Raw genomic sequence first — 115,107 nt, 5'->3', positions numbered from 1 at the left:
GCGGCGTGCGCTTCCGTCCGGCCACCGCTACCGCGCTGTTGCGTCGGAACATGCTGGTGTACGGCCTGGGCGGCGTGCTGCTGCCGTTCGCGGCCATCAAGGCCATCGACATCCTTCTCGCTCTGGTATTCGGCGCATGAACCGCTCATCCACACACTCCACAAGCCGCGCCCACAATCCGGTGTGGCGCCCGGCCATCGGCCTGGCGCTGTTCGGCCTGCTCGGCACCGGCCTGGTGTACGCACTGGCCGCCACCGGCCTGGCAGGCACGCTGTTCCCGGCGCAGGCCGACGGCAGCCTGGTCCGTGATGCCGACGGCACGGTACGTGCCTCGCTGCTGGTCGCCCAACCGTTCGCCGGCGATGGCTACTTCCAGGCGCGTCCGTCGGCAGCCAACTACGACCCGATGGCCGCCGCCGGCAGCAACATGGCGCGCAGCAACCCGGACCTGATCAAGCGCGTGGCCGAAGCCACTGCCGCCACCGCCACGCGTGAAAAGATCGATCCGGCGAAGGTGCCGGGTGAACTGGTCACCCAGTCCGGCAGCGGCATGGACCCGGAGCTGTCACCGGCCGCAGCGCAGGTGCAGGTGGCCCGCGTGGCCGCTGCACGTGGCTGGTCGCAGCAGCGCGTGCAGGCACTGGTTGATGCCCAGCTGCAGGGCCGCCAATGGGGCGTGCTCGGCCAACCGCGCATCAACGTCATCGCGCTCAACCGTGCCCTGGACGCACTCGCCCATGCACCGTGATGCACGCCGGGCCGGCGCCAGTACACAATCGGCGGCATGAACGACACCCGTAGCCGCCAGGCCGATGCCCTGGTCGAAGGCCTGCAACGCGACGCCGGTGGAAAACTGACCGTTTTCCTCGGCGCCGCACCCGGCGTCGGCAAGACCTTCGCCATGCTCACCCGCGCCCAGGAACAGCTGCGGCGTGGTGTGGACGTGGCGGTGGGCCTGGTTGAAACCCACGGCCGCAGCGATACCGCGGCCTTGCTGGAAGGGTTGCCCACCATTGCCCTGCGCGACGTCGATTACCGTGGCCACCAGCTGAAGGAAATGGACCTGGATGCCGTGCTTGCACGGCATCCGGCGTTGGTGCTGGTCGACGAACTGGCCCATCGCAACGCTCCTGGCAGCCGCCACGAGCGGCGCTGGCAGGACGTGATGGAACTGCTCGATGCCGGCATCGACGTCTGGACCACCATCAACATCCAGCACCTGGAAAGCCTCAACGACGTGGTGATGCGCATCACCGGCGTGCGCGTGAGCGAAACCGTGCCGGACGTGGTGTTCGACCGCCTGCACGACATCGTGCTGGTGGACCTGCCGCCGCGCGAACTGATCGAGCGCCTGCAACAGGGCAAGGTGTACGTGCCCGAACAGGCCGCGCATGCCCTGCAGGCGTTCTTCTCACCGGCCAACCTCACCGCATTGCGCGAGTTGGCCATGCAGGAAGCGGCCGACCGCGTCGACAGCAGCCTGCGCGAAACCCGCGCCGCGCGTGGCGAAGGCAACCTGCCACTGCGCCGGCGCGTGCTGGTGGCCATCGATGGCAGCGGCCAGAGCGAATATCTGGTGCGGGTGGCACGCCGCATCGCCGAGCGACGCGACGCACCGTGGACGGTGGTGACGGTGCAATCACGTCGTCAGGACGAGGCCACGCGCCGCGAGATCGATGCGGCCTTCGCCCTGGCGCGCCGCCTCGGCGGCGAAGCCGAACTGCTGCACGGCCCCGGCGTGGCCGACGTGCTGCTGGACTATGCCGCACACAACGCGGTGTCCACCCTGGTACTGGGCCGTACCCGCGAACGCCCGCTGGCGCGGATGTTCAACCAGACGCTGACCCAGCAACTGATCCAGCGCGGCGCGCACTACGAAATCACCATCATCAGCACGCCGCAGGCGCGTGCCCGCTCACGTCGCTTCGGCCTGGCGCTGTCGCCTGACAGCTGGGGCAAGGATGCCGGCACCGCGGTACTGGCCACCGCCGGCGCCTGTGTGGCGGCGTGGCTGGGCGAGCGCTGGCTGGGGCTGAGCGACCTGGCGATGGTGTTCATCGTAGCGGTGGTGCTGGTCGCCGCGCGCACACGCATGAGCGCGGCGGTGCTGGCGGCAACGCTGTGCTTCCTGGCCTACAACTTCTTCTTCATCGCCCCGCGCTTCACCTTCGCCATCAGCGCGCGCCAGGGCGTGATCACGGTGTTCCTGTTCCTGGCCGCTGCGCTGGTCGCCGGCCGCCTGGCCTCGCGGCTGCGCATGCAGGTGGTGGCGCTGCGCGCGGCCAACCGCCACGCCAATCTGCGCCAGTCGCTGGCACGGCAACTGTCCGCCGCTGTGGACAACATGCAGGTCGCGCATGCCGGCCGCGCGGCACTGGAGCAGGCGCTGGATGTCCCGGCCTGGGTCCGCATCGCGCACGACACCAGCACCAGCGGCAGCGCCGCTCCGGGCGACACCGATCTGGCCGCGGCCGACTGGGCGTTGCGCCACGGCCAGCCGGCCGGGCGCTTCACCGATACGCTGGCCGGCGCCGGCTGGTGGTTCCTGCCGCTGCTTGATGGCGAAGGCCGTGGCGTTGGCGTAGCCGGCATGCAGTTCGGTCGCCAGCATCCGCGCCTGCTGCCAGAGCAGCGTCAGCTGGCCGAAGCCATGGCCGACGACATCGCCCAGGCGGCACTGCGCACGCGCCTGGTTGCCGACCTGGAAACCGCACATCTGCACAACGAAACCGAACGCCTGCGCTCGGCGCTGCTGTCCTCGGTGTCGCATGACCTGCGCTCGCCGCTGGCGGCGATGATCGGCTCTGCCGACAGCCTGTCCAGTTACGGCCAGGCGATGGACGCCACAGACCGCCGTGCGCTGCTGGACACCATCGTGGTCGAAGGCGAACGGCTGGACCGCTACATCCAGAACCTGCTGGACATGACCCGGCTCGGCCACGATGGGCTCAAGCTCAGCCGTGACTGGATCGGCGTGGACGAACTGATCGGCTCGGCCGCACGGCGACTGCAACGCTATCAGCCGGGCGTACAACTGAAGCTGGACATCCCGCCGGACCTGGTGCCGATCTGGGTACATCCAGCGCTGGTGGAACAGGCGGTGTTCAACGTGATGGAAAACGCCGCCAAGTTCTCACCACCGGCTGTGCCTGTCGAAGTGCGGGCACGGCAACGCGATGGCGAGTTGTGCATCGAAGTGATCGACGAAGGCCCGGGCATTCCCGATGCCGAGCGCGCACGCATTTTCGACATGTTCTACAGCGTTGAACGTGGTGATCGCGGCCGCCAGGGCACCGGCCTGGGCCTGACCATCTGCCAGGGAATGATCGGCGCGCACGGCGGCAGCGTGCAGGCGCTGTCAGGCCGCGACGGACGCGGTACGCTGGTGCGCATGACGCTGCCCATGCTCCAACCACAACCGGAAAACATGCACGACGATGGCTGACATGCCCGCCATTCCACCGGCACGGGTGCTGGTGATCGACGATGAAGTACAGATCCGCCGCTTCCTGGATATCTCGCTGCGCGCGCAAGGTTATGCGGTCAGCCAGGCCGCCACCGGCGGCGAAGGCCTGCAACGGCTCACTGAAGACGGCGCCGACCTGGTGGTGCTGGATATCGGCCTGCCGGACATGGAAGGCCATGACGTGCTGGCCGAACTGCGCCAATGGAGCCAGGTGCCGGTGATCATGCTCAGCGTGCGCGCCAGCGAATCGGAAAAGGTACGCGCGCTCGACAATGGTGCCAACGATTACGTCACCAAGCCATTCGGCACGCAGGAACTGATGGCGCGCGTGCGGGCGCTGCTGCGCAGCCGCAGCACCGACAGCGAAGGCCAGGTACCGGTATTCGATGATGGCCACCTGCACATCGACCTGGCCCGCCGCGAAGTAAGCGTGGATGGCGAAGCGGTGGCATTGACCCGCAAGGAATACGCGCTGCTGGCCCTGCTGTTGCGCAATGCCGGGCGGGTGGTGACGCAGCCGCAGATCCTGCAGGAAATCTGGGGCCCGACGCACAAGCACGACACGCATTACCTGCGCATCCTGGTGGGACGCCTGCGCCACAAGCTGGGCGACTCCGCATTGGAGTCACGCTATCTGTTCACCGAGCCGGGCGTGGGCCTGCGCTTTCGCGCGATGTGAGGCTGTGCCGTGCGTGGCAGGGCCAACCGCACACGGGGTGATCTTTGCGGAGGAAGTGCGTTGCATGACGTTGCTGCACTGTTGTGGCGGCTACTGTGGAAGCAACTGCAGGAACTACCCCTCCCCAGCCCTCCCCTTGGCTACGCCAAAGGGAGGGAGCAGCTCTGAATGGGCTGCCAGATTGCTGCGAAAGCCGCTCTTACCCCCTCCCTTTGGCATAGCCAAGGGGAGGGCTGGGGAGGGGTTGCCGTTGCTGTTGCAGGAGCGACGTAAGCCGCGACGCGAGTGGTGGCGAAGATTGCGCAGATATCGGCGAGCCGACGCATCCCCAGCTTCGCGGCTTACGCCGCTCCTACAAGAATCAAAAACAAAAAGGCCGTCCACGCAGCGCGCGGACGGCCTTCTTTCATCCCTCAATCCAACTCAGAAACCCAGTTCGGTCTCTGCCGGCAGCACCTGCCGCAACAGGTCGGCGAACACGCCCTTGATGCGTTCCAGCGCGGCTTCGTTGTCCGCTTCAAAGCGCAGCACCAGCACCGGCGTGGTGTTGGAAGCACGCACCAGCCCCCAGCCATCGTTGAAGTCGGCGCGCAGGCCATCAATGGTGGAAACGCGGGCATTGGCCAACGCCGAATCCTCAGCCTGCGCCGTGGCCACGATCAGCGCCACCAGCGCATGCTGGGTGCCTTCGGCCACGGCCACCTTCAGCTCCGGCGTGGAGATCGCATCGGGCAGTTCGTCCAGCACTTCCGACGGTTCCTCATCACGCTGGGCCAGGATTTCCAGCAGCCGCGCTGCGGCATACAGGCCGTCATCAAACCCGTACCAGCGCTCCTTGAAGAAGAAGTGGCCGCTCATCTCGCCCGCCAGTTCCGCATCGGTCTCGCGCATCTTGGCCTTCATCAGCGAGTGCCCGGTCTTCCACATCATCGGGCTGCCACCGTTGCGCAGGATGTAGTCGGACAGCTTGCCGGTGCACTTGACGTCGTAGATCACCATCGCGCCGGGGTTGCGCGCCAGCACGTCGGCAGCGAACAGCATCAGCAACCGGTCGGCATAGATGATCCGGCCTTCCTTGGTCACCACGCCCAGACGATCGGCATCACCGTCGAAGGCCACGCCGATATCGGCGTCGAAACGCTTCACCGTCTGCACCAGGTCCTGCAGGTTGTTTGGGTCGCTGGGATCAGGGTGGTGATTGGGGAAGCTGCCATCCACATCGCAGTACAGGGGGATGACATCGGCACCGATGGCTTCCAGCAACTGCTGCGCCACCGCGCCGCCCACGCCGTTGCCTGCATCGGCCACCACCTTCAGCGGGCGGTCCAGCTGCACGTCGTCGGCGATGCGCTGCACGTAGTCGGCGATGACCTCGCGCTGCTGCAGGTCACCCGGCGTATCGGCGCGCTGCAGGCGACCTTCCTGGATGCGCGCGTACAGATCGGTGATTGCATCGCCGGACAGGGTTTCGCCGCCGATGACGATCTTGAAGCCGTTGTAGTCCGGTGGGTTGTGGCTGCCGGTCACCGCCACGCAGCTGCCGGCGCGCAGGTGGTAACTGGCGAAGTACACCACCGGCGTCGGTGCCAAGCCGATGTCGATGACATCGCAGCCGCTACGGCGCAGGCCTTCGATCAGTGCGTCAGCCAGTTCCGGGCCGGACAGCCGGCCATCACGCCCCACCACCACGTCGCGCAGGCCCTGGGACTGCATCTGGCTGCCGATGGCCTGGCCGATCAGGCGGGCGACGTTGGCGGTCAATTCGGTACCGACCACGCCACGAATGTCATAGGCACGGAAGATGCCCGGCACAACGGCCTCGGCACCGGGCTCGGGTGCCGGCGTTTCGTCCCTGGCAGCGCGCGCAGCGGCCGCCGGCGATACCGGCAGCGGCTCCTGCTGCAGGGCTTCGTGCAGGGTCAGGCCACTGTCCAGAGCGGGGTCTTCCTGCTTCCGGCCAAGCGCGGCAAGCCGGCTCAGGCGCTTGCGGCCGAACAGCAGCAGCAACACCGTGGCCAGCAGCAACAGCGACACCAGCAGGCAGCTGAACATGCCCAGGCCCATCGGGCCTTCGACCGGGTTGGGCAGCTCGGCCACGACCCGCAGGCCGGTCTCCTCCACCGGGCGCGCCAGCGCATCGGCGCCGCCACCCAGGCTGCCGTCGCCCTTCTGCACGATGGTGAAGTTGCCCTGGCGCAGGCCCAGGAAAGCATTGCCGGGAGAGTCGATCGGGTCGAACACGGTGGTCAGGCGGGTCAATGGCTGGCGGATGTAGATCACCGCCGCCTGGCCCTGCAACTGCACCGGAGCTGCCAAGCCCAGACGCGGGCCGCCGCTGTCACGCACTACCCGGGCGACCGGCTTGCCTTCGGCCAATGCCAGCTCCAGCAGGGCCAATCGCGAATAACCAAAGCTGGCCGGGTCGGCGTAGGCCTGCGCCAGCACCGCGTCGAACAGCTGCGCGTCCTCCACGCCGTTCCACTTGTCGCGCACCGCCAGCAACGCGGCGGTGGCATCACCATTGGCCAGTGCGGCTTTCACCGGCTCCTGTTCGAGCTGCTTGCCGAACTGGCTGGTCTGCGTGGCAATGACCTTGCGCACCTCGGCCACGGCCTGGTCACGGGATTGCTCCAGCGCCGCGCCGGTGCCGGTCTGGCGCCATTGGCTGAACGCACTCCAGCCAAACCAGACGGCCAGCAGCAACAACAACACCGCGAGCAGCGGCGTTGAACGACCCAGCGCTACGCGCGGGTTCTCATTCCCATGACTCATCGTGCGTTTCCCCTGTCAGCGCACCCCGGTGTGGCCGAATCCACCCGCTCCACGCGCACTGTCGATGAAAGTATCCACTACCTGCAATGCAACGCGTGCAATCGGCATCACCACCAGCTGCGCGATGCGGTCGCCGGGCTCGATGGTGAAGGCCTCGCGGCCGCGGTTCCACACGCTGATCAGCAGCGGCCCCTGGTAATCGGCATCGATCAGCCCGGTACCGTTGCCCAGCACGATGCCGTGACGATGGCCCAGGCCGGAACGCGGCAATACCACCGCGCACAGGCCCGGATCGGCGATGTGGATCGCAATGCCGCTGGGCAGCAGCGATGCATCGCCCGGCGCCAGCGTCAGCGGCGTTTCGATGGCCGCGCGCAGGTCCATGCCAGCGCTGGCTTCGGTGGCATAGGCCGGCAGCGGCCAGACATCGCCAAAGCGGGGATCCAGCAGTTTCACCTGCAGCGGCTGTGGTGCGGTATCCAGGCTCATGCGTCCAACCTCTCGGCGATCAGGTCCAGCAGTTGTTCGGCCAGTTGCGTCTTGGCCGTACCCGGGAACTCACGCTGGCCATCGGCCCAGTAGGCGATGGCCGCGTTCTGGTCGCTTTCGAAACCGCCACCGGCAATACCCACCTGGTTGGCGATGATCAGGTCCAGGTGCTTGTCGGCCAGCTTGCCACGCGCGTACTTCTCCACATCGTGGGTTTCGGCCGCAAAGCCCACCACCAGCTTCAGCGCCTGGGTGTGCGAGGCCACTTCGGCCAGGATGTCGGCAGTGCGCACCAGCTCCAGGGTCAGTGTCGGGTTGTCGCCGGTCTTCTTCAGCTTCTGTGGCAACACCTGGCGCGGCGCGTAATCGGCCACGGCGGCAGCGCCAATGTAGATATCAGCCGGCAGCGCGGCCAGCACCGCCTCGCGCATCTGCGCGGCCGAGCGCACGTCGACACGCTGCACGCCAGCCGGCGTCGGCAACTGCACCGGGCCGCTGACAAGCACCACCTGCGCACCCTGACGGGCGGCGGCGGCGGCCAGGGCGTAGCCCATCTTGCCGCTGGAGCGGTTGCCGACGTAGCGCACCGGGTCCAGGTCTTCGTAGGTGGGGCCGGCGCTGATCAGCACCCGCATCCCATGCAGGCGGCCAGGCTTGGCCGGCGCCGCCGGGACCAGGTTGCCGGCCAGTGCGGCGACGATGTCATTCGGCTCACTCAACCGGCCGGGGCCGGATTCGCCTTCGGCCAGCGGGCCGTCCTCCGGCCCGATCACCTGCGCGCCACGCTCGCGCAGCAGCGCGATGTTGGCCTGGGTGGCCGGGTGCTGCCACATGCGATGGTTCATCGCCGGGCACACGGTCAGCGGTGCGGTGGTGGCCAGGCACAGCGTGGTCACCAGGTCGTCGGCGTTGCCATGGGCCAGACGTGCCAGCAGGTCGGCGGTGGCCGGGGCGATGACGATGCGGTCGGCCCAGCGCGCCAGCTCGATATGGCCCATGGCCTGTTCGGCGGCGCTGTCCCACAACGTGGTGCGGGTGGGGTTACCGGACAGGGCCTGGAAGCTGAGCGGGGTGACGAACTGCTGCGCGCCGGCGGTCATGGCCACCTGCACGAACGCTCCGGCGTCACGCAGGCGACGCACTAGTTCCAATGATTTGTAGGCAGCAATGCCGCCACCTACGCACAACAGCAGCTTCTGACCTTCCAGCGGCCGTGAAGGCGCCGGGGTACTGGGGGAAACGCGGGTCACAAGTGGAGTTCCTAGCTGCACAAGAACGGTTAGCTTAACCGAAGGGTTTGTCAGGGCCGATGCAGCTTCTGGTCATCAGCACCCAACCTTCAGCAATGCATATCCGAGACTGGCCCCGCGCTGAACGCCCCCGCGAAAAAATGCTGTCCCGTGGCGCCGGCGCGCTTTCCGATGCCGAGCTGCTGGCGATCTTCCTCGGCTCCGGGCTACCGGGCCGTGACGCGGTGCAGACAGCCCGGGAACTGCTGCATGACCACGGCCCGCTGCGCGTGCTGCTCGACCGCGACGCCGCCGCGCTGGCCAAGCTGCCCGGACTGGGGCCTGCCCGCGCCTGCGCGCTGCGGGCCGCACTGGAGCTGGGCCAGCGCCATCTGGCCGCCGATCTGGAACGTGGCGCCGCCCTCACCGATCCGGATTCGGCCGGCCGCTACTTCGCCCAGCGCCTGCGGCATCGCCCCCAGGAGGTGTTCGCGGCACTGTTCCTGGACAACCGGCACCGGGTGCTGGCCTTCGAGGAACTGTTCACCGGCACCGTCGACAGCGCCGAGGTCCACCCGCGCGAGCTGCTGCGCCGTGCCCTGGCCCACAACGCTGCGGCGGTCATCGTTGGCCACAACCACCCCTCTGGGAACCGCGAACCCTCCGCGGCCGACCGCGCCATCACCGCGCGGCTGCGCCAGGCCCTGGAACTGATGGATGTGCGCCTTCTGGACCATTTCGTGATCGGCGACGGCCCGCCGGTATCGCTGGCCGCGCGCGGCTGGGTGTGAGCCGCAAGCCCTGCCGCAGCAGGGTTTCGAGCTTTTATGACCCTCCCCCAACCCAGCCGGGGCGGCACCGCCGCTGGTCAGGTAAAATGGCCAGTTCCGCGCTTCAAGCAGACAGTCACGTGAAAGCCCAACTCCGCGCCCTCATCGGCCAAGGCATTGAAGCCTTGCGCGCCAACGGCACCTTGCCTGCCGACACCCTGCCGCCGGAATTCGTGGTCGAACGACCCAAGACCCGCGAACACGGCGATTTCGCCACCAACGCCGCGATGCTGCTGGCCAAGGCCGCGCGCAGCAATCCGCGTGCGCTGGCCCAGGCACTGGTCGAAGCGTTGCCTGCCAGCGATGACATCGCCAATGTCGAGATCGCCGGTCCGGGCTTCATCAACTTCAAGTTCGCACCGGTGGCTTACCAGCGCGAAGTGGTCAGCGTGCTCAAGGAAGGCCAGGACTACGGCCGCAACCTGAGCGGCAACGGCCGCTCGGTCGGCGTGGAGTACGTCTCGGCCAACCCGACCGGCCCGCTGCATGTCGGCCACGGCCGCGCCGGCGCGATCGGCGATTGCATCGCCCGCGTGCTGGAAGCCAACGGCTGGAACGCCAAGCGCGAGTTCTATTACAACGACGCCGGCGTGCAGATCGAAAACCTGGCCAAATCGGTGCAGGCGCGTGCGCGCGGCTTCAAGCCGGGCGACGAACAGTGGCCGGCCGACGCCTACAACGGCGACTACATCGGCGATGTGGCCAAGGCCTATCTGCTGGGTCAGACCGTCGAGCTGGAAGGCAGCCCGGTGATCGGTGCCAAGAATGCCGAGGACATCGACGCGATCCGTCGCTTCGCCGTGGCCTACCTGCGCAACGAACAGAACCTGGACCTGGCCGCGTTCGGCGTGGATTTCGACATCTACTTCCTGGAAAGCTCGCTGTACAAGGACGGCAAGGTTGCCGAGACGGTGCAGCAGCTGATCGACTCGGGCCACACCTACGAGGAAGGCGGCGCGCTGTGGCTGCGTTCCACCGATTTCGGTGACGACAAGGACCGCGTGATGCGCAAGTCCGACGGCACCTTCACCTACTTCCTGCCGGACGTGGCCTATCACCTGAGCAAGTGGCAGCGCGGTTACGAACGCGCCATCACCGAGCTGGGCGCCGACCACCACGGCTCGCTGGCCCGCGTGCGCGCCGGCCTGCAGGCGCTGGACCTGGGCATCCCCAAGGGCTGGCCGGAATACGTGCTGCACCAGATGGTCACCGTGATGCGCGGCGGCGAGGAAGTGAAGCTGTCCAAGCGTGCCGGCAGCTACCTGACCCTGCGCGACCTGATCGACGAAGTGGGCAGCGACGCGGTGCGCTGGTTCCTGATCGCACGCAAGCCCGATTCGCAGCTGACCTTCGACATCGACCTGGCCCGCCAGCAGAGCAACGACAACCCGGTGTTCTACGTGCAGTATGCGCATGCCCGCGTCTGCTCGCTGCTGCGCCAGGCGCAGGAGAAGGGCCTGGACTACAAGCAGGCCGACGGCCTGGCCTCGCTGTCGCTGCTGGACGACGTGCTGTCGCTGGAATTGATGAACGAAATCTCGCGTTATCCGGAAGTGGTGGAAGCGGCCGGCATCGCGCTGGAACCACACCAGGTCGCGCAGTATCTGCGTGAATTGGCGCACGCTTTCCACACGTGGTATCACGGCACACCGGTGCTGGTGGAAGACGCAGCGGCACGCAATGCCAGGCTCACCCTGGCCTGCGCCGCACGTCAGGCACTGGCCAATGGCTTGGGCATCCTGGGCGTGAGCGCCCCGGAAAAGATGTAAGTCAAGGAGACGCAGTAGACATGGCAGCACGACGCGGCAAAACCCAGGCGCGACGCAACAGCGGCAACGGCACGCCCGGCTGGGTGTGGCTGGTGGCCGGTGCGGCGATCGCGGCGGTGGTGTTCCTGGCAGCGCCCAACCTGTTCCAGAAGGACGGTGACGGTTTCCTGCGGGTGGGCCCGCAGCCCAACCCGGACGCACAGCCGGCGCCGGTTGCCGATGCCGATCTCGATGCCGGGGTGGAAACGCCCAAGCCGGCCGCGCAGGCCGGTGCCAAGCCCGAGGACAAGCCGGCCACCCAGTACGACTTCTACACCCTGCTGCCGGGCACGGAAGTACAGATGTCCGACGCCGAACTGGCCGCCAGCGCCAAGGCCGAGGAACAGCGTCGTGCAGCGGCCGCGCGTGCCGCCGCCGCAACGGCGGCCACGCCGACGACCGAAGCCCAGCGCGCGCAGGCTGCACTGGAAGGCCGGCCGGTTCCCACGGCCACCGCCTCGCTGCCGGCACCGGTCAGCGAGACGGCCGCCCGCCAACCCGCTTCGACCACCGACGCTTCACGTCCTGCCGCAACCACCGGCACCACGCCGGCGCAGGTCGCCAGCGCGCAACCGGCACCCAAGCCGGCTTCTACGGCAGCTACCGCGCCGGCCGAGAACGTGCGCTACATCCTGCAGGCGGGCGCGTTCGGCGCATCCGGCGATGCCGAAGCCACCAAGGCCAAGCTGGCGATGATGGGCCTGGCCGCACGCGTGGAATCGGCGCAGATCAGCGGCAATACGGTCTATCGCGTGCGCATGGGGCCGTATGGCACCGCCAGCGAACTTGCCGAGGCCAAGTCCAAGCTCGACGGCAGTGGACTACAGGCGATGGCGGTCAAGGTGCAGTAACCGCGCTGTTGATGCTGATCATGAAAAGCCCGGCAATGCCGGGCTTTTCTTGTTGTTTCGCGGCTGATCGAACAGCTTCCCCCCTCCCCAACCTTCCCCTTGCCTGCGGCAAAGGGAGGGGGCGGAAGCAACAGTGGCTGGAATCCTGCCGTCCGCAGCCGTTCCACCCCCTCCCTTTCGCGTAGCGAAGGGGAGGGTTGGGGGCGGATGAAGCATCTGACCTCCGCCATTGAACCCAAGCCCCCAACCGCCACGCCGCAGGAATTCCGCCCTTTCCGCCACACGACGGGATGCCTCACCGCCCGCACAGTGCGAAAATCGCAGGCTCCTTCCCACGGAACCCGCCCATGTCCAAGACCGCATTGATCACCGGCGCCACCTCCGGCTTCGGCGCCGCCGCCGCCCGCCGCTTTGCCGCCGCCGGCTGGAAAGTGATCGCCACCGGTCGTCGTGCCGAGCGCCTGCAACCGCTGGTGGAAGAGTTCGGCGCGGACAAGATGCACGCGGCTGGATTCGACATCCGCGACGCCGTGGCGATGGAAGCTGCGCTGGCCGCATTGCCGCCGGCCTTCCGCGACATCGACCTGCTGGTCAACAACGCCGGTCTCGCCCAAGGCACCGCCGCCGCCCAGCACGCCAGCCTGGAAGACTGGCGCACCATGATCGACACCAACATCACCGCGCTGGTGACGCTCACCCATCACCTGCTGCCGAAGCTGGTCGCGCGTCGTGGCGCCATCATCAACATCAGTTCCACCGCCGCGATCTACCCGTATCCGGGTGGCAACGCCTATGGCGGCACCAAGGCTTTCGTCAGCCAGTTCTCGCTGGGCCTGCGCTCGGACCTGCACGGCAGCGGCGTGCGCGTGACCGCAATCGAACCCGGCATGGCCGAAACCGAATTCACGCTGGTGCGCACGCACGGCAATCAGGCAGCGTCGGACCAGCTCTACGGCGGTGCCGACCCGATGACTGCCGAAGACATCGCCGAGCAGATTTTCTGGGTGGCGACACTGCCGCCGCATCTGAACGTCAATCGCCTGGAACTGATGCCGGTAAGCCAGTCGTTCGCCGGCTTCCAGGTGGCGCGCCAAAGCTGACCACAGCGGCCATCGGCAATGCTTTCCATCGCCCCGGGGTTCCATGCTCCGGGGCTTTTTCATTCCTGCGGACTCGCCGGCTGGCGTTGACAGGGGCAAGCCCTAAACCTGCCGTCGCTGTTGCCGATAACTTGGTGCGCCGCCGGGTTGGATCGCGGCTGTTGCAGCCCATTGGTGGCCGACCGCTCAAGACGAGGCAGTGCTGCTGCCGCACGGAAGAAAGGAAAGCGTTTCGTCATGGAAGTAATCACCGCCCGTGCACAGGGCGAGCAACATCGGCGGACATGGGAAGCACCGGGCAAAGCCCCCGGCTCCCGCACCTGCCGCTATCCGCGGCGGTGGACATGACGGCGTTCCCATGCGCATGGGGAGCGCCCTGCACGGCCTTGGTGAGCACGGGAAGGCTGGGCGACACCATATGTCGCCCCCTGTCCGCAGCATTCGAGCAAGTGCTGACCTCCATCGGTTGAGTCCCATGTCCGACAACGACCCCAAAGACCCGCTCATGCGCAACCTGATCACGCTGGGATTGATTCCCCGCCATCGGGGCAGAACCACGCAGGAACTGCTCGCCGCGCTCAAGAGCCGTGGCTTCAACATCACGCTACGCACGCTGCAGCGCGATCTCAATGAAAAGCTCAGCCGGCACTTTCCGATCGTCCCGGTCGAGGAAGGCAATGTGGTCCGCTGGCGCTTCGACCGCGACGCCCGTTTCAACCTGCCTGCATTGGACCCGGCTGAAGCCCTGGCCATGCACCTGGCCGAAGATCACCTGAAGCAGATCCTCCCACCGGCCGTGCTGGTGTCACTGGAACCGCAGTTCGCCGAAGCGCGCCGCCAGCTGGAATCGCTGGAGCACAACGCGCTGACCAACTGGGCGCGCCGCGTGCGGGTGCTGCCCAATGGCAAGGCGCTGCTGCCGGCCAGCGTGGAGAAGGACGCCTGGGAACAGGTCGCCACCGCCCTGCTGGAGCAACGCCAGTTGCAGGTCGATTATCTCAGCCGGGTCAAGAACGAAGCCAAGACCATGCAGCTGCATCCCAAGGGTCTGGTCTCACGCGGACCGGTGACCTATCTGCTTGCCAGCGTCGGCGATTACACCGATGTCCGCCATTTCGCGATGCACCGCATCCAGAGCGCCGTCGCTCTGGATGCGAAAGCACGTGACGACGACTTCGACATGGATGCCTATCTGCCGACTGCGGCGTTCACCCCACGGCAGGGTACCGGCGTGGTGGACCTGGTCGCCGATGTACACCCGCAGCTCGCACAGACATTGCGGGAAACACCCCTCGGCAAGGATCAAGGGCTCGAGCCGTTGGCCGGCAGCGACTGGCAACGGCTGTCCGCACAGGTCCCGGATGATCAGGAAACCCTTTCGTGGCTGTTCGGCCTGGCGGAGAACATCCTCGTCCACGCGCCCATCTCGCTGCGCAGCCGCATCGAAGAGAAGATCCGCAGGACGGCCGACATGTATGCAGATCCCGCCGGCCCGCCACGATCACCGCTCCATTGCATGCCGGACCAGACACCTCCAGCGCCCCGTCCACACCCGACCGCCCGAATCGAACCATGAACAACCTGGCACACAGCAACCTGATCATCGAGATCGACGAAGAAATTGCCGTCCTCATCGAGGAGATCAACGCCATCCCTGGTGCATCGCAGAGCAACTTTGCCGAGAATCTGAAGGACGTCGTGATCGATTCGGTACTCGGTCCGTTCGGCTTGAGCAGGGCGATGCTCGCGGACAAGGACGGCGGCAGCATCACCACGGCACACAACTTCGAGGAAGCCCTTGCCGAGGGCAAGGAGCACCTGGTCGCATCCCGCGACAGCGAGCGCCTGCAGTCGCTGAAGGATGCACGGAACAACCCGATCGACCGCAGCCCCGGTAACAAGCAACAGGGGATCGCGCCGGGCAAGGATCACGCCTACGACCAGGCGCTGAACAAAGCCATGCCGCTGGGCTCGGCGACGCCGGACACGAAGGATGCCTACACCGGTCGCGAGATGAAAACGCCCTCGCGCGATCATGTGATCCCGGTGGGCGAGATCGAGCGCTCCGCCAAAGGCCAGCTCGCGCAGAGCTCCCAGGAACGGGTACAGACCGCGACGCTGCCGGAGAACCTGGTCTGGACCGAGAAGTCGCTGAACTCTTCCAAGCAGGACAGCGACCTGCTGCTCTGGGCCACCGCCGAAACCTCACCGCTGGCCGGCACGAACGACCAGCGTTACGGCATCGACATGGACAAGGCCCAGGAGATCTACAACACATCCAAAAAAGCCGTCGAACGAAAGCAGAACATCGCACTGCTGAAGAAGCAGTCCAGGGAGTTCCTGATCGAAGGTGGTTCGGAAGCCGGCAAGGTCGCGCTGCGACAGATCCTCGGCATGATCCTCAAGGACCTGGCCAGTGGCCTGATCGATGACGTGAAGCAGCTGATCCGCCAAGGCTTCCAGAGCCTCAAGCACCTTGCCGACCTCCTGCATGCCCGCCTGCTGGCGACGGCGAAGAACATCAAGGAGAAGTGGGCCGATTTCCTCAAGGAAGGCGGCATGGCGGGTTTTTCCGGGCTGCTGTCAAACCTCATCACGCTGCTCATCAACAGTTTCGTCACCACCGCCAAGCGCATCGTGACGATCATCCGTGAGTCCACCCTTGCGGTCATCCGCTCGATCAAGCTGATCGCGCTGCCACCGGAAGGAATGAGCGGCAGCGAAATCGCCATGGAAGTACTCAAGCTCCTGTCCGGTGGACTGGTCACCGCCGCGACCCTGCTGTTGCAAGAATCCGTGGCCAAGGCGATCGAATCGATTCCGCTGCTCACCCCGTTCGCCCAGGACATCGCTACCGTACTGGTCGCCATCCTCAGCGGCACCATGGGCCTGCTCACCGTGCTTGCCTTCGACCGCTTGAAGGAACACATCGCCTTCCAGAACAAGCAGCTGGCCGATGTCCATCGCGGACACGGCGTTGCGCAGCTGAAGGTGAAGCAGACCCTGATCCTGCTTGATCAGTCCACGGGCCACGTCATCGCGACCACCGAGCGGATGCAGCTGCGCCTGACCAGCACCTGGATGCAGGTCGACGACGCTTCCCAGCACGCCCATACCGCCGTCGCCAGCTATGCAAGCGCGGTCGACCAGTTGCGTGCACTGGCCCGACGTACCCCGTAATCACCACCATAAAACTGCCTGCGATCACCGTGATGACCACTACCCACCAGCAAGCCCCTGCCCACGCAACGAACACGGCCATCGCCCTGACGCCGGATTCGCTCAAAGCCAAATCCGTGGCGCAGCAGTTCTTCAAGGAGATCGAATCGCTGGAAGCGGAGATCCAGCAGTCCAATGCGATTTCCCGCGAGATCGAGAGCCGTGGATTCCTCAAGCGGATGAGGTCGAGCGCGTCAAAGGACATGACCGAGATCGCCAGGATCCAGAACACCATCAACAAGCGCATGGTGGATCTGATCCAGGAAACCATCCGCTTGAACATGCTCAGCTATGCAGGCCTGGTGGTCCTGATGGACGAGATGCGCAACGGCATCGAGCACGGTTTCAGGGACGCGAATGGAAACATCACCCAGCTGGGCGAAGAAGGACGCAGCCTCGCCGAAACCGCTACCGACATCATCTCGGGGATTCTCGACGCATCCAGGCACACCCAGGACCGCATCGAACACAACGCGGAAAGCATCCTGCACGTGCTCCAGCGGCTGGACGGCGAGGTGCAGCAGGATGCCGTGCGGGATGCAACGCTGGCGGACCTGAGCCACAGGGCCGACGCCAAGGACATGCTGGATACCCGGCAGAACGAGGCAATTTCGCTCCTGGAAACTCAGCTCGGCGAGAAGCATGCGCGCGACATGGCACGTGACGCCGCCATGGATACCCATGCCTCCGCACTTGCCACGCAGGAGCGCGGCTTGGCATTGATCGAGCAGGCAATCAAGGCACAGCAGGCAGCGGCCGATGTCCGCATCGATGCACTTGCCAAGGCGCAACGCAGCTGGCGGAACACGGCGACGGCACTGCTGGTCATTGCCTTTGGCTGGTTGTCGGCGATCACCTGGCAGGTGTTCCTGCGCTGAGTCCGCAGGCAAAGTCCGCTCCGCAGTTCAATCGACAACGCCCGCCAACCAAGGCGGGCATCAGCGGCAAACGCATCGGCCGATGCGACACGAAATGTCGCCCTGCCTCACCACCATCACCTCACAGCGACCATCCCGGTCGCCCATGATGTGGAGTGAGACCATGGATGCGCTTTTCGTTCTGCTTGTTGCCTTCAATTTTCTTGTAGTTGTTCCCGTCCAGTTGTACGCCTTCATCCGCGGCATCAACGTCCAGCGCTACAACCTCGGCATCGCCAAGGGGCGCCGCTACAAGCCCGGCTTCTGGTGGCGCCAGGCCACGGCGCTGGCCCGTTCACGGCAGGCAATCGGTGCCAATTTCATCATCACGGTCGTGCTTTCCACGCTTGCGTTGTTGAGCGCTCTGTTCACCAATGCCTGGCTCAGCGCGGCAATGTGCAGCTACATCCTGGTCAATGCACTGGTGGCAACCAACTTCCTGGCCCTGCAGCTGCCGGTGATCGATGCAGAACAGGCCGCCGCGACCAGCACCACGACCAGCCCGCCCGCCGCATCCAACTGACGACAGACGAACGAGCGCAACCTGGGAGATGACACGCTCCTGCGCCCTTCGGCTGCATCGACAACTCACCGACGACGCGCCCTGTCGTCCACCGTCTGCAACATCATTCCGACGCCGCATCAATGCGATGGGCGGCGGTATCAAGGCCAAAAGGAGGCCGGAATGTTCAAGATCATCGGCGGGATCGTGGTTTACGGATTTGCGTTGGCAGGGTTGCTCACCTACCTGGACAAGGCGCACCGCGACGGAGATCAGTCCGGGAACTGAGGGAGGTGTCCTGCAGGCCTCGCGATCCGACCTCCAGCCCAGCGCCCCATGCGGAGCAGCCCGACACGGCTGCTCCGTCTGTTCTTTCATCAGTCCAGCCAACCATCGCGTTCGCTATGCAGGATGCGGCCATCGTAGCCACTGAGACGCACTTCCACGCGCTGGTTGCGGGCGTTGCGTGCCTCCAGGCTCCAGACAGCGCCATCGCGCTCCAGCGAGTGAATGTCGCGCAGGCCCGCAGCGGCGGCGCGGGCGAGGACCTGCGGGCTGTCCAGCAGCGCGCGGCCATCGTGTTCGTCGAAGATCTCACCAGTTGCCGGGTCTACCCAGACCTCGGCAAAGCGGCCATCGGCGCGCGATACGTCGGCTTCCCACAGGCCGTCGTCCTTCTCGATCTCATGAATCTGGGTGTAGCCGGCAGCACGCAGCTTCTGCTCGACGTCGGCCATGCCCAGCGCCTTGTTCTGCGCATGTGCCGGAACGCTCAGCACCAGACCGACGGCAGTGGCGGCGATCAATGACTTCAACATGGGCGGCTTCCTCGGATGTCGCCGGATCATCCCGGCCCAGCCAGTCTCCGCCGCGCGTCTAACAGCGGCTTAGCCGGCGCTGTTAGCCAATGGTTAGGTCACCGCGCTATTACTGGCGGCATGATTTCCTCCCTGCCCGTCATGCGCCTGGCCTGCCTGCTCCTGCTGCTGAATGTGCCGCTGGTCTGGGCGCACGGCCAGGACGCCGCGCAGCAGACCGCTCGCCAAGCGCTGAAGCAGGGTCGCTACGTGCCGCTGGAAAACATCGTGCGTGATGCCCTGCAACGGCACCCCGGCACGCTGCTGGAAGTGGAACTGGATGACGGCGTGTACGAAGTGGATATCCTGCGCGCTGACGGTGTCGTGATCGAGCTCGATTACGATGCACGCAATGGCAAGTTGCTGAAGACCGAACTGGACGATTGATGCGGATCCTGCTTGCTGAAGACGACGTGGAGCTGGCCCAGCGCCTGCAGCCGTTGCTGGAGCAGGCCGGCTACGTCGTGGTCCACGTGGTTGATGGCCGAGCGGCGGAAGAACTGGGGCAGCTCGAGGAACTGCAGGCGGCCATCGTCGATCTGGGCCTGCCGGGGCTGGATGGCCTGAGCGTGATCGAGCGCTGGCGTGGCAACGGACGCGACTTCCCGGTGCTGGTGCTGACCGCACGCGGGCGCTGGCACGACAAGCTGGCCGGGTTCGATGCCGGAGCCGATGACTACCTGACCAAGCCGTTCCAGGCCGACGAACTGATCCTGCGCCTGCGGGCGCTGATTCGCCGCAGCAACGGCCATGCCAGCCCCAACCTGCACTGCGGGCCGTTGCAGCTGGAAATCAACGCCGGCCGCTTCACGCTGGACGGACAGGCGCTGCCGCTCAGCCCGCAGGAGTTTCGACTGCTCAGCTACTTCATCCACCACAACGGCAACGTCATCAGCCGCGAGCGGTTGGGCGAGCAGATCTTCGAGGCCGGGTACGACCCGGACTCCAACGCGCTGGACGTGCTGTTGGGGCGGCTGCGCCGCAAGATCGGCGTGGACATGATCCAGACCGTGCGCGGCCAGGGTTGGCGCCTGGTCGCACCGACATGAAGGCGCCGTCGCTGCGGGCGCGCCTGCTGCTGGCCGGCGGATTGGGGCTGGTGCTTGTTTCGGTGCTGGCGAGTCTGTTGCTGGGGCACCTGTTCAAGCAGGCCGCGCGTGACAACCTGGACGCACAGCTGGAGCAGGACCTACTGACCGTACTAGCGCAGGCCGAGATCGACGACAAGGGAACGTTGACCCTGCGCCAGGAGCCCAACGATGCGCGCTTCCAGCGGGTGTTCTCCGGCAGTTACTGGCAGATCAGTTCGGACAACGAGCCGCTGCTGCAATCGCGTTCGCTGTGGGACCAGAGCCTGAAGCTGCCAGCTACCCAAGCACCGGCGCAGGTACACAGCGTGGATTTCACCGGCCCACTGCAACAGCCACTACGTGGCCGAGTGCAGCAGGTGCGGTTGCCGCGCAGCCAGGCACCGCTGCAGTTCGCAGTCGCCAGCGACCGCAGTCAGCTCGATCATGAAGTCGCGCGCTTCCGCCAACGTGCTGCATTGGCGATGGCCGTGCTGATCGCCGCATGGCTGGCGGTGCTGGTCAGCCAGGTGCACTTCGGGTTGCGACCACTGCGGGCGCTGGGCCGTCGCGTGGAGCAGGTGCGGCGTGGCGAAACCACGCAGATCAGCGGTGACGATCTTGACCGTGAAGTCGCGCCGTTGGCCGACGAACTCAACGCCCTGCTCGCCCATCATCAGCGCATGGTCAACCGCGCGCGCACCGGCGCGCAGGACCTGGCGCATGCGCTGAAGGCACCGTTGAGCGTCCTGCAGGCCGAAGCAGACGGGCCCGGACATCACTGGCGACAAACACTGCGCGAACAAAGCGGTCGTATGCAGGCCAGCATCGATCGCTATCTCGTTGCTGGCATGGCCGCTGACAGGCACCAGCGCAGCGCGGTGGCTCCGGTCGTCCAATCGCTGTGCCGGCTGATGCAACGCGTGCATGGCGAGCGCGGCATCACCTACCTGCCCGACGACATCGACCCGCAGTTGTACTTTGCCGGTGCCGGTGCGGACCTGGAGGAAATGCTCGGCAATCTGCTCGACAACGCCGGTCGCTGGGCTGCACGGACGGTGCGCATAACCGCATTCGCCGTTGACGGGCGACTGCACGTCGATGTCGTTGACGATGGACCCGGCCTGGACGCGGCTGCGTTGCAGAAGGTGACGCAACGGGGCGTGCGGCTGGACCAGCGCGAAGGCAGCAGCGGGCTGGGGTTGGCGATCGTCGGCGACATCGTGGAGAGCTACGACGGCGAACTGGTGCTGGTGGATACCGGCAGCGGTTTGCAGGCTGGGTTGCGGTTGCCGTTGGGCTGACCTGATGTGTTGCCTGGCGTGGTCGGCGCAACGAAAACGCCACGCGGTTTGACTGCGTGGCGTTTTCGTTTTTTGGAGCAGCTACGGAGCAAAAACACCCGCATCCGCGACTTCGAGGCGTACCGCGCCGCGCGCAAGCACGCGCGGCCCGGCTGAACTCAACCCAGCGGTTCGTCGGACAGGTAGGTGTAACCGGTCAGGCCCGCTTCCAGCGCGGCATCCAGTTCCGCCGCGCGTTCCGCCGACAGATTGGCTGCCGCCACGCGCTCGCGATACGACGTACGCAGATCGGCCAGGCTGTAACCCACGTAATCGAGCATCACGTCGGTGGTGTCGCCACGACGCTGCTGGGTGATCACGTAACCATCGGCATCGGTTACCACTTCCACCGCATCGGTATCGCCGAACAGGTTGTGGATGTCGCCGAGAATTTCCTGGTAAGCACCCACCAGGAAGAAGCCGATGCGGTAGCTCTCACCATGTTGCAACGAGTGCAGCGGCAGCGAGCTGTCCAGGCTCTCGTTCTCGACGTAGGTCTTGACCATGCCGTCCGAGTCGCAGGTCATGTCGGCGATGATGCCGCGGCGGTCCGGGCGCTCGTTCAGGCGTTCGATCGGCACGATCGGGAACACCTGGTCGATCGCCCACGCATCCGGGATCGACTCGAACACGCTGAAGTTGACGAAGTACTTGTCGACCAGGCGATCGTTCAGTTCATCCAGCGCCGGGCGATGGCTCTTCTCGTCATAGCTCAGGCGCGCACGCACGGCGTTGGCAATGGCGTAGAACAGGTCGTCGATGCGCGCACGCTGCGGCAGATCGATCTGGCCCAGCGCGTAGGCGGACAAGCCTTCGGCATGGAAGTGCTGCGCCTCCTGGAACAGCTCCACCGCCGGGCGCTGATCCAGTTCGTCATGGATCTCACGCAGGTGGCGGATGGCGGCCGGCTCGTCGTCATGTGCCTCGGGGATGCGGCCGTCGGCGGCCTGCTCCACTTCGGACACATTGGCGATCAGCACCGCGTGGTGGGCGGTCATCGCACGGCCGCACTCGGTGATGATGCGCGGCGGGGTCAGCCCGTGCTCCTCGCAGGCCTCGGCCAGCGGCTGCACGATGTTGCTGGCGTAGGCGTTCAGGCCGTAGTTGATCGAGCAGTAGCTGCGCGAACGGGTGCCTTCGTAGTCGATGCCCAGGCCACCGCCGACATCGACGTGGCTGATCTTCGCGCCCAGGCGCGACAGCTCGACGAAGTAACGGGTGGCCTCGCGCATGCCGTTGGCGATGTCGCGCACGTTGCTGATCTGGCTGCCCATGTGGAAATGCAGCAGGTTCAGGCAGTCGGCGTATTCGGTGTCGCGCAGCGACTTCCACAGGTCCAGCAGCTGGCGCGGCGACAGGCCGAACTTGGCCTTGTCACCACCGCTGTTCTGCCACTTGCCGGCGCCCAGCGAAGCCAGGCGCATGCGCACGCCGATGCCCGGCTTCACGTCCAGCGCCTTGGATTCCTCCAGCACCAGCTTCAGCTCGGAGGGCTTCTCGATGACGATGTAGGTCTGCAGGCCGAGCTTGCGGCCGATCAGCGCCAGGCGGATGTACTCGCGGTCCTTGTAGCCGTTGCAGACGATCAGCCCGCCCGGCCGGCTCAGCGCCAGCACCGCCATCAGCTCCGGCTTGGAACCGGCTTCCAGGCCGAAGCCCTCGCCGTGGTGGCTGGCCAGGGTGCCGGCCACGCCACGGTGCTGGTTCACCTTGATCGGGTAAACGGCGGTGTAGCCGCCCGGGTAGTCCCAGTCGGCCTGGGCCTGGGCGAAAGCCGCCTGCAGCTTGCCCAGGCGCTGGCCCAGGATGTCCGGGAAGCGCACCAGCAACGGCAATTTGGCGCCTGCGGCACGGGCCGAATCGACGATCTGCGGCAACGAAACCGTCACGCCATCCGCGCCGGCAGGGCGCACCACGACATGCCCGGCGGCATCGACGTCAAAATAACCATCGGACCAGTGCGGAATCGAATAGGTCTTGCGGGCCTGTTCGAGGGACCAATCGCTCATCGGCGTAGCTACTCTCGGCTGTGGATAAAAAGGACGCGCATTCTAACGCTAGCGGGGCACCGGTCCGTTACAATCCGCGCCCGCGCCACCTCCCCTCTCCCCCCGGAAGAGGGGTTGGGGGTGAGAGTAAGCGTGAAACCTGGCTGTGACAGGCTTCGCCCTTACCCTCATCCGCCCCTCTGGGGCACCTTCTCCCGGCGGGAGAAGGGTATCGACTCCCCTTGCTAGGAACCCTGCAATGACCTCCAACGAAAACTGGTTCATCGAACACTTCCAGCCGACCGGCTCGGCCATCGGTTTCCGCATCACCGGCAAGCTGGAGGAAGTGCAGTCGCCGTTCCAGAAGATCGAGATCTACGACAGCACCGACTGGGGCAAGTTGATGGTCATCGACGGCGCCATGATGCTGACCACCAAGGACAACTTCTTCTACCACGAGATGATCAGCCACCCGGTGCTGTTCACCCACCCGGCGCCCAAGCGCGTGGTGATCATCGGCGGCGGCGACTGCGGCACCCTGCGTGAAGTGCTCAAGCACCCGGGCGTGGAAAGCGCCACCCAGTGCGATATCGACGAGCAGGTCACCCGCATGGCCGAGAAGCACTTCCCGGAGCTGTGCGAATCCAACGGTGACGCGCGCGCCGAGCTGCTGTTCGACGACGGCGTGGCCTACATGGCCAACTGCGCCCCGGGCAGCGTGGACGTGGTGATCGTGGACTCCACCGACCCGGTCGGCCCGGCCGAAGGCCTGTTCAACAAGGCGTTCTTCGAAAGCTGCTTCCGCGCCCTGAAGGACGACGGCCTGCTGGTCCAGCAGAGCGAATCGCCGCTGGCGCTGCTGGACCTGATCAAGGACATGCGTTCGGAAATGGGCAAGGCCGGCTTCCAGTCGTTCAAGACCCTGCCGTTCCCGCAGCCGTGCTATCCGACCGGCTGGTGGTCGGTGACCGTGGCCAGCAAGCAGGCCGGTTTCGGTTTCGGCTTCCGTGAGGCCGATTCGGCCGCCAAGCCGTTCGACACGCTGTACTACACCGCCCCGCTGCACACCGGCGTGCTGGTCAGCCCGCCGTTCGTGGCCAAGGCGCTGGGCGAGTAAGCCCACCAGCCCAGCAGACAGAAGACCCCGCGCAGACGCGGGGTTTTTTTTGCCTGCACTTTCGACCGGGATGCCCGCAGCGTACGGACTCCGGCAGTCCCTGAGCCCACCTGGCGGTGTGGCGGGCGGCCAGGCGTGCACCGGTGCCGCCACCGCAACAATCCTTTCCGCCGTCACGTTCCTACATTTTTTTTACATTCAGCAATTCGTGGACTGTTCAGTTTTATAATTCAGCCACATTCCCGCCCGCCCCGGGCAACGCAAGACCGGCATTTCAAGACGCTTTCCGCGCCCGCCGCGTCAGGAAGGTTTTCATGAACACATTGCCCACTTTCGACGGCGATACGCCGCTTGTTCCCGCCAATCAACTGCTCAAGCGCGGCGAGCGCCTGCTCGAGCCGGACGTCTATCGCATCGAGCTGCAAGGCCGGCTGGCCGTCGTGAAGGACTACCGCCGTTATCGCGGCACGCCGCTGTCACCGGTCGCGCGTCTGCTGGTGCGCCACGAGGCCAAGGTGCTGCGCACCCTGCAGGGCTGGAAGCACGCGCCGGCATTGCTCGGCACCCTGGGCGGTCTGGCGCTGGGCATGGAGTTCATCCCAGGAGACACCCTCAGCGCCGGCGTCCAGGGCGTGACCCAGGAAGTATTCGATCAACTGCAGAGCGCGCTGGCGCGCCTGCATGCAGCCGGCATCACCCACAACGACCTGCATGGCACCAACGTGGTGATCAGTGCCGGCGTGCCGGTGCTGCTGGACTTCACCTCCGCGCTCCGCGCCCCACGCTGGATGCGCAACTGGCCGATCATCCGCCAGCTGCGCCGCAGTGACATGAAGAACCTGGTGAAGATGCGCCAGCGCCTGACCGGTCAACGGCCCAGCGCCGAACAGGCGGCCCTGCTGGCCGAGCCAGGCTGGGTGCAGGCCGTTCGCGGTACGTGGAAGCACCTGTACCGAAGGATCAAGGGCCAGCAGTGATCGCCCGCGGGCGCAGGCCTGGATTGATGAGCCTGATGCGTTTGTTCCGGGCGGAAGCCTGAGCCGAAACAGGAGCACCCCTCCCCAACCCTCCCCTGCTGCGCAAGGGAGGGGGAATCCCGCGCGATGTTTCAGATGGCCGCAAACGCCGCTCTTGCCCCCTCCCTTGCGCAGCAGGGGAGGGTTGGGGAGGGGTTGCCGTTGAACCCGGGCCCGCCCGAAGCAGCCCCCAGTGATCACGCCCACACACACGGCGCCATCGGCGCTCAGAGTGCGTCGGCGTCCACTTCACCGGTGCGGATGCGCACCACGCTGCCCAGGTCATACACGAACACCTTGCCGTCGCCGATCTTGCCGGTGCCGGCGGCCTTGACGATGGCTTCGACCACTTCCTCGGCCTGGGTGTCGGTCACCGCGACTTCAATCTTCACCTTGGGCAGGAAATCGACCACGTACTCGGCGCCGCGGTACAGTTCGGTGTGGCCCTTCTGCCGGCCAAAACCCTTGACCTCGGTAACAGTGATGCCGGTTACCCCGCGTTCGGCCAGCGCCTCGCGCACGTCGTCCAGCTTGAACGGCTTGACGATGGCCATGATCATCTTCATTGGTCGCTTCCTCCGGGTAATCGCCGAAAGGATACCGTGCCCGCACGCGGACTTGAGCATCGCCGGCAAGGTGCCAGCGCCAACGTTACGGACTATCCTTACGGCCTGCCAGAACGGATACCGATGCACCGCACACGACCAGGCCCCTAGGCTCGGCCGATCCCTGCGGAGACACCAGCCATGATCGATCTGAACCACATCGACGAGCTTGCCCGTCGCCTGAGTGACCTGGTGCCGCCAGGGCTGCGCGATTCGCGCGATGAACTGCAGGCCACTTTCAAGGGCGCCCTGCAGGCCGGCCTGGCCAAGCTGGACCTGGTCACCCGCGAGGAATTCGAAGTGCAGCGTGCGGTCCTGCTGCGCACCCGTGAAAAGCTCGACGCGCTGGAACAGGCCGTCGTCGCATTGGAAAACCGCGCTCCCGACAACCGCTGAGCCGGGCCGCATGAGCCTGGCGCTGGTGTACAGCCGCGCCCGTGCGGGCGTGCAGGCACCGGAAGTGCGGGTGGAAGTCCACCTGTCCGGCGGCCTGCCCAGCACCCAGATCGTCGGCCTGCCCGAGGCGGCGGTACGCGAGTCACGTGACCGCGTGCGTGCGGCCTTGATCTGCGCGCAATTCGAGTTCCCCGCCCGCCGCATCACCATCAACCTGGCGCCTGCCGACCTGCCCAAGGACGGCGGGCGTTTTGATCTGCCCATCGCGCTCGGCATCCTTGCCGCCAGCGGCCAGATCGACCGCGCGGCGCTGGCCGGCCATGAGTTCATCGGCGAGCTGGCGTTGACCGGCGAACTGCGCGCGGTCGATGGCGCCCTGCCTGCGGCCATCGCCGCGGCGGGCGCGCAGCGCACGCTGATCGTGCCCGAAGGCAATGCGGCAGAGGCGGCAATGGCCACGCATGCAGACGTCAACTTCGCACGCACGCTGCTGGAGGTGTGTGCCGGCCTGGCCGGCGACAAGCAACTGCCGATGGCGCAGATGCGTCCCGCCGTTCCAGCCCCCTTGCCCGACCTGGCCGACGTACGCGGCCAACAACACGCCCGCCGTGCGCTGGAAATCGCCGCAGCCGGTAATCACCACCTGCTGCTGCTCGGCTCTCCGGGCTGCGGCAAGACGCTGCTGGCCTCGCGCCTGCCCGGCATCCTGCCAGACGCAAGCCAGCATGAGGCGCTGGAAACAGCCGCCATCGCGTCGGTCAGCGGTCGTGGGGTTGATCCGGCACGCTGGCGGCAACGTCCGTTCCGCGCGCCGCACCACACCGCCAGCGCGGTGGCTCTGGTAGGTGGTGGCTCGTATCCGCGCCCGGGTGAAATATCGCTTGCCCATAACGGCGTACTGTTCCTGGATGAACTGTCTCTTAGGTCGTCAAGTTGACTGACAACAGATTCATCCAGCCAGCGCTGTCAATTTGGGGTGAAAATGTGCACAAGTGAGGCCCTCGCCAGCGCTGCCTCTCCTCAACCTACATGTCTTGTAACCATTTCTGATCGAGATCGATGCTCAACCTAACGAAAAGAGTCAGTTCCCGAGAAGGCGGATGAACCCTCTTGTTGAAATGCCGTCACCAAACAGAATGGACGCTCCGCGCGGGAAGCTCTCCTTCGACCCCTGATCATCAAGAAAGTACAACTCAACGGAGTAGCCGTTCCCTGGCAACAAAGAGGTTTCGGCTGATTCCTTTATAAAAAATCCATACCAGATTGGGCTTTCAGATACATGCAATGCCATAAGCCTAGCCGTCGAAGGATCGATGACTCTCGTTGCGCGACCCATTGAATCAATCATATCGAGAAAAATATATGCACTGATGCTCACGACAAATACCCCTAATTGCAAGTGAACTGCACATTACAGACCACCTTTGAAGCATCCTCTGATCTTACATTGATTGAATCCATCGGCCGGCCAGGAACGTCGCTAAAGCGGGTTGTTATCGTGGAGCTCATGACCTCAGAGGATGCGCGACCCTCAACCACATACTGTTTCACGCCATATGCTTCTTCAAACCTAGCTCTCAGTGCTTGTGCGTCGGGCAGATTTCCTAAGAAGCGTTTCACAGTGTCACCATTCGGACTCGCAGAGAAGGTACCTAATGCCCGGATACTATCCAGCTCGATGCCATCTACGACGCGATACAGAGTTGTCGCAGACGCGGCGAGTGAAGCTCCCCCGATAGCGTCGCCTATTGCTAGGTCAGCGGCAGCTGTCATGACGGTGTTGGCGGTCGCAGGGTTCGCCAAAGCTGCAGCTCCAACATAACCGACGGCCGGTGCTGCAAGAATCCCCCCCAGCGCATAGCCGATGACCGGTCCCAACTTATCGTCCGGACTTCTTGGAGGCCTATTTACGGGCCCTCCATTGGTCAGGTTGTTAACAGTACGAAATGCGGCACCAGTCTCTCTCCCATCACTATCATTGAAGCGATACGGATTGTCGTTGGCATACCAGTATCGATTAAACGCACCAACTGGGTTGCTATAGGCCGTGACCGGATCGACTGACAGGAACCTCCCAATCTGCTGATCATAGTAGCGCTGCTGCATGTAAGTTAGATTGGTCAGCGAGTCCGATACGTGACCAGTGAAGCCTGGTTGGTCTGATGGTGGACGCTTGATCGGGGACCCATAAGGCTCATAGATCTCACGTTCAATGACATTGCCGCCCGCGTCGGTCACTGCTACCGGCGACCCCAGGGGATCGGTGTGGATGTACTCGACCGTTGTCTGCGCTTGTGCAACCAAAGGCAGAAGAGCCGCCAACATCCAAGCACAAGTTGACATGACTCTCCCGAGTCGCGGGATCAAACGCGAGCCTGTTCGTCTATCGTCCATGGAACTCCCCATTAGTATGCGTTGAAGATGGCAGACCATGCCGAACAGCCATTGGCGTTGCATGCCCGAACTTGGAAGCTCAGAGCCTCCTCTGGCGGGTTAACGGACTTAATGAGTTTGCTTGTTGTTGTCGCGGTTCCGTTATAGGTCATGTAGCCCTTTAGCTCGTATCGTGTGGCATCGGGCACGACTCCCCAGAATGCCGATATTCTCCACTGGGTCTTGCTTGGACTTTCTAGAGTCCCGTAGTTGCCTGCGGGTACATTTGGAATCCGCTGCACTGACACCGATGCTGCTGTGCTCCAACTACCGCAACCACTCGTATTGCATGCCTGAACGCGGTAGCTGTAGGTTGCAGATGCCTTTTCACTCAGAGCTCGATTGATCGCCCCGTCTGCATAGATGAGTACCCAGGCGCCACCATTGACGCTCTCCTCCAAACGATAGGTTGTTGCCGTTGTTACGGATGTCCAACTGGCGCTATATGAGCCATTGGAATTCGTGGCTGGCACTGAAAGCACCGGCACGCCTGCCGGTGGCAACAGCACTGAAACCGCCAAGTTTTGAGAATAGTCAGAGCATCCGCCGTCGTTACAGGCGATAGCGCGGTACAAGTAAGTTCCATTGCCTTTGCCGCCGATGGCAAAGCTGCTGCCGCTGCCGGAGTAAATCTCGCTCCAGCCGCCGCCCGGCAAGCTCTCTTCCAAGTGATACTTGGTCGTCGTCGGAACTGCTGCCCAGCTCACTGAATAGCTGCCGTTGGAGGAACTTGCCGGCGCGCTGAGGACCGGCGCAGGAGCGGGAGGATGCACGACACGCACGTTGGCGCTGCCACTAACGCCGCCACAGCCGGCAGCATTACATGCACTCACTCGATAGGAATAGGTGCCGTTTGCTTTTCCCGTGACGGACTTAAAAAGTGCAGAAGTACTTTGGACTTGCGACCAGCTGCCGCCGCTAGCGCTCTCGTCTAGCTTATAGCTCGTCGCGCCGGATGTACCGGTCCAGCTCACCGTATAGCTACCGTTGTTCGAAAGTGATGGCGCGGAGACGACTGAGATTTCCGAAGGAATCGACTGCACCGATATACTCGCCGTTGCTCCCCAAGCACCGCAGATGGCTCCTCGGCAAGCCCGGGCACGATAGCCATATAACCCGCCTGACTTGCCGCTCATAGCGATGGATAGCGCGGACCCGTTATAGCTGACCTGCCAAGCGCCGCCATCAAATTGCTCCTGCAACTCATACGTGGTCGCCGATGCAGCCGCATTCCAACTCACTGTATAGGAGCCAGTGTCGCTGTAGGCCGGTACCGTTACTGTGGGCGCCGCCGGGGCTGTGGTGGTACTGACCTTGGCAATCAGACTGCCATTCAGATAAACATACTCGACGCTCTTGGCCTCGCGGTCATTATCCTGGCGTCGCAGTACGCCGTCCTGACCATACATCGAGATGATGTTGCCTTGGCTAGGGTTGGAGGAGACCACACGCCGACCATGGCCATCGTAGCTGTACGATTCCTTGCCGACGGCCGAGCGTAGACGGTTACCGAAATCGAACTGGAATGCTTGCCCGTTCTTGTTGGCGAGATTGCCCTGCACATCGTATGCAAGGCCTATGATCGTGGCACCGGCATCGTCAACGATGTTACTCAGGCGATTGGCTGCGTCATACCAGTAGTTGTACTCCTTCACGCCCGCCAGCTTGGTTGTACGTAGATTGTCCAGCGCATCGTAACTGTAAGTGACCTGCCCACCGCCACCAAAAGACCCCGACGTTGCCTGCGCCAGACGATCCAGTCCGTCATAGATCATCGTCCGCGCCCGAGTTGAATCAAGAGCATCGGCGATCTGGGCCACATTGCCATTGGCGTCATAGCTATAGGTGTTGTCCAGCACCGTGCCAGCCTTGACCCGCGTCGGCAGCTGTCGTCCGTTCTGCTGCGTCGTGTGGGCGATCCCGTTGCCGTACACGAACTGGCTCATGCCACCGTTCGGATGATAGGAAATCCCGGTGGCATAGCTGCCGGCGCGGGTAGCTTGCCCCAGGGCATTGGGGGCGTAATCCACGTACAAACCACTTGGATACTGAATCCCCGACAAGGTTCCGTTGGTGTCATACGCATATCCGAGGGCCCAGCTGTAGCCATTCACTTGGCCAGCGGTTTCTGCCGTCAGCAGACGACGCTTGTTGTACGTATAGGTGTTGATTGTCTGGGTGGAGCTCGCCACGTCCTGTGTGATGACCTGATGCGGCTTGCTGTCGGGCGTATAGGCCCATGTCTGGTTGCCGTTTCCATCAGGAAAGGTCAGCGAGGTCAACCGGTTACGGTTGTCATAAGTCCGTACCACCCGGCGCGGTGCGACCGCACTGGAACTGCCATCGTTCTCGCAAACTGTCGAGGCAGGAAGGAGGGCAAGGTCGAGCAGATCAAGGCCCGGAGTCGCTAGATTCAATCTCTGTAAGCCTGCGGTTTCCGTAACCTTAGCTACTCCACCGCCATCCCGAGATACTGACATCGGTACATGTTCGACACGTCCAGCGCATCTACGACAGTCGAGAAATGGCGACCTCGGACATATCCGACTACATCGACGGGTTCTATAATCCAACACGCCAACACAGCTACCTCGGTGGCGTCAGTCCGATTGACCTCGAGGCAGCGCATCGCCGCCCTCGCTTGGGTGTGCACCAAATACTCGGAACTCCAACCCGAACGCGGCGTATCCCTACAGATTCGCCGAGGCTACTAGGCGATTCACGGCCTAATAGTCTCTTGAGCCGAAACCAATCGCCATTCTCGACCCTCTTTGACAAACACATCAGTGAAGGCATAGGTAACCGCTTCACCCAGCAACAGCCTGTCACGTTACGCGACCTGCTCAACCACAGTGCGGACATAAACATTCATGGCTTCAACGGCTACGCTCAAGGCGAAGCAGTACCTTCACTGCTGCAGGTGCTGGATGGCGCGCCGCCAGCCAACTCCGAACCGGTCCGCGTAGAGGCTATACCCGGAACCGAATGGAAGTACTCCGGTGGCGGCTACACCGTTGTTCAACTGATGATGGCCGAAGCTTGCGGGAAGCTGTTTCCCGAGCTGATGCAGGAGCTGGTCCTGGGCCCGTTGGACATGAAGGATAGTACCTTCGCCACGACCTTGCCGCCGATTTGGAAGACACGGGCCGGGATTGGACATCACACCAAAGGTGAGCCCGTCTCTGGCGGCTGGCATACCGGGCGAGGATTTCTTTGGGAAAATGCAGGCTGGAGATTAGTTGGATCAACAATTTACGCTTGGTGGCTGGGGAAAATTATCTTTGCAACCCAGTGATTTATAAGCGCAATCACAGAAACTAGTTGTCTCACAACCCTTCGGCCTTACGGAGTTGTGCATCGGCGAGAAGGCCTCTTACCGCTGAGTTGAAGTCTTGTACGAAATTACCTATGGGTTCTGGATTCACGTCGCCGAAGCAATCTTGCAGGTATGCCGAGGGAACCCAACCTTCGTACTTTGACGTCTAGAAACCACCAAAGACGGTGGACATTGAATGAGAATTTAGCGCCGCCACAGCGTGTTGAAAGCTCTCTGCACCAAAGATTAGGTAGGGAACTCTTACCCTCAAATCGCTTGATAGTGTGGAGTCGCTGAACGCCTGCGTGATAGCTTGCTCCAGCATTTCTGTCGCGACCGGACTGAATAACAGCCAATCCTCAAGGGTCACAATTATCGAAAAAACCTGACCTTCGAAGCCGTACGACCCATCAGACTGATGAATGGCCCTGTCAATGTTTTTGTAGTTCTGAACCACAGCGTCTGCAAGGTACCCCAAGCCACGGGGCTGGACTACCAAATTTCTGAGCGCCCTGGACCGAGTGCCGGTGCGGGCGCAATGGCGTTGCGCCGGCGCCGATTTAAGAGCGGGGGATGTGGCATCGCCGACCGCGTAGGTAGCCACGCCCGCCCGTAGAATGGCGCGGTGGTCTTTGCAATGATTCCACGCTGCGCTGCGGCCGACTTTCTTGGGGGTTCACCTTGTCCACAACGACGCCCACCCCGCCCGTTCGGGCCGCCATGAAGGCAGAGCTTGACGAGCTGCAAGGCCTGGTCCAAGCGGCGGCCACCGATGTGTTCGAAGACGTTGTCACCGAGCTGTTCGGCCAATTAATCGGAACGACCTTTGCCGTCGCCAAGTCGGGCACGCAGCACGGCACCGATGCCAGTACCGCCGGACGACAGGGCCGCTCGTTACTTATCGAGTGCAAGCGCTATCGCGACAGCACGCCGCTGGACGAGCGGTCGTTGCGGGGTGAAATCGATGAAGCGCAAGAGCGCACGCCGGGTCTGGAGGCATGGATCCTGGCGTCCTCGCGAGATGTGCCCGACCAAGTGGAGACGGGCCTGTACAACTCCGGGCTGCGCGATGGCGTGCCGGTGCTGGTCGTTGACTGGAAAACCACCAGCACGCCAGCGCTGCCGGCCCTCTTGGCCTGGGACCCGACCACAACCGAAAAACACTTCGGCTCACGCGCCGGAGCGCTGGCCAAAGCGCTGGCGCCGAGCTTCACTACAAAGATTGCGGAGTTGCAGCGCGAGCTGGAAGCGTGGCAGATCGGCTTCGAGGCCCTGCGCACGCGCTCGCTAGAACTGCTGCGCAAGGTGCGCATCGATCGCCACGAGTCAGCGTTGACCTTGAACCAAGTCGTGAAGGGTCCGCAATTCGTCCGCCGGGCCGAACCCAGCAGCAAGATGGCAGCGTGGCTTGCCAGTCCCAGTGCCAAGGGCGCCCCCTTGTGCGTGATCGGCAGCGAAGGCATGGGCAAGACCTGGACCACCATCGACTGGCTTGAGCAGGTCGAGGACCAGCTGCCGATCACGCTGGTCGTTCCCTCTTCCGCGATGCCGGGCCTGACCAAGCTCAACAAGACGGGGATGACGCAATTTCTCGGCGAGCGCCTGCACGAATTGTCCCGAGTACGCGACGCAGCGCATTGGCGGGCGCGGGTGGAACAGCTGCTGCTGCGCCCGCCATCCGAAGGCGCCGCCTTCGTGGTGGTCTTCGATGGCGTGAACCAAGAGCCGCTGTTCGACTGGATCACCGTGCTCAAGGTCCTGCAAGCCGAGCCGTTCCGTGAAAGGGTGCGGGTGGTGCTCTCCACGCGCCAGACCTACTTCGACAATGAACTGCGCCAGCTCAAGGGATTGGTCGACAAGCCCGACAAGGCGCAAGTGGGCAAGTTCAATGACGCCGAGCTCGATGCGATGCTGCAGCAGCATGGCCTGTCGCGCGCATCGATGAAGCCCGACCTACTCGAGCAGGCGCGCACGCCGCGCCTATTCAGCCTCGTGGTGCGTCTGAACGATCGCCTGAAGGATGTAGGCCAGATTACCGTGCAACGATTGCTGTTCGAGCACGGGCGCGACACCCTGGGCGACCGCGCTTGGTCGGACGAGCAGTGGCGCGACTGGCTGCGCGGGGTGGCCGGACGCGCGGTGAAAGGCATCACCAAGTACTCGCGCCAAGAGCTGGCCGACCAGGCGCACGATTTTTCGCAAGACCCCAGCCACGTATCGCGTCGCCTGAGCGAGATCATCGATGGCGCCTTCACCCGCAGGGACGCCGCGGGCAGCTATGAACTCGATCCAGTACTGGTCAACCACGCGCTGGGCGCCGCCTTGGTTGAACGCGTAGCGGCCGAGAGCGACATGGCCAAGGCCGACAACGCGCTGACCGGTTGGCTGGAGCCCATCGCAGGTTTGGATCAGCGCGCCGAAGTGTTGCGCGCCGCGGTGTCGACTGCGCTCGAGTCAGGCCAAACCGGACCGACGCTGACACTGCTGGTCACGGCGTGGCTGCAGACGCAGAACTTGGCGCCTACGCACCGCGCCGAGCTGATCGCGCTGGCACCGGCGATGCCGGACAACCTGCTCGATGTGGTGGAGCGCACGGGGCGATCGGCCCAGTCATCGGCGCGCCTGGTCACGCTGGCGGCGCTGCGCAATCTGGATCGGGGCGATGCGTCGCTTCGCGATCGCTTTGTGGCCCGGGCCACCAAATGGCTGAGCGTGGTTGCGCGCCTCACGATTGGCAGCGACGACGCCGAAAAGACCAGGCGTCAGGAGCGGCTGCTCGAGCGGATCGGTTCGGTCCCCGGCAATGCCAAGACCGTACTAGGCGTGCCCTTGCAGGTGGTGGACCACGACACTGACCAGTGGGGTGCCAGCGCGGCCGCCTTGCTCGAAGGCTTTCCCCTGCAGCATGCCACCGCCGCGTTCACCGCTGGTGCGCTATCGGCGCTGTTGTCGCCGTTCCATCCGCATTGGGAGTCGCTCAAGTGGCTGTGTCTGCTCAACGAGGTCGATCCAGAGCCGACCGCGCTGGCCCTACGACAGGCCTCGGCGGAGATGCTGGCGCGAACTCCGGAAGCGGGCGTCAAACCGCGGTTACAGCAACGCGTGGCGGCGTTCTTGTTGTACCTCACTGGGTATCCAGCCGACCGCGACGCAGGCGAGTCCGTCGATAGCGATCTCGACTTCAAGTTGAACTACCAGCGTGACTATCTGGATAACATCGGCCGCGGATTCTTCGCCGTCGAACGACGCCACGCGGCCCAGGTGCTGGCGGACACCGCAATGACGCCGATCCAGCGCGCGCATACTTTGCAAGAACACTGGCTGGATCCGACGTTCGTACCAACCGCGGTGTACTGCGATGAGTTGCGGGCGCTGGTGAAGCAGTTTCCGGTCGACAAGCTTTACATCAATCGCCACGCCACGTCCGAATCGCATGAGTTCGAGCGCCTGCTTCCGATCCTGGCCCGGTGCCTGCCGGACGAGCTGGCCCAGCTGTGGCGGTCCTGGGCCGCGGCCGGCCCCGGCAAAGCGCCCGACGCCCAACTCTGGCACGCCCTGCAGTTGAACTATGCCGCGCTCGTCCAGGGCGAAGCCGAACGTGCCACCGCGTGCGCCTTGCGCGAAGCCGCCGATGGCGCTTCGGAGCAAATGCGTTACGACATCGGCAACCGCGCCGTATTGGCCGAGATCGCTGAGCTCGCCCCCATCGACCAGGTCAGAGCGGTCCTGGCCGCCGCGTTGCCGGAGTTGATGCCCACCCTTCAGGATGGGGTGGGGGCGTTGTCCCGGCAGGACGTGGATGAGTTGGTGGCGCAGTTCGGGGGTCAGGGCGCCGCGATGCAGAAACAGCTGCTGGAGATGTTGTCCGGCGCCCCGCCGTCGCTCAGCGACACGACGTGGTCCTGGATCGCACAGGCGATGGAATCGGACAACGAGAATCTGGCGCGCCTGGCCTACCTGATCCTGGGCACCAGCGACGCGGCCAGGTTGGGGGCCGAATTGTTGCAACGCGACTGGTGCTGGCAGGCCACCATGGATCCGGGCATCGCCTTCCATGGTTCCAACGCCCTAGTCTCGGCGACCCGGGGCGATCCGTTCGATCAGGTGTGGCCGCGCCTGCCGCCGTGGTGGTGGCTGGAAGCGGCACGCATCCGGGGCGAGGACCCGGTGGAGGTCCTCGAGGCGGCCACGGCCTTCGATGCGGTCATTCGCGCGGACACCGCGCCGGAATTCGACTCGGGTGCCGAGTTGACGGTATGGAAAAGCCGCTCCGGTTCGCGCCCGCTGGGGGTGTCCGTGCAGCCCTTGCCGGAAGCCGACGCCGACTCGCCCGAAGGCTTCTTCCGCATGTTCGACGACGACACGCGCAACGCCGCCTTTAAGGCGGCGCGCAACGTCGCCTGGGAGCGCATCACGCTCGCACGTCAGACCACCTCCAGCTTGGTCATGATGGACATGACCGCGGCCGAGTTCGAGATGGTCTGGCGTGCCGCGCCACAGTTCATCGAACGGTGGATCGAGGGCTACGACACCTTGACCGACGCCTTCCGGCGCCGAGTACGCCTGGCGGAAGTGCCCTTCCTGGCGCTATGCGAGGTGCTGCTGGCCTCGCGCCCTGACGTCGGCGCGGCCCTGTGGAACGCCTTGCGCCAGACTCTTCACAGCCGGGTGATAAGCGGCGCGAATCTGCCCGAGTTGTTGCATCTCGTCTTCGGCGCTCCCGACTCCCCGCCGGTGGAGGCGTTGCGCCAACAGCTGCTCCGTCTGGACGCGTCCACCTCGGACCACGGGCTGTACGAACTGGTGCTGGCGGCCCAATACAACGGCCGGCGCGACTGGATGGAGGCAGTTATTGCCCAGGATGCGGCCAGCGCGTTGAACTGGCGTCAGCAGCGCGCCATCGTGCTGTCGGGCTTTGGGGCCTTCAATGAGCTGCCGGTCGCCGGCGCCTGGCCGGATGGGCCTCTCGAGGGAACGATCGCACAGCTGCTACATCAGGCCGCGCGGGAGCGCTGGCGCGAGGCCTGTGCGCGGTATTGGTGGCGCGAGTACTGGGCGCGCGACACGGCGGAAGGCAGCTACGCGGCTTGGGTGCTGTTCCGCGCCAGCGCCGATCGTCGCGCCGAGCTGTGGGAGGCTTCCGAAGCGGCCAAGGCCGATGCCGCTTCCCCTTTGCATGCGCGCAAGCGCTGGCATGTGCGAGTGAACCGCGGACCATTTAACGCCGGCCTGGATAAGTCCAGTGCCGGAAACCAGCGCAAGTTCTTGGGACGCTCGATCGAACCCGACGTCGCCCCCTGGCGAAAGTAATCGTCGGCGACCCCGCCTTCCGACCTGAGCTCGGGGAGTACTGACCAGCGAGTAGTGCATCCGCCACCTGGGCACCGATGTCTCGACCGGTGATTGGACGGCGAGCTACGCTCGGGTCTTACTGATTGAAGGCGAGGTGAACGTAGTAATCGACCGGAATGCACTGGGGATATGGGTGGCGGTGGTGGTCGCCTTGGTCATTTCCTTGAAGGAGCCTTGGCAGCGCCAGCGTGAGCGCTCTGCCCGCCACCTAATCGTGATCGGGGAACTGTTTCCGGCCGTCCAGGCACTGCACCAGAACTTGGGCGAGATCCTGGACGACTGCGCCAACTATGCGCGGTGCGCCGACCTGCGTGGCGGGGTTCGGCTTGAATGACTTGTTAGCGCCTATCACGGCCAGCCCCAAGGGAGATAGATGCGCTTGTTGGGACTGATCTCTCCTGACTGGCGCTGCCAATCTTCGTGCTGCGACATGTACGCAGCTGGTGTAATCGCTCCAGATGCGATCGCTATGTTAGCGCCAAGAATAATGTCGTACAGCGAGTTAATTGTACTGCCGGCAGCTCGATGCCCTAGACCATAAAGATCGCTTGCGATCAGCGGCAACGAACTCAGATTGCTCGGTTCCGTTACCTCCAACTGCGTGTCATCGCCGATGAAATTTATCGAGCGGATGATCCGTAGCGCTTCCCACCGCAGCTCGGAAAAGCGTGCGTACTTGGTCACGATAAGGCTTGAATAGAGTCCGCTGACAATTCCGATTGGCAACGAGAGAAGTAGAGCGAGGAGCGATTCTTCTGACATGGGCGCTAAGCCTGAATTAAGCTGGTCCGCGAAGCGGGTTCGGCTTGAATGAACTTTTTAGGCACCGCTCTCGATGATGCCCATGAGGATGCGAACGTCGCGGACGATCCGCTCGTGCGGGCCAGAGTTGTTGCCAGGGTGATCGTAAATGACTTTTGGGGAGAAGCGTACGCGAAATCGAAGCTCTGGTTTTCGGCCGTTGTTGTAGAGGTTCCAAAGGGCTTGGTGCAGTTGGTAAAGAAAGCACGACAACTGCCACATCTCCCTTACTTTGCCCTTGCTGTAAAGGCTTTGAACATGTTCGTGGCCGTGCGCTTGACGGTGCGCCAAGTACTGGTGCCGTACAGGCATGATCGCTCGATCGTAGACAAGTCGGCGCCGAGCTACGGCACGCCGAATACGCCGAATGTCACTCAAGTTAAGAATGTGTGCATTAGCTACGTAGTTCTGCAGGTGGGTGGGATCAGCGAAGCCACCCGCTGCCTTTCTAGCGGCCAATGCGTCGCGAGAGAACACACTCATATCGTGCTCCATTGAGGCGATTAGCGCCTCAATGTTGTAGGGCGACTTAAGGTCGAACACGCGCCCCAGAGCCACATACGCAGAAGACTGAAATGATGCGTAACAAGTGCGCCAGAAGGTTGGAGTGCGATTCAGTGCCCTCAATAAGCCCTTCGATTTGGATGCCGCATGGTGGATTGCCATTTCCGCGTATACGTAGCTGGCAATCACGGTCACCTCAAGATCGAGGTTATTGAGCTGTCTCTCAAAGTCGCGAACTGGCCGCATGCGGTGCCCAACTACCTAATAGACGGACCTTGGGGGTCCGGTTATGTGACTTATGCACAGCGGCCGTGGCGGGCCGCATCCCCTTTGATTCAATTCGATCTTAGGCGGCCCAAGCCCAGTCAACAAGCGTCGCAAAGCCGGACCCAGTTGCAGAACGTCTTCGCCTCCCGGCGGGCGCAGCGGCCCCTCCTTTGAGCCGTGCGAAGGTCCGCTTTGGGTCGCATGACGCCCTGCGGCCAAGAGCAGTCTTCGAACCATATCTGAAGCCTCTACTGACCGTATCATCACCTGATCCATCTTGGCTCAGGGGGTTGGAACTTGGAGTGCTTCCGAATCGACGAAAGCGGCTACACAGGCTTTGATCTGCTGAACCCGGAGCAGAGGTTTCAAGGTGCGACGGCAATCGCCATCGACGACGACGAGGCCAGGCGCTTAATCCGGGAGCACTTTCCCAAGCTACAAGCGGACGAGCTCAAGTACCGGGCTCTAGCGCGACGACCGGGCAACCGCCCCCGCCTGATGGCGCTGCAACGTGACGTGCTAGGCCACTACAAGTGCGTGACCTACGTCTGCGACAAACGTTACCTCTTGCTGCTTATGTTCCTCGACTATGCCGTGGAGCCGTTTTATTACGAGCGCGGGATGGACTTCTACCAGGAGGGACAGAACTACTCGTTGGCATCCCTGCTATACACGGTGGGGCCGACGCTTCTCGGGCCAGACGCTCTCGACCGTCTGCTGGCAAGTTTCCAGCGCGCAGTGAAGGAAAAGAGCCCGGCAGCGCTCGCCGAACTAATCCAAGTAGCTCGCGCCTCCCGCTGGCAGGAATTGCCCGAGGCGCTGGGGCCGTTGGCGAAATACGCGGCCCCCGAGTGCCTGCGAGCGATCGCAACCCCCGGCGTCAGTACGGATGCCGCCCTAGTGGTGCTGCAGTCACTGGTCAGCCGTATGGAGGCCATGGCCGACGGTCCCTATCGGGTCGAGCACGACCGGTCGAAGAACCTGCTCACCTATCACGACTTGCTGCAGCGCTACATCCACCACAAAGATGTGGTCACATTCCGCCAGTCGGAGATCGCCAGCATCACTTTTCCGCTTAAGCTTCAGTCGGTGACGCAGGTCGATTCTCGGAACAGTCCCGCCGTGCAATTGGCGGATGTGATGATCGGCGCGGCCATCGAAGCAGCGAACACGCTCACGGGTCAACGTGCCGGTGCGCTGGACGCCCGTGAGGTCATCGAGCTTTACGCAGATCATCAGCTGATCCACATGCTGCCCTCGACGGATTTCGAAGAGCAGAGGCGATTCCGCCAAGGGACGCAGGCGTCCCAAGTTATCGACTACTTCGCCAAGAATTTCCAAAAGCCATAACCGCGTATGGAAGCACCGCCCACCTGCGCCCAGACGCGGGTGGGCTAACAACAACGTCAAGGACGCCGTACAGAGCGTCCTTCTGTGTAAAGGGGGCTACATGGCAAGCATTCATTCGGAATACCACCGTTTCATGGCGCACTTGGCGCAGCGCAACGTGCATGACGACGTGCGGCGGCTTGCACACCTAGTGCTTGAACGCCTGCAGACACTAGCAGAGGTCGGTGCTGTGCGCCGCGGGCGATCCACGCGCCTGGCACCGCTGGCTGTCGCGCATCTGGCGCAGATGCCTGTCACGTACGACGGACACGCCCGCGTCCCCGAGACCGGACCGGCGCTCGGAAGACTGCACCAGCTCGACGTCGGACCGTTTCGCGGATTCATGCGGCAGGAGACGTTCGACCTCAGCCATGACATCACTTTGGTATACGGTGCCAATGGCACTGGCAAGAGCAGCTTCTGCGAGGCCCTGGAAGTGGCGATGCTCGGCTCTATCAGCGAAGCGCAGGCCAAGCGGGTCGACCAACGGACCTACTGCAACAACGCGCGCTTGCGCCGCCACGTCGCTCCGGTCCTATCGTCCAAGGCGGCGGATGAGCCGCAGGTTGTCCAGCCCGACGAAGCCGAATACCGCTTCTGCTTCATCGAGAAGAACCGCCTCGACGATTTCGCCCGCATCGCCGCGCGCACCCCGGGCGATCAGCGTCAGCTCATCGCAACCCTGTTCGGCGTGGACCAGTTCAGCGAGTTCGTGCGCGGCTTCAACCCCTCGCTCGATCAAGACCTGATGCTTGCTGGCGTCGAGGCGGCGCAGTTGGCACAGCGTCGTTTGCAGTTGGCGAACTCCGAGCAGACGATCGCCGCCTACTCGCAAAAGATCGCAGTGGTTGAGAACCAAGAACAAGCCCTCGCGCAGCGCATGTCGTCCGGGGCGACCTACCAGGCCTGCGTGGACTGGCTGCTCGGTACGCCGCAGCAACAGGGACGGTTGCTGTATGTCCAAGCACAGCTTGACGCCAACCCGCCTGCCATTCATGGCGTGACCCAAATCGGCCTGCAGGCGTTGCTGGCAGAGGCTTACCGCGTCCACGGACTGTGGCAGGCCTCGTCCGCGCAACTCGCGGCTCGCGCCGGCGAAGTATCGTACGCGAAGCTCTACGAGGCGGTACTGGCCTTGGCCGACGGTGCGGCCGCGTGTCCCGCTTGCGGCACAGGGCTGGCCGCCGTGGCCCAAGACCCATTCGTCAGGGCGCGAACGGGTTTGGACCAGCTCGCGCAACTGGCTGCTCTCCAGCAGCAGGAGGCCGGGCTTCGGACCCAGTTGAACGAGGCGGTCCGAGCGCTGTGGGACGAGATGCGCCGCGTGCTGGCGGCGGCTGCAACCGCCTGCCCTACCGAACTGCAGGCCGCGGGCCTGCCGCTTCTACCCCCCGCGGCTACGGGCAACTGGCTCAGCGCGTGGGTCGAAGGGGATCAGCGCGGCTGGCAAGCCCTACTGCGTATCGCCCAGATCATCGAAAGCTTCGATGAGCAAGCGCGTGAAGTGCATGCCCAGCGCGGCGCGCTGGCCCAGGAGCGGGACCGACTGCAGCAGCATCAGTTGGAGATCGAACGGCTGCGAACCCTGCGCACGACGGCCGATCAGGACCTAGCGGCGGCCCGCCAGACCGTAGCCCAGTTCGACGAGGCAAACCGCGAGCTGATCCAGGCTGTCGCGGCCGAAGTGCCGGTGGTGGCACACCATCAGCGAATCAAGACCGCATACGACGGTTTCCTGCCCGAGATCCAGGCCTACCTGACCGCTCTGCCGGGTATCCTGCTGCAGGGGCTGGGAGAACAAGCACGCCATTTGTACAACGCATTCAATCGGGCCGACCCGCCCGGCGATCTACTGCATGCATTGTGGTTGCCGGTGGCGGAGAACGGCAAAATCGAGGTGGAGTTCGGGGGCGAACCTGGCGTGCGCTACGACGCGCTCATCGTCTTCAGCGAAGGGCACATCAAATGCCTGGGCCTGGCAATTCTGCTCGCCAAGAACATCGCGCAGGGCTGCCCCGTGGTCATTTTCGATGACGTCGTCAACGCGATCGACGACGATCACCGCGATGGCATCTGGCGCACGTTCTTCGAGGACGGCCTGCTCGACGGCAAGCAGGTCATCCTCACCTCGCACGCCGAGGAATTCCTGCACCGTATCCAGCAGGAGCTGGGCGTCCGGCGCGCCTATGCCATCAAACGCTACAAGTTCCTCCCGCATCATGGAGAGCACGAACTGCGCGTCGACAGCGATCCACCGACGAAGAACTACGTTCTGCTGGCCCAGCAGGCGTTGGCGGCCGACGAAAAGCGCGAGGCGCTGCGCCAGGCCAGGCCGGCGCTGGAGAGTCTCACGGACCGTCTCTGGACATGGCTGGGCCGGCGGGCGGATGGTCGGATCGACATCAAGCTAGGTGGACCCCGCTCGCCCTGGGAGTTGAACAACAAGTGCAGCAAGCTGCGATCGGCGGTCGACCGGATCGCGGCACAGCACGTCGGTGCGCCACAGGCAGTCGATGCGCTCGCCGCACTGCTCAATGTTAGCGGCGCGAGTATCGAGTGGGGATACCTCAACAGCGGCGTACACGACGCCCAGCGTGACCATGAATTTGACCGTGCCACTGTGCGGTCAATTGTGGAATCGGTCACTGCATTAGACATAGCACTAGAATCGCTGCAGAACCGCGGAGCAACCGCCTTAAGCCGTCCGAGATAAGGTTGACTGAGAGATATCGACCCGACCTAGCACCCTAGGCCCACGACCGGGTTCTACCCCGAGATCACGGACGGTTGTGAAAGAGTTGAGAACTTTGAATCGCGCTTGGCGATCCGCCGCCGCATCCGACGGTTGTGGAACCGCTCGATGTATTCAAACACATCAGCCTTTGCCGCATCGAGTGTTGGGTAGCTCATCCGGTATATCCGCTCGCGTTTGAGCATTCCGAAGAATCTTTCGCATGCAGCGTTGTCCCCGCAATGTCCCACCGCACTCATCGAACATACCAATGCATTGGCATTCAGGTAGCTCTGATAGTCGCCACTTAGGAATTGACTGCCACGATCGGAATGTAGGATTACCAGATCGCGGCCCTGGCGCTGCCAGACAGCCATCTGCACGGCTCGAATCACCATTTTCCGTTCTTGTCTGTGATGCATTGACCAGCCCAAAACACGCTGATCAAACAGGTCCAGGACGATGCACAGATACAGCTTGCCCTGTTGCGTTTTGATCTCGGTGATATCAGTGACCCACTTGGCTTCTGGTTCCAGCGCAGTGAAGTCCCGTTGCAGCCAGTTACGCACGCCAAGGGGTGCCAGCGCAGGCCGGCTGCGCTGGTCGCGACGTTTGGGCCGAGGCCAGCCCTGCAAGCCATCGGCCGCCGTTAATCGAGCCTCGCGATTGAGGCTGGCGGTCTCACCTTCATCAACCAGGTTGATGCGCATCCTGCCTGCGCCCAGCACGCCGCGACTGTCTTCGTGCAGTTCGCGGATGCGACCGAGCAAGCGCTCGTTGTCGAGCTGACGAGGGCTGATCAGGCGCTTGCTCCAATCGTAATAGCCGCTGGTCGATACCCGCAGGCATCGACACATCAGTCGAACGGGAAACGCATCGCGACAACGTTCGATCACCTGATACCTCAGGATGACCCCTTGGCAAAGAACGTCGCCGCTTCTCGCAAAAAATCTCGTTCCTTCTTCACTCGGGCCAGTTCTCGTTTGAGATGGGCTAGCTCTTCGTCGCGGCGCATACCCGTACCTGTAAAGGCCACTGAATTCTGGCCTTGAGCCTCTCGCCTCCAGCGAGTCAGCAAGGTATCTCGGATCCCCAACTCACGGGCCACCTGAGCGCAGCTGACGCCCGACTGGCTGGCCTGCTCAACCGCGCCACGCTTGAACTCTCCACAGAATTTCCTTCGCTTCGACATGAACACTCCTCAAGGCCTCGGTCGGCCTTCTCGTAAGTGTCCGTGAAAACGGGGGTGAACCCGGCGGCTGGTGTTCAGGAAGCGTACGGCAACCATCAACCACTCGACTTCGAACATGGCTAGCAACTCGACGTGAAAGGTCGACGTATGCGCGCTAGTCCATAAAGTGAGCTCTCAAATTCCTCCACCCTCTTGGAGCTAGAGATGACGCTGCTGTCTCACCGCCCGTGACTCTTCTGTACTAACCTTGGCCTCCGATGAACCGGAGCGGTATGCCGTGCGCCCGACCATTCTTGCACTCGATCTAGAGGGGACCCTGATCTCGAACGCAGTCAGCCAGATCCCGCGTCCCGGGCTACTTCAGTTCCTGCAGGCAGTTCACAGTCAGTTTGACCGGCTGGTGATGTTCACCACCGTCGATGAGGATAAATTTCGCCGAATCGCCACTCTGCTAGTGAGCGAAGGGCACGCGCCAGCATGGTTCAGCAAGACTGAGTACACGACGTGGTCCGGACCGACGAAGGACCTTCGTTACGTGTCGCCCGTGTTGGGCGACGCTCTCCTTCTAGACGATCACGGCCCCTACGTACATGTTGGGCAGCAGATGTGGTGGATCGAAGCGCCGCTGTTTGGCTCGCCTTATGAAGATTCGGACGTCGGCCTCCAAGTGGCCCGGCAACGCATCAATCTTAAACTTATCGAATTGAGCGAATAGGCGAGGTTCAAGGAACGGCCTTGCAGGCGACATTTACCCTCCTGAATCCCCACGTCTACCTGGACACTATGGTTCTGCCGGGCAGCCTATCCACCCGCCATCCGGCGGAGACCGTAACGATGCCGAGGCCATCGCAACCGCCGCGCGGCAGAGCAATATGCGGTTCGTTCCGGTGAAGTCGGTTGATCAACAGGCGCGGCTGGCGTGGCACCGTGTGCGCGAAGGTTACAAGGTGGAGGGATTGGTGATCAGCAATCGGCTGCGTGGCATCCTGGCGGAGTTTGGTGTGGTGATTGCCGTTGGTGACGCAACGTTACGGACTGCGTTGCAGGACCTCAGCCGCCTCAACACCGAAGCTGAAGCCTTGTTAGCAGGTTTGGGGACCGATGCGTTTCTGGTGGCTCGCAGCCTTTATCTCGGCGGAGTGAAGCTCGGCGTCAAAAAGAAACGCGCACGCAAGTCCGCAACGAGGAAGCCGGTGTGAATCCGGGCATCGATCTATTCTAGCTAGCCAAACGTGCTTCTTGCTGCCTGGTCCTAGCTGCTTGTTGGACTGCCCGCAGACCTAGCGAGGCGTCTAACCAGGAAAAATAAGCTTTTTATGGGGTCAAGCTGGTTCTGCCGATGCTGAGGCGCGGGGGTGAGCTGGAGATCTTGCAACGTCTGTCGGGACCGGCTTAATCCTAGGTAAGCTGTGGGTCGCATAACGCCCTGCGGCCAGAAGCGGATATTTAACACCTGAGTTAAGCCGACTCTCGAAGCAATGTCGGCTTGAATGATCTGCTAGGGCGCACTATAGCGGATGTTCCGTACGAAGTTGCGCCAGCTCGTTAGTGAGTTGCTCGCAATCAGCGCATATATCTGCAAGAGTTCCAAGCGTGTACGCCAACTCATTTTTCGGTTCAACAAAGATCGGAGTTGAAATGGCAGTTGCGTGGCGCCCATACGGCTCAATTGACCAGCGCGAGTGCATGATGATGTTTCGCTGCTCCCGAATCTTATGCGCCCGCGCAGTCCAATATTTGTACTTCTTGTGTCTCTTTGAATCCTCTCCGAAGCGGGAAGCGGCTTGACGTTCAATTCTCTTGATTAGATCGGCTGCGGCAAGATCGCCTGCGGTGTCTCCGTAGCGATCTAAATCTTTGCCGTCGTTATGCCACGCGACGCAAAGATGCAAATTGTTGACGAGCCTAGAAAATGAAAAGACGAGCTGACCGATCAGCCTTGAAGCCTCTTGCTCTGCGGATGACCTGCGAGCAAGCATCTGGCCTATTGTCAACGACTCGATATCTTCCATGCGCGGCCTAACTATCTAATAGACGGACCAGTGGGTCCGGTTATACGACTTATCCATAAAGCACCGTATGGCGGGCTTTCCCCTTGAGACAGCTCGATCTTAGGGCGGCTAGGTCCGGCGAACAAGCCAGCGTATAGCCGAACCCAGCGGTTGGCTGGACGGCCGCACCAATGGCCGCTATGGGTCGCATGACGCCCTGCGGCCATAGGCGAACGTTCGCGGGGACTGAATTAAGCCACGTCACGAATTGGCGTCGGCTTGAATAAATTGTTTGGCACTACGATAGCGCAACAAAAATATTGATCGCAAGGACCGCGATGGCTAACCAAAATATGGCCTTGGAGATCCACCGGCCACCTGTTGAACCTTGATTACCATATCCATCCCGATCCCAAGCTGTAGCGGTGCCCGCGATCACTACCCACAAACCCAGCGCGTTCCAGCATCCACCAGCACAGCGTTGTCATGTCCTTGCTGTCTGCCGGAGCAACTGTCCGGATTTTTGGTGACCCCATGCAGCGGCTATATGGGGGCCCAAGCAACAAGGCTGCACCCGTATCCGCTGGGATACCCTGAAAGCACTGGGAGCAGTAGAGAAACTGCTTACGCCTCATCGCTGGAATACCGGCTGCCCTTTACTGGGAGCCTGGGTCATCGAGGCGAGGGAGAAGCTGGAGCATGAAACACCGATCGACCTGACTGCAACGCTGCCACCTTCAGTCAAAGTTCTTGTTGGGAACAACACGTCCCAGATACGAACAATTTATCAGCTATCGAGCGAAGACAGAAAGCCGATCGACAAGATACTAATGGATCGCCCGGAGTTAATGATCCTCGCATCTCAGAACGACCTAGTGAGGGCACTTCGCGCGTTCTGGGGTCGAAGAATTCCCATTTGCGAGGGGCATACTCGCGATGCATTGGGGACGCTCGTGCAAGTACTTCGAAACAGTCAAGGCAACGCTGTACGCAAAATCCAAGATGTATGTCGCCCTCAGCAGAGCTAAGAAGTCGCTCACCTTGGTTGTTTCGACATCCAACCCCAGCCCCTTGTTCAAGCTTGACTGAAAAACTGATCCGATCAGCAACTGTTTCGGTGATCGGGCACTCGGAGAGGCTCCCTGAGCGAGTTCGCCTCCAAAGGCCCGTCCGAACACAGGGAAGACTCCAAGCTTGCGTAAGACACAAGCTATTTGACCGCCTTGGGCCCCGCCCCGCCGCGACGCTGGAGCCGTTCTACTCGCGCGCGCTCCTGTTCCAGCTTCTCGCGTACGTCCGTTAGTTCAGTAGCAAGCTCACCACATAAAGTGGTAAGAAGCTTCACTTTTTCCTTCTCAGCCTGATACCGCCCTCGAAACAGCTCCAACTTCAGCGCTTCATTCGCTCGCTTAGCCGGGACACTCTGCGCAGACAGCGCATTGCCGAGCTTTTCAAGAGCCTGCCTGTGTGAGCTGTAGATCGCTTGTCGAGTTATACCGCAAGCTGCAGCAACGGAAACTACGGTGGGCTTAGAACCACCGGACTTCCACCGAGCGATCTGCGCTTCAACCTCCGCAAGAACTCGCTGTCGCATCAAGCCCCCTCTCCGATCTGCTTAAGAATCAACTCCGCTGCGGCTAACCGCTCCTGCGCGATGAGACGTGATTGCTCAGGAATGTTTCGTAGCCCCAAGAAGCGAATCAAATCTTGCTTTCGCAGTTCCCACCAAGAGGCATGTTTTGGGGTGGCCGTAAAATTCAAGCAGCCAGCGCATGTCCCTGGAGTACGCTTTGCAGGATTGGGCCCCAAGGCATCTCCTTCACACCGGCTTCGGTTCTCACGATAAAAGCAATAACCCCAATCGCATGGGCCAAGTACCACACCGGCGCCAAGCATCTTCATTACCTCAAGACTAGTAGATGCCCGCTCCAACACGCCGCTCATTCGCGAAAGGCTCTCAGATATAACTGAGGTGGGAAGATTCGTATATATGACATCGGAGCTGATCAAATCCTCCATAGCGCTGACAACCTCATTTGCATTCTCTTCTGAAAGCAAGGTGGAGAGGTCCGCGTCCAAGCCCACGTAGTAGGTATCAGTGATCCTAGTTTCCAAGTGACCGTATTGATACGCCAAGGCACCCAGGCTCGATCGATCGCGACGAGCAATGAAGCGCGCCATAAAGCGCCGTAGCGGCCGAAAATTGATCTTATCTACATCGAACCCAGGCATACTCGCCTTGGCAAATGCTCTCATGCTGGTCCTAAGAGCAGCATATCCGTCCACCCTAGCTGCACGTTGTTCCGGATCCACCTTCGCTGCTCCGCGCCCCCTATGCATAGCCAACACGAAAAGAGCATTGGTCTCTACTTCCTCGCGGATGGAGCGACCAAGACGATCCACCAGCTCTATCGCTTTGAATACCGCTGGAGCCGCGACCCATTGATGTCGCCTGCGCGACTTACTTAGGACGCCTTCAATTGTACCGGATGGCCCCGTCCCCCCGAGGTTGTCGTCGTTGGCTGCCGGCTTTGCACTTTTCGTTGTAAGGCGCCTAGTTTCGGAAGGTCTCATTGAGCTAAGCAAGGAAATAACGAAAACAGCAGCCCCCTCGGCGATCTTGAGCATCGCTTGGTCTCCGAAACTAGCTCGCGGATCCAATTTAGACAGGGCATTCGACTTGAATCCGTCAAAGGGGATTTCTCGCTTGGCTCTATGAAACGCGGCCGTCCTTTTACCGACCGGGCTAAGCCTCCCAACCTCCAACGCTATTGCCTGTTCCAAAAAAACGGCAATTCTTGGGCCGTCCTCCTCCACGAGCGTAATTGCGTCAGCCAACAACGCAAGGTACTCATCCTCTAAAGCACTACTATGTGTCGGCCTATCTCTCGCAGCAAGCGATGCCTCCTTCGAAAGCCTTCTCCCAACCCGAACGATCTCCGCACGAAGCGCCGGAGACGCTCCACCTTCATTCAATAAAAAGTCTTCAACCCCAATAAACTTCGCCCGCAATCGGACTGCGCCAGCCTTCCAACGCCCGCTCGCGCGACTAGCAACGACCCATGGCCAAATGAGCTCTGGCCCAACCTCTCGCGGAGACTCAACGCCTTCCTGATACCCCCGTAAAGGCCATTAGGAGCGTGCGCGCGGGCTTGGTTCGCAACCCCAAGGTAGTGAAGTCATAGCTATCCTGAGGATCGCCGAATCCTGCTCGTCCGCGCCAAGAACTGAGCAATGGGCTCAGCGTCCCAGTCTCCGTAGGAGTTGGCCAAGCCGGCACCATTCCAGCTCCGCAAGAACTTGTAGAACTCTCGTATAGTCGTTGTTCGAAGGTTGATAGTCTCGCTCGCCGCTCTCCTTTTATGATTAGGGGCGGAAGACAAAAAGCGCCGATACTCACTGAGAAGAAGTGCAGTTGGCCTGGTCCAATCTCCCTCATTTCGCTCAACGAACTCCAGCCAGCTCTTTAGCCCTTCAGCATATGTGGAGAGCGTTTTCTCTCTGCTCCGGGTGGAATCAATTCGGAAAGTGTCGAGAAGGAACGCAAAGACCCCCCAATGAAGACGACCATCCTCATGAATAAGAAGGGGGAAACGGGGTGCGAGCCGCATAAGAGGGCCACCCACAAGTGGGGCAGCCGTCGGAAGGAGCTTAGTGAGCTCGTCTATTGGTATGTCCGAAGTCCGAAGTAAGTACACGAAATGCTCCCGGACAGGGTTGTCATGTAGCATGCTACCCTAATGCCCGAATGGAACCGGCATGCACTGGAAGTGCTGCGCGAGCCGCTGGAATCGGGCACGGTCACCATTTCACGGGCGGCACGCAGCACAGAGTTCCCGGCGCGCTTCCAGTTGGTCGCGGCCATGAATCCCTGCCCGTGCGGCTGGGCAGGCGATCCAAGTGGCCGATGCCGGTGCCCGGGCGATGCCATCGGCCGCTACCGGGCCCGCATCTCCGGTCCGCTGCTGGACCGCATCGACCTGCATGTGCAGGTGCCGCGCTTGCCGCCTTCGGAACTGCGCGGCGATGCACCGGCCGGCGAGAACACCGCCACGGTGCGTGCCCGGGTCGCACAGGCCCGCAGCCGCCAGCTGCAACGGGCCGGTGTGGCCAACGCGCATCTGGACCAGGCCAGCACGCTGCGTGACTGCGCGCTGGCATCGGCCGACCATGACCTGCTGGAACGGGCGATGGAGCAGCTGCAACTGTCCGCGCGCTCCATGCACCGCATCCTGCGCGTGGCCCGTACCATCGCCGACCTGGCCGGCGTGGCCGACATCGCGCGGCCTCATCTGACCGAGGCCATCGGCTACCGGCAACTGGATCGTGGTTCACCCGGGAGTGGTTGAGCTTCCGGGCCTGTGGGCTGCGTTGGCAGGTTTGTGGTGGGCTGGAGGCATTGCCGGGGCAAGCCCCGGCGGAGTGCGGCGACGATTGTCAGATTGCCAGCTGTGATGGCGTCACCGCACGCGGGACATTGTCGGGAAAGTCCCAACGGAACATGGCTCCGCTCTACCCGGCCGGTGCTGGCTGTTGTCATGTTGCCAGTTCATGCAAACATCGCCGCTCGCCGCGAAGATGCGGTGTCTGCTCAGGGGCTGGCCATGGAACGCATCGAACGACCGTACTTTCCGATCATCTACGTCCGCGGGTACGCGATGACCCGCGATGAGATCGTGGAAACCACATCCACCCCGTTCATGGGCCTGGAAACCGGCTCGACCAAGATGCGTCAGGCCCAGGACGGCTCGATCGTCAAGTTCGTGTTCGAGTCGCCACTGGTGCGCCTGATGAAGGACCACAACTACCGCGACGTGTACGAATTCGGCGCCGAGCGCCTGGGCCGCATCTCTCCGCGCTGCATCGTCATCCACCGCTACTACGATCCCGCCGACCCCGCCTTTGGCGACGGCAGGGCACCATCGATCACCGACGCGGCGGCCAGCCTCGGGCGTCGCATCAACGAGCTGCGGGACAGTGTCTGCGGTGCCAATGCGGAAATGCGCAAGGAGTTCCGCGTCTATCTTGTGGCGCATTCGATGGGTGGGTTGATCTGCCGCTGCCTGCTGCAGAACCCGGACGTGGCCAGCGCGCAGACGCGCGCGATGGTGGACAAGGTGTTCACCTACGCCACGCCGCACAACGGCATCGAGATCGGCGGCATCAACGTGCCCAACCTGTTGTCCGTGCATGACATGAACAATTTCAACCGCGGCAACATGAGCAAGTACCTGAAGGTGCCCAAGGACAAGGTCAACACGCTGGGTGACTCCGGTTTTCCGCCGGAGCGGATGTTCTGCCTGATCGGCACCAACAGCCGTGACTACGCCGCCGCGCGCGGGCTTTCCTCGCTGGCGGTCGGCGCGTTGAGTGATGGTCTGGTGCGTATTGCCAACGCCTATGTCGAAGGTGCGCCGCGCGCCTTCGTCAATCGCAGCCACAGCGGTTACTTCGGCATCGTCAATTCCGAGGAGGGTTACCAGAACCTGGTGCGCTTCCTGTTCGGCGACACCTGTGCCACCGCACAACTGGACATCACCGCGCTGCCGTTTCCACCGGAGATCGAAGCCGCGCGCAAGCGCGGCAAGCGCATCCAGTCCTCGTACTACATCGAAGCCACGGTCGCGCCGCGTGGCGCCTACACCTACGAACTCACGGCACGCACGCAGGCCAACCAGTGCGCGATCCGGCGCGAGTACGCCGAGATGTTCAACGCCGACGGCAGCGTGCGCCGCGAGGCGCGCTCGCCGGTGTTGTTCTCGGTGTTTCTGGACCGCAAGCGGATCCTGGCCGGCAGCGAAATCGCCTTCTCCATCGACCTGGCCATCGGCAATGCCGGTTACCAGGTCGATGGTGCGCTGTTCCTGAAGAATCACATCCCGGCCGAGTACCTGTTCCGCAACACCCTGGTGCTGTTTGCCAAACCCGGCCCGGATGGCTGGCGCCTGCGTTACGTGTGGAGCGACGAGCAATGGGCAGGCGGCCCCAAGAACGAAGCCGAACTGGCGGTGGCGCGCGACAAGGCGATCGGCATCAGCCAGCAGGCACCAAATGTGTTCAACGTGCCGGTCCGCTCAAGCAAGGGTTTTGCCGCCGATTTGAAACTGTCGCTGTCGGCATGGCAGTGAACACGCCGCTCAGGTCGACCACTCCGGCGGGGTGAACAGCCCGGTGCGGATTACGCGCTGATCATTGCTGGTGGCGTGCTCCAGCTCCTCGCGCAGACTCCTGAGGAACAGCGGATCGTTGAGGTAGGCCACGTTCAGGCGTGTCCACGGCGAAAGTCTTTCCGTGTTCAGATGGAAGAACGCGCCAGGCGCCAGCAACACACCGCGCGAGAGCAGACGGGTGGTGAGCATGCGGGTGTCGGTGATGTTGGGAAAACGCGCCCACAGGTAGAGGCTCTGCTCGGGTGTGGCGTATACCGTGGCATCGAACCGGCGCAACACTTCCAGCCCGTCGTTGGTGGCCGCGCGCAGGCGGTCCTGCAGACGCTTCACATGGCGCAGGAAATTGCCCTCGCGCAGCATCGCTTCCAGCACCCGCTCGCCGTACTCGCTGCTGCCCAGGTGCAGCAGCATTTTCATGTCCGCCAGTGCCTCCACATGCGAGCGCTCACCGGCGATGAAGCCGATGCGCAGCGCGGCAGAAATCGATTTGGAGAAACTGCCGATGTAGATGGTGTTGTTCAACTGCGACAGCGCGGAAAGGCGTGGCGCGGAATTGGCCTTGAAGTCGGCCAGGGAATCGTTCTCGACGATAAGCAGGTTGTACGTGCGTGCCAGCAGCAGCAATCGCTGTGCCACCGCCGGTGAGATGTCGGTGCCGGTCGGGTTGTGGCCGGCGGCCTGGATGAAGAACACACGCGCCTTGGTCTGCTGCAGCGCTACTTCCAGCGCGGCAAGGTCCGGCCCATCCACCAGCCGTGGCACCGCGACCGGGCTTGCCCCTTGCAGGCGCAGCTTGCCGAACAGCGGGTAGTAACCGGGCTCTTCCACCAGCACCGGATCGCCCGGGCTGACATAGCGGCGGATGACCAGGTCCAAGGCATGGTTGGCACCAAAGGTGGTAACCACTTCCCTTGGTCCAACTTCGATGCCGTACCCGGCCAGGCGCCGGATCAGATGCTGGCGCAATGGCAGATAGCCGTAGCGGTTGCCATAGCGGAACAGGCTGGCCACGCCGGAGCGGGTGATCTGCCGGTGGAAGCGGTCCATGCGCATGTCCATCAACCATTCCACCGGCGGAAAGCCCTCTCCCAGGTGCGAGCTGCCTGGCTCACGCACGGCCTGCTGGCGCATCAGCCAGATGGTGTCGATGGCGCGGCTGTAGCCCAGTGGCTCTTCTTCGTACTCGTTGTCGGCGGCGTTATCCATGCCGCGCACGAAGAAGCCCTTGCCGTGGTGCGCCTGCACCATGGCGCGCTCACTGAGCAGATCAAATGCGGCGATGACCGTGTTCTTCGAGTAGCCATTCAAGCGTGCGTACTCACGCAGCGAAGGCAGCTTGTCACCTGGCTTGAGGATGCCGGCAAGGATCTGCCGGCCGATATCCGTTGCGACCTTTTCAGCCAGGGAGATCGATGGGGATGCTGAAGTCATGGTTGTCCGTAACGGTTGGCGTATCCGATGGGCGTTGCACGACAGCCCCCTGCTGCCCGCTCCAGCATTTTCTACAAATGGGACGCAAGTGGGAGAGGTTGCTGCAAAAGCAAAAACTGTCCCTCAAAACTGTACCTGGCTCACATATTTATAAAGTCACAAGATGGAAATGCACTGTCCCGCCGGGATGGTCAACGCCATGGATGGTCCCCATGTCTGGCAGTTCGCGCCCACATCACGCACTCCCCTCATTCGCCACATCCCCGGCGTTGAACCGATCGCATCAACGGGGTGCGGATCTCACATGCGCCGGTACCGACACCGGCCTGATGCTGATGCCAGGCCCGCCTGTAATCGACTCCGCCGCACCGCTAACGGGCGCGGCGGACTTCAGGATCAATGGGTGCGACGTGCTGATACCGGTGGCCAGCAACGCGCAGAGTGATTTAGCCGCCGCCAGTCACATCGCCAGACTGGCCAGGGCGGGCGGTGGCTTCAGCACATCCATCACCGGCCCATTGATACGAGTGCCGATCATCGTCACTGCGATCACTGATGCACATCAGGCGCGGCAGGTGCTGTTACGCGAACGCGAGCAGCTGATGCAGCACGCGGACACCTGCCTGTCACCGGCGCAGCAGGGGCAGTGCCGAGGCATCGAGGTGCATCTGTCGGACCTGACGGTGGGTGCGCCGTTGCTGGTCATGCAGGTGGTGGTGGATGCGTGCGCCGGCGCCTGTACCGCCACCATTCGCGCAATGGCCAGGACCCTCTCCCAGCATGTGCGGCAGCTTCTTGGTGGCCATGCACATGCACTGGCACCTGCCGGCACGCGGCAACATCTGGCAGTGGCGCAGGTCAGGCTGGCCGCCGATACGTTGGCCATTGACCACTGCGGCGGACCGCAGTTGATCGACCGGATCATCGAGCTGCATCACGCCACCACCATCACCCCGAAGCGGGCAAACCTGCACAACGCCAGCATCCTGCGCGCGGTCACACCGGTGCTGATCGCGACCGGCCACGACCCGCGTGCCACCGAAGCCGCTGCGCACAGCTGGGCCGCGCGCAGCGGCACGTGCACCGCATTGACTACATGGCAGCGGGACCATCACGGCGACCTGCTGGGAACACTGCAGGTGCCGGTATCACTGTCTTCCGGACACCCACCCTGGGAGCAGCAGCGTTCATCATCAACATCGAGCCGGATCAGGCCGGATGCATCACCGGACCTGGGCCAGCTGTTAGCCGCCATCGCGCTGGCGCAGAGCCTGGCCGTGATGCGCCTGCGGGCACTGGAAGAGATGACCCCGGCTGTCGTCGCCGACGATTCGGTTGCCAGCCCACAGGAGGGCTGATGGACGCCGCCCTGGAACTGATGGATACGGCCCACGTCGTTGAACTGGGTGCGCGCGAGGGCCTGCTCGGCCTGCCGCGCACGGTGGATACGCTGATACGGGTAAACCTCATCGGCTTGCTGGAGCTGGCCGGCATTGGCGAGATCGAAGTGGGCGCGTTCGCATTGCCACGGGGGCTGCATCCGGCCATCAATCCGGTGCCGCTGCTGGACACGCTGGGCAAACCGCCGGTGGACAATGTCCGCAGCGTCCTGCTGCCGCACCTGAACACACTCGACGCCGCCTTCGCCTCCGGTTGCCAGGACATCACCGTGAGCACCACCGCATCGCAGATGCACTGTCGCGCCAGCCTGGGCTGCAACATCGAGGAGAGCCTGCGCCGCATCGAGGAAATCTGCATCCATGCACAGCCACTGGGCATCCGCGTGCGGGCGCGCATCTCCGCGGTGGTGGACTGCCCGTTCAGCGGTGCGGTGACGCCGGCACAGGTGGCGGTGATCGTCGCCCGCCTGCAGCAGATCGGCTGTCGCCAGATATGCCTGGATGACACCACCGGCACCGGCACTCCAAGTACGGTGGGCACCCTGCTGCGCGCCTGCCTGACTGAAGCGCCGATGCATCGGCTGGCCTGCCACTTCCACGACACCTTCGGCCTGGGCCTGGCCAATGTGGTTGAAGCCCTGGAACAGGGCGTTCGCACCTTCGACAGTTCGATCTCCGGGCTGGGGGGAAACCCGTACCTGCCCGACGCCGCCGGCAATCTGGCAACCGAAGAGCTGGTGCATCTGCTCACCCAGCTGGGTATCGAATCGGGAGTGGACATGGAAGGCCTGATCCTGGCGGGCGACTACATCGACTGCATGCTCGAACGCCGCACCGAATCGCGTGTCGGCCGCGCGCTACGCGCCAGGAAGGCACAACAACGCACCCGCCAATGAACGCGCCAGTCGCTCAGGCGATGGACGATGGTCTCCGAGTGTTGCCGCAGCCAGCCAAGCAGCACGACACCAGCGCCCGACAGGCGCAACGATTGCTGGTCGCCCTCCTGATCTGCATGCCACTGGCTTGCAGCGCGGGTGTACCAACCTGGCACGTGCTGCACGCCACAACCCCGGACATGCACACGCTGGCGCTGCTGGTCGGATTGGTGGCCTGGGTGAGCGGCGCGCTGTTGTGTCGGGTGCTGCTCACACCCCAACGGGTCGCGCATGATCGCGATCCTGACAACACAGACGCGTCCGCTTTGCTGCAGGGCCTTGCCCCGGCAAGCATCGTCGAGCTGTACCAGCGGGGCCTGCACGACCTGTTCGTCGAAGCCCAGATCACGCGAAACGACCGATGCTGATGCGAACCGTTGCCGGTGGCCGGCATGACTGGTCGGCGGGGACGCCTATCGACTTTGTCTGCCGACAGGCGCCACGGCCGTGCACATGCGTCACCAGTTCCAGCGCACCCCGACTTTGCCGTCCCAGGCGTCGAACTCGCGATCAAAGCTCTTCTGGTAACCGATGTTGGCGTAGATGCTGGTGGAAGCGCCCAACTGCCAGGTGGTGCCCAGGTTGAGCTGCCACCAGGTGCCGGTCATGTCCGCCTCGAAGGGCACGTAACCTTCCAGCGAGGAGAACTCGACCCTCGGTTGACCACGGAACTCATGCCAGGCATTGAGCCGCAACCAACCGGTGAGCAGCCGCGGCGTGCCATCGGCGGTGGGCTCAAGTGTCCAGGTATCGGCCCAGCGCACACCCAACCGTGCCGCCAACGCATCCATGTTGCTGAAGCGGATGAGCGCTGCCGGATCACGGCTGTCATCGCGGTTGATGCGTTGGTAGACCAGCTGCACCTGCGGTTCGAGCACCTGCCGCTCACCTTCCTGGAGCAGGAACGGATAGCCACCTTCCACCGAGACACCCCAGCCGAAGCTGTCGCGATCCAGCAGCACGCCGTGGCGCGAGCGCGACTTGCCCTTGCCCCAACTGCCCTGCCACACGCCTTCCAGGTACTGGCCCTGATCGCCGTAGTGCGTCCAGTACAGGCCCAGCGAGGTCGCCTTGACCTCGTTGCGCCCGGCAAGCCGGCCATCGTAATGCGCCACGTCACTGTGGATGCGGCCCTTGCCCAGGTAGAAGCCGGCATGATCGCGACTGCCGTTGTCATGCTCGACCGCATAGGCATCGGTACCGACCTGCACGGCAAGGATGTCGTAGTCGTACTTCGGACCACCACCGTAGATGCCATGGTGGCCACCCTTGATGTCACCGTTCTCGCCAATCACCCGCAGCCAGGCACCATTGAAGGTGCTCTTGTCGCGCAGATCGGCACGCGCGCGCAGTTGTTCCTGCTCGCCCACGCGTTCGTGCAGATTGCCCAGCGTGGCCCATCCATAGCGCAGGGCCAGTGCCGGCAGGCTGGTGTACAGCGACACCTCGGCGCGGTAGTCCGGCAACGGGTCCGGGTCCGGATCCGGTGGTGGCGGGTCCGGCGGCGGCGGCGGATCCGGCGGCACCGGAATCGGTGGCGGGTCCGGGTCCGGTGGGTCCGGCGGATCGGGGGGGTCTGGCGGATCCGGCGGATCCGGCGGCTCGGGTTCCGGATCCGGCGGCGGTGTCGGGCACGGTGGTGACGGCGCAGCCGGGTTGGCGCAATCAATCGACGATCGCAGGAACCATTCATCGCCCGCGCCGCTGGCGTATCCACCACGATGCAGGCTGTACACATACGGCCCGGCAAGCAGATGCTGGCTGAGCTGGAACGCATCGATCCCGGATGTGGCGTTGTTGAGCATGGCCACCACGCGGATGCCATCACCCAACGTCAGCGCACCGCCGCCACCGCTGTTCTGGATGTCCAGCACGGTCTGCCCGGTGGCCGAGCCGCCGTCGATGATGAGTTGGTCGGTGGGCGAATCATCGCTGGCAAGAAAGGTATTCATGCCCAGCACACTGCCGGCACCTCCAATGTAGGAGTTCGTGTACAGGCTCTTGTAGACACCCCCGACAGGCGGTTGGAAAAGGATGCGGCCATTGTTGAGCACCAGCTGCGAGACGGTGGAGCTGTCCGTCATCGTCCACAGGCTGGTGGCATCGAGTGATGCGTTGGTCAGGTTCCAGGCCATGCCCGTCCATTGCGACGCCTGTTCCAGGCTCAGGTCGGTACTGGCGCCGGCGTTGGCACCGGCCATGCCGGTGATCACGCTGTTGCGTGCAACCACATCCAGCAATGTCGGATCACCGCTTCCACTATTGGCACCCGACCAGAATGCGGCATCCGTACCACTGACCGTGGTCGCATCCAGCTGCACCACCAGCGGTCCATAGGCAAGCACCGCCGCGCCGTCGCTGGTCAAGCTGCCACCACGCACGTTCAAGGTATTCGGCACACCGGTTGCCTGGTTCACCGAGTAGACCCCGTAGGCACCACCGGTTCCGATCACATCGGTATCGACCAGGTTGACCTCGCTGGCGCGACCGGCCGCATTGGCGCTGGCATCACCCCACAGGTAGAACGCCGCGGCGCCGCCTGTGTTGCGTATCGTCGAGCCGGTTGCATTGAACGTGGAGTTGGCCAGGAGGCTGACGGAAACCGAATTCGCGCCGGTGGTGGTCACCGTATCGCCGGTCAGGTCGACCCGGCTTGCCACACCGGTCCTGCCGAGGTAAATGCCGTATCCGCCGACGCCGCTGTTGCTCCACGTCGTACCGGAGCTGACCATCGTGCCGCCCTGCACCAGCCCCGCCGCTCTTTGCGAGGTGGAGGTGGAACTAAAGATCGAATCGACACCGGACATCGATGTGCTGGCATTGAAGTTGTAGCGCTGGGCATTGCTGTTGGAGCTGACGGTGATGCTGTTGGTGCCCTGCAAGGTCAGATTGGAGCCATCCACCCAGACGCCCAATCCGACGCCGGGCCCGCTGACCACGAAGTTCTCCAGCGTGGCGGTGGCGCCTCGCTGCAACGCAAGTCCAGTACCGGCGACACCCGTGGTGGAATTGAAGGTCGCATTGATGTTGCGCAACACCCCACTACTGGTACCGCTGTCGACCGTCACGCCGACCGAGTTGCCGCCATTGAAGACCAAAGAGATCGGGGCATTCGTGGTCAGGGTGCCGCCCCCGTACAGATAGATGCCCAGCGAACCGCCGCCCTGGAACGTTATCGGCAGCGCACCATTGACCTCGACGGAGGCGGCCGGTCCCTGCACGCCGATGCCGAATGCGTTGCCAGCAGTGCCGGCACGGCCGACAAAGAAGCGGTTGCCACTTCCCACTTCGATTCGACCGGTCAGATCCGCACCGATACCGCTGCCACGGGCGCTGGCGAACAGCGACGGATCGTTGTACGTGGTGTCACTGATGCGGATGGTGCCGGCATTGGTACCGGCCAGCTTGCCGACACCGCTGATCCCCACCTGCGCGCCCTGCAGGTTGATCGTGCCGCCATCGGCAAAGGCGGTCTGCCCACGGACAGTGGTCAGGCTGACCCCGGGGGTCACATTGATGGTGCCCGACGTGGCATGCAGCGCATTGCCACTGGTGGCGTCCACGCTGATCGGGCCGGGCGTTCCGCTCTGGGGATCGAGCAGGACATCGCCGCCGTTGGCACGCACGGCGTCGGCCGAGGTGGTCACGATGTTCGTGTTGCCAACCACCGTCGTCTGTCCACTGGTCGAGGTAACCGTCGAGGTGACGTTGCCGGGGCCAACCACGGTCTGCGCGCGTGCCGCCACGGGCATCCCTGCGGCCAAACCCAGGCAACCCGAACCCAGCCACCATGCGATGGAACGGGAAAGCGCCGTGTGTCGTGCTGTCATGTACCGCCCCTTTTGCGTGTGGAAGCGCAAAAAGCTGGTAGCGCTCACGGGCTGTCTGCAGCTGTTCTAACAACTGCATTGATGCCGAGTGCCAGCGATTGCCGAGGCAGGTTCACACGCCCCGGGGTGTACGCCACGTCAAACGCGCCTAAGTATTTCCTGCAAATCCAGCGAATGCGGCAGTACGGAACGTGCACCTGCGCACCGGAATACCCACCTGACACGCCCCACCTGCGCGTCCATCCACACCCGCCTCGGCCAGAAGCGGCGATGCCCTGCGCGGAGACGCCCGCGACCGTGCCAGATGCACGGCCTGGTCACATGCGGCCATGCGCGGACTGCTGGACATCATCGTCATCCCTCATCCGTACACTGGAAGCCGCTGGAGCAGGCCCGCCAGCCATCGGCAACTGGCTGGCTCCCATCGCACGACCAAGGCAGGCACGCAATGCAGGAACTCTGGTTGATCGGCGGCATCATCACCCTGGCCACGCTGCTGACCGGGGTGGCCCACCTGGTGCTGCGCCGGCGTGGTGAGTCGATCAGCGGGATCGGCCTGGCGATCGTCGCCGCGCTGTGCGGTGCCTCGGCGCTGCTGATCATCCTGTTCCGCGTACGCGGATGAGTGGCGCGAAAAGGAGGCAGCGGCCCGACAGCGCCGCTGCCCCGAACCATCCTGCAGATGCAGGATGGATCAAGCCTCCTGCAGACCCGGCCTGCCGTGCTCGATGGCGTAGCGCTTCCAGCTCTGCAGCGCGCCGTTCGGCTGCATGACCTGGTCGAGCGTCTTCATGTCGCCAATCCATGCATCGCGAGTCACATCGCACAGCACGTAGCCGCGCTTGTCGGTGGTGGCCTTCAGGTGCGGGCTGTGTTGCAACGTGCTGCGCGCCATCGCATCCACGCCCTGCCCATCGGCACCGGAGGTGATCGAAGTGGCCAGGAATTCGCTGGAGATCACCCCGGAGTCGGCGTTGTCCTGCACCAGATCGCTGGCGTAGTGGCGATGCGCGTCGCCGCAGGCGGTGACCACATTGCCGAACCCCACCCGCTGGATGTGGTCGAGCAGGCGCCGGCGGCTGTCCAGATAGCCCGACCACTGATCGTCGGACGACACCACCACGCCATCCTTCTCGCGTGCGTAATTGCCCAGCGAGACCTGATGGGCAATGGTGTGCCAGCGCGGCGTGGCGTCGGCCAGCCCGTCGAACAGCCAGCGTTCCTGCTTGGCGCCGACAATGCTGCGCGCGGGCGATTCCACCTGCTCGCGCTGCGTCATGTCTGCCTGCTTGCTGCGGTACTGCCGCGTATCAAGCAGGTGCAGATCCATCAGCGTGCCGTAGCGTGCACGGCGATAGAGCTGCATGTGCCCATTGACCGGAAAAGCCGAGCGGCGCAACGGCATGTTCTCGTAGTACGCCTGGAACGCCTGCGCACGACGCAGCAGGAATACCTCACTCGGCGTGCCGTCCTGGTCCTGCTCGGCAGCCCAGTTGTTGTCCACTTCGTGGTCGTCGAAGCTGACAAACCACGGCGCCGCCGCATGCGCGGCCTGCAGGTCCGCATCGCTCTTGTACTGCGCGTAGCGGCGTCGGTAGTCATCCAGGGTGTAGATCTGCGGGCCGACGTGGTTGCGCAGGTTGGTGAACGGCTGGCCGTTCATCTTGCGTACGCCGGCCTGGGTCTCGCCTTCGTAGATGTAGTCGCCGTAGTGGAAGACGAAGTCCAGCGGCTCCTCGGCAATGCGCCGCCATGCGGTGTAGTGGCCTTCTTCGTAATGCTGGCAGCCGGCCACCGCGAAGCGGACGCGCTCCACCGTGGCCGTCGCCGCCGGCAGCGTGCAGGTGCGCCCCACCGCGCTGGCATGCCCTGCCACGGTGAAGCGGTACCAGTACGGCCGGCCCGGTGCGAGGTTGTCCAGCTCCACATGCAGCGCGTGGCCCAGTTCCGGATGGGCAAGCGACGAGCCCCGCCGGACCACGTTGCGGAAACCCTCGTCCGCAGCCAGCTGCCACTCGACCACGATCGGCCGCGCCGGAATGCCGCCGCCGAACGCCAACGGCTCGGTGGCCAGCCGCGTCCACAGCACCACACCGTCCGGCGTCGGATCGCCGGAGGCCACGCCCAGACCGAACGGCGAGCTCGCGAACTTCGGCGAGGCCAGCAGGTTGCGCGGGTTCAGCGCGGTGGCATCGGTCTGCGCGGCCAATGCTGCCGCCGTGCCCATCCATGCACCGAATGCGGAAAGCCCGGACAGGGCGAGGAAGCGTCTGCGATTGATGTTGTCCACGACGCGTCCTCAGTTGTAGATGATGTGGAAGTAGTAGAAGCGGCCGTAGTCGTCGATCTCGGTACGGAAACGCCCATTCGGGCCGGTGCTGTAGGTCGGCTGCGTGTTGAACAGGTTCTTGGCCTCGTACTTCAGCGTCACGTGCTTGCTGATCTTGTGGCTGAAGGCCAGGTTGAAGGTCATGTACGGGTCGTAATACGAGTCGAGCCATTCGGTGTCGCCGAAATCGACCAGCATCCGGCTGCGGTAGTTGCCGGACACACGCAGCTGCGCGCTGTCCCAGGGCATGCGCCAGATCACCGAACCGTTGAGCGACCAGTCCGGCTGATACAGCAGGCGGTCAAGCCGGCGCGCGGTGCCGTCACTGATCTTGTAGTCGGTCTCGCCGTCCAGGCGGGTCGCGTTGAAGAACATGTCGAAGCGCTGGCGGCCCCATTGCAGGTTGCGGTTGGCGATGGCGAACTCGACACCACGCAACTTGGACTCGTCGGTGTTCATCGGCTGGGTCACCCGGTAGGTGGTGTCACCGACGGTCTCGAACGTGGTCAGGGTGTAGATGTCGTCCTTGATGACCTTGTCGAACAACGCCACCGAAACGATGCCGTTGTTGCCGTTGAAGTACATGTCCCAGGCCAGGTCCAGGTTGGTGGACCGGCGTGGCTCCAGCCCGGCATTGCCCTGCTTGATCGTGCAGTAGCCCCGGCCATCCTCGTCATCACCACAGCTGGTGCTGGTGGCCTGCGCGATGTTGCTCGGGGTCGGCCGGCCCAGCGTCTGGCTGGCCGAGAAGCGCAGGCGCTGGTCATCGCTGATCTTGAAGGTACCGTTCAACGAGGGCAGCAGGTTGCTGTAGCCGTCGCTGGTCTTGCGGAAGTCCGCCGTGTAGGTGGTGCCGCCGTTGAGGCTGTACGGGCTGAACGCATCGAACGTGGTGTGGTCGTAACGCAGGCCGCCGATCAGCAGCAGCCGGTCCCAGGCGTAGTGCGCGGACACGTAGGCATTGCTGATGTCCTCGACGTACTTGTAGTCGCTGGTGAAATCCGCATTGGGGTAAGCGGCATTGTTGTCGCCCAGCTTCGGCACCAGTTCTTCGGTCCACTTGCTGTTGTCGATCAGCGGAAAGCCCGGCACCGTACCCAGCAGGGTCGAGCCCGGGTACAAGTAGTCGTTCAGCGTCGCACTGGTCTTGTAATAGTTGAAATCGATGTCCTGCCAGATGTTGAGGTGGCGGTACTCCGCACCGGCGGCGATGCCGAAGCCACGCGCATCGGCATCGATGTTGTGGGTGAAGTCGACGCGCAGGTTGTCGATCGTTTCCTTGGCATTGCGCGGCGACACGTACGCCTGCGCCGGGTTGAGCTTGAAGGCGGAACTGGTCAGCAGGCTGGGGTCGGAAACGCCAACCGCGTTCGGAAAGCCGTGCTTGTCGTTCTCGTAGTCCACGAACAGGTTGCTCGGGTACGCACGCACGCCCCAGTAGACCTGGGTGTTGTGGAAGGTTTCCTCGGTGTGACCGGCGCGCAGGGTGAGCCGGGTCAGGTCACCGATGTCCCAGTTGAAGTTGGCGATGGCGCCGCGGTTGTTGCGGTCCCAGCGGTCGTGGCGGTTCTTGATGTAGATGCTGTTGATCTGGGTGGTGCCGCTGTCCTGCGTCTGGTCCCGGATCGGGAACTTGGCGTTGGAGTACAGGTCGGTCTTGTTCATCGTCGAGTTCTCGTAGAACCGGTACGAGTACAGCAGCAGCGAGGCGTAGAACGGGTCGTCGATGGGCTTCCATTCCAGCTTGGCCGAGCCGCCGAAGTTGGTGATGTAGTTGGTGTAGGTGCCGGTACTGAAGTTGCCCGGCGCACGCAGTCCGTTCCAGCCATCAGCCTCACTCGGCGCGGTGGTGCCGTCGGTCAGGTACTTGCCCGCATCGTCGAAGTAGTAGTTGGACTCCACCCAGCGCTTGATGCTGTTGCGTGAGCGCTGCTCGTAGCGCGCCACCGCGACGATGCCGAACTCGTCGTCGGCACCGAACTGGTCGGAGAACACCACCTTGGCGCTCTTGCCGAAATGTCCCAGCGTCTTGTGGTCACCGCCGGCGCTGCGGCCGACGTCGGTTTCGGCGGTGGAATAGATGCCGGCGACATCGGCGAAGACATACTTGCCGGAACGATCAAACGCACTACGGCTGATGATGTCGATCACGCCACCGATCGCATCGGGGGCCTGCTCGGCGCTGAAGCTCTTGTAGATGTCGGTGCGGGTGCCGATGTCACTGGGAATCAGCTGCAGGTTGTTCATGCGTTCGCCCGAGCCGCTTCCGCCCACGCTGGCAATGGCGATGCCGTCGATGGTCGTGTAGTTGAGGTTGGCCTGCACGCCACGCACGGTCACGTAGCGCGGCTCGCCGGCATCCTCCACCGCACTCACGCCCGGTGCGGCCATCAGGCTTTCGGCCAGCGTCTCATCGCCGTAGCTGTCCATCTCGTCATAGATCACCGAGTCCTTGATCACCGTCGAATGCTTCTTCTGGTCGATGACCTCATGGGCGGCGATCACCTTCACCGTGCCCAGCGTCGGCGCGGCCATCGCTCCGGATTCACTGGGCTTGGGCACCGGCGGCGGTGCCTGACGCGCCGGTGCCGGATCAATCGCGATCACGTTGCCATCCACCACCGTGTAGCCCAGCCCGGTACCGGCCAGCAGCGTATCCAGTGCCTGTTTGACCGTGGCACCGCCTGGCACCGCACCCGCCATGCGCGGACTGCCTGCAGGGGAGTACAGAAACTGCACTCCCGAGCTGCGCGAGAGCTGTTCCAGCGCGCGACTCAAGGGCTGCGCTGCGATCGGTGCGGCGACCCGCGCATCCAGTCCGTCTGCGGCTACGTCGCGGGCATGGGCGGCAAAGCAGGGAGAAAGTGCGAGAACAACCGACAGATAAAGCGTCTTGCGCATCACGGTTCCTGGGAGGAGAGAGAACTGCTGGGTGCCGCGTCGTTGCATGACATCGGCGTCTCCCAAGTAAGAGCGGCGTTTGCGCGAGATGGAGAACGTTTTCTCGATGAATTTTTTCTTACAGCCCACCAGCAACGCTGCTCAGCGGCTGGAAACGTGCACGGTGTCACCGTCGCGCCGAACCACGAAGCGCGGATCACGTGACAGGAAAACCTGCAGCGCCGCGATGCGATGTGCATCAAGACTGCCCGACAGTCGCATTGCAGCCGCGGCTTCGTCCTCGACAACGACCTGTACCTGGTTGTGCCGGTTGAACGCCGAAGCCACTTCGTCCAGCCGCTCATCCAGGAACGAAACCTTGCGCTGCTGCCAGTCCAGCAGCATCGATGCTGGCATATCCAGTGCCTGTACCGCATGGCTGTGGTTGTCCACCAACACAACACGCCCGGCATCGAGTTGCGCCAATCGCTGTGGCTCGGCGGCGCGGCTCCAGACTTCCACCTGGCCGGACACCACACCAATGCGCGTGCTCTGCAGGCGGCGCGACACATCGAACACGGTGCCGATGTCGCGGATCTGCAACTGCTCCACGCGCACTTCAAAGGCACGGCGGTCGGGCGCGACATCGAAGGTCGCCTCACCGTGCAGCAACTCCACCCGGCGGCTCAGCCAACCCATGCGCACACGTATTGCACTGTCGGCGTTGAGCCGTACCTGGGTGCGATCGGCCAGCACCAGCTCACGCAGTTGCCCATGGCCTGCCGTCAGCACTTGTTCTTCGGGCCACAACTGCGGCACCAGCGCCCCCAGCAGCAACGCCATGCCGGCAGCAGCGGCGGCGGCAAGCACCTTCCATGTACGGCGTGTCCGCCTGTTCACCGAACGCGGCGTCGATGTGGCGAACAATGGCACCACCTTGCTCGCTGCATCACGAGTGCTGATCGCGGCCACGTCGGCCACCTGCGCATCGAGCTGCACGGCAGCCATCGCACCACCGACCTGACGGTGCAGGTCCAGCGCATGCAGGTACGCGCGCACGTGTTCAGGTGAGCGTTGCAACCATTGCAGGAACGCGGCACGTTGAAGCGCATTCAAACTGCCTTCCCGATGCAGCAGGAACCAGTCCAGCGCCTGCTGCGCCAGTGTTTCCCCGGCGATGCCGTCGGTGTGTCGGTTCATGCACCCTCCCTGGTGCCCAGCGCCAGCCGGCAGGCTTCAAGCCCCTTGCCGATGTGCTTGCGGACCATGTGCACCGACACGTCCAGCTGGGTGCTGATCTGCATGCACTCCAGGCCTTCGCGGTAGTGCAGCTCCATTACCCGGCGGGTGGTGGAAGGCAGCTGCGCGATGGTGCTGCGGATCTCGCTCCAGCGCTGTGCGCGTTCAAAGTCCGCTTCGATGTCGTCCTCGCTCCTCAGCACTTCGGCCAGCAGGTCGACATCGTCCAGCGGCGGCTGCGCGTACTGCGAGCGTGCGTGTTCGCGGGCGAGGTTGGCCGCCACGGTGAACAGATAGGCTTCCGGGTTGTCGATGGCCTGCGCGTTGTCGTCGCCACGACGCAGCAAACGCACGTACACCTCCTGCGCCAGGTCTTCGGCGTCCTCGGTGTGGGAGCCACGGCGCAGGAAGAACCCGCGCAACAAGCGGCGGCGCAGCTCGTAGCCCTGCTCCCAGATCCTCGCGCTGTTCACGGCCGGGCAACCACTCCGAAATGGTAAAGCGGGCGATGATCGCGTTCGACGATGACAGCGGCATGTCACTGCCGCATGCAAAGCAGGTGTCTACGGCCAGGCCGCTGTCATCTGATCCGGCCCCGAGCGAGCTGGAAAGGACATGGCAGCCGAGGGGGCGCAGCGGGGAATCTCGCAGCGGCCTGAAAAGCAAAAACCCCGGATTTCTCCAGGGTTCTTGGGCATCCGGGTTATACCCGGACTTCAAACTGGCGCGCCCGGAGGGATTCGAACCCCCGACCAATGGCTTCGGAAGCCACTACTCTATCCGGCTGAGCTACGGGCGCCTTGTAGACCGGCCGGCAATACCGGGCGGAGGCGCATTCTAACGACAAAGTGCGCGCAGGTCTGCCCCCCATTGGCCAGCCACGCTGGGCAAACGAGCCGGCACGGCCCAACTGGTAACCTTTGCACATGAGCCGTTTGCCCCACACCCCGCCCACCGCCGGCACCTCCTCGCGGTTCGGGCACTACTGGAAACTGATGCGCGCCGACCGCCCGATCGGCACTTTGCTGCTGCTGTGGCCCACCTGGTGGGCGCTGTGGCTGGCCGCCGACGGGCTGCCGCCGTTGTGGACGCTGTTCGTGTTCACCGCTGGCGTGTGGCTGACCCGCTCGGCCGGTTGCGTGATCAATGATTACGCCGACCGCTGGCTGGACCCGCACGTCAAGCGCACCAAGGACCGGCCGCTGGCCAGCGGTGCCGTTTCCGGCCGTGAAGCCCTGGCGCTGTTCGCCGGGCTGATGCTGGTGGCGTTCGCACTGGTGCTGAGCATGAACGCGCTCACCATCGGCATGAGCTTCATCGGCGTGTTCCTCGCCGCCACGTACCCGTACCTGAAGCGCTACACCCATCTGCCGCAGGTCTACCTGGGCATGGCCTTCGGCTGGGGCATCCCGATGGCCTTCGCTGCGGTACAGGGCGAAGTGCCCCCACTGGGCTGGGTGCTGTACGGCGCCAACATCCTGTGGTCCACCGCCTACGACACCTGGTACGCGATGGTCGACCGTGACGACGACCTCAAGGTCGGCTCGCATTCCACCGCCATCCTGTTCGGCGACCTGGACCTGGTGATCCAGGGCATCCTCTACGCGTTGTTCTTCGGCGCAATGGCGCTGGTCGGGCAGCGCGCGGAACTGGGCATCGCCTACTGGGCTGGCATGGTCGTGGCCGTGGCGATGGTGGTCTACGAGTTCTGGCTGTGCCGCAACCGTGAGCGCGAACCCTGCTTCAAGGCATTCCTGCACAACAACTGGGTCGGCGCGGTGCTGTTCGCCGGCATCGTCGCCAGCCAATACCTGGACTGAAACCCTGGATTGAAAGACGGCCCGCAATGCGGGCCGTCTTTTTCTTCGGCAGGAGCGGCGCAAGCCGCCAGGCCTGCTCACACGTGATGGTGAACCACCGCAGCAGCCATCAGACCAGCGCCTTGCCCAGCTTGCGCAGCTTGAACGCCGCAATGATCTGCAGCACGCCATACACCAGCGCCAGCGCACCGATCCACAGCGAAGTGACCACCAATCCCGACAGCGGATTGAGCGCGAACATCACGCCCAGCGCCACCGCCAGCAGGCCGCTGACGATCAGCAGCCACTCTCCCTTGATGCGCTTGCGCACGCGGATGGCAAACACGATGCGGTAGATGCCTCCCACCACCAGCCACGCTGCCAGGAACAGCAGCAGCACGCTGGCCGTGGCCAGGGGATTGAGGATGGCCAGCACGCCGAAGGCAATGGACACCAGCGCGTAGAACAGTGCCCAGCCCTTGGATACCGGTGCCGAGCCGCTGAACATGCCCACCAGCACCACGATGCCTTCGACCACGGCGACCACGCCCAGCCACCAGGCCAGCGCGGCGGCAGTACGTACCGGTGCCATCACCGCCAGCACGCCGAACAGCACGGCCAACAGGCCCAGCAGCAGCACCACCCACCAGTTGCGCGACAACACGCCGAACAACGATCCAGCGGCAAGCCCCGAGGGAGCATTCATCCAATTCTCCTTTGTGCCGCCAGAAGGGGCGGCTCAATCACCCACTCTAGACCCCTCGATGTGGTGACCGCGTGCGGATGGATTCGCCGTGGGGGCGGTGCCTGCGGACCGCAGGCTGGATGGAGCCCAGCGCTGTCCCGGCACGCAGGCCATTTCAGAGCCGCAGGGATTGCATCCCCACTACGCCGTTTCCCGTCTACGCGGCATTCGGAAGGTTCACGGCACCCGCGCGCATACCCACGCATCCACCCGCTGCACGCCGGCCCGACGCAACGCGATGGCCGCCGCATGCAGCGTGGCGCCGGTGGTCATCACGTCATCCACCAGCGCCACGTGCTGCGGCAACGGACCTTTGGCGACAAAGGCCGCCTTTAGATTGCGGCGGCGCGCTGCCGCGTCCAGTTCCGACTGGGGCGCGGTGGCCCGGACCCGCCGCAGCCCCTGGCACAGCGGCAGCTGCAATGCCGTGGCCAGCGGCCGTGCCAGCTCCAGCGCCTGGTCATAGCCGCGCCGACGCAGACGCGCCCAGTGCAACGGCACCGGCACCAGCGCGTCGGGCTGTGGCAACGTCGCCATCGGCTGACACATCAGTTCCGCCAGCAGTCGGCCGGCAGCCAGATCCTGGTGAAACTTGAAACGGCGCAGCAGCCCATCGACCGGCGCACCGTAAACAAACGCGGCCGCAGCCAGTTGCAATGGCGGGCGCCGTCGCTGGCAGCGCCCGCACGGCTGGCCGGCGTCGGCGTCAGCCGGCAAACGCAGCGCGCAGTGCGGGCAGGCCACCGGCATACGCGGCAGGCCGGCAGCACAGGGCCCGCAGAGATCCCGTCTGTGCTGGCCGGGTTCGGTACAGACCAGGCAACGGCAAGGGAACACCCAGGCGGAGACGGCCCCGGCCGCCCTGTAAACCGAACCTAGAAACTCAAGGTTGACAGTCATGCGCATGCTCACCAGACTGCGCCGCTTCCGTAGTGCCAACCCTCAGGTAACACCGATGTCTGCTGTCATCCGCCACGACTGGAAACGCGAAGAGCTGCTGGGCCTGTTCGAGCTGCCCTTCCCCGACCTGCTGCACCGCGCCGCCAGCGTGCACCGGCAGCATTTCGATCCGGCCGAAGTCCAGGTCTCCACCCTGCTCTCGGTCAAGACCGGCGGTTGCCCGGAAGATTGCGCCTACTGCCCGCAGGCGCAGCGCTATGACACCGGCGTGGACGCGCAGAAGCTGATGGACACCGACAGCGTGGTCGCCCGCGCCCGCGCCGCCAAGCAGGCCGGCGCCTCGCGCTTCTGCATGGGCGCGGCATGGCGCTCGCCCAAGGACCGCGATATCCCCAAGGTCGCGGCGATGATCCAGGAAGTGAAGGCCCTCGGGCTGGAAACCTGCGCCACCCTGGGCATGCTTGAGGGCCACCAGGCCCAGGCGCTCAAGGATGCCGGCCTGGACTACTACAACCACAACCTGGACACCGCGCCGGATTACTACGACTCCATCATCCACACGCGCCAGTACCAGGACCGTCTGGACACGCTGGAACACGTGCGCAACGCCGGCCTGAAGACCTGCTGCGGCGGCATCGTCGGCATGGGCGAGACCCGCGAACATCGCGCCGGCCTGCTGCTGGCACTGGCCAACCTGCCGGCGCACCCGGACTCGGTGCCGATCAACCAGCTGGTGCAGGTGGCCGGCACCCCGCTGCACGGCACCACCGAGCTGGACCCGTTCGAGTTCGTGCGGATGATCGCCGTGGCCCGTCTTGTGATGCCGCGTTCGATGGTGCGGCTGTCGGCCGGCCGCGAGAGCATGAGTGATGAGCTGCAGGCGCTGTGCTTCCTGGCCGGCGCCAACTCCATCTTCTATGGCGAGAAGCTGCTGACCACCGGCAACCCGGACACCGAACGTGACCAGGCCCTGTTCGCCCGGCTGGGCATCAGGCCGATGCAGATCACGGTCGATGCCGACGATCACGACCATCCCGGCACGGTCCATCTGGACATCGCGCCGGCCTGCGCCCGGCAGGCCTGACCCTCACAGGCACTCACACAGGCAACCGGGTACGCTAGCCGGCCGCCTGACCATGAACCACTGCCATGGCCCGTCCCGACCTACACGAGCGCATCCAGCACCAGCGCAAGCTACGGCTTGCCCAGGGCCGCATCCGAACGCGCCGTACCGTCGGCCGACGTGACGGCGTGCGCCTGGAGGTCGACGGCCGCTGGCTGACCGGCTTCTGCAGCAACGACTATCTGGGCCTGGCGCAGCAGTTCGAAGTCATCGCCGCGCTGCAGGATGCCGCCGCACGCGAAGGCGCCGGCGGCACGGCCTCGCACCTGGTCTGCGGCCACCACGCCCTGCACGAGCAGTTGGAACGGGAAGTGGCCGAATGGCTTGGCTATCCACGCGCCTTGCTGTTCGACAGCGGTTTCATGGCCAACCTGGCCGTGCAGCAGGCGCTGCTGAGCGAGGAAGACGACGTCTGCGTGCAGGACCGCCTCAACCACGCCAGCCTGCTCGACGCCACCCGCCTGGCGGGCTGCCGCCTGCGCCGCTATCCGCACCTGGACAGCGAAGGCGCCATGCGCCAGCTCAAACATGCCGGTGACGGCGCGGCCATGCTGGTCACCGATGGCGTGTTCAGCATGGATGGCGACATCGCCCCGTTGCGCTCACTGTCGCTGGTTGCACGCATGCAGCAGGCGCTGTTCTACGTGGATGATGCGCATGGCATCGGCGTGGTCGGCGAACACGGCCGTGGCTGTGTGGCCGACGCCGGCCTGGGCGTCAACGAAGTGCCACTGCAACTGGTCACCCTGGGCAAGGCGCTGGGCAGCCATGGCGCGCTGGTGCTGGGCGAGGACGCGCTGATCCAGCACCTGGCCGAAACCGCCCGCCCGTACATCTACACCACCGCCCTGCCCCCGGCCCAGGCCGCCGCCTCGCTGGCGGCAGTGAAGCTGGCGCGCCGCGATCATTGGCGCCGCGAAAAGCTCACCGAACTGATCGCCATCTTCCGCGAAGGCGCGCGTCGCCACGGGCTGGAGCTGATGGCCTCTGAAACCCCGATCCAGCCGCTGCTGTGCGGCGAGGAATCCACGGTGATGGCGCTGTCGGCTGCGCTTGAGCAATCCGGTTTCCTGGTCAGCGCGATCCGTCCGCCCACCGTGCCCGAAGGCAAGGCGCGGTTGCGGGTGACGCTGTCGGCGCTGCACACCGTCGAGCAGGTCAAGGCGCTGCTGGAAGCCATCGCCGCCTCCCGCGATCTGGTGCTGTATCAGCGCTCGATGAATACCGTCAACGCCTGAGCAGGTTGTTCCCCGCATGCATATCGACGTCACCGGCACTGGACCGGCATTGGTCCTGATCCACGGCTGGGCATTGCATGGCGGCATCTTCGCGCCCCTGGTGGAGCGCCTGGCACCGCACTTCCAGCTGCATATCGTCGATCTGCCCGGTCACGGCCACAGCCGCGACGACAGCACGCCACTGCGGCTGCCTTACCTGGTCAACGCCATCGCCTCGGCAACACCGGCGGCGGTGTGGTGCGGCTGGTCACTGGGCGGGTTGGTTGCGCTGCACGCTGCGGCAACCCTGCCGCAGGTACGCGGGCTGGCAATGCTGGCTGCCACGCCGCGTTTCGTGCGCGGCGAGGATTGGCCCGACGCGGTCGAGACCTCGGTGTTCGAGCAGTTCGGACACGATCTTGAACAGGATTACCGCGGCACGCTGGAGCGTTTCCTCGCCCTTGATGTGATGGGCTCGCAACACGCGCGCAGCGAACTGCGCACGCTGCGCGATGCCCTGGTCGAACGTGGCGAACCGGCACCGCGCGCCCTGCAGGAAGGCCTCACCCTGCTCGAACACAGCGACCTGCGCGGCGCGCTGCCGGCGCTGCGCAAACCCGGCCTGTGGATTGGTGGCCAGCGCGACCGGCTGGTGCCGGCCGGCGCGATGCACAGCGCCGCGGCATTGGCACCGGACGGCCTGCACACGGCCCACACCATCAGCGGTGGCGGCCATGCGCCATTTCTGGGCCACGCCGACCAGGTCGCCGGGCTGCTGCAACACTTCGTTGCGGGCTGCACGTGAGCCGTTGCACCTGCATTGCCGGTGCAGGGCCGATCATATGCGGCCATACGCCGTACGAGGATTGAGCCGATGGATCTGGGAATCGCCGGTCGCTGGGCACTGGTCTGCGCCGCCAGCAAGGGGCTGGGGCTGGGTTGTGCCCGGGCATTGGCGCGCGAAGGCGTGAACGTGGTCATCGTCGCCCGGGGGGCCGAAGCCCTGCACACCGCCGCCACCGAACTGCGCGCCCTGCCCGGCGCCGCGCAGGTGGTCACCGTTGCCGCCGACATCACCACCGCCGAAGGCCGCCAGGCCGCGCTTGCCGCCTGCCCGCAGGTGGACATCCTGATCAACAACGCCGGCGGTCCGCCACCGGGCGACTTCCGCGACTGGGAACGCGAGCAATGGTTGGCCGCACTGGAGGCGAACATGCTCACGCCCATCGAGCTGATCCGCGCCACCGTCGATGCGATGGCCGCACGCGGCTACGGCCGCGTGGTCAACATCACCTCCAGCTCGGTGAAGGCGCCCATCGACATCCTTGGCCTGTCCAACGGTGCGCGTTCGGGCCTGACCGGTTTCGTCGCCGGCATCGCCCGCAGCCAATTGGCACGCAACGTCACCCTCAACAACCTGCTTCCCGGTGCCTTCGACACCGACCGCCTGCGCGGCACCCTTGAAGCCAGCGCGCGCAGGCAGCAACAACCGCTTGATGAGGTGGCCGCACGTCGTCGCGCCGCCATTCCCGCTGGCCGTTTCGGCCTGGCCGACGAATTTGGTGCCGCCTGTGCCTTCCTGTGCAGCGTTCATGCCGGTTACATCACCGGGCAGAACCTGCTGATCGACGGCGGCGCCTATCCCGGCACCTTCTGACCCTGTTCTTCTCCGTGTAACTGCCATGTCCCTGTTCGATCCCAAACACGTCCGCCGCGCCTTCTCGCGTGCCGCCTCCAGTTATCACGCCGCCGCCGTGCTGCAGCAGGAAGTGGCCAAGCGCCTGCTGGAATCGCTGGACTATCTGGAAGACCGGCAACCGCAGGTGGTGCTGGACGTCGGCAGCGGCCCGGCCTATTCGACCGCAGCCATGAAGAAGCGCTGGCCCAAGGCGCAGGTGATCGCACTCGACCTGGCCATGCCAATGCTGCGCGAAGCGAAGAAGCAGGCCGGCTGGTGGCGTCCGTTCTCGCGCGTGTGCGCCGATGCGCGCGCACTGCCGCTGGCCGACAACAGCGTGGACGTGATCTTCAGCAACCTGTGCCTGCAATGGGTGGAAGACCTGCCAGCGGTATTCGCCGGCTTCCGCCGCGTACTCAAGCCCGGTGGCCTGCTGGTGTGTTCCACCTTCGGCCAGGACACGCTGGTGGAACTGCGCGACGCCTTTGCCCAGGCCGATGACACCGCGCACGTGAGCAACTTCGTGCAGATCGCCCAGTTCGGCGATGCCTTGATGATGGCCGGCTTCCGCAACCCGGTGCTGGACCGCGACCTGTTCACCCTGACCTACGACGACCTGCCCGCGCTGATGCGCGAGCTCAAGGCGATCGGCGCGACCAACGCGATGCACAACCGCCGCCACACGCTGACCGGCCGCGGCCGATTTGCCGCCGCCCGCGATGCCTACGAACCGCTGCGCCGCGCCGACGGCAAGCTGCCCAGCAGCTGGGAAGTGATCTATGCCCAGGCCTGGGCGCCGGAACCGGGCGCACCGATCCGCGAGCATGGCCACGATGTCGCCGCGGTTCCGGTGTCGGCAATTCCGATTCGGCGCAAATCGCAGGAATAGGTGTTCGGGATTCGGGATTCGGGATTCGCAGCAGTAAAACCCAACACGAAACGCATCGACGCCGCTGTTGATGTTGCCGTTGCTACTGCTGTTGCTGTTGCTGTTGATGTTGCAGCTGCTGTTGATCCTCTCCTCTCCCCTTGCGGGAGAGGATGCCGAAGGCAGGAGAGGGGAAGCGGCGAAGCCGCAGCTTCACCCCCGGAACGTCAAAACCGCCCCTGACCCCGCTTCACAAACAAGCGCGCACCGCCCGACAAGGGAAAGCAGGGTAAAGCGCAGCCTTCCCAACGACCTCAACCGCAAAGCACCGGAATCACGCAGCGCTGCATCGCAGCCTACTGCGACACCTGCGCGATCCAATCCTGCAGGTTGTAGTAATTGCTGACGCGGCTGATCTTCCCGTCACGCACATCGAAGAACGCACCACCGGGCAGCACGTAACGCTGGCCCTGCGCCGGCGGCAATCCTTCGTCGGTGTGGTGATACTCGCCATGCACCACGTACTCGGCCGCAACCCGCAGGCCGTCATCGCCGGCCATCACCACCACGTCCCGCAGCTGCTCGCGGTAGCTGGCTTCCATGCGCCGCAGGAATGCCGCAAACGCCTCACGCCCGACCTCGCGGCCGCCCTGGTTCAGATCATGCGCGACATCGTCGGACAGGCACTCCAGCATGCCCGCCCAGTCGCCGCGGTTGAACGCAGCGTAGTAACCGCGCACCAACGCGATGGCCTGCTCGCGGACGGAAGCATCATTGCTGCTCATCAAACCCTCTGGAAATGTCATCGCGCTGACTCAAACGCCATTGGCGAACAGGTCGCGGTGGAAGAAATAGACTTCCTGCAACAGGAAGCGCCAGCTGGTGTGGAAACTACGAAAGCGCGTGCTGGGCGTGGACGATGCCAGCGCGTCGATGCCCAGTTCACGCGACAGGCGCAGCGCGCGCGCCATATGCAGCGGGTCACTGACCAGGATCACCCGGTGCATGTTGTTCTGTTGCATCACCCGCCGCGCCTCGACCAGATTCTGGCGGGTGGTCCGCGAACGGGTTTCGATCAGGATGTCGGCGGCCGGCACCTGCTGCTTGAGCGCATAGCGGCGCGCCACCTGCGATTCGGAGAAACGCGCGCGGCTGCCACCGAAACCACCGGTGAAGATCAGCTTCGGCGCGTAACCCTGGTGGTACAGATCCAGGCCATGGCGGATGCGCTCTTCAAACACCGGCGACGGCTTGGCGTCATACGCGGCCGCGCCCAGCACGATGATCGCGTCGGCCGGCGCGGCCTGGTCGCGGTCACCCACCCAGATGATCCATGCCGCCACGCCCAACAGCCACAACAGCAGCAGCGCCATCAGCCGCCACATCCAACCGAAGAATCCGGTCCGATGACGCACGCTCATTGGCCGCTCCACGGCAACGCGTCCAGATCGACGTTGCCGCCGGACAGGATCACCCCGACATTGCGGCCGGCAAAGCGCTGCGGCTGGGCCAGGATCGCCGCCAGCGTGATTGCCGAAGACGGCTCCACCACCTGCTTCATCACCTGCCAGATCAACCGCATCGCCGCCACGGTGGCAGCGTCATCCACGGTGATGGCCTGCACCCGGCCGGCGGACAGCAGCGCGAAGTTGGGTTCGCCCAGCGCACCACGCAGGCCGTCGCAGAGCGTCTCGGGCAGGAAATCCACCCGCCGTTCTCCGGCCGCCAGCGAGCGCGCGGTATCGGCGGCGCCGGCCGGTTCGGCCAGCACCAGCTCACAATCGGGAAGCAGCGCCTGCATGGCCAGCAACGTGCCCGACGCCAGTCCGCCGCCGCCGGCCGGCACCACCAGTACGTCCAGGGCCGGACCGGCCTGACGCACCAGCTCCAATGCGGCCGTGCCCTGCCCGGCGATCACCCGCGCGTCGGCATAGGGATGGACCAGGGCCGCGCCGGTTTCGCGCTGTACCCGTTCGCACTCGGCTTCACGCGCCTGCTGGGTAGCCTCGCAGCGCCACAGCGTGGCGCCGTGGCGCACGATGTTGGCCAGCTTGCTGGCCACCGCGCCCTGCGGTACCACCACATGGCAGGCAATGCCGCGCTGGCGTGCAGCCAGTGCCAACGCCGCGCCGTGGTTGCCCGAGGAATGGGTCACCACGCCGTGCTCGGCCTGCGCCTCGTCCAGCGACCACACCGCGTTGCAGGCGCCACGGAACTTGAACGCCCCGCTGCGCTGCAGGTGCTCTCCCTTGAAGTGCAGGCTGGCGCCGGCCAGTGCGTCCAGTTCACGCGAGCGCAGCACGGGGGTGACCGTGGCATGGGGCGCGATGCGTGCCGCGGCAGCCAGTACGTCGGCAAACCCGGGCAGGATGGGTTCATTCATGGTGAAAGGTTAGCGTAGGCTCCCCGGCTTGGGCCATCCTGGTCGCATGCACAGCCGGTGTTCAGCGCGTTAGCGCGGGATTAAGGGCCAATTCAACGCGTCAGCCCGAAGCTGGCCATATTCCCAGTGGGGGGACTCATCATGTTCAAGCGCCTGATTGTCACCGCCGGCCTGTTGTTGGGCCTGTCCGGTTGCGCCACGTACGACTACGTGGGCGGCAGCGGCGGCGGCTATTACCACGGCTCACCGTCAGTGCAGTACAGCTACCCGTATGGCTACCCGTACGGTTCGGGCTATTACGGCTACGGCAGCGGCTATTACGGTTACGGGGGCTATCCGGTCTATCGGCCGTACTACGGGCGCCCGCCGTATCACGGCCACCGTCCGCCGCCGAACCATAACCACAACGGCAACCGCCCGCGTCCGCCTGGTGAAGGCAATGTCCGTCCGCCGCGCCCGAATCCGCCGGCCAACAATGGCGGCAACAAGTCGCCCTGGCGCGACATGGACCGGTTGCAGCGTCCGCAGCAGCGCCCCACCCAGCCGATGCAGCGCGTGGAGCAGCGTCCGCAGGCGATGCAGCCCCGTCCGGCAGCCCAGGCGCGCCCGGCACCGGCCCGACAGCCGTCACGTGTTCGCAGCGGTGCCCTGATGCGCACTGTGGAGCCATGAAAAGGGTTGCATTTGCCGGAAATGCAGGCATGCTTGGCGCCACGGGTGACCGGTTGCGTCGCAAACTGACCTAAACCGGCATCACCGAACCAGTTCAATGTCGATGTCCGCGCAGGAAATCTGGATCCCCCCTGTTCCGGCCCTGTCGGACATCGGCGCCTAAAACGACAAAGCCCCGGCCAAGGCCGGGGCTTTGTCTTTGCGCATCTGACGGCGCAACTGGCGAGGCAGTGCCACATAAAGAAACGGGGCCGGTAGTCCCCCGACTACCGGCCCCCTGCTCCCCCTGCGTGCGCTTCGGTCGGCCCCTGTTCCAATTCCGACCTTGTTGCGCCTAAGTCGCATGCCACGCTGGGTGCAAGAGTATTAACTGCACGTTGCGTGCCAACTTTAGGGCCAATCCGATGTCCGGCTGGCATTGGCAGTAAAATCGACATCCACCTGGTCGTACGGCGGGGCACCCCCGCCGACAGGCTTCACACTTTCAGATCCCCCGAAATCACCGTCATGAGCGACTCCTTCTACCGTTACGACGTCATCGTCATCGGCGGCGGCCACGCCGGCACCGAGGCGGCGCTGGCTGCCGCACGTGGCGGAGCCCGCACCCTGCTGCTGACCCACAACGTCGAGACCGTCGGCGCGATGAGCTGCAATCCGGCCATCGGCGGCATCGGCAAGGGCCATCTGGTCAAGGAGATCGATGCGCTGGGCGGGGCCATGGCGCACGCCGCCGACCGCGCCGGCATCCAGTGGCGCACCCTCAACGCCTCCAAGGGCCCGGCCGTGCGGGCAACCCGCTGCCAGGCCGACCGCAACCTATACCGCATGGCGATCCGTGGCATCGTCGAGGCGCAGCCGAACCTGACTGTGTTCCAGGCGGCGGTGGACGACCTGGTGATCGAAGGCGACGCCGTGCGCGGCGCCATCACCCAGACCGGATTGACCTTCCATGCCGCCGCCGTGGTGCTGACCGCCGGCACATTTCTGGCCGGCAAGATCCATATCGGCGAAACCCAGTACACCGCCGGACGCATGGGCGACCCGCCGGCCACCACGCTGGCCGCGCGCCTGCGCGAGCGTCCGTTCGCCATCGACCGGTTGAAGACCGGCACGCCGCCGCGCATCGACGGCCGTTCGCTGGATTACAGCGTGATGGAGGAGCAGCCCGGCGATGAGCCGATGCCGGTGATGTCCTACCTGGGCAATGTCAGCGAGCATCCGCAGCAGGTCAGCTGCTGGATCACCCACACCAGCGAGCGCACCCACGACATCATCCGTGGCGCGCTGCACCGCTCACCGCTATACAGCGGCCAGATCGAAGGCATCGGCCCACGCTATTGCCCGTCCATCGAGGACAAGGTGGTGCGTTTTGCCGAGAAGAACAGCCACCAGATCTTCGTCGAGCCCGAAGGCCTGGACGTGGTGGAGATCTACCCCAACGGCATTTCCACTTCGCTGCCGTTCGATGTGCAGCTGGAACTGGTGCGCAGCATCCGCGGCTTCGAGAACGCGCATATCACCCGCCCCGGCTACGCCATCGAGTACGACTTCTTCGATCCGCGCGGGCTGAAGAACACGCTGGAGACCCGCCAGGTCGCCGGCCTGTTCTTTGCCGGGCAGATCAACGGCACCACCGGTTATGAAGAAGCCGGCGCGCAGGGCCTGCTGGCCGGCATCAACGCCGCGCTGTTCGTGCAGGGCCGCGACGGCTGGTGCCCGCGCCGCGACGAGGCTTATATCGGTGTGCTGGTCGATGACCTGATCACCCACGGCACCAGCGAGCCGTACCGCATGTTCACCAGCCGCGCCGAGTACCGGTTGCAGCTGCGCGAGGACAATGCCGACGTGCGCCTGACCCCGACCGGTCGCGAGCTGGGCCTGGTCGATGAGCGCCGCTGGTCGGCGTTCCAGGCCAAGCAGGAAGCCGTGGCCAACGAGAGCGCACGCCTGCGCAGCCTGTGGGCGACACCAGCCAATGCGCTGGGCCGCGAAGTGGCGCAAGCCACCGGCGTGGCGGTGAGCCGCGAAACCAATGTGCTGGACCTGATCAAGCGCCCGGAACTGGACTACGCCAAGCTGATGCAGGTCGCCTCGCTCGGCCCCGGCGTGGCAGACGCACGCGTCGCCGAGCAGGTCGAAATCAGCGTCAAGTACGCCGGCTATCTGGATCGCCAGCGCGACGAGATCGAACGCCAGCAGCGCCACGAGAACACCACGATTGCCGAAGGCTTCGACTTCACCTCGGTGCGCGGGCTTTCCGCGGAAGCCTTGCAGAAGCTGGAGCGCGTGCGGCCGCAGACGATTGGTCAGGCACAACGCATTCCGGGCATGACCCCCGCCGCGATTTCACTGCTGCTGGTGCATCTGGAGCGGGCGCGTCGCGGCAAGGTGGCCTGAGCGGCGTTACCCCTCCCCAACCCTCCCCTCCGCCTTCGGCGCAAGGGAGGGAGCCAGAAGCAGAATCGGCCTACACTCATCGCCCCACAACGACGAGTACTGCAGGATATGGATATCCATCCGATCGATCCCGACAAGCGCGAAGCGGTGCTCGCCGCTCTGGAGCAGATCGAGCGCCAGCATGACGTGTGCGTGCTGATGGCCTGTGAGTCCGGCAGCCGGGGCTGGGGCTTTTCCTCCCCGGACAGTGACTACGACGCACGCTTCATCTACGTGCATCGGCAACCGTGGTACCTGAGCGTCAACGAACGCACCGGTCCGGGCGAACCGCAGCGCGACGTCATCGAGCTGCCGATCGACGACGAACTCGACATCAGCGGCTGGGACCTGCGCAAGGCGCTGCGCCTGGTTTCCAAGTCCAATCCGACACTCTCCGAGTGGCTGCGCTCGCCCATCCTGTACCGCGGCGACATGCAGGCCATCGCGTCGTTGCGCGAAGCGGTGGAAACCTTCCACTCACCGCTCGGCAGCTGGTGGCATTACTTCAACATGGCCACCACCAACCATCGCGGCTACCTGAAGGGCGAACGGGTACGCACCAAGAAATACCTGTACGTGCTGCGCCCGCTGCTCGCCTGCCAATGGATCGAGAGCGATCCCTCACCGCCGCCAATGGCCTTCGAGGACCTGCTTGATCGGCTGTTGCCGAATGGCCCTGTGCGAACCGCCATCGATCAACTGCTGCAGGTGAAGCGCCGCAGCACCGAGGTCTCGGATGGGCCGCGCATCGCCGCCATCAGCGACTACATCGACGAGCAGTTGCAGCGACGCAGCGACAGTGCTCCGTCATTGCCGGCAGGACAAGGGGATGGAGAAGCACTCGATGCCTTGTTCCGAGGCATGCTGGAACGCCACGCAGCGCGCTGACGCCATGCCGCCGCGTGCTGCGGAAGCGCGCGGTATCATGCATGTCACGCTTTTCAGAACCGGATACCACGCATGACCGCCCTGCGCCCCTTCCTGGACAAGATGCCCGTCATCGGCGAGCGCGTTTACGTGGACCCGGTGTGCACGATCATCGGTGACGTGGAAATCGGCGATGACGCCTCGGTCTGGCCGGGCACGGTGATCCGTGGCGATGTGAATTACATCCGCATCGGCGCGCGTACCAACGTGCAGGACGGCACCATCATCCACGTCAGCCATGACAGCCCCTACAACAAGGGCGGCTATCCGACCCTGATCGGCGAGGGCGTCACCGTCGGCCATGGCTGCATCATCCATGCCTGCACCATCGGCGATTACTGCCTGATCGGCATGGGCGCGTGCATCCTCGATGGCGCGGTGATCGAGGCCAATGCCTTCATCGCCGCCGGTGCGGTGGTCGGCCCGGGCAAGGTGGTGCGCAGCGGCGAGCTGTGGGCGGGCAACCCGGCGCGGTTGATGCGCCAGCTCAGCGAAAAGGACATCGAAGGCCTGCACTACTCGGCCGACCACTACGTCAAGGTCAAGGACCAGTACCGCGGCATGCAGGGCTGATCCCCGGCAACCCATTGCCGACGGAGAAACGGGCGCGCACACTGCGCGTCCGGGCGTGGGGACGCCCATGAGGGATTGACATGAAGTCGATGAAAAAAAGAGCGATGAGCCTGCTGGCCGTTGCCTCTCTGTTGTTTGCCGTTTCGTTTGTTGCCGCCGCCCAGGAAGAAGAAACGGGCATGACGGCCGAGCAGTTCGTGCAGTCGCTGCATTTCCGTAGCGGGCCGATCGAAGTACCCGAGGCCAAGGCCCACTTCACGCTCGACAACGAGTTCCAGTACCTGGACAAGGCCGACGCACGCCGCGTGCTGGAAGAAATGTGGGGCAACCCGCCCGACGACAGCGTGCTGGGCCTGATCGTGCCGCGCTCGGCCGGCCTGACCGCCGATGACAGCTGGGCGGTGGTGGTCACCTACTCCGATGACGGTTACGTGTCCGACGAGGACGCGCACAAGATCGATTACGACGAGCTGCTTTCCTCGATGCAGACCAGCATCCGCGACGCCAATCCCGAGCGCCAGAAGGCCGGCTACGGCACGCTCGATCTGGTTGGCTGGGCAGTGCCGCCGCGTTACGACGCCTCCAGCAAGAAGCTGCACTGGGCGCGCGAGTTGTCGTTCAACGGCGAGCCGGCGCATGTGCTGAACTACGACATCCGCGTACTGGGCCGGCACGGCTACCTGAGCCTCAACGCGGTGTCGGGCATGTCCGAAGTCGCCCTGGTGCGCGAAGGCATGGACCGGCTGCTGCCGATGACCGAGTTCGACCAGGGCGCACGCTACGCCGACCACAACCCCAGCACCGACAAGGTCGCCGCCTACGGCGTTGCCACGTTGATCGGTGGCGGGCTGGCCGCCAAGGCCGGCCTGTTCGCCAAGCTTGGCCTGGTCCTGGCCAAGTTCTGGAAACTGTTGCTGATCGGCCTTCTGTTCCTCGCTGGTGGCGCCCGCAAGCTGTTCAGAGGCAAACGCGACAAGCCCACCGTTCACTGAGCCTCACCCTGCCCGGCCTGCGCCTGCCGCAGGCTGGGTTTTCGCTCCGACCGCAGGTAAAGTCGGCGTCCTGACAGGACGCAGCAGAGATACGAATGCCACAGGCATCCGTCCAGGCTGGACGCCGGACCCCGCGCCATCACGTGCAGATTCCGTCATTGGTAGAGCGATGAGCGCATCGCAGCCGATGCTCGACACGTGGCTGGAAGTCATCACGCCCGAAGGCGTGCCACTGCATTTGCCTGCGGCCGGGCCGGTGCCGCGTGCGCTGGCGTGGCTGATCGACCTGTTGATACGGCTCGGCGTGCTGATACTGATGAGCCCGGTGCTGATGGCGCTGGGTGGCTTCGGCCAGGGCTTGTACCTGGGCCTGATGTTCCTGCTGTTCTGGGCTTACCCCATCGTGCTGGAGGTATGGTTCGGCCGCACCGTGGGCAAGCGGGCGCTGGGACTGCGCGTGGTGGCACGCGACGGTGCGCCGCTGGGATGGATGGCCGCCATCGTGCGCAACCTGCTGCGCACCGTGGACATGCTGCCGTTCGGCTATGCGCTGGGCCTGCTCAGTTGCCTGTGCGATGCACACGGCCGCCGGCTCGGTGACCTGGTCGCCGGCTCGCTGGTGATCCACAACCCGACCCAGCCCAGCGTCGCACCGGCGCGGATCGATACCGTGATCGTGCCGCCAGTGGCATTGCAGCCGGGCGAACAGGCCGCGCTGATCGCCTTTGCCGATCGCGCACCGGCACTGTCGGCACCGCGCCAGCGCGAGCTGGCCGATATCGCCAGCCCGCTGAGCCAGGCCAGGGGCCAGGACGGCGTGCTGCGCCTGTACGCGATGGCCAACTGGTTGCTGGGGCGGCGATGAAGCAGGAACAGTTCGTTACCCGCTACCAGCACGAATGGCGCCAGTTCGAGGACTGGCTTCAGTTCCGTGGCGAAAGCAACGACAAGCAGCGCGGTACGGCCACGGCCGATCTGCCCGGCGACGAAACCATCCCGCAGCGCTACCGGCGCCTGTGCCAGCAGTTGGCGCTGGCCCGTCGCCGTGGTTACAGCCCGCAGCTGGTCGAACGCCTGCAAGAGCTGATGCAGCGCGGGCACAACCTGCTGTACCGCACGCCACGGCCACGCTGGCAGCGCGCGGTGCAGTTCCTGTTTGCCGATTTCCCACAGGTGGTGCGCAGCCAGGCCGGCGCGATGTGGGTGGCGTTCGCCCTGTTCACGGTGCCGCTGGTAGGCATCTTCGTGCTGCTGCAATACAAGCCGGACCTGATCCACATGCTGCTCGACGCGCGCCAGATCGCGCAGAGGGAACAGATGTACGACCCGGCCGCCGACCACCTGGGCCGCGACAGCGGCACCGACTGGGCGATGTTCGGCCACTACATCATGAACAACATCAGCATCGGCCTGCGTACCTTCGCCAGCGGCCTGCTGGCGGGCGTCGGCACGATCCTGGTGCTGGTGTTCAACGGCATCACCATCGGCGCGGTAGCCGGGCATCTGCAGCAGGCAGGTTTCGGCGAGCAGTTCTGGCGCTTCGTGGTCGGCCATGCACCGTTCGAGCTGACCGGCATCGTCATTGCCGGCGGCGCCGGCCTGCAGCTTGGCCTGCGACTGCTGGCACCGGGCCGCAAGCGGCGCATCGACGCGCTGGTGGAAGGCGGAGTGATCGGCGCGCGGCTGTGCCTGGGCGTGGCCTTCATGCTGCTGGTGGCGGCATTCATCGAAGCCTTCTGGTCCTCCATCGCCAGCGTTCCGATGTGGGGCAAGCTGACCGTGTCCGGTGTGCTGTGGACGCTGGTGCTGGTGTGGCTGTGGCGTGGCGGGCGTGGAGGTGCGCATGCGCATTGACCAGCTCAACGTGGCGCTGCGTGCACGTTCGCAATGGGAAGCGATGGAGCTGGGTACCGCGCTGGTGCGGCGCCACGCCGGCGCCATCTGGAAGCCGTGGTTGCTGGTGACGCTTCCGATGTTCGCGTTGCTCAACCTGGCCGGCTGGTGGCTGGATGCCTTCTGGCTTTCGGCGCTGCTGATGTGGTGGCTGAAGCCTGCATTCGAACGCATTCCGCTGTACGTGATTTCGCGCGGCGCGTTCGGTGCCGAACCGAGCACCCGTGAGACCCTGCGCGCGCAATGGAGCTGGGGTTGGCACGGCCTGCTCGCGCACCTGACCTGGCGACGCCTGAGCCCGGCCCGTTCGCTGCTGATGCCGGTGGACCTGCTTGAAGGTGGCGACGCCAGCGCACGCGGTGCACGCCGCAATGCACTGGGCAGTGCCAGCTACGGCCATGCCACGCTGCTGACCTGGACCTGCTGGCATTTCGAGAAGATGCTGCAGCTGGCTGGTATCGCCCTGGTGTTCATGTTCGTGCCGGTGGACCTGCTGCCCGAATCGCTGCGTGCGGCATGGTCGCTGATCGGCACGGACACGCCGGCCTGGGCATCGATCGGCCTGAACCTGCTGCCGTGCGTCGCCATGACCCTGATCGGCCCGTTCTACAGCGGCGCCGGGTTCGGCCTGTATCTCAACCGCCGCACCCAACTGGAAGCCTGGGATGTGGAAATCGCCTTCCGCCGCCTGCGCGAGCGCTTGGCACGTGCCGCACCGATGCTTGCCCTGCTGCTGGCCTTGCTTGCGCCCGTCGCACTGCCGCTGCATGCACAGGAAGCCGAAACAACCGAATCAGAGGCCAAGGCCGAAGTCGTGGCCACACCCGAAACGGTGTTCGGCCGCAGCGATGCCGACGTCGCTGGCTTCCGCCAGGCCGCCGCGCGTGCTTACGAAGACCCGCAGCTGGGCAGCGAACGCACCGTCACCAGCTGGCAGCGCAAGCCCAAAGAAACGACCGACAGCAAGCCGATCGAATTCCCCAACCTGCCCTTCGCCGCGTTGGGCAAAATCTTCGCCTTCATCAGTGAAAGCATCCTGTGGATCGCGCTCGGCGTGCTGGTGGTGATCCTGGCACTCACCGCACGCTGGTGGTTGCCGTGGTTGCCGTGGCTGCGTGGCAGCGGCACACGCAGCAAGCGCGAGGCCGTCGCGCCCGTACAGCACGAAGCCCTGCAACTGCCCGACGTGCTGCCGCCGGACATCCTCGGCAGCGCCCGCCGTCTGTGGCGTGAGGGCAAGCAGCGCCACGCCCTGGCGTTGTTGTACCGTGCCAGCGTCGATGTGCTCAGCGAGCGCGCCGAAGTGGTGTTGCCGCCCGGTGCCACCGAAGCGCAATGCCTGCGCGCGGCGCGGCGCATGCCGCAGGAAGCCGACCGCATCCTGTTCGCGTCCATGGTGCGCACCTGGCAGTACGCCGCCTATGCCGGCCGCCTGCCCAGCCAACACGAATTCGACACCTTGCTCGATGACCTGCAACGCCAGTTCCGGTGGCCGGCATGAGCAACCGTGCGCGCGGCATCCTGATCGCACTGGCAGCGCTGCTGCTGGCGGCACTGGTCGGCATCTGGTTCCTGCACAACTTCGAGCGTCGCAGCAGCCAGGTACCGGTACCGGCTTACGGCGAGCCTACCTACAACCCGCTGTATGCATTACGCGAAACCATCCGCCGAGATGGTGGCAAAGCCGAGTCGCGACGTCGCCTGGATCTGCCTGCCATGGCACTGCAACCCGGCGACACCCTGCTGATGCTGGACGACCCCCGCCAGCTCGCACCTTCGCAGGTGAACGATCTGCTCGACTGGGTGCAGTTCGGTGGTCATCTGCTGCTGCAGGTGCCAGACTCCGACGAAGCACTGGACGGCAATGAACAGGGCCTGCTGGAACGACTGGGCGTGGTCATCAGCGAACAGCCGCCACGCTGCCTGCGCTGGCAGGTGCAGGGCCAAGCTTCGCATCAGGAATTCTGCACCGGCAGCCGCTTCACCCTTGAAGGCAGCACCCGCGTCGAGCGGCACTGGGGCGATGCCGCCGCCAGCGCCGACGGCGGCTCCCTGGCCTGGGCACGCCTGCGCTACGGCACCGGTCGTGTCGACCTGCTGGGCGAAACCGACTTCCTGCGCAACGGCAGCCATGGCCACGACAGCGGGCTGCGGGAAATACCGCATCGCGACCTGACCCGCCTGGTGCTGGCACCGAACTACGGCAAGGGTACCGTCCATCTGATCTACGAGATGGCATTGCCGTCATTGTGGCGAACGCTGCTCACGCGTGGCTGGCCCGTGTGGCTGCCGCTGCTGCTGGCGTTGCTGGCCTGGTTGTGGATGCGCTGCCAGCGCTTCGGCGCGTTGCTGCCATCGCCCCGTGGCGAGCGACGCTCGCTGCTCGAACATGTACGCGCCAGCGGCGAGCACCTGCATCGCTATGGCAAGTCGCCGTTGCTGTACGACGCGGTACGTCAATCGTTCCTCGCGCGCCTGCGCCGTCGTGCGCCGGTCGCCGCCGCACTCAGCGGCGACGCACAGGTGCAGGCCATCGCCGACCATCTGCAATGGCCCATTTCCCGCGTGCAGAGCGCACTGCAGGTTCCGCCCTCGTGGGACGACACCGCGCTGCGCGAACGCATCCGCCTGCTCATCCAGATGAGAAACCAGCTATGACACAGACGCCATTTCCGCCCGCCATTGCTGGCGATGCCGCCACGCCGGCACCGGTCACCACCGACCTGGTCGCGCGCGTGGAGCGCATCCGCGAGGCAGTGGGCCAGGCCTTCATCGGCCAGGCCGAAGTCCTGGACCAGATCCTGATCGCACTGCTGGCCGGCGGCCATGTGCTGATCGAAGGCGTGCCCGGCCTGGGCAAGACGCTGTTGGTGCGCGCATTGGCGCAGGCATTGGAGCTGGACTACGCGCGCGTGCAGTTCACCCCGGACCTGATGCCCAGCGACGTCAGCGGCCACGCGGTCTACGACCCCAAGACCGAGAGCTTCAAGATCCGCCGCGGCCCGGTGTTCACCAACCTGCTGCTGGCCGACGAAATCAACCGCGCCCCGGCCAAGACCCAGTCGGCATTGCTGGAAGTGATGCAGGAAGGCCAGGTCACCATCGAGGGCAAGGCATTCCCGCTCAACCCGCCGTTCCTGACCCTGGCCACGCAGAACCCGATCGAGCAGGAAGGCACCTATCCACTGCCCGAAGCGCAGCTGGACCGCTTCCTGCTCAAGGTGCTGATCGACTACCCGCAGCTGGAGGACGAAAAACGCATGGTGCAGGCCATCACCACCGGCCGCACAGCGAGCGACTTCAACCTGTCGCAGGTGCCGCGCGTACTTAACGCCGGTGAAGTGGTGGCATTGCAGAAGGCCGTGGCTGCGATCACCGTTGACCCGGAAGTGATCGACTATGCCGTGCGCATCGTTGCCACCACCCGCAAGTGGCCGGGCATCGCGCTGGGTGCCGGCCCCCGCGGCAGCATTGCGCTGGTGCGCGCCGCACGCGCGCAGGCGGTGCTGTCCGGGCGCGACTTCGTCACCCCCGACGACGTGCGTGAGATCGCCAAGCCGGCCCTGCGCCACCGCATCGCGCTGGCGCCGGAACTGCAGATCGAAGGCCAATCGGCTGACGACGCCCTCACCGCATTGCTGGCCAAGGTCGAGGCACCGCGCAAGTGAGCCACCGCGCGGCCACCGCTCCTGCCCCCTCCCTTCTGCGCGCAGTGCAACGGGGAGGTGCCTTCCTTGCGCTGCGCGTAGCACACGGGGAGAGCACCCTGTGAGGCCCGCGCCACTGCTGATCACGCTGCTGGTGCTGTGGGGCCTGCTCGGCCTTGCCGTGGCCCTGCATTACCTGCCGATGCCGGCATGGAGCGTCGCTGCCGGCGTGATCGCGCTGCTCAGCCTGATCGACCTGCTGCTGCTTTGGCGTCGCCCTACTCCGGGCGTCCGCCGCGAGCTGCCGGACGCGCTGGCCTTGGGCATCGAACGCGAAACCTGGCTGCAACTGGATTCGTTCGGGCGCCAGCGCGTGGATGTGTACGACCTCGTCCCCGATGGCTGGCCCAACACCGGCCTGCCGCGCACGATGACATTGAAACCCGCCAGCGAAGCCCGTTTCAGTTACCGGCTGACCCCGACCAACCGCGGCACCTTCGTGTTCGACGGTGTGCACCTGCGACTGCATTCGCCGCTGCGGCTGTGGCGGCAACGGCGCACTGCGGGCACGCCGCAGACCGTGCGCGTCTATCCCAACTTCGCGCCGCTCACGCGCATGGCGCTGCTCAGCGCGGAGATGGCGTCGCGCCTGGTCGGCGCGCACCTCAAGCGGCGCCGTGGTGAAGGCACCGATTTCCACCAGATGCGCGAGTACCGCGTCGGCGACAGCCTGCGCCAGATCGACTGGAAAGCCACTGCACGGGCGCGCAAGCTGATCTCGCGCGAATACCAGGACGAGAAGAACCAGCAGCTGGTGATGATGATCGACACCGGCCGGCGCATGATGGCCAACGAAGGCGGTCTGTCGCATTTCGACCATGTGCTCAACGCCTCACTGGTGGTGTCCTATCTGGCGTTGCGCCAGGGCGATGGGGTCGGACTGTTCGCCAGCGGTGGTGACAGCCGCTGGGTAGCGCCGCAGCGCGGACTGGGCGCGATCGACGCGCTGCTGCGTGCCAGCTTTGATCTGCAACCGCAGCCGGTCGCCACCGATTACCTGGCCGCCGCCACCGAACTGTCGCTGCGCCACTCGCGCCGCTGCCTGGTGATGCTGGTCACCAACGTGCGCGACGAGGACATCGAGGACCTGCTCGCCGCAGTGAGGCTGCTGCAGAAGCGTCACCTGGTGTGCGTGGCCAGCCTGCGCGAGCGCGAGCTGGACCAGGCGCTGGTGCGCGACGTCGAAACCCTGCCCGATGCCGTGCAGGCCGGCGCCATCGCGCGTTATCTGCAACAGCGCGCCGACGCGCACGAAGCCCTGCGCAGTCACCGGGTGATGGTGCTGGACGTCACTGCCGAGGAACTGCCGGCTGCACTCGTCGAGCGCTACCTCGCGGTCAAGCGCGACGGATTGTTGTAATCACCACGTTTCCCACGCCGCCGTAGGAGCGGCCTCGGCCGCGAGGCCACAGATGCATCCGCTGCCGGGAAGCACGCAACGGCAGCGCATGCCGCATCGGCTTGTTTGAGGCGGAAACGCGCAACCCCTCCCCAACCCTCCCCTCCGCTTCGCGCAAGGGAGGGGGCCAGTCACGTAGCCTGACAGTTCGCGAGCTGGCCGCTGTTGCCCACTCCCTTTGGCGCAGCCAAGGGGGGGCTGGGGAGGGGTAGCCTTTCACCTCGTAAAAGCGCTTTCAGGCGCGAAACCGGCGATGCTGCAAACAGCAGAAACATCCACCCGCAGACAGCACCCGGGCTTCCCGGCCAAGGCCGCTCCGACCGCGCCGGGCAATCACTCCGGCAGCCGCTGCAACAACCTCTCCAACGCCCGCTCCAACAGCGCACGGTGCCGCGCCAGCTTCATCCAGGTGGGCAAGCGCGAAATCATCGAGGCGTTGTGCACACCGCCGCGCTCTCGCAGCTTTGATACGGCAAACACCTGCAGCGCCTGCACATGGGCCGCGTTGTACGCCCACACCACGCCGGCACGCGTGGACTCGACCAGGTGCAATGGCAGGCCGAAATGCGGATCCGCCGGCGAGCCGTCGCGCACGCGGCTCATGCCGACCGCCACATCGCATTGCCGTCCACATTGCCTGCAGGTGCCTGGCAGGCTGTTCAGCGCATCATGGGCGGCACTGGCGCGCTGCTCACACACGGACACCCATTGGTAACCGCAGTAGCCACAGGGGCGGCGCCCGCTGTACCTGACCTGCCCTACCCATGTGCCTTCGGCGCTATCCAGCGACAGGCTGCAACCGGTGCAGCGGAAGCGCGCCGTCCAGTGGTACGGCTGCCACTGCGCCAACACCCAGCCTTCCTTTCCACAGCGGTGGCAGCGCACCGCGATCCGGTCGGCATACGAAGCCAGGTGCCGGCCATCATCGAAATGACGGCCGGGCACCACCTGCGTGCGGCCCTGGCTTCCCGGGGGACGACGCAATGCCATCTCAGACGTAGATCCGCGTACTTCCCTGCGGAGCGTCATCGATGATCGCGTGCGGCAGGAAGCGGGCGCTGTCGCGGGTAATGCGGCTGTTGTCCTCACGCACGCCAATGCCGCAGGCACGGTCGCCGACCACCCAGCTACCCACCAAGGGATAGTTACCGTCGAAGGTCGGCAGTGCATGGAACGCCTGGCGGATGCTCGGCCCCGTGTACGGGCCTTCGCTTTCCTGCCAGCTGCCGTCGGCCATGTGCATGGCCACGTTGGCACCTTCGCGCGAATGCAGCGGCTTGCGCACCCAACCCGCGGGCAACGCACTGCCGTCATCGAAATGCGACTCCAGCAGGTTGGGATGACCGCGATGACGCTGCCACAACAACGGCAGGATGCCCTTGTTGCTCAGCACCGCCTTCCATGCCGGCTCCAGCAGCTGCACGCCCGAACGCGGCAACGCCGCGCCAAACTCCTCGCGCATCAGGTCTTCCAGCGGATACAGCTTGAACAGGCTGCCGATCACCACGTCGTCCAGGTCGGTGAAACGGCCGTCGGCAGAAAGACCGATGTCCTCGATTGCGATGGCTGCACCGTGCAACCCGGCTTGTGCCGCACAGTCACGCAGGTAATCGACCGTGCCCTGGTCCTCGGTCGATTCACCCACCGCACTGAAATACAGCGGCGGCGGCAAGCGCGAGGTCAGTTCGGCAAAGCGTTCCACCAACGCTTCATGGATGGAATTGAACTGGTCGGCCTGCTGCGGCAACGCGCCACGATTGCGCTGGTCTTCCAGCCACTGCCACTGGAAGAACGAAGCCTCGTACAACGACGTGGGCGTGTCGTAGTTCAGTTCGTAGAGCTTGGCCGGGCCGGTGCCGTCGTAGGCAAAATCGAGACGACCGTACAGATGCGGGTCGCGGCGGCGCCAGCTTTCGGCAATCCAGTCGCGGAACGCTTCGGGGATGGCCAGCTGCGTCATCAACGCTTCGCTGGCCACCACCTCGCCCACCAGGTCCAGCGCCATCGCATGCAGCTCGGCGCTGGGGTCTTCCAGGTCGTTCTCGATCTGGCGCAGGGTGAAGGCGTAATACGCGGTTTCATCCCAGTACGGCGCGCCATCGATGGTGTGGAAACGAAAACCGGCCTCGGTGGCACGAGCGCGCCAGTTGCCGCGCTCGGCAATTGCAATACGCCTCACTGCATCAACCGCCGACGCTGCTGCGGCCACCGCTGCGCGCACCGAAGCCGCCACGGCTGGCAGTCACGGCACGGTTCGGCTCACTGGTCACCGGCGCCAGGCCGGCCTTGCCGGCACCGATGCCGCTGCCGGTGTTCAGGCCGCCGGTGCCGCCCGGCGCGGCCGGCTTGGCCCAACCGTTGGCGTTGTCCTTGAAGGCCGGCTGCGCGGCCGGCGGTGCCGCCACGGCGCCACGGCCGCTGTTGAGCATCTGCGACATGAAGAAGCCCATCATCATCGGCCCGATGAACGAAGTGCCGGCGCTGGTCTGCTGCTGAACGCACTGCTCGGCCGGGTATTCCTTGGCGCACTCTTCCTTGCTGGCGTACTTGGGCGCCGCATCGGCCGACTGCTGCTGCGCGGTGGCAAATGCCTGGCGGCAGCTGGACGGATCGCCCGTGGCCTCGCTGCAGGCCTCCACCGAGGTGTACAGCCCTTCCTTGACCTGCACCGTTTCTTCCTTCTGGCAGGCGGTGAACAGCAGTGGCGCGGCGCTCATCAGCAGCAGCGCGGTGGTCCTGGATCGCTTCATGGTCGATTCCCCGTGAAAGTTGTTTCCGAATGATGCCTGATCCGGCCTGGGAGGCGTAAATCGGCACAGTCCCAAAGCTGAACCGGTTTTCAGGTGCGCCCGGGTAGGAGCGGCCTCGGCTGCGAAGCTGGTGAAGGTACCGGTCGAAGGCGTGACTGCAATTGCAGGCGTCAGACATACGGAAGGGCTCCTGGCTTCGCGGCTGAAGCCGCTCCTACGCGCCTGCGGCGCCTCGGTATCGTCCAACCGTTCCACCCCGCCGGATGGTTGCAACAGCAACCGGGATCTTCATGCAGAATCGATGCCACTGCGTTTCTGCCAGCCCGTACCTGCTCGCCCCATGCCTGAATACCGCTCAAAAACCTCCACCGCCGGCCGCAACATGGCCGGCGCCCGCGCCCTGTGGCGCGCCACCGGCATGACCGACGGCGATTTCCACAAGCCGATTGTCGCGGTGGTCAACTCCTTCACCCAGTTCGTGCCCGGCCACGTGCACCTGAAGGACCTCGGCCAGCTCGTCGCACGCGAGATCGAAGCAGCCGGTGGCGTGGCCAAGGAATTCAACACCATCGCCGTGGACGACGGCATCGCCATGGGCCACGACGGCATGCTGTATTCGCTGCCCAGTCGCGAGATCATCGCCGACTCGGTCGAATACATGGCCAATGCACATTGCGCCGACGCGCTGGTGTGCATTTCCAACTGCGACAAGATCACCCCCGGCATGTTGATGGCTGCGTTGCGCCTGAACATTCCGGCCGTGTTCGTGTCCGGCGGTCCGATGGAAGCAGGCAAGACCAAGCTGGCCGATCACAAGCTGGACCTGATCGATGCGATGGTCGCTGCCGGTGACGAGGCGGTCAGCGATGAGCAGGTCGCCGCCATCGAACGCAGCGCCTGCCCCACCTGCGGTTCGTGCTCGGGCATGTTCACCGCCAACTCGATGAACTGCCTGACCGAAGCGCTGGGCCTGTCGCTGCCGGGTAACGGCACCGTGGTGGCAACACACAGCGATCGCGAGGCGTTGTTCAAGCGCGCCGGCCGCCTGATCGTCGAGCTGTGCCACCGCTGGTACGGCGGCGAGGAAGCCAACGTGCTGCCACGCGGCATTGCCACGTTCGAGGCATTCGAGAATGCAATGACGCTGGATATCGCCATGGGCGGCTCCACCAACACCATCCTGCACCTGCTGGCCGCCGCGCAGGAAGCCGAAGTGGCGTTCGACCAGCGCGACATCGACCGTCTGTCGCGACGCGTACCGCAGTTGTGCAAGGTGGCGCCGAACACGCAGAAGTATCACATCGAAGACGTGCATCGCGCCGGCGGCATCATGGCCATCCTGGGCGAACTTGCACGCGGTGGCCTGCTGCATACCGACGCAGCCACCGTGCACAGCCGCACGCTCGGCGCAGCCATCGCGCAATGGGATGTCACCCAAACCAAGGACCAGACCGTCCATCAGTTCTACAAGGCCGGCCCGGCGGGCATCCCGACGCAGGTGGCTTTCAGCCAGTCCACGCGCTGGCCGTCGCTGGATGTTGACCGCGCCGAAGGCTGCATCCGCGACGTGGCCCACGCCTTCTCCAACGAAGGCGGGCTGGCCGTGTTGTATGGAAACCTCGCCGCCGATGGCTGCGTGGTGAAGACCGCCGGTGTGGACGAATCCATCCACGTGTTCGAAGGCAATGCACGCGTCTACGAAAGCCAGGACGCTGCGGTGAAGGGCATCCTCGGCAACGAGGTGCAGGCCGCCGACGTGGTGGTGATCCGCTACGAAGGCCCCAAGGGTGGCCCGGGCATGCAGGAAATGCTTTACCCGACCAGCTATCTCAAATCCAAAGGTCTGGGCAAAGCCTGCGCGCTGCTCACCGACGGTCGTTTCTCCGGTGGCACGTCGGGCCTGAGCATCGGCCACTGTTCACCGGAAGCAGCTGCTGGCGGCGCCATAGGCCTGGTCCGCGATGGCGACCGCATCCGCATCGACATCCCGCAACGTGGCATCAATCTGCTGGTGGATGAGGCCGAGCTTGCACGCCGTCGCAGCGAACAGGATGCAACCGGCTGGAAGCCAGCCGAACTGCGTCCACGCAAGGTCACCACCGCGCTCAAGGCCTATGCGTTGTTGGCCACCAGCGCCGACAAGGGCGCCGTGCGCGACAAGGCATTGCTCGACGGTTGACGCGCCCCTTGAGGGCGGCAGACTGGTGGCATGAATACCATTCCACCCTGCCCGCCCTCACTCCCGCTCCAGGCGACCTGTCATTGGAACGATCAGCCCTACCGGCTGACCGAAGCACAGCTGGGTGCGTTCGTGGACGAACGCGCTCCTGCCCTCGTCTGGGATTTCGACATCCAGGCCGAACGCATCGACCCCGATGACACGCTGCTGGACGAAGACGCACTGCCACCGGACAGCCTGCACCTGCGCATCCACGACTGCCCCGCCTTCCACAGTGGTCCGGGTGAAGTGATGCGATGGAGCGATATCGCCGGCAAACGCATTGAACTGACCCAGAAGGACGAGCCTGAAGTGCTGGTCTACACCGGCGAGCATCTCGGCCTGACCGACGGCGCGTTCGAGCTGCGCGAGATCGACGGCCGCCTGTGGATCCACCTGCACGGACACTGCGATGGCATGCATGGGCCGGCGCATATCGTGCTGGATGCACCATTGGATTTCACCAGCATCGCCTGCGGCCGCCGTACCGAGGAGCAGGCCTGTGAGCTTATAGCCCGGGTCGTCGATCCCGCCCGCTACACGTTCGAATGCGACCGCTATGGGGTGGCGCGTTTCACGCCGATTTCCGGCGAGTGAGCTTCATCCTGCGCCGCAGGCACTGCCGGTGGCGACGCAGGCAGGCGATCCAGTGGGCTGAGCAGGCCTCCCGCACCGCGACCCAGCACATGGGTATAAAGCTGCGTGGTGGCCACGTCCTTGTGCCCGAGCAGTTCCTGCAGGGTGCGGATATCGCACCCTGCATCCAACAAATGCGTGGCGAACGAATGGCGCAAGGTATGGCAGGTCGCCGGCTTGAGAATGCCCACCTGCTGCCGTGCACGCTTTACCGCCCGTTGCAGTGCCTCCTCACTGACATGGTGTCGCCCGCATCGCCCCGTGCGCGGGTCGCGCGATACTTTGCTGGAGGGAAACAGATACTGCCAACCCGGCTCCCTGTCCGCGTTGGGATACTTGCGCGCAAGTGCATGCGGCAGATGCACCCGTCCTCTTCCAGCAGCCAGATCCGAGGCATGCAGCAGCAGCACCCGGGCACGTTGCCGTTGCAACGGCCCGCTCAATGACAACGGCAGCGGCACGCGGCGGTCCTTGTTGCCCTTGCCGCTACGCACACAGATTCCTGCGCGCGCGAAGTCCACATCCTTGACCCTCAGGCGCAGGCATTCCATCAAACGCATGCCGCTTCCGTACAACAATCGCACCATCATCGCCGTGGTGCCTTCCGGCATCGCCGCGAAAAGGCAGCCAACCTCGTCAACGGAAAGCACCACGGGCAGGCGCTTGGGTCGTTTCGCGCGCACCACACTCTCCATCCAGGGCAGTTGAACCCCCAGCACTTCGCGATACAGAAACAGCAGCGCCGCCTGGGCCTGGTTCTGCGTCGAAGCAGCGACGTTCCCTTCGGTTGCCAATGCACTGAGGAACGCCGCAACCTCATCGCTTCCCATCTCTATTGGATGACGCTTGCCATTGGCCAGGATGAAGCGCCGGATCCATCCCACGTAGGCCTGTTCGGTACGACGGCTGTAATGCCGCACGCAGATCTGTTGGCGCACCTGATCCAGAAGCTTTGGCGGTCGGCTGTGTATTACGCCGGACGAAACGGGGGTGTAATCCATATCACGGCCCTCAAGCGGTAGTTTTCTGCGAGCCTGGGGCCAAGGTCCTTCAGCGGGGATGGGTTAATTGATTGATTTTCAGTGAGAATTTATTGGTTTGAAACCTGTCCGGAACCGGCGATACTCGTGCTACACCGCTGTTCGGCGGTCTACTTAGAGTTAGGTTGTCAAGAGCGATCCCATGCAATCACTGATACCGCTGGTACAGATTCAAGTCATCCTAGGCTTCATTTGCGGGGTCATCATTCTCTGTCTGCAGATTCGCGCCTATCGCAAGCACAAACATAAATTCTTCCTTACGTTGGCCAACTCCACGATCTTCGCCTTCGCAGCCTCTGCCTTGGCTAGTTATCCATACTTCTTTTCATCGAGTGAGAGTCAAGCGTTGAATCTGTACCACCTCTCCATCCCTCTTGGAGCGCTAGCAACTATTCTGGCTACCTGGGGTAGCTTCCAGCTCTTCCGCTCTTATGATCAAAAGTAAGGCCCGCTTGAGGTGGCAACCTAACAATTCGCTCAAGGCGAAGCCGCTTCGCGGCTCGCCTTAACTCTGGCGTTAGGCATCTTGTGAACCATCTCGCATATCCAGCCAACTGCCCTTCTTGCGGATCGGTGAGCATTGCACGGATCGTGTATGGCTTCGTCGACATTCTTCCGCTGGAAAGTGAGTTGTCCTCCGGAAAAGCTGTCCTGGGTGGCTGCGACGTCTCGGAAACATCCCATCAATGGCATTGCAATTCCTGCAATTGCGAATGGGGTATTACCGAGCTGGCACCGACCCTAGCGGAACTTCGCCTCAAATCCGAGACAGCACGCGCCAAACGGGAGTCGGAGGCGTTAGATCGCGGCGTTCTTGAGGCCAAGATTCATTCAAATGGCTTCGCGCGTTGCCCATATTGCGGGCGCTCATTCGACACAGAAGCAGCCATGTCGTGGAATGGGAAAAGACATAAAACTTGCGGCACCCATTTGCGGCTGACACCTTCCGGGTAAGATGCCTAACAATTCATTCAAGCCGACGTCGCTTCGCGACGCGGCTTAACTCTGGTGTTAGGCCCCAATGCATTTCTGTCGAGTTGATGACTACTTGTCTGTTTCCCGAATCACCGGGGGGCAGGACAATATCCTGCAAATACGACTTTCCATGACGGAGCCAGACGCGGTCGATGTAGATGCGCGCCCATTGGCTGGCTTTTCCTCGACGCTGCTAGATGAGAGCAAGGTTGTTTCAGCGGTGATGGAAGGTCTGCGGCAGGCAAATGCCGAGCTTGGCACTTCGTACTGGATATCTCACATCAGGTTCGTAGCCAATGATTCGAAGCCCGAGAAAACCTACTCGCTTCTCACCCAAGCTCTACTGGGTCAGTATTACGCAGGGAACCCGTCACTTGGCGCCTAACAATTCATTCAAGCCGAACCCGCTTCGCGGCTCGGCTTAATTCAGGCGTTAGAGCTCAAATCAAGCACCACATGAAACTCTTAATTCTTGATCTTGATGAAACACTCATCCACGCGACTGAGGGCTACCTAGATCGCGACCCTGACTTCGAGGTTGGGCCGTACGCTGTGTATAAGCGCCCTGGACTTGACCTGTTCCTATCAAAGGTGACATCGCAGTTTCACTTAGCAGTTTGGACCTCGTCCACTCGTCTTTACGCCGCTCCCGTTGTGGAAAACATATTTCCATACGATGTCGATCTCAAATTCGTGTGGTCTAGGGAGCGCTGTACGATGCGTTTTGACCCAGAGCACCATGACTACGAATGGGCAAAGAATCTCGACAAGTTAAAGAGACGCGGCTATAAACTTGAGCACGTGTTGATGGTGGATGACACGCCTGCAAAATTAGCTAGGCACTACGGCAATCTCGTCAGGGTAAAGCCATTCTTGGGAAATCTAGCGGATCGGGAACTTTTTCAGTTGAGCGAGTACCTGCCCACGCTAGCGGAGACGCCAAATGTTAGAAGAGTTGAGAAGCGATTTTGGCGCAAAGCTAGCACTAGTGAGCCCTAACAGTTCATTCAAGCCGAACCCGCTTCGCGGGTCGGCTTAATTCCAGAGTTAGGCCACATGGAAAGCTCCGATCGCATATCGCTTGATGATCTTTCATACGTCCGTAAAGCCGTATCAGTTATGCGATCACGGTCAATTCTTGCTGCAGCAGTGGGCGGACTCATCTTCAGCGCTCTCGTTGTCACGGCATGGCTCTGGCTGCGACCTCACGAAATTTCAGCGGCTGTTTTCCTAGCCGCAGCCACCTATCTTCTGTTCGGCCTGCCGCTCTTGGCGCATAAGGTGAGGCATTGGCGCAAGATCAACCAGCGCCTTTCGGACGTAGAACTACGAATCCGAGCTGGTGAGGTTGTGTACGGATCGCAAGTGCATTTCCGCTAGCTTGTAGCCCAGCAATTCATTCAAGCCGACCGCTGCTTCGCAGCGCCGGCTTAGTTCAGGCGTTAGGCGTCAATGGAAAGATCATGGCACTCAAGTACCTAATTTCACTATTCCTTTCACTAGCCACAATGCCGACATTTTCAGCAGAGAGCCAAGCGCCAGATGAGAACTTTATGCTGATCCTTCGCGAAGTTGAGGGTGCAAACAAGCAAGAGTTCGGGTTCAAAGCTACCGGCCCAACAACTGCCACGTTGAACAATGGCGAGACAGTCACAATCAATAGCGCCTGGTTCGACCTCATTGGTGACATGCATGTGCGGTTCGTGATCGACGGCGAGCATTCCATGCAGAATCTCAATGCAGAGGAGTTCTCTGAGCTTGGCCTAACTCCGGAACAAGCAGCCGAAATTGCCATCTTCAACATCAAGAGACGTTACGGAGCACCTCAAGCAACACCATGGGAGGGCGGCATCATGCTGGTGGCCGGAGAGTCCCCAGATTTGGATAGCAGCTACTTCCTTGATCATGAGTTCTGGCAGACCCAGCTGGTTAAGTACCCGACCGGACTGATTGTTGGCGTACCAAAGCGTGGCGGCCTGATATATGCCCCTGTGTCTGACAGTCAGGCCGTCTCACTACTGGAGCGCAACATTCGCACCCTTTACGAGTCGAGTGACAACATGCGGGTGTCGTCTGCTCTATACATGTTTAAGGACGGCCAATGGACTGTTCATCGCAAACCAGCTTCGCTAAATTGACGCCTAACAATTCATTCAAGGCGACGCTGCTTCGCGGCGCGGCTTAATTCAGCCGCTAGCCCCCCCTAGGAGATGGCAATGGTTCTGAGATGGGCATTGGCATTCTTTGCTGTTCTAGGCGGCTTTTCGGTTGCGGGCGTGCTTGGAAGCCTTGCAACTGGCTTTGCTGGATTCTGGCATCTTCCAGGCGCCGGTTTCAGTGCTGCACTCGCGGTCGTAGTCGTTGCCTATCTCGCTGCACCCAGCCACAAACTCCGCGCTGCCATTGCAGCCCTCGTCTTTGGAGCTATCGCCGCATGGCTGCTACTCGAGCCTTCTTTCTACCCTGAGAACTACGGCGACCGTGGCGCCTACGAGCCAACGCACCTGCCAATCATTGCCACCTACACCGGCGGATTGCTTGGTCTCCTTGTTGCAGCAATCATCGGGCGCTGGGCGGGGCCTAACAATTCATTCAAGCCGAAGCCGCATAGCCGCTCGGCTTAATTCAGGCGTCAGGTGCTTCAATGACCTTATCCGCAACCCTCGCAATCGCACTCGTAGCCGGCTCTCCGGTCAGTCCTGAATTGTGCAGCGGCGTTGATAACAAGATTGAGCCAGACATGCGTATTCTCGAGTCAGATCTGACCCAATTGGCTGCAATTGAGGCTTCTGACAAACTCAGAGCCATGATTGAGCGCGGGAATCTTGGCGGGGAGTTCCAGTTCGGAGCGCTCAACCAATCAAAGATCATCTACGGTCACATACTGCTTCGCCAAGCTCAGACTGATAGCAAAGAGTTCGGCCTGGACTCAGCGGAGTCGAGAGGCTCGGCAAGAGCGCTATGTACCTGGCTCAATAGTGAGGGGTTCTGGCATGACTAGTTCGTCGCAACCAGCGCCTATCAGTTCATTCAGGGCGACGCCGCGACGCGGCGCGGCTTAATTCCAGAGTAAGGCCTGCTTATGAGCATAACTGTTGCCACCGTTCTTACAGCGGCACTCGGGAGCGCTACTGGTCCGCCAGATAGCGCTTGCGTGATTCAGTTCGCCAATGGCAGCGAGCACAGCAGCATTGCACAGCACTTTGCAGTGGCGCTGGAAGAAGAAGTGCACGATGAAAGCTCCCTCCGCTTCGCCAAGGCTAATGGCACCTTCGACATAGAGTTCTATCTTGTAGGCGCTCCGGCCAACAACATCAGAGCCTATCCCACTGACGATAGATTCAAGGTCTTCTATGTCCTGACGCGGCACGACGGAAAGTTCATATCCGCTGATGTTATGAGCTGCAACGGAAATGGCTCAGGGTGCGCGACTTCTGCTGTCAGGCGGCTTGTCGAGGCCTGTGCCCGCATGCCTAACGTTTCGTTCATGCCGAACCCGCTTCGCGGGTCGGCTTTATTCCAGAGTTAGGCCTTGATGGAAACTTTCCTCGCAGCCATTTTTTCCTTCTCAGCGATAGTCGCCGTTCCTACGTTTGTTGTGTCGGCGTACAACTCCCGGGTCTTTGATCGTTACCTCCGGGAAAACCATCCGAACACTTGGGCCAAGATCGCCCCGCCGCCGGGTGCCGAGCCGTCAGCGTCAGCCCCAAGCGTTCGGTTCATAACCCAAAAGAGTTACAGGACGATAGGAGATTCACACCTAAACGTCCTGGGTGATCGGTGCTTTCGCTCTGGCTACTGGACTGCCTCAGTGGTTCTCGTGCTGATACTATCGGGCGTCGCATATGCCACACTCAAGGCCTAACAATTCATTCAAGCCGATGTCGCTTCGCCGCGCGGCTTAACTTCGGCGTTAGCTGCGGGACGAATCTGATGGCTCTCGAGAAGCGATGCAAAAGCTGCAAGAAGAAGTTCTGCTTTAGCTATTTTCAGATGTGCCACATCTACGGAAGCATGCATGTTTGGTCGCACAAATGCCCACACTGTGGGGGCAACATGCGGACCCCCTGGGCAGGTGAGATTCCAATAGCGGTTTCGAGCCTTATTCTGTCGGCCGCATTGGCTTACGGGATGCTCAGGCCGTCCCATGAATTTATTGTGATCATAGCGGCGATGGTCATTTCCTATTTTTTAAGCGGCGCCTTCCGCTACTTGTTCTTAAGCGTGAGCGACCTCTCATACTTCCGCCGCTAACAATTCATTCAAGCCCCCGTTGCTTCGCAACGCGACTTAGTTCAGGCGTTAATCCCCATGAATCAACTTGCCCGCCTGCGGAACTGGTACGCAGCTTAATGCGATGGAGACTGGGAGCACTTTTACGGCATCAACATTGACACGTTGGACAACCCAGGTTGGTCCCTCAGCATCGATCTATCTGATACCTATCTCAGCGGGTAATCATTCACTAAAGCACATCGCGGTGGCTCAGAAGAAGATGTAGATTGGCTTCATTTAAAGATTGAAGCCGGGAAATTTGAAGCAGCCGGGCGTGTCAGATCTTCCGGAGATGCGGGAAGTTTTTTTTGGTTTTTACGGACTACTGACGCCTAACAATTCATTCAAGCCAAAGCAGCTGAGCAACCCGGCTCAGCTCTGCCATCAGGCCGCTATCTGGAGCATTCATGGAGCCCGAGATTCGCCAACTTGAAGAGATGTTGCGCCGTGCGATGCTGCACAGTGATGTCGCAGCACTCGACGCGCTCATTGACGATGAGCTTCTTTTCATTGGCCCCGACGGGCGGCTCTTCACCAAAGCGGATGACCTGGAACTGCACCGTTCTGGCGTGCAACAGCTCACACATGCCGAATGGCGGGAGGTTCTGGTTCAAGTGCATGGCGCGACTTCGGTTTCCGTGGTCACGGCATACCTGGCGGGCGTCTTCAGTGGCCAGCCGTTCTCCGGCTTGTATCGCTACTGCAGAACATGGGCACAGCACGGTGATGGTTGGCGAATCGTTGGCGGGAGCGTGTCAGCGATCGCAACCGAGGCATCGTGAGTACTCATCCAAGCATTTCACTCAAGCCGACCGTTGCTTTGCCGCGCCGGCTTGGTTCCCGTGTTGGACCATTGAGCCACCACTCCCTTTCATCCGGCACATGACACCAATGCTTCATCACATCTCGTTCGGCGTTGCCAACTTACGTAGGTCAGCCGAGTTCTACGATGCCGTACTCACGGAGCTTGGCTATGAGCGGGTATGGACGGACTTCGGGGGCGATCCGGACACTCAAGCCGTGGGATACGGTGAGCCCGGTGGAGGGGACAAGCTCGCACTCAAGCAGGTCGCAGTTGGGCGAGCGTCGCCGGGACCCGGCTTTCACTTCGCCTTCTCCGCACCAAGCCGCGATGCGGTTGATCGCTTTCACAAGGCGGCCATTCTTCACGGCGGTACTGACAACGGACGCCCCGGGCTACGGCCTGACTACGGCTCCAACTACTACGCGGCATTCGTCATTGATCCGGACGGCTTTCATATTGAGGCTGTTATCAGTACCGTGGCCGTGGCCTAACTATCCACCAACATCGACGTCACTTCGCGGCAGGGTTCATTCAATCCTTGGACCAAGGAAAAGCATGAAACGCATACTGTTGATTCTGCTTGCCGCGCTGGTTCCATCCACGTCGTTCGCAGGCTTTCCCTTCGAAGCTACGCTTGAGGAAATGGCTGGCGCCGCTGATCACATTCTGATTGGCCGTGTCAGCGGCGTTGAAATGATCGACGACCGTGGCAGGCCCGTTCGGGAAAGGACAGCGATGACCGGCCCGGGGCTCCAGAACACCATCAGACTCCTTGTCACAGTCGATGAGGTTCTTGTCAGTAGTGCAGCGAACGTGCCGAAAATTCTACCTTTGCCGTTGGCAAGCCATCTGCACTACAGCCTAGGGCAGGTGAGCGACGCACACGACGGCGATACAACTGCGCGACTCCTGCTTCTTCAAGGCGACGACTTTGTAGCCATAAAGCCCGGCGTGTTCATGCGCCCGTTGAGTGACAAGGATGGGCGACCGAGGAGAGCCAGTCCAGGCATCCATCGTTCGTCCTGGTTCCATCGTTCAAGTGGCCGGAGAACGCCACGAACGACAACTGGCAGGTGAGCGGGGAAGTTGGCGTCGCGTTACGCCTGCTCAGGAACATCATTGCCACGTACAGCATCGATCAGACGCGGATCTATACCACCGGGCAGTCGATGGGCGGAATGATCTCGTTCTATCTCAACGCGAACGAGCCCGATCTGTTCGCTGCATCGATGTACGTTGGCAGCCAATGGGACACCCAGGCGCTTGCGCCACTTGCCGACGATCGCTTCCTGTATGTCATTTCAGCCGCTGATCCGAAAGCCTCTGTTGGCATGCAGGAGCTTGGCGCGATGCTGTCCTCGCGTGGCGTCAGGTATGGCGAAGTCGAGTTTGCAGCCAACCTGCCACTCCCCGAACAGAACAGGCTCACACAGGATCTTCTGGATCAGGGGTTGCCGATCAACTTCATCCGCTTCACGCCCGGCACCGTCGCGACGGTCGAGTACCAGACCAACCCGAAGGCGTTCGAGCATATGTACTCGTTTGACCACGCTTTCTCGACAACCTTCTTCATTCCCCTGGCGCGGGGCACCTTCCGTGCACCTGCCATCATTCACATCCACGCCGTACTGCTGTTCGGCTGGCTGTTCTTCTTCATCCTGCAGGCTTCGCTGATCCAGAAGCGCAAGGTGCTCACCCATCGCCAACTTGGCGTCGTTGGCGCTGCACTGTGCATTGCCATCGTCATTTCCGGCGTCCTTGTCGGGTTGCATGCGACCCGGCGCGACCTCGCCGCAGGGGGCGGTGATCTGGCCCTCGGCCAGTTCGTGAACATCCTGATCGAGATGTTCCTGTTCGGAGCACTTGTTGCCGCAGCCATCGTCCTGCGCCGCGACCGTGAGAGCCACAAGCGCCTGCTGATGCTGGCTACGATCTCCGCACTGGCTCCGGCATGGCTGCGGCTACGCCATCTGTTTCCGGATGTCCCCAATCCGTTCGTTACGTTCTCGCTGCTCGCCGATTCGCTTTTGCTGGTGGCCATTGCCCGCGACTGGATCGTGCTCAAACGCGTCCATCCGGTTTACCTCTGGGCCGGGGCAACGATGGTGGCAGCGCATGCCGTGGAGTTGCTGGCCATCACCAGCCCGCCCTGGTTGCGCCTGTCCCGCTTCCTGCTGGGAACGCCCGCCGCCTGACCGTTCCACCAAGCCGGGGCCGCGTTGCGGTCAGGCTAGAATCGGGAACATTGCTCAACTGCCGAGTCACCATGACATCGATAACCCAAGCGCCCATCAGCACCGCCGCAAAAGTGCTCACCGTCCTGCTCACGATCGTTGGCGTCATTCACCTCATTGATTTCATCTTTTACGGCCAGGCCCTGCGCAATGTCATCGCCGGGATCGCGTGCGCTCTGATGGCGTACGGCACCTACAAGAATGGGCTCGGCAAGGAGGTGCGCGACCAGCAGGCCCGCTATGCATCGCTCATCGGTGGGGCTCTGTTCGTGGTGTACCTGGCCATCCGCGTTCTGGCATGAATGCATGGCTCGGCTGGGAGCAACGCGTCCTTCAGCTGCGGCCCCTTCGCCGGTCGAATCCGGCATGATCGCAACCCACATGTTCCGACTAGTGTTCGCAGGAAGCCCACGATGACAAAGGCCTGTCTGATCATTCTTTCCTTCGCCGTTTTCCCGGCCCATGCACAACCGGTGTTCAAGTGCACCGGCACGAACGGCAGCAACAGCTACCAGTCCACCCCTTGCCGCGACGGCGAAACCTCTGCCCGCCGCGGGCACGCTGCGGCATCACTGGGCTCGACGCCCTCCCAGTCCGTTGTACCCGCAGCACCGGGCCAACGCCGCGTGCAGGTCCGCTATACGACGACGGCTGCCAACGAGGCATGCGATGGCGCCAAGGCGATGCGTACAGCAGCGTTGGGCGCTGCTGGGGCCGCTGCCGACGCAGCGCTGCGCAGCCGCCTGGATCGGGATGTCCAGAACGCGTGCAGGTAACGCCCGATACACGGCGTGCTGCTCGAAATACTGACCGAAAAACACGCAAGGCGCGTAGCGTTGCAGGAGTTCCCGGCATGCACCGGCGTTGTGCATTCACGCCTGCGATAGCCCCCGCCTGCGGGCCTGAACATTGCGCTCCGACCGGTTAGCCTCAGCTACCACCGGCACATGAGCCGGCATGCGGAACGAACCGGGGTAATATACGTCCAGCACCGACATCGAGCCGTGCAGATTGATGCGGCATGATGCGACACATCAAGGAGTAGGAATGGATTCTTACGTTGCGTCCGTTGTTGTTGCCGGGGCCATCGGCGGCCTGGTCGTGGTGGTTGTCATTGCATTGGTTTTTCGCAGGCACTGCCCCGCTTGTGGAATGGCCTTGCCGAAGTTCCGGCGGCCAACCGGATTCCGTCAGGCTTTGCTTGGAGGCTGGAACTGCACAGGATGCGGAACGGCCATCGACAGGAACGGCCGAAGTAGGTGAAGTACCCGGGTGCCACTGTCGGGTGCAGTTCCAGCCGGCAGCGGAATGATCGCTTCTTTCGCCATCTGCACATTCAAGGAATCTGCATGCGCGCCTCCATTCGCTCGTTCCTGTACCTGGCAATCGGCTGGTTGTTGCTGGTCGCTGCAACGGCGTACATCTTCAATCCGGCCGTTGGCCCGGTTGCCATCAGCATCTCTCCCAATCCGTTCTGGTCGGTGGATGCGACGGGCAACCCGCTGGCGCCCTTCAGCGTGATTCTCAAGACCCGGAACTGGCTGCTGCTGTGTCTGGGCCCGATTGCTGCCGTTGCCTTGCTGATGGCGATCAGTTGGTTCACGCAGCGGCGCAAGGTCTCATCGGCGGGCTGAGATTCAAGCGAACCGAGTGCGCGTGGCGTCGCCAAGCCGGGAACAGACATTGCTCGGGCGTAGCTGACGCACTGCTGGCCGCACGCCTCCAAACCACCGCTCCCGCTGGTGCGCGGCGCTGCTTCTGTACACCAATGTGAAGACGGGCAACGCGGCCGCTGTGCGGCCTCAGCCGGCAAACAGCTGAACGGCAGATCCCGCTACCGTTGAACCATGAAGGGCATGCCTCCAATTAGGTGGCGACTCAATCACATGTGAAGACGATGAAGCTCAGGCTCACGTGGCCCGTCCTGCTTGGATTGGGGGCCTTGTCCGGGACGAACGCGGTGACCGCTGCGCCAGCGGCGTCGCTGGGTGAACGCCTCGCGCGCGCAGCCCCGGAAGCGAATGCGACGGTATTGAAGCAGGCCGCATCGGCCATGATGTGCGCCAGCAGCCACGACCCGGTGGCACCGCGTCGGCTTGCGGTCATCGATTATTCGCGCCCGTCCACGCAGCGACGGTTGTGGCTGTTCGACCTGAACACGGCGACATTGCTGGACGCCGAATGGGTGGCGCACGGGCGTGGCTCCGGCGACAACACGCCAACCTCGTTCTCCAACCGTCCAGGCAGCTACCAGTCCAGTCTGGGCTTGTTCCAGACCGGGGTGACCTACCAGGGCGGCAACGGTTACTCGTTGCGGTTGGAAGGGCTGGAGCCAGGCATCAATGACCTCGCCGCGTCCCGCGCGATCGTCATCCACGGTGCCGACTATGTCAGCGAATCGTCCATTCACAGTCTCGGCCGGCTGGGCAGGAGCCTGGGTTGCCCTGCGCTTCGCAGAACCGTGGCGCGGCGCCTGATCGACGAATTGGCCGGCGGGCAGTATGTCTACGCCTACTACCCGGACCCGGCCTGGCTATCGTCACCGGCAGCCAATCACTGCGCTACGTCGACGGCCGGCACTCCCGCGCCCGCAGCGTCCCGGTCACCCGGGAAAGCAACTGCTGCCGTTCACCGCGCTGCTAGAGCTCAGGCGGGTCAGCATTGATGACCTGAAGCGTCGCCCCGGTGGTCGTGGGGAGGACGTGTTCGTCTGTTTCAACCAGTACGGTGCCGGGCACCAGCAGCGGCAGCATGACTTCCACAAACTGCGGCGGCACGACCAGGCGCGCCATGTCCGTGGAGGTCACTGGCAGCCCCGCTTCGTGTTCATTGCCCGGAATGCCGATGCGCACCCACGGTGGCATGACGCCCGGCGCGCCACCGGCGGCAACCATGTACGCATGGGTGCCCGGGGTTGGGCCGGGCTCCCTGAAGGCAATACGGCTGCGGCCGATTTCCAGGCCGTTGCGATAGACGAACAGGCGTTGATCGGCCGTGCTCATCACCATGGACACCGGCCCGGTCGGCGCCAGCTCAGGCTGCCAGCGGAACTGCTCGCCACCGGCGAGCGCAAGATTGCCCAGCTCGGCGCCGGTCATCGGATTGATCGGGCTGGCCGCCACTGGATGCACCAGGCCATCGGGTGATTTGCCCTCTTCGGAGATGACGACGGTCATGCTGAGCGTGCTGCTGTCGAACAGCAGGCGCGCGAACTCCGAGGGCATGTGCACGCAGCCGTGCGATTCGGGATAGCCGGGCAGCCCCCCGGCGTGAAGGGCAATGCCGTCCCAGGTCAGGCGCTCCTGGTAAGGCATCGGCGCGTTGTTGTACTTGCTGGAACGATGATCCTTGTCCTTCTGCAGGATCGTGAACACGCCGGTCGGCGTCTCGTGACCCGGCTTGCCGGTGCTCACCGATGTGAACGCGATGAGTATCCCGTTGCGGTACACGTAGGCGCGTTGCTCGGTCAGGCTGACGATCACCGCCATCGGCCCCATCGCCTTGTTGTCGCCACCCCAGACCCACTCACCGGGCTTCAACTCGGAGGGAGAAGTATCGGCCGGGCTGGATTGCTTGGCACCCCAGGTGGGCACCGCATGGGAGGGGACGGCCTGTGCAAACAGAACCAGCAATGCGGAAACGAGAAGGAGCCGGCGCATGTGTTGCTTTACCTCACTGGATTCATGGAAATGACGCGAAGCCCTGGGCGACGCGCTCTGGGGAAGGCCCTCGTTACGAGCACGCAGTCCGCATCGTGAACCGGCAACCTACCGTTACACGCCGCGCGGGATCGTGAAGTACGGCCGTGACGTGGTCAACATGGCCATCTCCCACGTCATGAAAGCGACGGACCGCACACATTGAGCCGGCCGCTCGCTCTGCGTGCCTTGGCCAATGGCTTGGCTGGGAGCGCCCGGACGGCCGACAATCCATGGCCGCAGCCCGACGCCCGAGATCAAAGCGAGACGCAATGAGCAGCAACGAAGAAGCAACGATTCGCCCTGGCCGCTACCGCCACTACAAGGGCAAGGATTACGAGGTCCTGGGCGTGGCGCGGCACAGCGAGACCGAAGAGCTGGTCGTGGTCTACCGGACGCTGTACGGCGACCATGGCCTGTGGGTGCGGCCCTACGCCATGTTCTGCGAGACGGTGATCGTGGATGGCAGGCAGGTGCCGCGCTTTGCGCCGGTTGCCACGGAATAGGCGCAACACGGATTCAACGCGCGGCGGCTCATGTTGCTGTTGTGCGGCACGGTAACCGTGCAGGGGCCATGGCTCGCGCCGGGACTTCATTCCAGCCTGCGGCAACGCCACAGATAGCCGGGACGTTTCCCGGCTTGCTCCCCGAGTACCCCAGGTCAGGCAGAGGGGCCGGCGGGATTGGTATCCTGCCGCACCTGTTGCTGGTTTGGGGGAACCATGCAATCCGCGATCAAGGCTGGAACGCTGCTGGTGCTGCTTGCCGCCTGCACGGTGGTACAGGCGCACAGTGGCGGGCTGGACAAGCATGGCTGCCACACCAACCGTACTACCGGTGATTACCATTGCCACCGCGGTGGTGCGGCGCCGCCATCGACAGTGACTCCACGACTGGCACCGCAACGCATCGCACCAACGCGTATCGCACCGGCGTCCGGCGCATTTGCCAATTGCTCCGAAGCCCGTGCTGCCGGCGCTGCCCCGGTGCGCCGTGGCGAACCCGGCTACGGACCACACCTGGACCGTGACGATGACGGCATCGGTTGCGAGCCGTATCGTGGGCGGCGCTGAGCACGATCATTGGCCTCATTCATCATTCGCAGGGAGATTACGCATGAGCAGGGAAGATGTAGTTGCCGTTGGCGTACGTTTGTTCGCGTTGTTCCTGTTGCTGCTGGTTGCGCGCTCCTTTCCCAGTGCGATTGCGCTGTTTCAGCAAGGCGGTGACCAAGCTGCACTGATAACGATCGTGCTGGTCATGGCAGCGAGCTTGGCGGTGTGTGCACTGCTGTGGTTCTTCCCCCTGAGCATCGCCCGCAAGCTGCTGCCGGCGATGAAGGAGCCGCGCAGCGAGAGCGCCATGAGCGGCCCGGTGGCGTTTTCGGTGGGGCTGTCCCTGCTCGGCCTGTGGCTGCTGACCCGCGCCATTCCCGAGGCGTTCTACTGGGTGACGCTGGTCCTGCTCAACCGGCGTAACGATGCCGCGTATGTGGCATTCGACCATGACCAGTTGGCTCGCATCGTCCTGACCGTGGCCGAACTGGCCCTTGCCGTCTGGTTCATCTTCGGCGCCAATGGCATCAGGCGTTTGATCGAGCGTTTCCGCTACGGCGCCGCCGCCAACCTGCAATGATCTTCCGCACCCGCACCGCCTGAACCAGGAAGCTGCCATGACACTGCCCTTCCAAATTGAACGCATCGATCACGTGGTGTTCCGGGTAAGCGACATTGAGCGCAGCATCGCGTTCTATCGCCAGGTGCTTGGTTGCGAGGTGGTCCGCCGCCGCGATCACCTGGGGTTGGTGCACCTGCGTGCCGGCGCGTCGATGATCGACCTGATCAGCATCGATGGAAAGCTGGGTGCACGCGGCGGCGCGGCCGCACAGGCGCAGGGTCGCAATGTGGACCATCTTTGCCTGCGCATTGAACCGTTCGATGAAGCCGTGCTGGTGAACCACCTGCGCGGGCACGGCCTTGCACCGACAACGGCCGAGGTCAATTTCGGCGCGGAAGGCGATGGACTGTCCCTGTACGTTGTGGACCCGGATGGGAATGGCATCGAACTGAAAGGGCCCTCCCATCCCGAACGCCTGGAGCCAGCCTGAGTCCATCGCATTGGATGCGTTGATCGCCCGGCTGCCGGTGTGCGCTTTCGGACAGGCGCTTCACTCGCCACCGGCTTTTCCTCGAAAACCCAGGAGGATGCATGCATACCCAGCAAGGTTCGTGTCATTGCGGCAAGGTCACGTTCGAGTTCGAGTTCGACAATGCGATCATCGGGGCGCTGGAGTGCAACTGCTCCATCTGCCTGCGCAAAGGCGCACTCTGGCATGCCGTGGATGACCGCCAGTTCCGCATTCTTTCCGGGCAGGACAGCCTGTCGCTGTATCAGTTCGGCACGCGCACCGCACGGCACTTTTTCTGCAGCCATTGCGGCACCAGCACCTTCAGCAACCCGCGCATCGCGCCAAGGATGTGGGTGGTCAACCTGCGCTGCGTGGACGGGGTCGATATCGACGTGCTGCCCAGACAGGCATTTGATGGCCGCAACTGGGAAGAAGCGGCACGCCAGTTCATGCAGGCGCGTGCGCCTTCCCCGGCCTGAGGCAAAGCCACGCCTGCGAAGGAGTCCAGCGGCATCGCGATACCACCGCTCACTGGATGGCAACTGGCTGGCGTTATCCTTGATATGAAGTTCAACGCCTGTGGAGGGCGCCATGGTGAGTGGAAGCTGTCATTGCGGTGCGGTGCGTTTCGAGTGTGATGGCGAGCCCAGCGAAGGCTATGAATGCAATTGCTCGCATTGCAGCCGAAAGGGTTTGCTGTTGTGGTTCCTGCCGCGTGATGCAATGCGCATCACCGCTGGGGCCGATGGCTTGAACACGTACACGTTCAACCGGCATGTGATCCAACACCAGTTCTGTCCAACCTGCGGCTGCCAACCGTTCGGGTTGGGAAAGAAGCCGGATGGGTCGGAGATGGCAGCAATCAACCTGCGCTGCCTTGAGGAGTTTGATCTGGCTGGGGTGAAGCGCGTTCCGGTGGACGGGAAGGCTTACTGAGGGGCTTTTGGGACGGAAGCAGAAGCTAAAGCGCCCTCCCCCCTCCGCGCCCCGGCCCTTGCGCTGACGCAAGGGCGTTCGATGGATCGCGAACCGATGGTCCGCAAGCGCCCCCCTTCACTCCGCGTGCCAGAGAGGGGCTTTCAGATCGCGGAGGTGTTGATCGCTCCCTTCTCCCGTTGGCGGGAGAAGGTGCCCCGTCAGGGGCGGATGAGGGGAGCATTTGGGTTTTCCTGCCAGCAACTTCCCTCGCCCGCTCTGGGGAGAGTGGCGATTGATCACCGTTGTGGCGAAGCCAGCCCCAACTCCGCCAGTACCGCAGCAGTGGATTCACCCACGCCATCCAGATGCGGATTGATCCGCCCAGGTTCGTTGGCGAACTTGATCGGAATGCCCAGGTGAGTGCCGCCCGCTTCGTCGGTCCACACCATTTCGCGGGCGCGGGTATGCGGATCGTTGAAGGCTTCGGTCAATGTCTTCACCGGTGCCCAGCACACGTCGATGTCGTGAAGGAACAAGGTCCATTCCACCAGCGAACGGCGCGAGAAGGTCTCGACCAGGAATTCCTTGACCGGGTCCTGGCCCGGGCCGGGCGGCAGGTGGCACAGGTGGATCAGATCCGGGCGGCCCAGCGCGATCAGCAGATTCTCGGCGAACTTGTGTTCGGCGCCGCCCAGCGCAATCCAGCGGTCGTCCGAACAGCGGTACAGCTTGTACAGCGCGTTGCCGCCCCAGCTGCGCTCTTCCTTGATGACCGGGTCACGGCCCAGCGCGAATGGCGGGCCGAGCACGTTCGGCAACCACGCCATCAGCGCGTCCTGCATCGACAGGTCGATGTAGTCGCCCTGCCCGGTGCGCTCGCGGCGGAACAAGGCCATCAGGATGCCGTTGAGCGCCATCAGCGAGCCGGCCATGTCGGCCACCGGCATGTGCGGCATCGCCGGGGTGCCATCCAGCGCGCGGTTGAGGCTGACCACGCCGGTGTCGGCCTGCATCGCCAGGTCATGCGCAGGCCGGTTGACCTTGGGGCCGGTCTGGCCGAAAGCACTGATCGCGCAGTACACCAGCGTCGGGTTGATCGCCTTGCAGCTGTCGTAATCAATGCCAAGGCGCTTGGCGACGCCGGGGCGGAAGGCTTCCACCACCACGTCGGCCCATTCCACCAGCTTGGCGAATGCCACCTTGCCTTCGGCACTCTTGAGATCAAGCACGATGCAGCGCTTGCCACGGTGCGTGTTGCGGAACCAGGTACTGACGCCGGCCTGCTTGAGGCCGACTTCGCGCACCGGCTCGCCCGTGGGTGGTTCGACCTTGATCACGTCCGCGCCATGGTCGGCCATCATCATCGTCAGATGCGGGCCCGGCAGGAACAGGGACAGGTCAAGAACGCGTACACCTTGCAGCTTCATCGTCGTGCTCCTTCGCCTTACGCGCCCAGTAGGCGTGCGCGGTCGGCGTCGTTGTAGCCCAGCTCGCGCAGCAGTGCCTCGGCATCAGCGTTCAAGGGCGGGCAGGCATCGCCGGACAGGCGCTGTCCGTCGAGCTTGATCGGGTTGCGCAGCAGGCGCTGCGTGCCTTGCGGGTGCGCGACGTCCTGCAGCATGTCCACGTCGCGCACATACGGATTGTCCAGCGCCTGCGCGATATCCAGCACCGGTGCGATCGGAATGCGCCCGGCGAACTTCTGCGTCCAGTACGCGGTCGGCTGCGTGCTCAGGATCTCATCAACCAGCACGGTCAGCTCCTCACGCACATCACGGCGTGCGGCAAAGTTGCCGAAGCGTGGCTCGGACGCCCACGCAGGGCTGCCGATGCCTTCGACGAAGGTCTGCCAGAACTTCTCCAGCATGCACATCACCATCACCCAGCCATCAGTGGTCCTGTAGACTTGGCACGGCACGGTGGATGGATGCGCGCTGCGCGACAGACGCTCGGTGCGATGGCCTTCGTTGAGATACCAGGTAGCCGGGTAGCTGAGCTGGTGCAGGGCAACGTCAAACAGGCTCACGTCCACGTCGCGGCCCTGGCCGGTACGCATGGCGCCGATGATCGCGGCCAGCAGGCCCATCGACATCGTGGTGCCGGTCATGAAATCGACCATTGACAAACCGAAGCGGGCCGGCGGTGCATCCGGCTCGCCGGTCAGCGCCATGAAGCCGGCTTCGGCCTGCATCAGGTAGTCGTAGCCCGGCCATGCGGCTCGCTCGTTGTCGCGGCCATAGGCGGACAGATGGGCGCAGACGATCTTCGGGTTGAGCCTGGACAGCGTGGCGTAGTCCAGTCCGAGCTTGGCCGGCTGGTCACCGCGCAGGTTGTTGAGCACCGCGTCGGCGCTGGCAACGAGCTTCTCGAAAACCTCGCGGCCTTCGTTGGCTTTCAGGTCCAGGCGCAGCGAGCGCTTGTTGAGGTTGAAAGTCTGGAAGAACAGGCTGTCGCCTTCGCCCAGGAAGTACGGGCCGGTGGCACGCGAAACGTCACCGCCCGGCGGGGATTCGATCTTGATGACCTCGGCGCCCAGATCGGCCAGGTGCATCGAGCCATAGGGGCCGGCACCGTACTGTTCGACGGCAAGGATGCGCAGCCCCTGCAGGGGAAGCTCTTTCATGTGGGGCCTCTGGTTGTAAAAAGCACCGCAGTTGGTTGAGGACTGCGGTGAAGGGATGCTGCTCTAACCCTTCTCCCTCCGGGAGAAGGTGCCCCGAAGGGGCGGATGAGGGTTCGCGTGGCCGGCACTGGCTGTGCTTCGAGCCTACCCTCACCCCAACCCCTCTCCCGCACGCGGGAGAGGGGCTATCAGATTGCTGCCATCCAAGTTGCTCCCTTCTCCCGCACGCGGGAGAAGGTGCCCGGAGGGCGGATGAGGGGAGCTTTTGCGTCTGCTTGCCAAAAGCTTCCCCTCACCCCAACCCCTCTCCCGCACGCGGGAGAGGGGCTACCGGATTGCTGCCTTCCAAATTGCTCGCCTCTCCCGCGAGCGGGAGAGGGGCTCTTGGTCTGCTTGGGCTTCTAGATCTTGTTCCTCGCCACCAGCTGCTTGGCGATGATGATGCGCTGCATCTCGTTGGTGCCTTCCCCGATGCACATCAACATCGCGTCGCGATGGAAGCGCTCGATGTCGTATTCCACCGAATAGCTGTAGCCGCCAAAAATTCGCATGCCTTCCTGCGCGCAGTACGCGCCGGTCTCGGTCGCGAAGTACTTGGCCATGCCCGCTTCCATGTCGCAGCGTTCACCCTTGTCATAGGCGTTTGCAGCGCTTTCGATCAACAGCTTGGAGGCTTCGACCTTGGCCGCCATTTCGCCCAGCTTGAGCTGGATGGCCTGGTGCTCGGCAATCGGCTTACCGAAGGTAGTGCGCTCCTGCGCGTAACGTACCGACAGACGCAATGCGCCTTCGGCAATGCCGCAGCCGCGCGCGGCGACGTTGATGCGGCCCAGCTCCAATCCGCCCACGGCGTGCTGGAAGCCCTTGCCTTCTTCACCGCCGAGCAGGCAGTCCGCCGACACTTTGTAGTCCTGGAACACCAGCTCGCACGTATCGATGGCGCGGTAGCCGGACTTCTTCAGCTTCTTGGCGACGATGAAGCCTTCGCCCTTTTCGGCGATGAACATGCTCATGCCCTTGTGGCGCGGCTGCGCTTCCGGGTCGGTCTTGACCA

101 protein-coding genes, 1 tRNA gene and 5 pseudogenes (2 of these 107 cut by a window edge) are annotated in these 115,107 nt (G+C 63.6%); 74 read left to right on the top strand and 33 right to left on the bottom strand.

Annotation, left to right across the window (positions count from 1 at the left end; all coding sequences use genetic code 11):
- The 4 genes in view from kdpB to LR961_RS18385 are tightly spaced (at most 36 nt apart) and all read left to right on the top strand, a layout consistent with a single transcriptional unit that may run on beyond the window.
- Positions 1–140 carry the end of a potassium-transporting ATPase subunit KdpB gene (gene kdpB / locus LR961_RS18400; protein WP_232151424.1) on the top strand. Its footprint begins 1,909 nt before the window's first position, so only the last 140 of its 2,049 coding nucleotides appear in the window; its start codon lies beyond the left edge, outside the window; the stop codon is at positions 138–140.
- Positions 137–748, top strand: coding sequence for a potassium-transporting ATPase subunit KdpC (gene kdpC, locus LR961_RS18395; protein ID WP_232151423.1), 612 nt, complete (start codon positions 137–139; stop codon positions 746–748). The genes kdpB and kdpC overlap by 4 nt, the downstream gene beginning before the upstream one ends.
- A 36-nt stretch (positions 749–784) precedes the next feature.
- Positions 785–3,445 (top strand): sensor histidine kinase KdpD, encoded by a 2,661-nt coding sequence (locus tag LR961_RS18390; protein WP_232151422.1) that lies wholly within the window; start codon positions 785–787, stop codon positions 3,443–3,445.
- Positions 3,438–4,145 carry a response regulator transcription factor gene (locus LR961_RS18385; protein ID WP_232151421.1) on the top strand — a complete coding sequence of 236 codons (708 nt, stop codon included), beginning with the start codon at positions 3,438–3,440 and terminating at the stop codon, positions 4,143–4,145. Before LR961_RS18390 ends, LR961_RS18385 begins: the two co-directional genes overlap by 8 nt.
- Positions 4,146–4,568: 423 nt before the next feature.
- Here the strand turns inward: LR961_RS18385 and LR961_RS18380 are convergent, their stop codons facing one another.
- From LR961_RS18380 to coaBC, 3 genes are read right to left on the bottom strand one after another with little or no spacing between them, the layout of a single operon-like run.
- Positions 4,569–6,917: a phosphomannomutase/phosphoglucomutase gene (locus LR961_RS18380; RefSeq protein ID WP_232151420.1), complete on the bottom strand. Its 2,349-nt coding sequence runs from the start codon at positions 6,915–6,917 to the stop codon at positions 4,569–4,571.
- A 15-nt stretch (positions 6,918–6,932) separates the two neighbouring features.
- A complete protein-coding gene (gene dut / locus LR961_RS18375; RefSeq protein WP_232151419.1) occupies positions 6,933–7,406 on the bottom strand; it encodes a dUTP diphosphatase in 474 nt (157 codons plus the stop codon).
- Positions 7,403–8,656, bottom strand: coding sequence for a bifunctional phosphopantothenoylcysteine decarboxylase/phosphopantothenate--cysteine ligase CoaBC (coaBC, locus tag LR961_RS18370; RefSeq protein WP_232151418.1), 1,254 nt, complete (start codon positions 8,654–8,656; stop codon positions 7,403–7,405). Before coaBC ends, dut begins: the two co-directional genes overlap by 4 nt.
- A gap of 95 nt (positions 8,657–8,751) precedes the next feature.
- Between coaBC and radC the strand changes: the two genes are divergently transcribed.
- The 8 genes from radC (at position 8,752) to LR961_RS18330 (ending at position 17,883) form a co-directional block, all read left to right on the top strand.
- Positions 8,752–9,426 (top strand): DNA repair protein RadC, encoded by a 675-nt coding sequence (gene radC, locus LR961_RS18365; protein WP_232151417.1) that lies wholly within the window; start codon positions 8,752–8,754, stop codon positions 9,424–9,426.
- 119 nt (positions 9,427–9,545) lie between these two features.
- Entirely contained in the window at positions 9,546–11,234 is a 1,689-nt protein-coding gene (gene argS, locus LR961_RS18360) for an arginine--tRNA ligase (protein WP_232151416.1), read from the top strand.
- Positions 11,235–11,254: 20 nt separating this feature from the next.
- Positions 11,255–12,124: an SPOR domain-containing protein gene (locus LR961_RS18355; protein WP_232151415.1), complete on the top strand. Its 870-nt coding sequence runs from the start codon at positions 11,255–11,257 to the stop codon at positions 12,122–12,124.
- A 347-nt stretch (positions 12,125–12,471) separates the two neighbouring features.
- A complete protein-coding gene (locus tag LR961_RS18350; RefSeq protein ID WP_232151414.1) occupies positions 12,472–13,224 on the top strand; it encodes an SDR family NAD(P)-dependent oxidoreductase in 753 nt (250 codons plus the stop codon).
- Between the two features lie 475 nt (positions 13,225–13,699).
- Entirely contained in the window at positions 13,700–14,800 is a 1,101-nt protein-coding gene (locus LR961_RS18345; RefSeq protein ID WP_232151413.1) for a WYL domain-containing protein, read from the top strand.
- Positions 14,797–16,404 carry a hypothetical protein gene (locus LR961_RS18340; protein WP_232151412.1) on the top strand — a complete coding sequence of 536 codons (1,608 nt, stop codon included), beginning with the start codon at positions 14,797–14,799 and terminating at the stop codon, positions 16,402–16,404. Before LR961_RS18345 ends, LR961_RS18340 begins: the two co-directional genes overlap by 4 nt.
- Before the next feature lie 32 nt (positions 16,405–16,436).
- Entirely contained in the window at positions 16,437–17,321 is an 885-nt protein-coding gene (locus LR961_RS18335) for a hypothetical protein (protein ID WP_232151411.1), read from the top strand.
- A 163-nt stretch (positions 17,322–17,484) separates the two neighbouring features.
- Positions 17,485–17,883, top strand: coding sequence for a hypothetical protein (locus LR961_RS18330; protein ID WP_232151410.1), 399 nt, complete (start codon positions 17,485–17,487; stop codon positions 17,881–17,883).
- Positions 17,884–18,239: 356 nt separating this feature from the next.
- Here LR961_RS18330 and LR961_RS18325 read toward each other — a convergent pair whose 3' ends face one another.
- Entirely contained in the window at positions 18,240–18,680 is a 441-nt protein-coding gene (locus LR961_RS18325) for a PepSY domain-containing protein (RefSeq protein WP_232151409.1), read from the bottom strand.
- A gap of 120 nt (positions 18,681–18,800) precedes the next feature.
- Here LR961_RS18325 and LR961_RS18320 point away from each other — a divergent pair, with 120 nt between their 5' ends.
- The 3 genes from LR961_RS18320 to LR961_RS18310 are packed head-to-tail and all read left to right on the top strand — an operon-like array spanning position 18,801 to position 21,090.
- Positions 18,801–19,106, top strand: a complete 306-nt coding sequence (locus LR961_RS18320) for a PepSY domain-containing protein (protein WP_232151408.1) — start codon at positions 18,801–18,803, stop codon at positions 19,104–19,106.
- Positions 19,106–19,768, top strand: a complete 663-nt coding sequence (locus LR961_RS18315; RefSeq protein ID WP_232151407.1) for a response regulator transcription factor — start codon at positions 19,106–19,108, stop codon at positions 19,766–19,768. The genes LR961_RS18320 and LR961_RS18315 overlap by 1 nt, the downstream gene beginning before the upstream one ends.
- Positions 19,765–21,090, top strand: coding sequence for an ATP-binding protein (locus LR961_RS18310; protein ID WP_232151406.1), 1,326 nt, complete (start codon positions 19,765–19,767; stop codon positions 21,088–21,090). The genes LR961_RS18315 and LR961_RS18310 overlap by 4 nt, the downstream gene beginning before the upstream one ends.
- 158 nt (positions 21,091–21,248) lie before the next feature.
- Here the strand turns inward: LR961_RS18310 and speA are convergent, their stop codons facing one another.
- On the bottom strand, positions 21,249–23,138 hold the full coding sequence (gene speA, locus LR961_RS18305) for an arginine decarboxylase (RefSeq protein ID WP_232151405.1): 1,890 nt from the start codon (positions 23,136–23,138) through the stop codon (positions 21,249–21,251).
- A gap of 238 nt (positions 23,139–23,376) precedes the next feature.
- Here speA and speE point away from each other — a divergent pair, with 238 nt between their 5' ends.
- Together speE and LR961_RS18295 are read left to right on the top strand one after the other, a co-directional pair.
- A complete protein-coding gene (gene speE / locus LR961_RS18300) occupies positions 23,377–24,234 on the top strand; it encodes a polyamine aminopropyltransferase (protein ID WP_232151404.1) in 858 nt (285 codons plus the stop codon).
- Between the two features lie 314 nt (positions 24,235–24,548).
- On the top strand, positions 24,549–25,211 hold the full coding sequence (locus LR961_RS18295; protein WP_232151403.1) for a kinase: 663 nt from the start codon (positions 24,549–24,551) through the stop codon (positions 25,209–25,211).
- A gap of 266 nt (positions 25,212–25,477) precedes the next feature.
- Here LR961_RS18295 and LR961_RS18290 read toward each other — a convergent pair whose 3' ends face one another.
- A complete protein-coding gene (locus tag LR961_RS18290) occupies positions 25,478–25,816 on the bottom strand; it encodes a P-II family nitrogen regulator (protein WP_232151402.1) in 339 nt (112 codons plus the stop codon).
- A 180-nt stretch (positions 25,817–25,996) separates the two neighbouring features.
- Here LR961_RS18290 and LR961_RS18285 point away from each other — a divergent pair, with 180 nt between their 5' ends.
- Together LR961_RS18285 and LR961_RS18280 are read left to right on the top strand one after the other, a co-directional pair.
- Complete coding sequence (locus LR961_RS18285) at positions 25,997–26,251, top strand: accessory factor UbiK family protein (protein ID WP_232151401.1); 255 nt, start codon at positions 25,997–25,999, stop codon at positions 26,249–26,251.
- A 10-nt stretch (positions 26,252–26,261) separates the two neighbouring features.
- Positions 26,262–27,167, top strand: a pseudogene (locus LR961_RS18280) (YifB family Mg chelatase-like AAA ATPase); the annotation flags it as partial.
- Positions 27,168–27,332: 165 nt separating this feature from the next.
- On the opposite strand, the gene LR961_RS18275 reads toward LR961_RS18280, so the two are convergent.
- From LR961_RS18275 to LR961_RS18265, 3 genes are all read right to left on the bottom strand, one after another.
- Positions 27,333–27,629, bottom strand: a complete 297-nt coding sequence (locus LR961_RS18275; RefSeq protein WP_232151400.1) for a hypothetical protein — start codon at positions 27,627–27,629, stop codon at positions 27,333–27,335.
- An 11-nt stretch (positions 27,630–27,640) separates the two neighbouring features.
- Positions 27,641–28,594, bottom strand: a complete 954-nt coding sequence (locus tag LR961_RS18270; protein ID WP_232151399.1) for an RHS repeat-associated core domain-containing protein — start codon at positions 28,592–28,594, stop codon at positions 27,641–27,643.
- Positions 28,595–28,656: 62 nt separating this feature from the next.
- Positions 28,657–31,101, bottom strand: a complete 2,445-nt coding sequence (locus LR961_RS18265) for a hypothetical protein (RefSeq protein ID WP_232151398.1) — start codon at positions 31,099–31,101, stop codon at positions 28,657–28,659.
- An 83-nt stretch (positions 31,102–31,184) separates the two neighbouring features.
- Between LR961_RS18265 and LR961_RS19345 the strand changes: the two are divergent.
- From LR961_RS19345 to LR961_RS18250, 4 genes and pseudogenes are all read left to right on the top strand, one after another.
- Positions 31,185–31,292 (top strand): annotated as a pseudogene (locus LR961_RS19345) (IS3 family transposase); the annotation flags it as partial.
- A gap of 129 nt (positions 31,293–31,421) precedes the next feature.
- Positions 31,422–31,979 (top strand): serine hydrolase, encoded by a 558-nt coding sequence (locus LR961_RS18260; protein ID WP_232151397.1) that lies wholly within the window; start codon positions 31,422–31,424, stop codon positions 31,977–31,979.
- A 741-nt stretch (positions 31,980–32,720) separates the two neighbouring features.
- Positions 32,721–37,310, top strand: coding sequence for a hypothetical protein (locus LR961_RS18255; RefSeq protein WP_232151396.1), 4,590 nt, complete (start codon positions 32,721–32,723; stop codon positions 37,308–37,310).
- Between the two features lie 136 nt (positions 37,311–37,446).
- Positions 37,447–37,686, top strand: coding sequence for a hypothetical protein (locus LR961_RS18250; protein ID WP_232151395.1), 240 nt, complete (start codon positions 37,447–37,449; stop codon positions 37,684–37,686).
- Positions 37,687–37,700: 14 nt separating this feature from the next.
- Here LR961_RS18250 and LR961_RS18245 read toward each other — a convergent pair whose 3' ends face one another.
- On the bottom strand, positions 37,701–38,114 hold the full coding sequence (locus tag LR961_RS18245; protein WP_232151394.1) for a hypothetical protein: 414 nt from the start codon (positions 38,112–38,114) through the stop codon (positions 37,701–37,703).
- Positions 38,115–38,162: 48 nt separating this feature from the next.
- Here LR961_RS18245 and LR961_RS18240 point away from each other — a divergent pair, with 48 nt between their 5' ends.
- The 3 genes from LR961_RS18240 to LR961_RS18230 all read left to right on the top strand — a co-directional run bounded on the left by LR961_RS18240 (position 38,163) and on the right by LR961_RS18230 (position 43,026).
- Positions 38,163–38,651, top strand: coding sequence for a hypothetical protein (locus LR961_RS18240; RefSeq protein ID WP_232151393.1), 489 nt, complete (start codon positions 38,163–38,165; stop codon positions 38,649–38,651).
- Positions 38,652–39,221: 570 nt separating this feature from the next.
- Positions 39,222–40,274 (top strand): DUF3800 domain-containing protein, encoded by a 1,053-nt coding sequence (locus LR961_RS18235; RefSeq protein ID WP_232151392.1) that lies wholly within the window; start codon positions 39,222–39,224, stop codon positions 40,272–40,274.
- 100 nt (positions 40,275–40,374) lie between these two features.
- A complete protein-coding gene (locus LR961_RS18230) occupies positions 40,375–43,026 on the top strand; it encodes an AAA family ATPase (protein ID WP_232151391.1) in 2,652 nt (883 codons plus the stop codon).
- Between the two features lie 53 nt (positions 43,027–43,079).
- Here LR961_RS18230 and LR961_RS18225 read toward each other — a convergent pair.
- Positions 43,080–44,236, bottom strand: a protein-coding gene (locus LR961_RS18225) for an IS3 family transposase (RefSeq protein ID WP_232151390.1) whose coding sequence is annotated in 2 segments (ribosomal slippage) — positions 43,080–43,996 and positions 43,996–44,236 — 1,158 coding nt in all. Because the reading frame shifts where the segments join, the coding sequence is not laid out codon by codon here.
- Between the two features lie 277 nt (positions 44,237–44,513).
- Between LR961_RS18225 and LR961_RS18220 the strand changes: the two genes are divergently transcribed.
- The 3 genes and pseudogenes from LR961_RS18220 to LR961_RS18210 form a co-directional block, all read left to right on the top strand.
- Positions 44,514–44,951 carry an NIF family HAD-type phosphatase gene (locus LR961_RS18220; RefSeq protein ID WP_232151389.1) on the top strand — a complete coding sequence of 146 codons (438 nt, stop codon included), beginning with the start codon at positions 44,514–44,516 and terminating at the stop codon, positions 44,949–44,951.
- A gap of 32 nt (positions 44,952–44,983) precedes the next feature.
- Positions 44,984–45,061, top strand: a pseudogene (locus LR961_RS18215) (amino acid transporter); the annotation flags it as partial.
- Positions 45,061–45,246: pseudogene (locus LR961_RS18210) on the top strand (IS110 family transposase); the annotation flags it as partial. The pseudogenes LR961_RS18215 and LR961_RS18210, both read left to right, overlap by 1 nt.
- 498 nt (positions 45,247–45,744) lie before the next feature.
- Here the strand turns inward: LR961_RS18210 and LR961_RS18205 are convergent.
- Positions 45,745–46,248 carry a hypothetical protein gene (locus LR961_RS18205; RefSeq protein WP_232151388.1) on the bottom strand — a complete coding sequence of 168 codons (504 nt, stop codon included), beginning with the start codon at positions 46,246–46,248 and terminating at the stop codon, positions 45,745–45,747.
- 1,572 nt (positions 46,249–47,820) lie between these two features.
- Positions 47,821–48,855, bottom strand: a complete 1,035-nt coding sequence (locus tag LR961_RS18200; RefSeq protein ID WP_232151387.1) for a hypothetical protein — start codon at positions 48,853–48,855, stop codon at positions 47,821–47,823.
- A gap of 1,112 nt (positions 48,856–49,967) precedes the next feature.
- On the opposite strand from LR961_RS18200, the pseudogene LR961_RS18195 reads away from it, so the two are divergent.
- Positions 49,968–50,576: pseudogene (locus LR961_RS18195) on the top strand (ATP-binding protein); the annotation flags it as partial.
- Positions 50,577–50,765: 189 nt separating this feature from the next.
- Entirely contained in the window at positions 50,766–52,355 is a 1,590-nt protein-coding gene (locus LR961_RS18190; RefSeq protein WP_232151386.1) for a hypothetical protein, read from the top strand.
- 9 nt (positions 52,356–52,364) lie between these two features.
- Here LR961_RS18190 and LR961_RS18185 read toward each other — a convergent pair whose 3' ends face one another.
- The gene (locus LR961_RS18185) at positions 52,365–53,828 is read right to left on the bottom strand and encodes a PLP-dependent aminotransferase family protein (RefSeq protein WP_232151385.1); all 1,464 of its coding nucleotides are present in this window, start codon (positions 53,826–53,828) and stop codon (positions 52,365–52,367) included.
- Between LR961_RS18185 and LR961_RS18180 the strand changes: the two genes are divergently transcribed.
- From LR961_RS18180 to LR961_RS18170, 3 genes are read left to right on the top strand one after another with little or no spacing between them, the layout of a single operon-like run.
- Positions 53,810–55,186, top strand: coding sequence for a hypothetical protein (locus LR961_RS18180; protein WP_332311049.1), 1,377 nt, complete (start codon positions 53,810–53,812; stop codon positions 55,184–55,186). The two genes, LR961_RS18185 and LR961_RS18180, sit on opposite strands and share 19 nt — an antisense overlap.
- Entirely contained in the window at positions 55,186–56,124 is a 939-nt protein-coding gene (locus LR961_RS18175) for a hydroxymethylglutaryl-CoA lyase (RefSeq protein WP_232151383.1), read from the top strand. The genes LR961_RS18180 and LR961_RS18175 overlap by 1 nt, the downstream gene beginning before the upstream one ends.
- The gene (locus LR961_RS18170; RefSeq protein WP_232151382.1) at positions 56,121–56,531 is read left to right on the top strand and encodes a hypothetical protein; all 411 of its coding nucleotides are present in this window, start codon (positions 56,121–56,123) and stop codon (positions 56,529–56,531) included. The genes LR961_RS18175 and LR961_RS18170 overlap by 4 nt, the downstream gene beginning before the upstream one ends.
- Positions 56,532–56,621: 90 nt before the next feature.
- Here LR961_RS18170 and LR961_RS18165 read toward each other — a convergent pair whose 3' ends face one another.
- Entirely contained in the window at positions 56,622–59,993 is a 3,372-nt protein-coding gene (locus LR961_RS18165) for an autotransporter outer membrane beta-barrel domain-containing protein (protein WP_232151381.1), read from the bottom strand.
- Between the two features lie 448 nt (positions 59,994–60,441).
- Between LR961_RS18165 and LR961_RS18160 the strand changes: the two genes are divergently transcribed.
- Entirely contained in the window at positions 60,442–60,618 is a 177-nt protein-coding gene (locus LR961_RS18160; protein ID WP_232151380.1) for a hypothetical protein, read from the top strand.
- Positions 60,619–60,687: 69 nt separating this feature from the next.
- Here the strand turns inward: LR961_RS18160 and LR961_RS18155 are convergent, their stop codons facing one another.
- The 5 genes from LR961_RS18155 to LR961_RS18135 all read right to left on the bottom strand — a co-directional run bounded on the left by LR961_RS18155 (position 60,688) and on the right by LR961_RS18135 (position 67,240).
- Entirely contained in the window at positions 60,688–62,283 is a 1,596-nt protein-coding gene (locus tag LR961_RS18155; protein WP_232151379.1) for an alkaline phosphatase D family protein, read from the bottom strand.
- Between the two features lie 9 nt (positions 62,284–62,292).
- Positions 62,293–65,223, bottom strand: a complete 2,931-nt coding sequence (locus LR961_RS18150; RefSeq protein WP_232151378.1) for a TonB-dependent receptor — start codon at positions 65,221–65,223, stop codon at positions 62,293–62,295.
- A gap of 141 nt (positions 65,224–65,364) precedes the next feature.
- Positions 65,365–66,402, bottom strand: a complete 1,038-nt coding sequence (locus tag LR961_RS18145) for a FecR domain-containing protein (protein WP_232151377.1) — start codon at positions 66,400–66,402, stop codon at positions 65,365–65,367.
- Complete coding sequence (locus tag LR961_RS18140) at positions 66,399–66,914, bottom strand: sigma-70 family RNA polymerase sigma factor (protein ID WP_232151376.1); 516 nt, start codon at positions 66,912–66,914, stop codon at positions 66,399–66,401. Before LR961_RS18140 ends, LR961_RS18145 begins: the two co-directional genes overlap by 4 nt.
- 249 nt (positions 66,915–67,163) lie before the next feature.
- Positions 67,164–67,240: transfer RNA gene (locus LR961_RS18135), tRNA-Arg, on the bottom strand.
- Positions 67,241–67,367: 127 nt separating this feature from the next.
- Between LR961_RS18135 and ubiA the strand changes: the two genes are divergently transcribed.
- Complete coding sequence (ubiA, locus tag LR961_RS18130) at positions 67,368–68,261, top strand: 4-hydroxybenzoate octaprenyltransferase (RefSeq protein ID WP_232151375.1); 894 nt, start codon at positions 67,368–67,370, stop codon at positions 68,259–68,261.
- Between the two features lie 109 nt (positions 68,262–68,370).
- Here the strand turns inward: ubiA and LR961_RS18125 are convergent, their stop codons facing one another.
- A complete protein-coding gene (locus LR961_RS18125; RefSeq protein ID WP_232151374.1) occupies positions 68,371–68,946 on the bottom strand; it encodes a DUF308 domain-containing protein in 576 nt (191 codons plus the stop codon).
- Positions 68,947–69,162: 216 nt separating this feature from the next.
- The gene (locus tag LR961_RS18120) at positions 69,163–69,891 is read right to left on the bottom strand and encodes a ComF family protein (RefSeq protein ID WP_232151373.1); all 729 of its coding nucleotides are present in this window, start codon (positions 69,889–69,891) and stop codon (positions 69,163–69,165) included.
- Positions 69,892–69,940: 49 nt separating this feature from the next.
- On the opposite strand from LR961_RS18120, the gene bioB reads away from it, so the two are divergent.
- The 5 genes from bioB (at position 69,941) to bioC (ending at position 74,792) form a co-directional block, all read left to right on the top strand.
- The gene (gene bioB, locus LR961_RS18115; protein ID WP_232151372.1) at positions 69,941–70,969 is read left to right on the top strand and encodes a biotin synthase BioB; all 1,029 of its coding nucleotides are present in this window, start codon (positions 69,941–69,943) and stop codon (positions 70,967–70,969) included.
- A gap of 65 nt (positions 70,970–71,034) precedes the next feature.
- Positions 71,035–72,246 carry an 8-amino-7-oxononanoate synthase gene (gene bioF / locus LR961_RS18110; RefSeq protein WP_232151371.1) on the top strand — a complete coding sequence of 404 codons (1,212 nt, stop codon included), beginning with the start codon at positions 71,035–71,037 and terminating at the stop codon, positions 72,244–72,246.
- A gap of 16 nt (positions 72,247–72,262) precedes the next feature.
- The gene (gene bioH / locus LR961_RS18105) at positions 72,263–73,030 is read left to right on the top strand and encodes a pimeloyl-ACP methyl ester esterase BioH (RefSeq protein ID WP_232151370.1); all 768 of its coding nucleotides are present in this window, start codon (positions 72,263–72,265) and stop codon (positions 73,028–73,030) included.
- Between the two features lie 69 nt (positions 73,031–73,099).
- Positions 73,100–73,882: an SDR family oxidoreductase gene (locus LR961_RS18100; RefSeq protein WP_232151369.1), complete on the top strand. Its 783-nt coding sequence runs from the start codon at positions 73,100–73,102 to the stop codon at positions 73,880–73,882.
- A 25-nt stretch (positions 73,883–73,907) separates the two neighbouring features.
- On the top strand, positions 73,908–74,792 hold the full coding sequence (bioC, locus tag LR961_RS18095) for a malonyl-ACP O-methyltransferase BioC (RefSeq protein ID WP_232151368.1): 885 nt from the start codon (positions 73,908–73,910) through the stop codon (positions 74,790–74,792).
- A 335-nt stretch (positions 74,793–75,127) separates the two neighbouring features.
- On the opposite strand, the gene LR961_RS18090 is transcribed toward bioC, so the two are convergent.
- From LR961_RS18090 to LR961_RS18080, 3 genes are read right to left on the bottom strand one after another with little or no spacing between them, the layout of a single operon-like run.
- Positions 75,128–75,556, bottom strand: a complete 429-nt coding sequence (locus LR961_RS18090) for a ketosteroid isomerase-related protein (protein WP_232151367.1) — start codon at positions 75,554–75,556, stop codon at positions 75,128–75,130.
- A 30-nt stretch (positions 75,557–75,586) separates the two neighbouring features.
- Complete coding sequence (locus LR961_RS18085) at positions 75,587–76,204, bottom strand: YdcF family protein (protein ID WP_232151366.1); 618 nt, start codon at positions 76,202–76,204, stop codon at positions 75,587–75,589.
- Positions 76,189–77,154, bottom strand: coding sequence for a pyridoxal-phosphate dependent enzyme (locus LR961_RS18080; RefSeq protein ID WP_232151365.1), 966 nt, complete (start codon positions 77,152–77,154; stop codon positions 76,189–76,191). The genes LR961_RS18085 and LR961_RS18080 overlap by 16 nt, the downstream gene beginning before the upstream one ends.
- A gap of 141 nt (positions 77,155–77,295) precedes the next feature.
- On the opposite strand from LR961_RS18080, the gene LR961_RS18075 reads away from it, so the two are divergent.
- The 11 genes from LR961_RS18075 to LR961_RS18025 all read left to right on the top strand — a co-directional run bounded on the left by LR961_RS18075 (position 77,296) and on the right by LR961_RS18025 (position 89,714).
- Positions 77,296–77,826 (top strand): hypothetical protein, encoded by a 531-nt coding sequence (locus LR961_RS18075; RefSeq protein WP_232151364.1) that lies wholly within the window; start codon positions 77,296–77,298, stop codon positions 77,824–77,826.
- 507 nt (positions 77,827–78,333) lie between these two features.
- Positions 78,334–80,223 (top strand): tRNA uridine-5-carboxymethylaminomethyl(34) synthesis enzyme MnmG, encoded by a 1,890-nt coding sequence (gene mnmG / locus LR961_RS18070; RefSeq protein ID WP_232151363.1) that lies wholly within the window; start codon positions 78,334–78,336, stop codon positions 80,221–80,223.
- Positions 80,224–80,331: 108 nt separating this feature from the next.
- Positions 80,332–81,150, top strand: coding sequence for a nucleotidyltransferase domain-containing protein (locus LR961_RS18065; protein ID WP_232151362.1), 819 nt, complete (start codon positions 80,332–80,334; stop codon positions 81,148–81,150).
- Positions 81,151–81,222: 72 nt separating this feature from the next.
- The gene (locus LR961_RS18060) at positions 81,223–81,762 is read left to right on the top strand and encodes a gamma carbonic anhydrase family protein (protein ID WP_232151361.1); all 540 of its coding nucleotides are present in this window, start codon (positions 81,223–81,225) and stop codon (positions 81,760–81,762) included.
- Between the two features lie 80 nt (positions 81,763–81,842).
- Complete coding sequence (locus LR961_RS18055; RefSeq protein WP_232151360.1) at positions 81,843–82,754, top strand: DUF2167 domain-containing protein; 912 nt, start codon at positions 81,843–81,845, stop codon at positions 82,752–82,754.
- A 169-nt stretch (positions 82,755–82,923) separates the two neighbouring features.
- Complete coding sequence (locus tag LR961_RS18050) at positions 82,924–83,619, top strand: RDD family protein (RefSeq protein WP_232151359.1); 696 nt, start codon at positions 82,924–82,926, stop codon at positions 83,617–83,619.
- Positions 83,616–84,608 carry a stage II sporulation protein M gene (locus LR961_RS18045; RefSeq protein ID WP_232151358.1) on the top strand — a complete coding sequence of 331 codons (993 nt, stop codon included), beginning with the start codon at positions 83,616–83,618 and terminating at the stop codon, positions 84,606–84,608. Before LR961_RS18050 ends, LR961_RS18045 begins: the two co-directional genes overlap by 4 nt.
- Positions 84,598–86,148: a DUF4129 domain-containing protein gene (locus LR961_RS18040; RefSeq protein ID WP_232151357.1), complete on the top strand. Its 1,551-nt coding sequence runs from the start codon at positions 84,598–84,600 to the stop codon at positions 86,146–86,148. Before LR961_RS18045 ends, LR961_RS18040 begins: the two co-directional genes overlap by 11 nt.
- Complete coding sequence (locus tag LR961_RS18035; RefSeq protein ID WP_232151356.1) at positions 86,145–87,305, top strand: DUF4350 domain-containing protein; 1,161 nt, start codon at positions 86,145–86,147, stop codon at positions 87,303–87,305. Before LR961_RS18040 ends, LR961_RS18035 begins: the two co-directional genes overlap by 4 nt.
- Complete coding sequence (locus tag LR961_RS18030; RefSeq protein ID WP_232151355.1) at positions 87,302–88,315, top strand: MoxR family ATPase; 1,014 nt, start codon at positions 87,302–87,304, stop codon at positions 88,313–88,315. Before LR961_RS18035 ends, LR961_RS18030 begins: the two co-directional genes overlap by 4 nt.
- Before the next feature lie 100 nt (positions 88,316–88,415).
- The gene (locus LR961_RS18025) at positions 88,416–89,714 is read left to right on the top strand and encodes a DUF58 domain-containing protein (RefSeq protein ID WP_232151354.1); all 1,299 of its coding nucleotides are present in this window, start codon (positions 88,416–88,418) and stop codon (positions 89,712–89,714) included.
- A 372-nt stretch (positions 89,715–90,086) separates the two neighbouring features.
- Here the strand turns inward: LR961_RS18025 and LR961_RS18020 are convergent, their stop codons facing one another.
- The 3 genes from LR961_RS18020 to LR961_RS18010 are packed head-to-tail and all read right to left on the bottom strand — an operon-like array spanning position 90,087 to position 92,503.
- Complete coding sequence (locus LR961_RS18020; RefSeq protein WP_232151353.1) at positions 90,087–90,743, bottom strand: hypothetical protein; 657 nt, start codon at positions 90,741–90,743, stop codon at positions 90,087–90,089.
- A gap of 1 nt (position 90,744) precedes the next feature.
- Positions 90,745–91,932 (bottom strand): glutathionylspermidine synthase family protein, encoded by a 1,188-nt coding sequence (locus LR961_RS18015; protein ID WP_232151352.1) that lies wholly within the window; start codon positions 91,930–91,932, stop codon positions 90,745–90,747.
- A gap of 4 nt (positions 91,933–91,936) precedes the next feature.
- Positions 91,937–92,503 (bottom strand): DUF1190 domain-containing protein, encoded by a 567-nt coding sequence (locus LR961_RS18010; protein ID WP_232151351.1) that lies wholly within the window; start codon positions 92,501–92,503, stop codon positions 91,937–91,939.
- 340 nt (positions 92,504–92,843) lie between these two features.
- Here LR961_RS18010 and ilvD point away from each other — a divergent pair, with 340 nt between their 5' ends.
- Positions 92,844–94,682 (top strand): dihydroxy-acid dehydratase, encoded by a 1,839-nt coding sequence (ilvD, locus tag LR961_RS18005; protein WP_232151350.1) that lies wholly within the window; start codon positions 92,844–92,846, stop codon positions 94,680–94,682.
- A gap of 30 nt (positions 94,683–94,712) precedes the next feature.
- A complete protein-coding gene (locus LR961_RS18000) occupies positions 94,713–95,318 on the top strand; it encodes a hypothetical protein (RefSeq protein ID WP_232151349.1) in 606 nt (201 codons plus the stop codon).
- Here the strand turns inward: LR961_RS18000 and LR961_RS17995 are convergent.
- Entirely contained in the window at positions 95,279–96,358 is a 1,080-nt protein-coding gene (locus LR961_RS17995) for an integron integrase (RefSeq protein WP_269670805.1), read from the bottom strand. The genes LR961_RS18000 and LR961_RS17995 overlap by 40 nt on opposite strands.
- Before the next feature lie 181 nt (positions 96,359–96,539).
- On the opposite strand from LR961_RS17995, the gene LR961_RS17990 reads away from it, so the two are divergent.
- The 14 genes from LR961_RS17990 to LR961_RS17925 all read left to right on the top strand — a co-directional run bounded on the left by LR961_RS17990 (position 96,540) and on the right by LR961_RS17925 (position 107,351).
- Entirely contained in the window at positions 96,540–96,842 is a 303-nt protein-coding gene (locus tag LR961_RS17990) for a hypothetical protein (RefSeq protein ID WP_232151348.1), read from the top strand.
- A gap of 603 nt (positions 96,843–97,445) precedes the next feature.
- Positions 97,446–97,757: a hypothetical protein gene (locus LR961_RS17985; RefSeq protein WP_232151347.1), complete on the top strand. Its 312-nt coding sequence runs from the start codon at positions 97,446–97,448 to the stop codon at positions 97,755–97,757.
- Between the two features lie 71 nt (positions 97,758–97,828).
- The gene (locus LR961_RS17980) at positions 97,829–98,371 is read left to right on the top strand and encodes an HAD family hydrolase (RefSeq protein ID WP_232151346.1); all 543 of its coding nucleotides are present in this window, start codon (positions 97,829–97,831) and stop codon (positions 98,369–98,371) included.
- Between the two features lie 464 nt (positions 98,372–98,835).
- On the top strand, positions 98,836–99,510 hold the full coding sequence (locus tag LR961_RS17975) for a hypothetical protein (RefSeq protein ID WP_232151345.1): 675 nt from the start codon (positions 98,836–98,838) through the stop codon (positions 99,508–99,510).
- Positions 99,511–99,588: 78 nt separating this feature from the next.
- Positions 99,589–99,996, top strand: coding sequence for a hypothetical protein (locus LR961_RS17970; protein ID WP_232151344.1), 408 nt, complete (start codon positions 99,589–99,591; stop codon positions 99,994–99,996).
- 530 nt (positions 99,997–100,526) lie between these two features.
- Positions 100,527–100,901: a hypothetical protein gene (locus LR961_RS17965; RefSeq protein ID WP_232151343.1), complete on the top strand. Its 375-nt coding sequence runs from the start codon at positions 100,527–100,529 to the stop codon at positions 100,899–100,901.
- Between the two features lie 1,153 nt (positions 100,902–102,054).
- A complete protein-coding gene (locus LR961_RS17960) occupies positions 102,055–102,429 on the top strand; it encodes a nuclear transport factor 2 family protein (RefSeq protein WP_232151342.1) in 375 nt (124 codons plus the stop codon).
- Positions 102,430–102,538: 109 nt separating this feature from the next.
- On the top strand, positions 102,539–102,943 hold the full coding sequence (locus tag LR961_RS17955) for a VOC family protein (RefSeq protein ID WP_232151341.1): 405 nt from the start codon (positions 102,539–102,541) through the stop codon (positions 102,941–102,943).
- Between the two features lie 64 nt (positions 102,944–103,007).
- Complete coding sequence (locus tag LR961_RS17950) at positions 103,008–103,529, top strand: hypothetical protein (protein WP_232151340.1); 522 nt, start codon at positions 103,008–103,010, stop codon at positions 103,527–103,529.
- Positions 103,526–104,647 (top strand): hypothetical protein, encoded by a 1,122-nt coding sequence (locus tag LR961_RS17945; protein ID WP_232151339.1) that lies wholly within the window; start codon positions 103,526–103,528, stop codon positions 104,645–104,647. Before LR961_RS17950 ends, LR961_RS17945 begins: the two co-directional genes overlap by 4 nt.
- A gap of 71 nt (positions 104,648–104,718) precedes the next feature.
- Entirely contained in the window at positions 104,719–104,988 is a 270-nt protein-coding gene (locus tag LR961_RS17940; protein ID WP_232151338.1) for a hypothetical protein, read from the top strand.
- A gap of 111 nt (positions 104,989–105,099) precedes the next feature.
- Positions 105,100–105,462 (top strand): DUF4124 domain-containing protein, encoded by a 363-nt coding sequence (locus tag LR961_RS17935; protein ID WP_232151337.1) that lies wholly within the window; start codon positions 105,100–105,102, stop codon positions 105,460–105,462.
- Positions 105,463–106,035: 573 nt separating this feature from the next.
- The gene (locus LR961_RS17930) at positions 106,036–106,320 is read left to right on the top strand and encodes a hypothetical protein (protein WP_232151336.1); all 285 of its coding nucleotides are present in this window, start codon (positions 106,036–106,038) and stop codon (positions 106,318–106,320) included.
- Between the two features lie 263 nt (positions 106,321–106,583).
- Entirely contained in the window at positions 106,584–107,351 is a 768-nt protein-coding gene (locus tag LR961_RS17925; RefSeq protein ID WP_232151442.1) for a murein L,D-transpeptidase catalytic domain family protein, read from the top strand.
- Here LR961_RS17925 and LR961_RS17920 read toward each other — a convergent pair.
- The gene (locus tag LR961_RS17920) at positions 107,326–108,345 is read right to left on the bottom strand and encodes a L,D-transpeptidase (RefSeq protein WP_232151335.1); all 1,020 of its coding nucleotides are present in this window, start codon (positions 108,343–108,345) and stop codon (positions 107,326–107,328) included. The two genes, LR961_RS17925 and LR961_RS17920, sit on opposite strands and share 26 nt — an antisense overlap.
- A gap of 311 nt (positions 108,346–108,656) precedes the next feature.
- Here LR961_RS17920 and LR961_RS17915 point away from each other — a divergent pair, with 311 nt between their 5' ends.
- The 6 genes from LR961_RS17915 (at position 108,657) to LR961_RS17890 (ending at position 111,448) form a co-directional block, all read left to right on the top strand.
- Positions 108,657–108,890, top strand: a complete 234-nt coding sequence (locus LR961_RS17915) for a DUF1653 domain-containing protein (protein ID WP_269670804.1) — start codon at positions 108,657–108,659, stop codon at positions 108,888–108,890.
- A gap of 216 nt (positions 108,891–109,106) precedes the next feature.
- Positions 109,107–109,457, top strand: coding sequence for an excalibur calcium-binding domain-containing protein (locus tag LR961_RS17910; protein ID WP_232151334.1), 351 nt, complete (start codon positions 109,107–109,109; stop codon positions 109,455–109,457).
- 43 nt (positions 109,458–109,500) lie between these two features.
- Positions 109,501–110,019, top strand: a complete 519-nt coding sequence (locus tag LR961_RS17905; RefSeq protein ID WP_232151333.1) for a hypothetical protein — start codon at positions 109,501–109,503, stop codon at positions 110,017–110,019.
- A gap of 37 nt (positions 110,020–110,056) precedes the next feature.
- Positions 110,057–110,491: a VOC family protein gene (locus LR961_RS17900; RefSeq protein ID WP_232151332.1), complete on the top strand. Its 435-nt coding sequence runs from the start codon at positions 110,057–110,059 to the stop codon at positions 110,489–110,491.
- Positions 110,492–110,592: 101 nt separating this feature from the next.
- The gene (locus tag LR961_RS17895; RefSeq protein ID WP_232151331.1) at positions 110,593–110,991 is read left to right on the top strand and encodes a GFA family protein; all 399 of its coding nucleotides are present in this window, start codon (positions 110,593–110,595) and stop codon (positions 110,989–110,991) included.
- 112 nt (positions 110,992–111,103) lie between these two features.
- The gene (locus LR961_RS17890; RefSeq protein WP_232151440.1) at positions 111,104–111,448 is read left to right on the top strand and encodes a GFA family protein; all 345 of its coding nucleotides are present in this window, start codon (positions 111,104–111,106) and stop codon (positions 111,446–111,448) included.
- A 278-nt stretch (positions 111,449–111,726) separates the two neighbouring features.
- On the opposite strand, the gene LR961_RS17885 is transcribed toward LR961_RS17890, so the two are convergent.
- The 3 genes from LR961_RS17885 to LR961_RS17875 form a co-directional block, all read right to left on the bottom strand.
- Positions 111,727–112,857, bottom strand: a complete 1,131-nt coding sequence (locus LR961_RS17885; protein ID WP_232151330.1) for a CoA transferase — start codon at positions 112,855–112,857, stop codon at positions 111,727–111,729.
- 17 nt (positions 112,858–112,874) lie between these two features.
- Complete coding sequence (locus LR961_RS17880) at positions 112,875–114,053, bottom strand: CoA transferase (protein WP_232151329.1); 1,179 nt, start codon at positions 114,051–114,053, stop codon at positions 112,875–112,877.
- Between the two features lie 401 nt (positions 114,054–114,454).
- Positions 114,455–115,107: the 3' portion of an acyl-CoA dehydrogenase family protein gene (locus LR961_RS17875; RefSeq protein ID WP_232151328.1), read on the bottom strand. Its footprint extends 517 nt past the window's final position; the window shows 653 of its 1,170 coding nt (coding positions 518–1,170); its start codon lies beyond the right edge, outside the window — the gene reads right to left on this strand; the stop codon is at positions 114,455–114,457.

The organism is Stenotrophomonas sp. SY1 (assembly GCF_021202945.1).
GTDB lineage: Bacteria > Pseudomonadota > Gammaproteobacteria > Xanthomonadales > Xanthomonadaceae > Stenotrophomonas.
Note: the sequence above shows the minus strand (reverse complement) of the source record. Positions and strands in the feature narration are given on the sequence as shown.

Excerpts from the sequence above, each read along its gene's own strand:
- kdpC (WP_232151423.1), top strand. The coding sequence starts at position 137 with ATGAACCGCTCATCCACACACTCCACAAGCCGCGCCCACAATCCGGTG.
- LR961_RS18390 (WP_232151422.1), top strand. The coding sequence starts at position 785 with ATGAACGACACCCGTAGCCGCCAGGCCGATGCCCTGGTCGAAGGCCTG.
- LR961_RS18385 (WP_232151421.1), top strand. The coding sequence starts at position 3,438 with ATGGCTGACATGCCCGCCATTCCACCGGCACGGGTGCTGGTGATCGAC.
- LR961_RS18380 (WP_232151420.1), bottom strand. The coding sequence starts at position 6,917 with ATGAGTCATGGGAATGAGAACCCGCGCGTAGCGCTGGGTCGTTCAACG.
- dut (WP_232151419.1), bottom strand. The coding sequence starts at position 7,406 with ATGAGCCTGGATACCGCACCACAGCCGCTGCAGGTGAAACTGCTGGAT.
- radC (WP_232151417.1), top strand. The coding sequence starts at position 8,752 with ATGCATATCCGAGACTGGCCCCGCGCTGAACGCCCCCGCGAAAAAATG.
- LR961_RS18355 (WP_232151415.1), top strand. The coding sequence starts at position 11,255 with ATGGCAGCACGACGCGGCAAAACCCAGGCGCGACGCAACAGCGGCAAC.
- LR961_RS18350 (WP_232151414.1), top strand. The coding sequence starts at position 12,472 with ATGTCCAAGACCGCATTGATCACCGGCGCCACCTCCGGCTTCGGCGCC.
- LR961_RS18345 (WP_232151413.1), top strand. The coding sequence starts at position 13,700 with ATGTCCGACAACGACCCCAAAGACCCGCTCATGCGCAACCTGATCACG.
- LR961_RS18340 (WP_232151412.1), top strand. The coding sequence starts at position 14,797 with ATGAACAACCTGGCACACAGCAACCTGATCATCGAGATCGACGAAGAA.
- LR961_RS18335 (WP_232151411.1), top strand. The coding sequence starts at position 16,437 with ATGACCACTACCCACCAGCAAGCCCCTGCCCACGCAACGAACACGGCC.
- LR961_RS18330 (WP_232151410.1), top strand. The coding sequence starts at position 17,485 with ATGGATGCGCTTTTCGTTCTGCTTGTTGCCTTCAATTTTCTTGTAGTT.
- LR961_RS18325 (WP_232151409.1), bottom strand. The coding sequence starts at position 18,680 with ATGTTGAAGTCATTGATCGCCGCCACTGCCGTCGGTCTGGTGCTGAGC.
- LR961_RS18320 (WP_232151408.1), top strand. The coding sequence starts at position 18,801 with ATGATTTCCTCCCTGCCCGTCATGCGCCTGGCCTGCCTGCTCCTGCTG.
- LR961_RS18315 (WP_232151407.1), top strand. The coding sequence starts at position 19,106 with ATGCGGATCCTGCTTGCTGAAGACGACGTGGAGCTGGCCCAGCGCCTG.
- LR961_RS18310 (WP_232151406.1), top strand. The coding sequence starts at position 19,765 with ATGAAGGCGCCGTCGCTGCGGGCGCGCCTGCTGCTGGCCGGCGGATTG.
- speA (WP_232151405.1), bottom strand. The coding sequence starts at position 23,138 with ATGAGCGATTGGTCCCTCGAACAGGCCCGCAAGACCTATTCGATTCCG.
- speE (WP_232151404.1), top strand. The coding sequence starts at position 23,377 with ATGACCTCCAACGAAAACTGGTTCATCGAACACTTCCAGCCGACCGGC.
- LR961_RS18295 (WP_232151403.1), top strand. The coding sequence starts at position 24,549 with ATGAACACATTGCCCACTTTCGACGGCGATACGCCGCTTGTTCCCGCC.
- LR961_RS18290 (WP_232151402.1), bottom strand. The coding sequence starts at position 25,816 with ATGAAGATGATCATGGCCATCGTCAAGCCGTTCAAGCTGGACGACGTG.
- LR961_RS18285 (WP_232151401.1), top strand. The coding sequence starts at position 25,997 with ATGATCGATCTGAACCACATCGACGAGCTTGCCCGTCGCCTGAGTGAC.
- LR961_RS18270 (WP_232151399.1), bottom strand. The coding sequence starts at position 28,594 with ATGTCAACTTGTGCTTGGATGTTGGCGGCTCTTCTGCCTTTGGTTGCA.
- LR961_RS18255 (WP_232151396.1), top strand. The coding sequence starts at position 32,721 with ATGAAGGCAGAGCTTGACGAGCTGCAAGGCCTGGTCCAAGCGGCGGCC.
- LR961_RS18245 (WP_232151394.1), bottom strand. The coding sequence starts at position 38,114 with ATGTCAGAAGAATCGCTCCTCGCTCTACTTCTCTCGTTGCCAATCGGA.
- LR961_RS18240 (WP_232151393.1), top strand. The coding sequence starts at position 38,163 with ATGAACTTTTTAGGCACCGCTCTCGATGATGCCCATGAGGATGCGAAC.
- LR961_RS18230 (WP_232151391.1), top strand. The coding sequence starts at position 40,375 with ATGGCAAGCATTCATTCGGAATACCACCGTTTCATGGCGCACTTGGCG.
- LR961_RS18205 (WP_232151388.1), bottom strand. The coding sequence starts at position 46,248 with ATGGAAGATATCGAGTCGTTGACAATAGGCCAGATGCTTGCTCGCAGG.
- LR961_RS18200 (WP_232151387.1), bottom strand. The coding sequence starts at position 48,855 with ATGCTCAAGATCGCCGAGGGGGCTGCTGTTTTCGTTATTTCCTTGCTT.
- LR961_RS18190 (WP_232151386.1), top strand. The coding sequence starts at position 50,766 with ATGTTGCCAGTTCATGCAAACATCGCCGCTCGCCGCGAAGATGCGGTG.
- LR961_RS18180 (WP_332311049.1), top strand. The coding sequence starts at position 53,810 with ATGGGGATGCTGAAGTCATGGTTGTCCGTAACGGTTGGCGTATCCGAT.
- LR961_RS18185 (WP_232151385.1), bottom strand. The coding sequence starts at position 53,828 with ATGACTTCAGCATCCCCATCGATCTCCCTGGCTGAAAAGGTCGCAACG.
- LR961_RS18175 (WP_232151383.1), top strand. The coding sequence starts at position 55,186 with ATGGACGCCGCCCTGGAACTGATGGATACGGCCCACGTCGTTGAACTG.
- LR961_RS18170 (WP_232151382.1), top strand. The coding sequence starts at position 56,121 with ATGAACGCGCCAGTCGCTCAGGCGATGGACGATGGTCTCCGAGTGTTG.
- LR961_RS18165 (WP_232151381.1), bottom strand. The coding sequence starts at position 59,993 with ATGACAGCACGACACACGGCGCTTTCCCGTTCCATCGCATGGTGGCTG.
- LR961_RS18160 (WP_232151380.1), top strand. The coding sequence starts at position 60,442 with ATGCAGGAACTCTGGTTGATCGGCGGCATCATCACCCTGGCCACGCTG.
- LR961_RS18150 (WP_232151378.1), bottom strand. The coding sequence starts at position 65,223 with ATGCGCAAGACGCTTTATCTGTCGGTTGTTCTCGCACTTTCTCCCTGC.
- LR961_RS18145 (WP_232151377.1), bottom strand. The coding sequence starts at position 66,402 with ATGAACCGACACACCGACGGCATCGCCGGGGAAACACTGGCGCAGCAG.
- ubiA (WP_232151375.1), top strand. The coding sequence starts at position 67,368 with ATGAGCCGTTTGCCCCACACCCCGCCCACCGCCGGCACCTCCTCGCGG.
- LR961_RS18125 (WP_232151374.1), bottom strand. The coding sequence starts at position 68,946 with ATGAATGCTCCCTCGGGGCTTGCCGCTGGATCGTTGTTCGGCGTGTTG.
- LR961_RS18120 (WP_232151373.1), bottom strand. The coding sequence starts at position 69,891 with ATGCGCATGACTGTCAACCTTGAGTTTCTAGGTTCGGTTTACAGGGCG.
- bioB (WP_232151372.1), top strand. The coding sequence starts at position 69,941 with ATGTCTGCTGTCATCCGCCACGACTGGAAACGCGAAGAGCTGCTGGGC.
- bioF (WP_232151371.1), top strand. The coding sequence starts at position 71,035 with ATGGCCCGTCCCGACCTACACGAGCGCATCCAGCACCAGCGCAAGCTA.
- bioH (WP_232151370.1), top strand. The coding sequence starts at position 72,263 with ATGCATATCGACGTCACCGGCACTGGACCGGCATTGGTCCTGATCCAC.
- LR961_RS18100 (WP_232151369.1), top strand. The coding sequence starts at position 73,100 with ATGGATCTGGGAATCGCCGGTCGCTGGGCACTGGTCTGCGCCGCCAGC.
- bioC (WP_232151368.1), top strand. The coding sequence starts at position 73,908 with ATGTCCCTGTTCGATCCCAAACACGTCCGCCGCGCCTTCTCGCGTGCC.
- LR961_RS18090 (WP_232151367.1), bottom strand. The coding sequence starts at position 75,556 with ATGAGCAGCAATGATGCTTCCGTCCGCGAGCAGGCCATCGCGTTGGTG.
- LR961_RS18080 (WP_232151365.1), bottom strand. The coding sequence starts at position 77,154 with ATGAATGAACCCATCCTGCCCGGGTTTGCCGACGTACTGGCTGCCGCG.
- LR961_RS18075 (WP_232151364.1), top strand. The coding sequence starts at position 77,296 with ATGTTCAAGCGCCTGATTGTCACCGCCGGCCTGTTGTTGGGCCTGTCC.
- mnmG (WP_232151363.1), top strand. The coding sequence starts at position 78,334 with ATGAGCGACTCCTTCTACCGTTACGACGTCATCGTCATCGGCGGCGGC.
- LR961_RS18065 (WP_232151362.1), top strand. The coding sequence starts at position 80,332 with ATGGATATCCATCCGATCGATCCCGACAAGCGCGAAGCGGTGCTCGCC.
- LR961_RS18060 (WP_232151361.1), top strand. The coding sequence starts at position 81,223 with ATGACCGCCCTGCGCCCCTTCCTGGACAAGATGCCCGTCATCGGCGAG.
- LR961_RS18055 (WP_232151360.1), top strand. The coding sequence starts at position 81,843 with ATGAAGTCGATGAAAAAAAGAGCGATGAGCCTGCTGGCCGTTGCCTCT.
- LR961_RS18050 (WP_232151359.1), top strand. The coding sequence starts at position 82,924 with ATGAGCGCATCGCAGCCGATGCTCGACACGTGGCTGGAAGTCATCACG.
- LR961_RS18045 (WP_232151358.1), top strand. The coding sequence starts at position 83,616 with ATGAAGCAGGAACAGTTCGTTACCCGCTACCAGCACGAATGGCGCCAG.
- LR961_RS18040 (WP_232151357.1), top strand. The coding sequence starts at position 84,598 with ATGCGCATTGACCAGCTCAACGTGGCGCTGCGTGCACGTTCGCAATGG.
- LR961_RS18035 (WP_232151356.1), top strand. The coding sequence starts at position 86,145 with ATGAGCAACCGTGCGCGCGGCATCCTGATCGCACTGGCAGCGCTGCTG.
- LR961_RS18030 (WP_232151355.1), top strand. The coding sequence starts at position 87,302 with ATGACACAGACGCCATTTCCGCCCGCCATTGCTGGCGATGCCGCCACG.
- LR961_RS18020 (WP_232151353.1), bottom strand. The coding sequence starts at position 90,743 with ATGGCATTGCGTCGTCCCCCGGGAAGCCAGGGCCGCACGCAGGTGGTG.
- LR961_RS18010 (WP_232151351.1), bottom strand. The coding sequence starts at position 92,503 with ATGAAGCGATCCAGGACCACCGCGCTGCTGCTGATGAGCGCCGCGCCA.
- ilvD (WP_232151350.1), top strand. The coding sequence starts at position 92,844 with ATGCCTGAATACCGCTCAAAAACCTCCACCGCCGGCCGCAACATGGCC.
- LR961_RS18000 (WP_232151349.1), top strand. The coding sequence starts at position 94,713 with ATGAATACCATTCCACCCTGCCCGCCCTCACTCCCGCTCCAGGCGACC.
- LR961_RS17995 (WP_269670805.1), bottom strand. The coding sequence starts at position 96,358 with ATGGATTACACCCCCGTTTCGTCCGGCGTAATACACAGCCGACCGCCA.
- LR961_RS17990 (WP_232151348.1), top strand. The coding sequence starts at position 96,540 with ATGCAATCACTGATACCGCTGGTACAGATTCAAGTCATCCTAGGCTTC.
- LR961_RS17980 (WP_232151346.1), top strand. The coding sequence starts at position 97,829 with ATGAAACTCTTAATTCTTGATCTTGATGAAACACTCATCCACGCGACT.
- LR961_RS17975 (WP_232151345.1), top strand. The coding sequence starts at position 98,836 with ATGGCACTCAAGTACCTAATTTCACTATTCCTTTCACTAGCCACAATG.
- LR961_RS17970 (WP_232151344.1), top strand. The coding sequence starts at position 99,589 with ATGGTTCTGAGATGGGCATTGGCATTCTTTGCTGTTCTAGGCGGCTTT.
- LR961_RS17960 (WP_232151342.1), top strand. The coding sequence starts at position 102,055 with ATGGAGCCCGAGATTCGCCAACTTGAAGAGATGTTGCGCCGTGCGATG.
- LR961_RS17955 (WP_232151341.1), top strand. The coding sequence starts at position 102,539 with ATGCTTCATCACATCTCGTTCGGCGTTGCCAACTTACGTAGGTCAGCC.
- LR961_RS17950 (WP_232151340.1), top strand. The coding sequence starts at position 103,008 with ATGAAACGCATACTGTTGATTCTGCTTGCCGCGCTGGTTCCATCCACG.
- LR961_RS17940 (WP_232151338.1), top strand. The coding sequence starts at position 104,719 with ATGACATCGATAACCCAAGCGCCCATCAGCACCGCCGCAAAAGTGCTC.
- LR961_RS17935 (WP_232151337.1), top strand. The coding sequence starts at position 105,100 with ATGACAAAGGCCTGTCTGATCATTCTTTCCTTCGCCGTTTTCCCGGCC.
- LR961_RS17930 (WP_232151336.1), top strand. The coding sequence starts at position 106,036 with ATGCGCGCCTCCATTCGCTCGTTCCTGTACCTGGCAATCGGCTGGTTG.
- LR961_RS17925 (WP_232151442.1), top strand. The coding sequence starts at position 106,584 with ATGAAGCTCAGGCTCACGTGGCCCGTCCTGCTTGGATTGGGGGCCTTG.
- LR961_RS17920 (WP_232151335.1), bottom strand. The coding sequence starts at position 108,345 with ATGCGCCGGCTCCTTCTCGTTTCCGCATTGCTGGTTCTGTTTGCACAG.
- LR961_RS17915 (WP_269670804.1), top strand. The coding sequence starts at position 108,657 with ATGAGCAGCAACGAAGAAGCAACGATTCGCCCTGGCCGCTACCGCCAC.
- LR961_RS17910 (WP_232151334.1), top strand. The coding sequence starts at position 109,107 with ATGCAATCCGCGATCAAGGCTGGAACGCTGCTGGTGCTGCTTGCCGCC.
- LR961_RS17905 (WP_232151333.1), top strand. The coding sequence starts at position 109,501 with ATGAGCAGGGAAGATGTAGTTGCCGTTGGCGTACGTTTGTTCGCGTTG.
- LR961_RS17900 (WP_232151332.1), top strand. The coding sequence starts at position 110,057 with ATGACACTGCCCTTCCAAATTGAACGCATCGATCACGTGGTGTTCCGG.
- LR961_RS17895 (WP_232151331.1), top strand. The coding sequence starts at position 110,593 with ATGCATACCCAGCAAGGTTCGTGTCATTGCGGCAAGGTCACGTTCGAG.
- LR961_RS17890 (WP_232151440.1), top strand. The coding sequence starts at position 111,104 with ATGGTGAGTGGAAGCTGTCATTGCGGTGCGGTGCGTTTCGAGTGTGAT.
- LR961_RS17885 (WP_232151330.1), bottom strand. The coding sequence starts at position 112,857 with ATGAAGCTGCAAGGTGTACGCGTTCTTGACCTGTCCCTGTTCCTGCCG.
- LR961_RS17880 (WP_232151329.1), bottom strand. The coding sequence starts at position 114,053 with ATGAAAGAGCTTCCCCTGCAGGGGCTGCGCATCCTTGCCGTCGAACAG.